This window comes from Paraburkholderia phenoliruptrix (assembly GCF_902859825.1).
GTDB lineage: Bacteria > Pseudomonadota > Gammaproteobacteria > Burkholderiales > Burkholderiaceae > Paraburkholderia > Paraburkholderia phenoliruptrix.
Map to the genome: position 1 here is coordinate 113,739 of NZ_CADIKB010000001.1, position 114,472 is coordinate 228,210.

General features: G+C 64.9%; 104 protein-coding genes and 1 pseudogene (2 of these 105 only partly in view). 74 read left to right on the forward strand and 31 right to left on the reverse strand.

From position 1 onward, the window contains the following. Positions 1–322, forward strand: partial view of a hypothetical protein gene (locus HV711_RS00560; RefSeq protein ID WP_013590834.1) — the 3' portion only. It extends 239 nt beyond the left edge of the window; the window shows 322 of its 561 coding nt (coding positions 240–561); the start codon falls outside the window, past its left edge; the stop codon is at positions 320–322. 168 nt (positions 323–490) lie between these two features. Beyond that, positions 491–2,446, forward strand: coding sequence for a PhoX family protein (locus tag HV711_RS00565; RefSeq protein WP_035476560.1), 1,956 nt, complete (start codon positions 491–493; stop codon positions 2,444–2,446). 35 nt (positions 2,447–2,481) lie between these two features. Here the strand turns inward: HV711_RS00565 and HV711_RS00570 are convergent, their stop codons facing one another. Beyond that, a complete protein-coding gene (locus HV711_RS00570) occupies positions 2,482–2,940 on the reverse strand; it encodes a hypothetical protein (RefSeq protein ID WP_028360599.1) in 459 nt (152 codons plus the stop codon). Positions 2,941–3,208: 268 nt separating this feature from the next. Between HV711_RS00570 and HV711_RS00575 the strand changes: the two genes are divergently transcribed. The 5 genes from HV711_RS00575 (at position 3,209) to HV711_RS00595 (ending at position 8,130) form a co-directional block, all read left to right on the forward strand. Next, entirely contained in the window at positions 3,209–3,910 is a 702-nt protein-coding gene (locus tag HV711_RS00575; RefSeq protein ID WP_035476557.1) for a CDP-alcohol phosphatidyltransferase family protein, read from the forward strand. A gap of 8 nt (positions 3,911–3,918) precedes the next feature. Further along, positions 3,919–4,761: a HalD/BesD family halogenase gene (locus tag HV711_RS00580; RefSeq protein ID WP_035476554.1), complete on the forward strand. Its 843-nt coding sequence runs from the start codon at positions 3,919–3,921 to the stop codon at positions 4,759–4,761. Further along, positions 4,758–5,792 (forward strand): lysylphosphatidylglycerol synthase domain-containing protein, encoded by a 1,035-nt coding sequence (locus HV711_RS00585; protein WP_028360602.1) that lies wholly within the window; start codon positions 4,758–4,760, stop codon positions 5,790–5,792. The genes HV711_RS00580 and HV711_RS00585 overlap by 4 nt, the downstream gene beginning before the upstream one ends. Before the next feature lie 29 nt (positions 5,793–5,821). After that, positions 5,822–6,586, forward strand: a complete 765-nt coding sequence (locus HV711_RS00590) for a phosphocholine cytidylyltransferase family protein (RefSeq protein ID WP_035476551.1) — start codon at positions 5,822–5,824, stop codon at positions 6,584–6,586. A gap of 119 nt (positions 6,587–6,705) precedes the next feature. Then, positions 6,706–8,130 (forward strand): MFS transporter, encoded by a 1,425-nt coding sequence (locus tag HV711_RS00595; protein ID WP_279612638.1) that lies wholly within the window; start codon positions 6,706–6,708, stop codon positions 8,128–8,130. Positions 8,131–8,172: 42 nt separating this feature from the next. Here the strand turns inward: HV711_RS00595 and ehuA are convergent, their stop codons facing one another. From ehuA to ehuB, 4 genes are all read right to left on the reverse strand, one after another. Beyond that, entirely contained in the window at positions 8,173–9,000 is an 828-nt protein-coding gene (ehuA, locus tag HV711_RS00600; protein WP_028360604.1) for an ectoine/hydroxyectoine ABC transporter ATP-binding protein EhuA, read from the reverse strand. A gap of 62 nt (positions 9,001–9,062) precedes the next feature. After that, positions 9,063–9,722: an ectoine/hydroxyectoine ABC transporter permease subunit EhuD gene (gene ehuD / locus HV711_RS00605; RefSeq protein WP_013590825.1), complete on the reverse strand. Its 660-nt coding sequence runs from the start codon at positions 9,720–9,722 to the stop codon at positions 9,063–9,065. Then, a complete protein-coding gene (gene ehuC / locus HV711_RS00610; protein ID WP_013590824.1) occupies positions 9,719–10,378 on the reverse strand; it encodes an ectoine/hydroxyectoine ABC transporter permease subunit EhuC in 660 nt (219 codons plus the stop codon). Before ehuC ends, ehuD begins: the two co-directional genes overlap by 4 nt. A gap of 85 nt (positions 10,379–10,463) precedes the next feature. Then, positions 10,464–11,318 carry an ectoine/hydroxyectoine ABC transporter substrate-binding protein EhuB gene (gene ehuB, locus HV711_RS00615; RefSeq protein ID WP_013590823.1) on the reverse strand — a complete coding sequence of 285 codons (855 nt, stop codon included), beginning with the start codon at positions 11,316–11,318 and terminating at the stop codon, positions 10,464–10,466. Positions 11,319–11,628: 310 nt separating this feature from the next. Between ehuB and ehuR the strand changes: the two genes are divergently transcribed. The 9 genes from ehuR to ggt all read left to right on the forward strand — a co-directional run bounded on the left by ehuR (position 11,629) and on the right by ggt (position 22,938). Continuing rightward, positions 11,629–13,026, forward strand: coding sequence for a MocR-like ectoine utilization transcription factor EhuR (gene ehuR / locus HV711_RS00620; protein WP_035476546.1), 1,398 nt, complete (start codon positions 11,629–11,631; stop codon positions 13,024–13,026). A 174-nt stretch (positions 13,027–13,200) separates the two neighbouring features. Further along, positions 13,201–14,205 (forward strand): hydroxyectoine utilization dehydratase EutB, encoded by a 1,005-nt coding sequence (gene eutB / locus HV711_RS00625; RefSeq protein ID WP_035476542.1) that lies wholly within the window; start codon positions 13,201–13,203, stop codon positions 14,203–14,205. After that, the gene (locus tag HV711_RS00630; RefSeq protein WP_035476540.1) at positions 14,202–15,203 is read left to right on the forward strand and encodes a cyclodeaminase; all 1,002 of its coding nucleotides are present in this window, start codon (positions 14,202–14,204) and stop codon (positions 15,201–15,203) included. The genes eutB and HV711_RS00630 overlap by 4 nt, the downstream gene beginning before the upstream one ends. Positions 15,204–15,212: 9 nt before the next feature. Then, complete coding sequence (gene doeA, locus HV711_RS00635; protein WP_035476626.1) at positions 15,213–16,439, forward strand: ectoine hydrolase DoeA; 1,227 nt, start codon at positions 15,213–15,215, stop codon at positions 16,437–16,439. Between the two features lie 5 nt (positions 16,440–16,444). After that, entirely contained in the window at positions 16,445–17,473 is a 1,029-nt protein-coding gene (gene doeB, locus HV711_RS00640; RefSeq protein WP_035476536.1) for a N(2)-acetyl-L-2,4-diaminobutanoate deacetylase DoeB, read from the forward strand. A 5-nt stretch (positions 17,474–17,478) separates the two neighbouring features. Then, the gene (locus HV711_RS00645; RefSeq protein WP_035476532.1) at positions 17,479–17,970 is read left to right on the forward strand and encodes an Lrp/AsnC family transcriptional regulator; all 492 of its coding nucleotides are present in this window, start codon (positions 17,479–17,481) and stop codon (positions 17,968–17,970) included. A gap of 143 nt (positions 17,971–18,113) precedes the next feature. Then, positions 18,114–19,616, forward strand: a complete 1,503-nt coding sequence (locus tag HV711_RS00650) for an NAD-dependent succinate-semialdehyde dehydrogenase (protein WP_035476529.1) — start codon at positions 18,114–18,116, stop codon at positions 19,614–19,616. A 33-nt stretch (positions 19,617–19,649) separates the two neighbouring features. Then, positions 19,650–21,065, forward strand: a complete 1,416-nt coding sequence (locus HV711_RS00655; RefSeq protein ID WP_035476526.1) for an aspartate aminotransferase family protein — start codon at positions 19,650–19,652, stop codon at positions 21,063–21,065. 139 nt (positions 21,066–21,204) lie between these two features. After that, positions 21,205–22,938: a gamma-glutamyltransferase gene (gene ggt / locus HV711_RS00660; protein ID WP_035476522.1), complete on the forward strand. Its 1,734-nt coding sequence runs from the start codon at positions 21,205–21,207 to the stop codon at positions 22,936–22,938. A 111-nt stretch (positions 22,939–23,049) separates the two neighbouring features. Here the strand turns inward: ggt and HV711_RS00665 are convergent, their stop codons facing one another. After that, positions 23,050–24,084, reverse strand: a complete 1,035-nt coding sequence (locus HV711_RS00665) for a S1C family serine protease (protein WP_035476519.1) — start codon at positions 24,082–24,084, stop codon at positions 23,050–23,052. A gap of 161 nt (positions 24,085–24,245) precedes the next feature. Between HV711_RS00665 and HV711_RS00670 the strand changes: the two genes are divergently transcribed. Then, entirely contained in the window at positions 24,246–24,662 is a 417-nt protein-coding gene (locus HV711_RS00670) for a VOC family protein (protein ID WP_028360611.1), read from the forward strand. 141 nt (positions 24,663–24,803) lie between these two features. Beyond that, positions 24,804–25,730 carry a polyphosphate kinase 2 gene (gene ppk2 / locus HV711_RS00675; protein WP_013590811.1) on the forward strand — a complete coding sequence of 309 codons (927 nt, stop codon included), beginning with the start codon at positions 24,804–24,806 and terminating at the stop codon, positions 25,728–25,730. A gap of 169 nt (positions 25,731–25,899) precedes the next feature. On the opposite strand, the gene HV711_RS00680 is transcribed toward ppk2, so the two are convergent. After that, positions 25,900–27,486: an inorganic phosphate transporter gene (locus HV711_RS00680; RefSeq protein ID WP_028360612.1), complete on the reverse strand. Its 1,587-nt coding sequence runs from the start codon at positions 27,484–27,486 to the stop codon at positions 25,900–25,902. A 252-nt stretch (positions 27,487–27,738) separates the two neighbouring features. Between HV711_RS00680 and HV711_RS00685 the strand changes: the two genes are divergently transcribed. Beyond that, on the forward strand, positions 27,739–28,620 hold the full coding sequence (locus HV711_RS00685) for a CHAD domain-containing protein (RefSeq protein ID WP_028360613.1): 882 nt from the start codon (positions 27,739–27,741) through the stop codon (positions 28,618–28,620). Positions 28,621–28,731: 111 nt separating this feature from the next. After that, positions 28,732–30,312: a GGDEF domain-containing protein gene (locus tag HV711_RS00690; RefSeq protein ID WP_035476623.1), complete on the forward strand. Its 1,581-nt coding sequence runs from the start codon at positions 28,732–28,734 to the stop codon at positions 30,310–30,312. Positions 30,313–30,360: 48 nt separating this feature from the next. Here the strand turns inward: HV711_RS00690 and HV711_RS00695 are convergent, their stop codons facing one another. Beyond that, on the reverse strand, positions 30,361–31,413 hold the full coding sequence (locus HV711_RS00695) for a VTT domain-containing protein (protein WP_035476516.1): 1,053 nt from the start codon (positions 31,411–31,413) through the stop codon (positions 30,361–30,363). A gap of 304 nt (positions 31,414–31,717) precedes the next feature. On the opposite strand from HV711_RS00695, the gene HV711_RS00700 reads away from it, so the two are divergent. Beyond that, positions 31,718–32,623, forward strand: coding sequence for a DMT family transporter (locus tag HV711_RS00700; protein WP_028360616.1), 906 nt, complete (start codon positions 31,718–31,720; stop codon positions 32,621–32,623). A gap of 83 nt (positions 32,624–32,706) precedes the next feature. On the opposite strand, the gene folE is transcribed toward HV711_RS00700, so the two are convergent. Continuing rightward, positions 32,707–33,345: a GTP cyclohydrolase I FolE gene (folE, locus tag HV711_RS00705; RefSeq protein WP_028360617.1), complete on the reverse strand. Its 639-nt coding sequence runs from the start codon at positions 33,343–33,345 to the stop codon at positions 32,707–32,709. Between the two features lie 124 nt (positions 33,346–33,469). Next, a complete protein-coding gene (locus HV711_RS00710) occupies positions 33,470–34,399 on the reverse strand; it encodes a LysR family transcriptional regulator (RefSeq protein WP_013590804.1) in 930 nt (309 codons plus the stop codon). Between the two features lie 325 nt (positions 34,400–34,724). Here HV711_RS00710 and HV711_RS00715 point away from each other — a divergent pair, with 325 nt between their 5' ends. The 5 genes from HV711_RS00715 (at position 34,725) to pcaC (ending at position 38,804) form a co-directional block, all read left to right on the forward strand. After that, positions 34,725–35,432 (forward strand): 3-oxoacid CoA-transferase subunit A, encoded by a 708-nt coding sequence (locus HV711_RS00715; RefSeq protein ID WP_013590803.1) that lies wholly within the window; start codon positions 34,725–34,727, stop codon positions 35,430–35,432. 13 nt (positions 35,433–35,445) lie between these two features. Next, on the forward strand, positions 35,446–36,105 hold the full coding sequence (locus HV711_RS00720; RefSeq protein WP_013590802.1) for a 3-oxoacid CoA-transferase subunit B: 660 nt from the start codon (positions 35,446–35,448) through the stop codon (positions 36,103–36,105). A gap of 133 nt (positions 36,106–36,238) precedes the next feature. Next, positions 36,239–37,618: a 3-carboxy-cis,cis-muconate cycloisomerase gene (locus tag HV711_RS00725; protein ID WP_035476513.1), complete on the forward strand. Its 1,380-nt coding sequence runs from the start codon at positions 36,239–36,241 to the stop codon at positions 37,616–37,618. Positions 37,619–37,623: 5 nt separating this feature from the next. Then, positions 37,624–38,415 (forward strand): 3-oxoadipate enol-lactonase, encoded by a 792-nt coding sequence (gene pcaD, locus HV711_RS00730; protein WP_035476510.1) that lies wholly within the window; start codon positions 37,624–37,626, stop codon positions 38,413–38,415. After that, complete coding sequence (pcaC, locus tag HV711_RS00735; RefSeq protein WP_013590799.1) at positions 38,412–38,804, forward strand: 4-carboxymuconolactone decarboxylase; 393 nt, start codon at positions 38,412–38,414, stop codon at positions 38,802–38,804. The genes pcaD and pcaC overlap by 4 nt, the downstream gene beginning before the upstream one ends. An 81-nt stretch (positions 38,805–38,885) precedes the next feature. Here pcaC and HV711_RS00740 read toward each other — a convergent pair whose 3' ends face one another. Continuing rightward, positions 38,886–39,635, reverse strand: a complete 750-nt coding sequence (locus HV711_RS00740) for a TetR family transcriptional regulator (RefSeq protein WP_013590798.1) — start codon at positions 39,633–39,635, stop codon at positions 38,886–38,888. A 399-nt stretch (positions 39,636–40,034) separates the two neighbouring features. On the opposite strand from HV711_RS00740, the gene HV711_RS00745 reads away from it, so the two are divergent. From HV711_RS00745 to HV711_RS00795, 11 genes are all read left to right on the forward strand, one after another. Further along, positions 40,035–41,630, forward strand: a complete 1,596-nt coding sequence (locus HV711_RS00745; RefSeq protein WP_035476508.1) for a hypothetical protein — start codon at positions 40,035–40,037, stop codon at positions 41,628–41,630. 21 nt (positions 41,631–41,651) lie between these two features. Beyond that, on the forward strand, positions 41,652–42,602 hold the full coding sequence (locus tag HV711_RS00750) for a UPF0280 family protein (RefSeq protein ID WP_035476505.1): 951 nt from the start codon (positions 41,652–41,654) through the stop codon (positions 42,600–42,602). Beyond that, complete coding sequence (locus tag HV711_RS00755) at positions 42,578–43,168, forward strand: amino acid synthesis family protein (protein WP_035476504.1); 591 nt, start codon at positions 42,578–42,580, stop codon at positions 43,166–43,168. Before HV711_RS00750 ends, HV711_RS00755 begins: the two co-directional genes overlap by 25 nt. 65 nt (positions 43,169–43,233) lie before the next feature. Next, positions 43,234–43,818: an amino acid synthesis family protein gene (locus HV711_RS00760; protein WP_014972281.1), complete on the forward strand. Its 585-nt coding sequence runs from the start codon at positions 43,234–43,236 to the stop codon at positions 43,816–43,818. A gap of 120 nt (positions 43,819–43,938) precedes the next feature. Further along, the gene (locus HV711_RS00765; protein ID WP_014972280.1) at positions 43,939–45,885 is read left to right on the forward strand and encodes an ABC transporter permease; all 1,947 of its coding nucleotides are present in this window, start codon (positions 43,939–43,941) and stop codon (positions 45,883–45,885) included. Further along, on the forward strand, positions 45,882–46,691 hold the full coding sequence (locus tag HV711_RS00770; protein WP_014972279.1) for an ABC transporter ATP-binding protein: 810 nt from the start codon (positions 45,882–45,884) through the stop codon (positions 46,689–46,691). The genes HV711_RS00765 and HV711_RS00770 overlap by 4 nt, the downstream gene beginning before the upstream one ends. Next, positions 46,688–47,401 carry an ABC transporter ATP-binding protein gene (locus HV711_RS00775; RefSeq protein ID WP_035476502.1) on the forward strand — a complete coding sequence of 238 codons (714 nt, stop codon included), beginning with the start codon at positions 46,688–46,690 and terminating at the stop codon, positions 47,399–47,401. The genes HV711_RS00770 and HV711_RS00775 overlap by 4 nt, the downstream gene beginning before the upstream one ends. A gap of 30 nt (positions 47,402–47,431) precedes the next feature. Then, a complete protein-coding gene (locus HV711_RS00780; RefSeq protein ID WP_028360627.1) occupies positions 47,432–48,631 on the forward strand; it encodes an amidohydrolase family protein in 1,200 nt (399 codons plus the stop codon). 31 nt (positions 48,632–48,662) lie between these two features. Then, positions 48,663–49,181 (forward strand): (2Fe-2S)-binding protein, encoded by a 519-nt coding sequence (locus tag HV711_RS00785; protein WP_035476499.1) that lies wholly within the window; start codon positions 48,663–48,665, stop codon positions 49,179–49,181. Further along, positions 49,178–52,798 (forward strand): molybdopterin cofactor-binding domain-containing protein, encoded by a 3,621-nt coding sequence (locus tag HV711_RS00790; RefSeq protein WP_035476497.1) that lies wholly within the window; start codon positions 49,178–49,180, stop codon positions 52,796–52,798. Before HV711_RS00785 ends, HV711_RS00790 begins: the two co-directional genes overlap by 4 nt. A 128-nt stretch (positions 52,799–52,926) precedes the next feature. After that, positions 52,927–54,135 carry an ABC transporter substrate-binding protein gene (locus HV711_RS00795; protein ID WP_028360630.1) on the forward strand — a complete coding sequence of 403 codons (1,209 nt, stop codon included), beginning with the start codon at positions 52,927–52,929 and terminating at the stop codon, positions 54,133–54,135. 16 nt (positions 54,136–54,151) lie between these two features. Here the strand turns inward: HV711_RS00795 and HV711_RS00800 are convergent, their stop codons facing one another. After that, positions 54,152–54,403, reverse strand: coding sequence for a hypothetical protein (locus tag HV711_RS00800; RefSeq protein WP_013590786.1), 252 nt, complete (start codon positions 54,401–54,403; stop codon positions 54,152–54,154). 150 nt (positions 54,404–54,553) lie between these two features. Between HV711_RS00800 and HV711_RS00805 the strand changes: the two genes are divergently transcribed. Next, entirely contained in the window at positions 54,554–55,081 is a 528-nt protein-coding gene (locus HV711_RS00805) for a DUF6496 domain-containing protein (protein WP_028360631.1), read from the forward strand. 56 nt (positions 55,082–55,137) lie between these two features. Here HV711_RS00805 and aptA read toward each other — a convergent pair whose 3' ends face one another. After that, a complete protein-coding gene (gene aptA, locus HV711_RS00810) occupies positions 55,138–56,466 on the reverse strand; it encodes an omega-aminotransferase AptA (RefSeq protein ID WP_035476494.1) in 1,329 nt (442 codons plus the stop codon). A 196-nt stretch (positions 56,467–56,662) separates the two neighbouring features. Between aptA and HV711_RS00815 the strand changes: the two genes are divergently transcribed. Beyond that, entirely contained in the window at positions 56,663–58,078 is a 1,416-nt protein-coding gene (locus HV711_RS00815) for an aminotransferase-like domain-containing protein (RefSeq protein ID WP_035476491.1), read from the forward strand. A 19-nt stretch (positions 58,079–58,097) separates the two neighbouring features. Here HV711_RS00815 and HV711_RS00820 read toward each other — a convergent pair whose 3' ends face one another. Further along, positions 58,098–58,721: a LysE family translocator gene (locus HV711_RS00820; protein WP_013590782.1), complete on the reverse strand. Its 624-nt coding sequence runs from the start codon at positions 58,719–58,721 to the stop codon at positions 58,098–58,100. A gap of 161 nt (positions 58,722–58,882) precedes the next feature. On the opposite strand from HV711_RS00820, the gene HV711_RS00825 reads away from it, so the two are divergent. After that, positions 58,883–59,149, forward strand: a complete 267-nt coding sequence (locus tag HV711_RS00825; RefSeq protein WP_244142615.1) for a hypothetical protein — start codon at positions 58,883–58,885, stop codon at positions 59,147–59,149. Between the two features lie 212 nt (positions 59,150–59,361). Then, complete coding sequence (locus HV711_RS00830; protein WP_028360635.1) at positions 59,362–60,378, forward strand: alcohol dehydrogenase; 1,017 nt, start codon at positions 59,362–59,364, stop codon at positions 60,376–60,378. A 132-nt stretch (positions 60,379–60,510) separates the two neighbouring features. On the opposite strand, the gene HV711_RS00835 is transcribed toward HV711_RS00830, so the two are convergent. Beyond that, positions 60,511–61,884: a PQQ-dependent sugar dehydrogenase gene (locus tag HV711_RS00835; protein ID WP_014972270.1), complete on the reverse strand. Its 1,374-nt coding sequence runs from the start codon at positions 61,882–61,884 to the stop codon at positions 60,511–60,513. 178 nt (positions 61,885–62,062) lie between these two features. On the opposite strand from HV711_RS00835, the gene HV711_RS00840 reads away from it, so the two are divergent. Both HV711_RS00840 and HV711_RS00845 read left to right on the forward strand, forming a co-directional pair. Then, on the forward strand, positions 62,063–63,124 hold the full coding sequence (locus HV711_RS00840) for a DMT family transporter (RefSeq protein ID WP_013590777.1): 1,062 nt from the start codon (positions 62,063–62,065) through the stop codon (positions 63,122–63,124). A gap of 237 nt (positions 63,125–63,361) precedes the next feature. Further along, positions 63,362–63,670, forward strand: coding sequence for a hypothetical protein (locus tag HV711_RS00845; protein WP_013590776.1), 309 nt, complete (start codon positions 63,362–63,364; stop codon positions 63,668–63,670). On the opposite strand, the gene HV711_RS00850 is transcribed toward HV711_RS00845, so the two are convergent. Then, on the reverse strand, positions 63,667–64,575 hold the full coding sequence (locus HV711_RS00850; protein ID WP_035476484.1) for an endonuclease/exonuclease/phosphatase family protein: 909 nt from the start codon (positions 64,573–64,575) through the stop codon (positions 63,667–63,669). The genes HV711_RS00845 and HV711_RS00850 overlap by 4 nt on opposite strands. A 213-nt stretch (positions 64,576–64,788) precedes the next feature. Between HV711_RS00850 and HV711_RS00855 the strand changes: the two genes are divergently transcribed. The 3 genes from HV711_RS00855 (at position 64,789) to HV711_RS00865 (ending at position 66,588) form a co-directional block, all read left to right on the forward strand. After that, positions 64,789–65,235 (forward strand): SRPBCC family protein, encoded by a 447-nt coding sequence (locus HV711_RS00855; RefSeq protein ID WP_035476481.1) that lies wholly within the window; start codon positions 64,789–64,791, stop codon positions 65,233–65,235. Between the two features lie 177 nt (positions 65,236–65,412). Further along, complete coding sequence (locus tag HV711_RS00860) at positions 65,413–66,234, forward strand: protein-L-isoaspartate(D-aspartate) O-methyltransferase (protein WP_035476474.1); 822 nt, start codon at positions 65,413–65,415, stop codon at positions 66,232–66,234. An 18-nt stretch (positions 66,235–66,252) separates the two neighbouring features. Continuing rightward, entirely contained in the window at positions 66,253–66,588 is a 336-nt protein-coding gene (locus HV711_RS00865; protein ID WP_014972266.1) for a DUF190 domain-containing protein, read from the forward strand. Between the two features lie 32 nt (positions 66,589–66,620). On the opposite strand, the gene HV711_RS00870 is transcribed toward HV711_RS00865, so the two are convergent. Further along, positions 66,621–67,037 carry an organic hydroperoxide resistance protein gene (locus tag HV711_RS00870; RefSeq protein ID WP_035476471.1) on the reverse strand — a complete coding sequence of 139 codons (417 nt, stop codon included), beginning with the start codon at positions 67,035–67,037 and terminating at the stop codon, positions 66,621–66,623. A 320-nt stretch (positions 67,038–67,357) separates the two neighbouring features. Between HV711_RS00870 and HV711_RS00875 the strand changes: the two genes are divergently transcribed. Genes HV711_RS00875 through HV711_RS00885 form a run of 4 tightly spaced genes read left to right on the forward strand, consistent with a single transcriptional unit; the run spans position 67,358 to position 69,951 of the window. Then, positions 67,358–67,729 (forward strand): GFA family protein, encoded by a 372-nt coding sequence (locus HV711_RS00875; RefSeq protein ID WP_013590770.1) that lies wholly within the window; start codon positions 67,358–67,360, stop codon positions 67,727–67,729. Then, positions 67,726–67,860, forward strand: coding sequence for a hypothetical protein (locus tag HV711_RS33765; protein ID WP_013590769.1), 135 nt, complete (start codon positions 67,726–67,728; stop codon positions 67,858–67,860). The genes HV711_RS00875 and HV711_RS33765 overlap by 4 nt, the downstream gene beginning before the upstream one ends. A 7-nt stretch (positions 67,861–67,867) precedes the next feature. After that, positions 67,868–68,608, forward strand: coding sequence for a response regulator (locus HV711_RS00880; RefSeq protein WP_035476468.1), 741 nt, complete (start codon positions 67,868–67,870; stop codon positions 68,606–68,608). Next, positions 68,605–69,951, forward strand: a complete 1,347-nt coding sequence (locus tag HV711_RS00885; RefSeq protein ID WP_035476466.1) for an ATP-binding protein — start codon at positions 68,605–68,607, stop codon at positions 69,949–69,951. The genes HV711_RS00880 and HV711_RS00885 overlap by 4 nt, the downstream gene beginning before the upstream one ends. Positions 69,952–70,030: 79 nt before the next feature. Here the strand turns inward: HV711_RS00885 and HV711_RS00890 are convergent, their stop codons facing one another. Beyond that, on the reverse strand, positions 70,031–70,969 hold the full coding sequence (locus HV711_RS00890) for a YihY/virulence factor BrkB family protein (RefSeq protein ID WP_028360642.1): 939 nt from the start codon (positions 70,967–70,969) through the stop codon (positions 70,031–70,033). Positions 70,970–71,360: 391 nt separating this feature from the next. Here HV711_RS00890 and HV711_RS00895 point away from each other — a divergent pair, with 391 nt between their 5' ends. Both HV711_RS00895 and HV711_RS00900 read left to right on the forward strand, forming a co-directional pair. After that, complete coding sequence (locus tag HV711_RS00895; protein WP_013590765.1) at positions 71,361–72,071, forward strand: SDR family NAD(P)-dependent oxidoreductase; 711 nt, start codon at positions 71,361–71,363, stop codon at positions 72,069–72,071. A gap of 58 nt (positions 72,072–72,129) precedes the next feature. After that, positions 72,130–72,384 carry a tautomerase family protein gene (locus HV711_RS00900; RefSeq protein ID WP_013590764.1) on the forward strand — a complete coding sequence of 85 codons (255 nt, stop codon included), beginning with the start codon at positions 72,130–72,132 and terminating at the stop codon, positions 72,382–72,384. A 38-nt stretch (positions 72,385–72,422) separates the two neighbouring features. Here HV711_RS00900 and HV711_RS00905 read toward each other — a convergent pair whose 3' ends face one another. Further along, positions 72,423–73,337 (reverse strand): LysR substrate-binding domain-containing protein, encoded by a 915-nt coding sequence (locus HV711_RS00905; protein WP_035476461.1) that lies wholly within the window; start codon positions 73,335–73,337, stop codon positions 72,423–72,425. Between the two features lie 87 nt (positions 73,338–73,424). Continuing rightward, a complete protein-coding gene (locus HV711_RS00910) occupies positions 73,425–73,976 on the reverse strand; it encodes a thioredoxin family protein (RefSeq protein ID WP_035476620.1) in 552 nt (183 codons plus the stop codon). A gap of 381 nt (positions 73,977–74,357) precedes the next feature. Between HV711_RS00910 and HV711_RS00915 the strand changes: the two genes are divergently transcribed. Beyond that, the gene (locus tag HV711_RS00915; protein ID WP_035476458.1) at positions 74,358–76,172 is read left to right on the forward strand and encodes a cytochrome c biogenesis protein DipZ; all 1,815 of its coding nucleotides are present in this window, start codon (positions 74,358–74,360) and stop codon (positions 76,170–76,172) included. A 12-nt stretch (positions 76,173–76,184) separates the two neighbouring features. On the opposite strand, the gene HV711_RS00920 is transcribed toward HV711_RS00915, so the two are convergent. From HV711_RS00920 to ptsP, 4 genes are read right to left on the reverse strand one after another with little or no spacing between them, the layout of a single operon-like run. Beyond that, positions 76,185–76,481, reverse strand: coding sequence for a hypothetical protein (locus HV711_RS00920; RefSeq protein ID WP_014972257.1), 297 nt, complete (start codon positions 76,479–76,481; stop codon positions 76,185–76,187). 28 nt (positions 76,482–76,509) lie between these two features. Further along, complete coding sequence (locus HV711_RS00925; RefSeq protein ID WP_035476456.1) at positions 76,510–78,330, reverse strand: PTS fructose-like transporter subunit IIB; 1,821 nt, start codon at positions 78,328–78,330, stop codon at positions 76,510–76,512. Between the two features lie 13 nt (positions 78,331–78,343). Further along, positions 78,344–79,378, reverse strand: coding sequence for a 1-phosphofructokinase family hexose kinase (locus HV711_RS00930; protein ID WP_035476455.1), 1,035 nt, complete (start codon positions 79,376–79,378; stop codon positions 78,344–78,346). Continuing rightward, positions 79,375–81,888, reverse strand: a complete 2,514-nt coding sequence (gene ptsP / locus HV711_RS00935; RefSeq protein WP_035476454.1) for a phosphoenolpyruvate--protein phosphotransferase — start codon at positions 81,886–81,888, stop codon at positions 79,375–79,377. Before ptsP ends, HV711_RS00930 begins: the two co-directional genes overlap by 4 nt. Positions 81,889–82,114: 226 nt before the next feature. Between ptsP and HV711_RS00940 the strand changes: the two genes are divergently transcribed. Together HV711_RS00940 and HV711_RS00945 are read left to right on the forward strand one after the other, a co-directional pair. Beyond that, positions 82,115–83,122, forward strand: coding sequence for a LacI family DNA-binding transcriptional regulator (locus HV711_RS00940; protein ID WP_028360650.1), 1,008 nt, complete (start codon positions 82,115–82,117; stop codon positions 83,120–83,122). A 117-nt stretch (positions 83,123–83,239) separates the two neighbouring features. Further along, on the forward strand, positions 83,240–83,632 hold the full coding sequence (locus tag HV711_RS00945) for a response regulator (protein ID WP_014972252.1): 393 nt from the start codon (positions 83,240–83,242) through the stop codon (positions 83,630–83,632). A gap of 56 nt (positions 83,633–83,688) precedes the next feature. Here HV711_RS00945 and HV711_RS00950 read toward each other — a convergent pair whose 3' ends face one another. Continuing rightward, the gene (locus tag HV711_RS00950; protein ID WP_028360652.1) at positions 83,689–84,456 is read right to left on the reverse strand and encodes a DUF4410 domain-containing protein; all 768 of its coding nucleotides are present in this window, start codon (positions 84,454–84,456) and stop codon (positions 83,689–83,691) included. 35 nt (positions 84,457–84,491) lie between these two features. Between HV711_RS00950 and HV711_RS00955 the strand changes: the two genes are divergently transcribed. Beyond that, a complete protein-coding gene (locus HV711_RS00955) occupies positions 84,492–84,707 on the forward strand; it encodes a hypothetical protein (protein WP_014972250.1) in 216 nt (71 codons plus the stop codon). 282 nt (positions 84,708–84,989) lie between these two features. On the opposite strand, the gene HV711_RS00960 is transcribed toward HV711_RS00955, so the two are convergent. Beyond that, positions 84,990–85,490, reverse strand: a complete 501-nt coding sequence (locus HV711_RS00960) for a hypothetical protein (protein ID WP_035476450.1) — start codon at positions 85,488–85,490, stop codon at positions 84,990–84,992. A 327-nt stretch (positions 85,491–85,817) separates the two neighbouring features. Here HV711_RS00960 and HV711_RS00965 point away from each other — a divergent pair, with 327 nt between their 5' ends. The 3 genes from HV711_RS00965 to HV711_RS00975 all read left to right on the forward strand — a co-directional run bounded on the left by HV711_RS00965 (position 85,818) and on the right by HV711_RS00975 (position 88,548). Next, positions 85,818–86,252 carry a phasin family protein gene (locus tag HV711_RS00965; RefSeq protein WP_014972248.1) on the forward strand — a complete coding sequence of 145 codons (435 nt, stop codon included), beginning with the start codon at positions 85,818–85,820 and terminating at the stop codon, positions 86,250–86,252. 537 nt (positions 86,253–86,789) lie between these two features. Continuing rightward, complete coding sequence (locus HV711_RS00970; protein ID WP_175126306.1) at positions 86,790–87,239, forward strand: DUF2844 domain-containing protein; 450 nt, start codon at positions 86,790–86,792, stop codon at positions 87,237–87,239. Between the two features lie 10 nt (positions 87,240–87,249). Next, complete coding sequence (locus HV711_RS00975) at positions 87,250–88,548, forward strand: DUF3443 domain-containing protein (protein WP_035476445.1); 1,299 nt, start codon at positions 87,250–87,252, stop codon at positions 88,546–88,548. 3 nt (positions 88,549–88,551) lie between these two features. On the opposite strand, the gene HV711_RS00980 is transcribed toward HV711_RS00975, so the two are convergent. Beyond that, a complete protein-coding gene (locus tag HV711_RS00980; RefSeq protein WP_035476443.1) occupies positions 88,552–89,664 on the reverse strand; it encodes a zinc-binding metallopeptidase family protein in 1,113 nt (370 codons plus the stop codon). A 259-nt stretch (positions 89,665–89,923) separates the two neighbouring features. Between HV711_RS00980 and HV711_RS00985 the strand changes: the two genes are divergently transcribed. The 9 genes from HV711_RS00985 (at position 89,924) to HV711_RS01025 (ending at position 102,879) form a co-directional block, all read left to right on the forward strand. Further along, positions 89,924–93,406, forward strand: a complete 3,483-nt coding sequence (locus HV711_RS00985) for a transglutaminase family protein (RefSeq protein ID WP_035476440.1) — start codon at positions 89,924–89,926, stop codon at positions 93,404–93,406. Between the two features lie 32 nt (positions 93,407–93,438). Beyond that, the gene (locus HV711_RS00990; protein ID WP_035476438.1) at positions 93,439–96,069 is read left to right on the forward strand and encodes a circularly permuted type 2 ATP-grasp protein; all 2,631 of its coding nucleotides are present in this window, start codon (positions 93,439–93,441) and stop codon (positions 96,067–96,069) included. Next, a complete protein-coding gene (locus tag HV711_RS00995; RefSeq protein ID WP_035476436.1) occupies positions 96,066–96,956 on the forward strand; it encodes a transglutaminase family protein in 891 nt (296 codons plus the stop codon). The genes HV711_RS00990 and HV711_RS00995 overlap by 4 nt, the downstream gene beginning before the upstream one ends. A gap of 63 nt (positions 96,957–97,019) precedes the next feature. Continuing rightward, complete coding sequence (locus tag HV711_RS01000) at positions 97,020–97,442, forward strand: MarR family winged helix-turn-helix transcriptional regulator (RefSeq protein WP_013590745.1); 423 nt, start codon at positions 97,020–97,022, stop codon at positions 97,440–97,442. Positions 97,443–97,531: 89 nt separating this feature from the next. Further along, positions 97,532–97,951: a MarR family winged helix-turn-helix transcriptional regulator gene (locus HV711_RS01005; RefSeq protein ID WP_035476433.1), complete on the forward strand. Its 420-nt coding sequence runs from the start codon at positions 97,532–97,534 to the stop codon at positions 97,949–97,951. A 105-nt stretch (positions 97,952–98,056) separates the two neighbouring features. Next, complete coding sequence (locus HV711_RS01010) at positions 98,057–99,157, forward strand: HlyD family secretion protein (protein ID WP_028360663.1); 1,101 nt, start codon at positions 98,057–98,059, stop codon at positions 99,155–99,157. 6 nt (positions 99,158–99,163) lie between these two features. Continuing rightward, positions 99,164–100,735 carry a DHA2 family efflux MFS transporter permease subunit gene (locus tag HV711_RS01015; protein WP_035476431.1) on the forward strand — a complete coding sequence of 524 codons (1,572 nt, stop codon included), beginning with the start codon at positions 99,164–99,166 and terminating at the stop codon, positions 100,733–100,735. Between the two features lie 10 nt (positions 100,736–100,745). Next, a complete protein-coding gene (locus tag HV711_RS01020; RefSeq protein ID WP_028360665.1) occupies positions 100,746–102,179 on the forward strand; it encodes an efflux transporter outer membrane subunit in 1,434 nt (477 codons plus the stop codon). Positions 102,180–102,333: 154 nt separating this feature from the next. Then, positions 102,334–102,879: a DUF488 domain-containing protein gene (locus HV711_RS01025; protein ID WP_035476427.1), complete on the forward strand. Its 546-nt coding sequence runs from the start codon at positions 102,334–102,336 to the stop codon at positions 102,877–102,879. A gap of 27 nt (positions 102,880–102,906) precedes the next feature. Here HV711_RS01025 and HV711_RS01030 read toward each other — a convergent pair whose 3' ends face one another. The 3 genes from HV711_RS01030 to HV711_RS01040 form a co-directional block, all read right to left on the reverse strand. Continuing rightward, complete coding sequence (locus tag HV711_RS01030) at positions 102,907–104,706, reverse strand: chloride channel protein (RefSeq protein ID WP_035476425.1); 1,800 nt, start codon at positions 104,704–104,706, stop codon at positions 102,907–102,909. 2 nt (positions 104,707–104,708) lie between these two features. Further along, positions 104,709–105,125 (reverse strand): MarR family winged helix-turn-helix transcriptional regulator, encoded by a 417-nt coding sequence (locus HV711_RS01035; RefSeq protein ID WP_013590738.1) that lies wholly within the window; start codon positions 105,123–105,125, stop codon positions 104,709–104,711. 69 nt (positions 105,126–105,194) lie between these two features. Further along, positions 105,195–106,361, reverse strand: a complete 1,167-nt coding sequence (locus HV711_RS01040) for an HPP family protein (RefSeq protein ID WP_175144959.1) — start codon at positions 106,359–106,361, stop codon at positions 105,195–105,197. 342 nt (positions 106,362–106,703) lie between these two features. On the opposite strand from HV711_RS01040, the pseudogene HV711_RS01045 reads away from it, so the two are divergent. Next, positions 106,704–107,020 (forward strand): annotated as a pseudogene (locus tag HV711_RS01045) (DUF1840 domain-containing protein). 175 nt (positions 107,021–107,195) lie between these two features. Continuing rightward, positions 107,196–107,711 (forward strand): universal stress protein, encoded by a 516-nt coding sequence (locus HV711_RS01050; protein WP_035476420.1) that lies wholly within the window; start codon positions 107,196–107,198, stop codon positions 107,709–107,711. 47 nt (positions 107,712–107,758) lie between these two features. Here the strand turns inward: HV711_RS01050 and HV711_RS01055 are convergent, their stop codons facing one another. Beyond that, positions 107,759–109,105, reverse strand: a complete 1,347-nt coding sequence (locus HV711_RS01055) for a class I SAM-dependent methyltransferase (protein ID WP_035476418.1) — start codon at positions 109,103–109,105, stop codon at positions 107,759–107,761. 361 nt (positions 109,106–109,466) lie between these two features. Between HV711_RS01055 and HV711_RS01060 the strand changes: the two genes are divergently transcribed. The 4 genes from HV711_RS01060 to HV711_RS01075 all read left to right on the forward strand — a co-directional run. Continuing rightward, positions 109,467–110,360 (forward strand): transporter substrate-binding domain-containing protein, encoded by an 894-nt coding sequence (locus HV711_RS01060; protein WP_028360671.1) that lies wholly within the window; start codon positions 109,467–109,469, stop codon positions 110,358–110,360. 174 nt (positions 110,361–110,534) lie between these two features. Next, positions 110,535–110,855, forward strand: coding sequence for a hypothetical protein (locus tag HV711_RS01065; protein ID WP_013590732.1), 321 nt, complete (start codon positions 110,535–110,537; stop codon positions 110,853–110,855). A gap of 163 nt (positions 110,856–111,018) precedes the next feature. Next, entirely contained in the window at positions 111,019–113,181 is a 2,163-nt protein-coding gene (locus tag HV711_RS01070; protein ID WP_035476416.1) for an ATP-binding protein, read from the forward strand. Further along, positions 113,178–114,472 carry the 5' portion of a hybrid sensor histidine kinase/response regulator gene (locus tag HV711_RS01075; RefSeq protein WP_013590730.1) on the forward strand. 331 nt of this gene lie beyond the right edge of the window, so the window shows 1,295 of its 1,626 coding nt (coding positions 1–1,295); the start codon lies at positions 113,178–113,180; the stop codon falls past the right edge of the window. The genes HV711_RS01070 and HV711_RS01075 overlap by 4 nt, the downstream gene beginning before the upstream one ends.

Sequence of the window (114,472 nt, forward strand, 5' to 3'; positions counted from 1 at the left end):
CCGCAACAAGAAGGACCCGAAGCCGCTCGACACCGCGGCGTTCAACACGCTCGTGAAAACGGCCTCCGAGGTATTGCGCCGCCACGAGCAGCAGCTACGCGCGCAGCTTCACAAGGCAGTGCGCGTGCCCAGCGCGGACGGCAGCGACGAACTCGACATCACGCTCGACATCGTGCCCGACGAGGACGAACCCTATGCGCTCCTGACCGCGCTCGACGCTTTCGGCGAGCAACTGGCGCAAGTCCAGGTCGCGCCGGGCTTCAAGCTCAGCAAGGCGAGCGCGTCGGCGTGGGTGGAGAACGAATTCCGGCGTCCGGCCTGACAGCCGGTGATCGAAGCGGGAATATTACCGAAAGCTGTCAATATACTTTCACATTCACTTCATAGAATCCTCGCGTCATAGCGGCGCGAGCGTGAATCATGCGGTCTGAATCCGGGTCGTGCCGGCTGTGAGCCCAACCACGCCACCCACCACCAGGATTACGACAACATGGCAGAGCCGTTCGACCCCTCCCGCCGCAAGGCCCTGAAACTGTTTGCCGGTGTACCCATGCTGCCGTTAGGCGGGCTCGCCACGGCGTCCATGTTGAACGCGTGCGGAGGCGGCAGCAACGACCTCGCGACGCCGGTCAAGCCGGCGGCCAACTTCGTGTCGGCGGCTTTCAGTTCGATGGCCGCGCCGACGCTGGCCGACCCCGCCGCCATGGCAAAGACCACGGTGGCCTCCACGCTGACCGTGCAGTTGAGCGACGGCAGCCGCCGCACTTTCAAGCTGTCCTACCAGCCGTTTTTCATGACCGGCGACATGGTGCCGAATATTCAGGGCGGGACGATTCTCGCGGGCGGCTATGTGGACATCAAGAATCAGCCGATCGTCGACCGGTCCGTGGCGGGCAAGGAGCGCCAGTTCTATTCCGACTGCCCGGACGGCAGCTCGCTGATTCGCCTCGACAATCCCACGGTCAAGGGCATCAAGGGCAAGGCCGTGTTCGCGGTCGTGCAATTCGAATACACGACGCGCGACCAGAGCCTCGTGTCGATGTACGGCCAACTGCCTTCCCCGATCGCCGTGCTGACGCTCGACCAGGACCCCGCGACCGGCAAGCTCACGCTCGTCGGCTATCACAACGTGGATACGTCGAAGGTGCATGGCTTGTGGATCACCTGCGGCGCGAGCCTGTCGCCGTGGAACACGCATCTGTCGAGCGAGGAATACGAGCCCGACGCCACCACCATCGCCGGCAATAGTCAGTTCAAGGGCTTCAGCCGCAATCTGTACGGCAGCGAGACCGCGGCGAATCCGTATCACTACGGCCATCTGCCGGAAGTGACCGTCAATCCCGACGGCACCGGCAGCATCAAAAAGCACTATTGCCTCGGGCGCATCTCGCACGAACTCGTCCAGGTCATGCCGGACAGGCGCACCGTGCTGATGGGCGACGACGCCACCAACGGCGGCCTCTTCATGTTCGTGGCGGACCGCGAAGCCGACTTGTCGGCGGGCACGCTGTATGTCGCAAAGTGGACGCAGGTGTCGTCGGGCGGCGCGGGCGCAGCCACGCTGTCGTGGATCAACCTCGGGCACGCAACGAGCGACGAAATCGAGTCGCTCGCAAACACGCTCACCGCCGCGGACATCATGGACGTCAAGACTGCCGATCCCGCCGACACGTCGTACACGAAAATCAATTTCAACGGCACGTTCAACTGGATTCGCGTGAAGCCGGGCATGACGAAAGCCGCGGCGTTTCTCGAGACGCATCGCTATGCGGCGCTCGCCGGTGGCAGCATGGGCTTCACGAAGCTCGAAGGCACGACCGTCAATATCAGGGACAAGGTGCTGTATTCGGCCATGTCGCGTATCGAGAAGTCGATGGTGCGCGGCAATGCCGCGTCGACGGACGTGGTGGTCGATAAAACGATCAGCGCCGGCGCGGTCTATGCACTGAATATGAAGGGCGGCCAGCTCGACCGCAGCAGCGGGGCGATCAACAGCGAGTGGGTGCCCGTCGATATGGCGGCGCCCGCGGCGCTCGTCGGCGAAGACCTCTCTGCCGCCGACGCGCTCGGCAACACCGCGAACCCGGATCGCATCGCGAACCCGGACAATCTGAAGTTCTCGGAAAAGCTGCGCACGCTCTTTATCGGCGAGGACAGCGGCATGCACGTGAACAACTTCCTGTGGGCCTACAACGTCGACACGAAGACGCTCTCGCGCGTGCTGTCATGCCCGGCGGGCGCGGAGTCGACGGGCCTGCACGCCGTCGACGAAATCAACGGCTGGACCTACGTGATGAGCAACTTCCAGCACGTCGGCGATTGGGAAAGTCCGTTGCACGACAAGGTCAAGTCGACGCTCGATCCGCTCGTGCGGGCCAACTACAAGGACCGCTTCGGCGCGACGGTCGGCTATCTGACGGCCGATCCGACGTCGATCATGCTGTAACACACGAGAGGCGGCGCGCGCCCCGACGCGCCGCCTCAGCTGCGCTTGCAGAAAATCGCCGTGATGAGCGGCGCCACGCGGTGCACGATTGCGGTGCCGCCCGCCGCCGTCACCGCGTCCCGCACCTTCGATTCGCTCCCGAACACCACCACGCCATACGCCGAGCGCGCGACCGGCTCGCCGTCTCCCACGCGAAACATCGGGTCGTCCTTCTCGTAGCCGACCACTGCAAACACGTGGAACCCGAATGCGGTCAGGTCCGCGCCTTGCGCGGGAGAGAAGGCATTGATCGAATTGCTTTCGACCCGCGTGGGCTTCGGATCGATCAGTTGCTGCCCGGCCAGATCGGCGATGAACTGATGGCCGGTTTCGTTGCACGTGAGCGGCGTGTCGAGCGCAGCCGCGTGGGCGGCAGGCGGCAGCGCCCCGGCCGCGATGGCGAGGGCGGCGCAACGCAAAGCATGCCCTGCGGCGGACGGAAAAAGACGTTTCATAACGAGGACGGCGGCATGGTTCGATGAAGCGCAATGTAGTGTGTTCACAACGCTCAGCGCCGCAAAAACGCGGGCCGGCGAGCCCGCGAACAGGTTGCACATCGAAGTGATCCGGCGGGACAAACGCAACAGGATTCGCACTTTATCGCGATTCGGAAAATCCTGCTTCGTGTGCGGGCCCCCGGCGACGCCTCGCCGACCCGACGGACTGCGAAGAAACTAACAGGAAGAAAGCAATCTTTTGCGATCCCGTATATATTTCCGGGTTATGAATTCAAGACCGCCTACTCCAATTAACGTAGCGCCGCCCAGAACGTGGGACGCGCGCCTTGCCCGCCGGCTCGTGACACCGCTCGTGAACACGCGGGTCTCGCCTAATCACCTGACCACGCTGCGCCTTCTGATCGGCGTCGCGGGCGCGCTCTGCCTCGCGCGCGGGGGCTTTGCGTGGGCCAATGCCGGCGCCGTTCTGATCGTGTTGTCCAATTTCGTCGACCATACGGACGGGGAGCTCGCGCGCATCGGCGGGAAGTCGAGCCGGATCGGTCATTTTTACGACCTCGCATCAGACGCCCTCGTCACGGTGATGTTGTTCGTCGGCATGGGGGTCGGCGCGGGCGCGTCGACGCTCGGCGGGTTCACGGTGGATGCGGGCTGGCTCGGCGCCGTTGCCGGCGTCGCGGTCGCGCTGATTTTCTTCCTGCGCATGCGCATCGAGGAAATGGCGGGCAAGGCCGGCACGAAGCAGGCCGCGGTGGGCGGCTTCGAAACCGAAGACGTGTTGTATTTGCTGCCCATCGTCACGTTGACGAGCGTGGTCATGCCGTTCGTCGTGGTCGCGTCCATCGGCGCGCCGCTTTTTGCGGTGTGGGTCGTGGTCGACTACTGGCGCGTCGCGCGCCGTAGCGCGAAGCCGTCCGCGGCCGGCGCGGCGGCTTGCGAAACGGCTCAGGCGTGGGCGAGCAAATGAGTCCTAACGTGAGTCCTTCCGCCGAAGACGACGTGACGGCAACGGCTCTTCAGGAACACGCAGTCGCTGCGGTTCATGCACCCACGGCGCCCCCGGTGGCGCCTGACGCCGACCGGGCGGTGGCGAGCCGCACCCGCGCATTCGACAATGCGCGCCTGCGCAAGGACTTCGCCGACCAGGGCGCGTTCCTCTATATGGAGGACTTTCTTGCGCCGGAAGTCACCGCGCAGCTCGTGCACAGCGCGCGTGCGCTCGTCGACGAAGTGAACCGCAATTACCTGCCGGGCCACAAGCAGGGCGGCAGCGTGAGCCGTCATACGATCGACCGTCTGGCGCCGTTCATCGCCGAACTGTATCGCTCGAAGGCGCTGATCGGCTGGCTCGAGCAACTGAGCGGCGACAAGCTGCAAGTGTCGCCGGCCGACGACCCGCATGCCTACGCGCTCTATTACTACACGCGGCCGGGCGACCACATCGGCTGGCACTACGATACGTCGTACTACGACGGCCGCCGCTACACGTTGCTGCTCGGTGTGATCGACGAGTCGTCGTGCCGGCTCGACTACGAACTGCATACGCGCGATCCGGATGTGCCGGATCAACCGGGCTCGGTGCAGATTCCGCCGGGCGGCCTCGTGTTTTTCGACGGCGACAAGCTGCGCCATCGCATCACGCCGGCCGGGCCGAACGAAATGCGCGTGTCGCTCACGTTCGAATACGTCACGGATCCGAACATGCGTCCGTGGCGCCGCTTCGTTTCCAACATGAAAGACGCGATTGCGTACTTCGGGTTTCGCCAGGTGTTTCGCCAGATGACTCGGGCGAAGGCGCGCGGCAAGGACGGCGCATGAGTCGCGCGGCCCTGATTCTGCTGTCGATCGGGACGGCGCTGTTTGTTGGCCTGCTCGCGTGGCAGGGCTTCGGTTCCGTTGTGTCGACGCTGCTGGCAGCCGGCTGGGGACTTGCGCTCGTGGCGGCGTTCCACGTCGTGCCGCTCGCGCTCGACGCCGGCGCGATCTCCGTGCTGTTGCCGCGCCGCCGCTCCGACGGCGCGTCTCATCCTCATCATCCCCCGTTGCCGCTGCGCGACGCGCTGTTCGCGCGCTGGATCGGCGAATCCGTGAACAGCCTGCTGCCCGCGGGCCAGATCGGCGGGCCGGTCGTGATGGTGCGGCAACTGTCGCAACGCGGCATGCGCATGCGCGACGCGGCCGCGGCCATCACCGTGAGCACGACGGCGCAGGCGCTTGCGCAGATCATCTTTGCATTGTTCGGGCTGCTGATGTTCGGCGCCTACGCCGCACACGGCGCGCTGCACGATCTGCAAACGGCCACGCTGATTGCAACGGCCGTGCTCGGCGGCATGATCGCCGGCTTCTATTATGCGCAGCGGCGCGGGCTCTTCGGCCGCCTGCTCGGCGTGCTTTCGAAAGTATTCGGCAAGCGCGACTGGTCCGGCCTCATGACCCGCGCCGAAGCCGTCGACGCCGCCGTCCAGGCCATGTACCGCGAGCGCGGCCGCGTGGCGGCGAGCTTCGCGCTCAGCCTCGCGGGCTGGATCGTCGGCACGGTGGAGGTGTGGCTCGCGCTGCGTTTTCTCGGCCATCCCGTGGATTGGGTCGACGCGCTGTTGCTCGAAAGCCTCGGTCAGGCGATTCGTGGCGCGGCTTTCATGATTCCCGGCTCGCTCGGCGTGCAGGAAGGCGGCTATCTGCTGCTCGCGCCCCTCGCAGGTTTGCCGCCCGAGGCGGCGCTCGCGCTCTCGCTCGCCAAGCGCGCGCGCGAAATCCTGCTAGGCTTGCCGGGCCTCCTGGTGTTGCATTTCAGCGAAAGAAGCTGGCAGCGGCGGCGTGCCCTTGGGCGCGTTCCCGCCGTCGATTAAACTCCCGTATCTTTTCAAAAGGACCACGCATGCGTGCCATCATCCTCGCTGCGGGCCTCGGCCTGCGTCTCCAGCAACCGCCGGAAGCCCAGTTCCCGAAATGCCTGTTGCAGTTCGACGGCATGAGCCTGCTCGAACGGCACCTGCAGATGCTGGAAACCGCCGGCGTGACCGAAGTCGTGCTGGCGCTCGGCTTTCAGCCGGAGTCGGTGCAGGCGGAGCTGGCGCGCATCGACTGGCCGCACGAGGTCGAAACCGTGCTCAACACGCGCTACGATCTGGGCAGCGTGCTGACGGTGCACACGGTCGCCGAGGCGCTGACGCGCGGCGGCGACGTGCTGCTGATGGACGCCGACGTGCTGTACGACGAGCGCATTCTGGCCGCGCTGGTGGCGGGCGAAACGGTCAACCGCCTGCTGATCGACCGCGATTTCGAAACCGGCGACGAGCCCGTCAAGCTCTGTCTGAAAGACGGCGTGCCGGTCGAGTTGCGCAAGCAGCTCGCGGTGAATCTGGAATACGACACCATCGGCGAATCGGTCGGCTTTTTCCGCTTCCGCGAAGAAACGGCGCGGCGCTTTGCGCAAATCGTGGCGGGTTATATCGACAGCGGCCGGGCGAACATGCCGCACGAGGAAGCCGTGCGCGATCTGTTGCTCGAGCGCAGCCAGGTGTTCGATACCGCCGACGTGACCGGCGCCCCGTGGATCGAAATCGACTTCCCGAACGACGTGGCGCGTGCCACGACCGAGATCCTGCCGCAGCTGCAGCCGCTCGTCAGCGCTTCTCGCTGAATGGCGAAGAGCCGGCTTTATGCCGGCTCTGCGTCGTGGAATGGCTTTGCATGGGGATCGGCGCAACATTCGTTGCCGCTGCAATGCCATAATCGACGCTTTATATCGACGCGACGGCCTTGTCACCCGTCGCCCAGCCAATGCCCTTCGCTTTAGGCGCTTTCATTGTTCCGCTGATCGTCGCGTGCGCGATGTTCATGGAAAACGTGGACGGCACGGTTATCGTGACGTCGCTGCCTGTGCTGGCCCGCGATCTCGGCCAGGATCCCATCACCTTGAAGCTGGCCGTCACGGCGTATGTGATCGGCCTCGGCGTCTTCATTCCGATTTGCGGCTGGGTGGCGGACCGCTTTGGTTCGCGCACGGTGTTTCGCACGGCCATCGGCATCTTCATGGCCGGCTCGCTGATGTGCGCGGCGTCGACGTCGCTCGGCATGTTTGTGGTCGCGCGCTTCGTGCAGGGCATTGGCGGCGCGATGATGGTTCCGGTGGGCCGCATCATCATCTTTCGCTCCGTGCCGAAGCCGGACTTCATACGCGCGGTCAATTATCTGACGGTGCCGGCGCTGCTCGGGCCCGTGGTCGGTCCGCCGCTCGGCGGCTTCATCACGACGTATCTGCATTGGCGCCTGATTTTCTTCGTCAACCTTCCGATTGGCCTGCTCGGCATCTGGCTCGCCAATAAGCATATCGCCAATGTGCGCGAAGCGCATCCCGGCCGGCTCGACTGGATCGGCTTTCTGCTGTCCGCGAGCGGCGCGTCGCTCTTCATGCTCGGGCTTTCGCTCGTGGGCGGCGAGCTGGTGTCGAACACGGTGTCGTTCGGCATGTGCGCGGTGGGCGTCGTGCTGCTCTTCATTTACGTGCTGTACGCGAATCGCGTCGAATTGCCGGTGCTCGATCTGCGCCTCTTGCGCATTCCGAGCTTTCACGCGAGCGTGGCGGGCGGGTCGCTCTTTCGCATCGGCTTGGGCGCCGTGCCGTTTCTGTTGCCGCTTGCGTTGCAGGAAGGGCTTGGCATGACGGCGTTCGTGTCGGGCTCGATTACCTGCGCGTCGGCGTTCGGCTCGATTTTCATGAAGGCGGCGGCCTCGCGCATCCTCGAACGATTCGGTTTTCGCACGGTGCTCATGTTCAATGCGGGCTGCGCGGGCGTGGCCATAGCGATTTACGGTTTGTTCTTTCCCGGCACGCCGCATTGGCTGATCTGGTGCGTCGTGCTGTTCGGCGGTTTCTTTCCGTCGCTTCAGTTCACTTCGCTGAACACGCTGGCGTATGCCGACATTCCGAGCCGAGACGTGGGCCGCGCAACGAGCGTCGCCAGTGTGATCCAGCAGCTTTCGCTCGGGCTCGGCGTGACCATCGCGGGCATCGTGCTGCAGATCTCGCACAACGTGCAGGGCCATTCGAGCATCGTTTTCTCCGACTTCTGGCCGGCGTTCCTCGTGGTCGGCCTGTTCTCGTTTCTGTCGATTCCGGTCACCGCGCGCCTGCCGCACGGCGCCGGCGACGAGATCGCACGCGGCCGGCGCGGCAGCGCATGATCGTGTGAAGCAGCGTGAAGCGGCGGGAGACCCGCGAGAGCGCTACACCGCTTCCTTCACCGCGCGCAGGAACTGCTGCGTGCGCTCATGCTGTGGGGCGCTGAAGAACTGCTGCGGCGGTCCCTGCTCGATGATCTTGCCTTGCGAGAAAAAGCACACACGGTCCGCGAATTCGCGCGCGAAACCCATTTGATGCGTCACCATCAGCATGGTCAGGTTGTGCTCGCTGCCGAGGCGCCGAATCACGTTCAGCACTTCGCCGCATAATTCGGGGTCGAGCGCCGAAGTCACTTCGTCGAACAGCATCACCTTGGGCCGCATGGCAAGCGCCCGCGCGATCGCCACGCGCTGTTGCTGGCCGCCGGATAACTGCGACGGATAGTGGTTGCATTTGTCCTCGAGTCCGACGAGCGACAACAGATCGCGCGCCCGCTCGGTCGCCTCCTTGCGCGAGAGGCCGAGCACCTGCATCGGCGCTTCTATCGTGTTGGCGAGCGCCGTCATGTGCGGAAACAGATTGAAGCTTTGAAACACCATACCGATCTTGCTGCGCACGCGCCGCAGATGTTTCGGCGATGCCGGCACCAGTTCGTCGTTCTTTCGCATGTGCGTAAGCGGTTCGCCGTCCACTTCGATCATGCCGCCCGTGAGCGGGTCCAGTGTCATCAGCACGCGCAACAGCGTCGACTTGCCCGACCCGCTCGGACCGATGATCGCGACTTTCTCGTTGCGGCCAATGTCCAGGTCAAGTTCGTCGAGCACCGTGAGCGCGCCATAGCGCTTCGTGACGCCGACGAAGCGCACCATGGGCGCCTCGCCCGGCACGCCGGCCTGCGGCTCGAGTACGGAAGCGGGATCGTCTCGTTTCATCGGGTTCTCCACGGCAAAGGCAGAATGTGACGGGGTCAGGGCGTCGACGTCGGTCTTCACGGTCATGGCAACCTCAAACCGTATTCGAGCCGCCGCACAAGTTGCGCGAAGGTCACGCTGATCAGCAGGAAGAAAATGCCGGCGAGCGTGATCGGCTCAAGGTAGCGGAATGTCTCCGAGCCGATGTTCTTGGCCTGCTGCATCAATTCGACGACGGTAATCGCCGAGAGCACCGGCGTGTCCTTGAACATCGCGACCAGATAGTTGCCGAGCGCGGGAATCACCGGACGGATCGCCTGCGGCAAGATCACGCCGCGGTAGGTGCGCCACGGCGACAACGACAGCGCGCAAGCCGCCTCCCACTGGCCGCGCGCCACGCCGTTCAGGCCCGCGCGGTACACCTCCGACGTGTAGCACGCATAGTGCAGCGCGATACCAACCGTGCCCGCCGTCAATGCCGACATCGTGATGCCATACACCGGCAGCACATAAAAAAGTACGTACACCTGAATCAGCAACGGCGTGCTGCGAATGAATTCGACGATAAAACCCACGGTGCGCGATACCGCCTTGACGGGGCTGCGCCGCAGCACGGCCAGCACGAGCCCGAGCACGAGCGCGATGGCGAAACCGATCAACGTGATAAAGATGGTATACATCGATGCGCGCAGCAGCGCAGGCAGAATCTGCCCGGCGTAATGCAGATCGAAGAAGCTGTTCATCGGGCGGCCCTCTGCAGAATGCCGTGGCTCACGCGGCGCTCGAAATGCCGCATCACTGCAACCAGAACCTGCGCGAGCACGAAGTAGATCACAAGCGTCAGCATAAAAATTTCCGCAGTCCTGAAGGTCGCCTCGTCGAGTTGCCGCGCGCGAAACGTCAGATCGGACAAGGTGATGAGCGATACGAGCGAGGTGCCTTTCAGCAGCTCGATCATCAGATTGGTGGCGGGCGGCAGCGCGTTGATCATCGCTTGCGGCAATACGATGCGGCGCATGCGGGTGAGCGGCGACAGGTTCAGCGCGAGCGCGGCTTCGAACTGTCCGCCGGGCACTGAGCGCAGCGCGCCGCGCAGAATCTCCGAACCGTATGCGCCGTAATGCAAACCCAGTCCGACGATAGCGACGGTAAACGGCGTCATTTCGATGCGAAACGGCGGCAGCGGGAGCACGAAGAAAAACCAGAATAGTTGCACGAGCAACGAGGTGCCGCGGAATATCTCGACGTAAGCGTTGCCGAGCCAGCGCAGCGGCGCCCACGGCGCGAGCTTGGCGGCGGTGGCGACGAACGCCATGACGATTGCAAGGACCGTCGCACAGGCGGCGATCTCGATGGTCACGAGCGTGCCTTGCAGCAGCAGGGGAAGCAGTTCACGCATGGCGGTTCCTCGCTTGCATGACGGCGTGTGCGCCGCACACGCCTTAAAAATCGGCGCTAGCACTCGCCGGCGCCTCCAGATTCGCTTATTTGCCGCAGATGTCGGCGGCAGTGCGCGTCGTCAGATTGGTCTTGTCGAAACCGAACGGCGCGACGGTTTGAAGATGGTCGGGTGTGCCGAGCCAGTCGTGCAACTGCTTGTTGACCGCATCGCGCAAGTCCGTGTCTTCGGGACGGAATGCGAGCGCGCCATAGCCGGTGTGCTTTGCGTCGTCGGTGAAGTTCGCCACGACCTCGACCTGATCGGAAGCTTTCGCGGCGAGGCCCTTCATGGTGAGCGCGGTGCCGGCTGCGGCGTCGGCGCGGCGTGCGCGCACGGCTTGCAATTGCGCGGTCGTATCCGGCACCTGCATGAACTGCGCGTCTTTCACACCGGCATCGCGCGAGTTGGCGAGCTCCACTGCGCCGGCCATGACTGCGAGCTTGAGGTCCGGTTGCTTGCCGATATCCGCGTAGCTATGAAGGTTCTTCGGGTTGCCCTTGGGCACGAGCAACGTGTCCTGAATCTGGTACTGCGGATTGGCGAATGCGACCTGCTTGCAGCGCTCCGGCGTAATGTACATGCCGGCCGCAATGACGTCGAAGCGGCCCGCGCGCAGGCCCGGAATCAGCGAGCCCCATTCGGTCAGCACGCCGTCCACTTTCTTCACGCCCATCTTCGCGAAGATTTTGCGGGCGATTTCCGGGGATTCGCCTGTCACCTTGCCATCAGGCGTGGTGTAGGCGAAAGGCGCTTCGTTCGCATAGCCGATCCGCACTTCGCCGGTGCGCTGGATGCGCTGCAACGTCGTTTCCGCCGACGCATGCTGCGCCGGCACGGCCAGGGTCGCGGCAGCGACACAGAGGGCTCCGAGCAATCCTGAAGTGCGCTTCGCTTTCATATCGATTCCGTTGTGTGACCTAATGAATAAGGTGATGAATGCCGCGACGCATCATGCGCGCGCCAACCCGAAGGGCCGCCGATGCCGCGTCCTGCAGGCCTCCTGCTGCAACCCTGAATGCAGCATACAAAGCCAATTTTTTAATCCGATTGCTCTAGGACAATAATTTTCCGGGCCTGTTTCGCGGCACTATGGGAAACGGCGATGCCCGGCGCGGCGGCTCTTTGAATGGGCGCGATGCAAGGGTATACGACGACCAAGCAAGAGCTTGTCGCACGGGCTCGCAACAGCGGAATGACGGAGGACGCAAGTGATCGGGCAGTGGCGTGATGCGGTGCGCGCGGTGCACGGCGTGGAGTCGAAATACAAACGGCTGGTCAAGGCGATTGCGGGCGATATCGAAAGCGCCTCGCTGCCTGCGGGCGCGCGCCTGCCGCCGCAGCGCGACGTCGCCGCCGAACTGGCGATCAGCGTGCAGACCGTGACCAATGCCTACAAGGAACTGGAGCGGCAAGGATTGATCCGCTGCGAGGTCGGCCGCGGTAGCTTCGTGGCGGCGCGGGTCACCGAGACCATGTCGAACTACATGCTCGATACGGCTGAGCGCTCCGTGGTCGACTTTTCAATCGCTCGCATCATCCATACGCCCGAACACGACGCCATGTGGCGCAAGGTGTGCGCGACGCTTTCCACCCTCGACGACCAGCCGTGGATTCGTGCGTTCCGGCCCATTGCAGGCTTCGAACATCACCGGCAGGCGGGCGTGGCGTGGCTCGCTTCGTTGGGTATGCCGGCTTCGGCGGATACGCTGCTCGTGACGAACGGCGCGGCGCACGGCATCTTTCTCGCACTTGCTTCGCTCGTCGGCCCCGGGGATACGGTGCTGTGCGAAAGCCTGACCGATCACGGCGTAATCGGCTCGGCCAACGTGCTGGGCTTCACGCTGAAAGGCCTGGAAATCGACGAATACGGCATCCACCCCGAGCATTTCGAAGAGATGTGCGACAGCGAGCGGATCAGCGCGCTCGTCTGCACGCCCACGCTGAACAACCCCACAGTCGCGATGATGCCGGACTCGCGGCGCCGGGCAATTGCACGCATTGCCGAGCGTTACGGCGTCTACGTGATCGAGGACGATGTCTACGGGCCATTGCCGGCCAAACCGGCGACGCCGATTGCGAGCCTCATTCCCGAGTTGTCGTTCTACTGCACGAGTATGACGAAGTCGGTACTGACCGGCTTGCGCATCGGTTATATGACTACCCCGCGCCGGCTCGCGTTGCGCGCGGAGAGCGTGCTGCGCGTGAGCAGCTGGATGGCGACCTCGCCGATCGCCGAAGTCGCGACGCGCTGGATCGCCGACGGTACAGCGGAGTGTCTCGTGCAGATTCAGCGCGAGCGCTTAGGGCGACGCCAGGCGCTGCTGCAGCAAACGCTCGGCGCCTATGTGCTGGGTGCGCATCCGCAGGCCTTATCTGCCTGGCTGCGCGTGCCGGAGCACTGGCAGGCGGACCGCCTCGTCAGGGAGCTGCGCAATCGCGACATTGCGGTCACTTCCGCCGATCCATTCCTCGTGCGGGGAGCGGAGCGGCCGAGTGCGGTGCGCGTATGCGTGGGCGCCGAAGTGAGCGACGAAACCTACAAGGCCGCGCTGGAGACGATGCGGGAGGTTTTCGAGCAGTATCCGCAAGTGCACGATTTCACCTGAGCGCGTGCCCCGTTCAAGCGGTGCGCGCGAAATGAACTAGGACAATAGAAATCGTTTTTTAGAACATTAGACTGGGCTGCATTCGAAACGATGCAGCCGCAGCCGGCATGACGCTTCAGTCGTCGTGCAGCAGCGCAGGCATCGAATTAATCCCTTTGATGCAGGGCCGAGTTCATGTCCGTTCTGTCGCTGGCCGATGTCTACCGCGCGCGTCGCCGTATCGAGGGACGCGTGTTGCGCACGCCGCTCATCGAATCGCCGAGCCTGTCTGCCATCGCGGGCACACCGGTGTTTCTCAAGCTCGAAACCGTACAGCCGACCGGCAGTTTCAAGCTGCGCGGCGCGACCAACGCGCTGGCTGAACTCGCCGAGCGCGGCTGCCGCCAGGTCGTGACCGCATCGACGGGAAATCATGGGCGCGCGGTGGCGCATGCGGCGCGTGCGCTCGGTATCGACGCGGCGGTCTGCATGTCGGCGCTCGTGCCCGAGAACAAGGTCGAAGCGGTGCGCGCGCTCGGCGCACGCGTGTGCATTGCGGGCAAAAGCCAGGACGACGCGGAGCGCGAAGCGCTGCGGCTCGCGCGCGAAGAGGGCTTCGCCTATGTGCCGCCGTTCGACGACTTGAGCGTAATTGCGGGGCAGGCGACCATCGGCCTGGAAATCGTCGAAGCCTTGCCGGACGTCGCGCATATTGTCGTGCCGTTGTCGGGCGGCGGTCTGTTCGCCGGCGTCGCGTTGACGGCCCGAAGCGCGAATCGCGCGATTCGCATGAGCGGCGTGACGATGGCGCGCGGCGCCGCCATGCATGCGAGTCTGGCGGCCGGCCGCCCCGTGCTCGTGGAAGAAGTCGATACGCTGGCCGATTCGCTCGGTGGCGGGATCGGCCTTGAAAACCGCTATACGTATCGGCTTACGCGCGATTTCATCGATGACGCACTGCTGCTCGACGAGGACTCCATCGCGCGCGGCATCGCCCACGCCTATCGGCACGAGCGACTCGTCGTGGAAGGCGCTGCGGCTGTCGGCATTGCCGCATTGCTCGACGGCGCGCTGCCGGACACGCGTGCTCGACGCGGTCCGCTCGTCATCATCGTGACGGGCGCGAATATCGACATCAATCTGCATCGCCGCATCGTCCACGCAGTGCCCGCACCATTCCATTCTCACAAAACGCCATGACGTCCATCACATTGCTCGGCGAAGCGCAGCTTCGCGAACTCGTGCCGCTCGACCTCGCGGCTATCGATCAGATCGAAGCGGCCTTCCTCGCGTTGGCGACCGAAGACGTCGCGATGCCGCCTGTCCTGCGCCTCGATCTGCCGGCGCAAAACGGCGAGGTGGATGTCAAGACCGCCTGGCTGCCGCGCTTCGACAGTTTCGCGATCAAGGTCAGTCCGGGCTTTTTCAATAACCCCACGCTCGGTTTGCCGAGCCTGAATGGTTTGATGCTGGTGCTCTCCGCGAAGACCGGCTTGACGGAAGCGGTGTTGCTGGACAACGGCTATCTGACGGCTGTGCGAACCGCGGCTGCGGGCGCGGTTGCCGCGCGCTGGCTCGCGAAACAGCAGACGCCGCAAGTGGCGGTGCTCGGTGCGGGCGAACAGGCGCGTCTGCAATTGCAGGCGCTGATGCTGGTGCGCCGTGTCGAACATGTGCGCGTGTGGGCTCGCAATGCTTCCAATGCCCAGCGCTTCGCCGAAGAGACGGTGGCCAAGCTCGGCGTGCGCTGCGAAGCCGCGCGAGATGTCGCTCACGCGCTTGCCGAAGCCGATGTCGCCATCACGACGACGCCCAGCCGCACGCCGCTGATCGAGGCAAAGCACCTGCACGCCGGCTTGCATATCACCGCAATGGGCTCGGATGCCGAGCACAAGAACGAAATTGCGCCGGCTGCGCTGGCCGCGGCGCGCTACGTCTGCGACCGGGTGCAGCAAACGCGTGTGCTCGGCGAACTGCATCACGCGCTGGCTGCGCGCGCGGTCAGGGCCGACGCAGGGATCGCGGAGCTGGGCGAAGTCATTGCCGGCAAAGCGGTGGGCCGGACGAGCGATGCCGACGTGACGCTCTGCGATCTCACCGGCACGGGCGCGCAGGACACGGCGATTGCCGCGCTCGCCTTGCAGCGGGCGCGTGACGCCACCGCAGGAATGGTCTTCCGTAACGATGTGCAGCGCTAAGAGGGGATGATGTCCGAGACAACTCAACTGGAACGCAATGCGAGCGATCAGGCGCCGGCTGTACGCCTGCCGTTCGAACGGGCCGAATACGACGCACGTATCGCGAAGACGCGCAAGGCGATGCAGGCCGCCGGGATCGAACTGCTGATCGTGTCGGATCCGACCAACATGGCCTGGCTCACCGGCTACGACGGCTGGTCGTTCTACGTCCACCAATGCGTGCTGCTCGCGCTCGATGGCGAGCCGGTATGGTTCGGCCGCGGTCAGGACGCGAACGGCGCGAAACGAACGGTCTTCATGCAGCATGACCATATAGTTGGTTATCCAGATCATTATGTTCAGTCAGCCGTGTGTCATCCGATGGACTACCTCGCGCGCGATGTGATCGAGGCACGCGGCTGGGGCGCGCTGAAAATCGGCGTCGAAATGGATAACTACTATTTCAGCGCATCGGCATACCGTTCGCTCGTCGAGCATCTGCCCGAAGCGACGTGGCACGACGCGACCAGTCTCGTGAACTGGCAACGTGCGGTGAAGTCGCCGCGCGAAATCGAATACATGCGCGTGGCGGCGCGCATTGTCGAGGCGATGCATGAGCGCATTGTCGAGCGAATCGAGCCGGGCATGCGCAAGAACGATCTCGTCGCCGACATCTATTCCACGGGGATTCGCGGTGTGCAGGGTCATGGCGGCGACTATCCGGCCATCGTGCCGTTGCTGCCGACCGGCGCCGACGCCGCGGCGCCGCATCTCACGTGGGACGACACGCCGTTCGTCAAAGGGGCGGGCACGTTCTTCGAGATCGCCGGGTGCTTCAGGCGCTATCACTGCCCGCAGTCGCGTACCGTGTTTCTCGGCAAGCCGCCGAAGCATTTCATCGACGGTGAACGCGCGGTAGTGGAAGGCATCGAGGCGGGGCTCGCCGCGGCGAAACCCGGCAACACGTGCGAGGACATTGCCCATGCATTCTTCGCTGTCCTGCACAAATACGGCATCGAAAAGAACAGCCGCTGTGGCTATCCCATCGGCGCGAGCTATCCGCCGGATTGGGGCGAGCGAACCATGAGCCTGCGGCCGGGGGACAAGACGGTCCTCGAACCGGGCATGACTTTTCACTTCATGCCTGGCTTATGGCTCGACGATTGGGGCCTCGAAATTACCGAAAGCATCCTGATCACGGAGAACGGCGTCGAGACCTTCTGCAACACCCCGCGCAAGCTGTTCGTGAAGGAGTAGTGCACATGCGCGCATCGCCCATTCAGCCAACGGTGGATTTTCATACCGACGGCGAACAGCACGGCTTCCTGAAACTGCCGCATTCCCACGACGCCTCCGCGTGGGGCGCCGTGATGATTCCAGTCACGGTGATTCGCAACGGCGACGGCCCGACCGCGCTGCTGACGGGCGGCAATCACGGCGACGAATACGAGGGGCCGATCGCGCTCTCGAAGCTCGCGTCGACGCTCAAAGCTGAGGATGTCAAGGGCCGCGTCATTATCGTGCCCTTCATGAACTATCCGGCGTTTCGTGCGGGCAGCCGCACGTCGCCGATCGACCGCGGCAATCTGAACCGCAGTTTTCCGGGCAGGCCGGACGGCACCGTCACCGAGAAGATCGCCGATTATTTTCAGCGCCATCTATTGCCGCTCGCGGACTACGTCCTCGACCTGCACGCGGGCGGCCGCACGCTCGACTTCGTGCCGTTCGCCGCGATTCATCTGCTCTCCGACGCGCGCCAGCAGGCGCGCTGCGAGGCCGCGATGCGTGCGTTCGGCGCGCCGTACTCGATGCGTATGCTCGAACTGGACAGCGTGGGACTCTTCGATACCGCAGCCGAGGAAGCCGGCAAGGTGTTCGTCTCGACGGAACTCGGCGGTGGCGGCACGGCCACGGCGGCCAGCGTGGCGGTCGCCGCTCGCGGCGTGCGGGGTTTTCTGCAGCACGCCGGCATCCTCGCGGCGGAGCCGTACAGGCATGACCAAACTGCGCGCACCACGACTCTGCTCAATATGCCCGACGGTAGCTGCTTCACCACGAGCGAGCACGATGGGCTGCTCGAGATGTGCAGGGACCTGGGCGATGCGGTGGAAAGCGGCGAGGTGATCGCGCGGATTTACGACGCGTCGCGCACAGGCATCGCGCCGGTGGACTATCGCGCGCGCCGTAGCGGACTGCTTGCGGCGCGGCATTTTCCGGGCCTTGTGCGCATCGGCGATACGGTTGCGGTGGTGGCCGACGTCGTCGAGCGCGGCATACCGGTGAGCGTCTGAGCGCGATGAAGCTCGACCGCTATGACCTGGCGATTCTGCGCATTCTGGCGCGCGACGGCCGCATCACGAAGTCGCGCCTCGCGGAAGAAATCAACCTGTCGATTTCACCGGCGTGGGAGCGCGTCAAGCGCCTGGAAGACAGTGGCGTGATTCGCGGATATCGCGCCGACGTCGACTGGCTGCGCGCGTTCAAGGGCGCCCGCGTGGTGGTCGAGGTGACGCTCGCGCGCCACACCGCGCAGGATATGCGGCGCTTTGAGGAACGCATCGGCGCATCGCCGGAAGTCGTGCAATGCCATGCAACAGGCGGTGGTGTCGACTATGTGATGCATGTGATGTCGCGCGACATCGACCACTATCAACGCTTTATCGACTCATTGCTCACGGCGGAGTTGGGTATCGAAAAGTACTTCACCTACATCGTCACGAAGGTCGTGAAGAGCATGCCGGAAGGTGTGCCCGGCTGGGTCGGCGAAGCCTTCGGCGACGAGACGTGAGATGCGCCGCGAAGCGGCCGGAAAAACACAACGTGCCGCTGCGAATTACGGAAAAAAAGCGGGTCTCAGCATACCCGAACCGAAAAAACCGCAACGCCGCGCAACGTACAGTGACAGGCATACATTGCACACAGGAGATCGTCATGTTGCTGGGTCATCCGGTTCTGTTCAAATCGCTGTGCTACGTCGACGGGCGCTGGGTGCACAGCGCGAGCGCAGCCAGTATCGAGGTGCGCAACCCCGCGGATCAGCAGGTGCTCGGTCATGTGCCGATGCTCGACGCGGTGCAGATCACCGAGGCAGTCGACGCCGCGCAGCGCGCCTTTTCCGCGTGGCGCTGGTTGCCGCTGGCGCAACGCGCGTCGTTGCTGCTGCGCTGGCATGAACTGATCCTGCGCCATCAGCACGACCTCGCCGCCATTCTCTCGCTGGAACAAGGCAAGCCGCTTGCCGAAGCACGCGGCGAGATTGCGTATGGCGCGAGTTTCGTCGAATGGTTCGCGCATGAAGTACGGCGCCTGAATGGCCGCACGATTCCCACGCATATCGACGGCGCGCAGCTCGGCACGGTGATCGAGCCCGTCGGCGTTGCGGCCTTGATCACGCCGTGGAATTTTCCATGCGCGATGATCACGCGCAAGGCGGCTGCCGCGCTCGCGGCGGGCTGTACGGTGGTGGTGAAGCCTGCGCATGAAACGCCGTTCTCGGCGCTCGCGCTCGCTCAACTCGCCGAAGAGGCCGGTTTTCCTGCGGGCGTGTTCAATGTGGTGCTAGGCGAGCCGCAGATGGCGATGCAGACGCTCGTAGCCGATCGGCGTGTTCGCTCAGTGAGCTTCACCGGTTCGACTCGCGTCGGCGCACTCGTCATGCAAGCCGTGGCGAGCGCCGGCATCAAAAAGACGGCGCTCGAGTTAGGCGGCAACGCGCCTTTCATCGTGGCCGAAGACGCCGATCTGGATCAGGCCGTGCGCGTTGCGGTCGCCGCCAAATTCCAGACTTCTGGCCAGGACTGTTGCGCGGCGAATCGCATTTTCGTTGCGCGTGCGCTGTACGAGGCGTTCGTCACACGCTACAGCGATGCGGTTCGCGCCTTGAAAGTCGGCTCGGCATTCGAAGCCGACGTGGACGTCGGCCCGCTGATGCACCAGGCCGCATTCGACACGACCCTGGAGCGCGTCGCGGACGCGCAGGCGAAGGGCGCACGGATCACGGTGGGCGGGGCAGCGCATGAGCGCGGCGGCTGGTTCTTCGAGCCGACCGTGGTGGCCGACGCCGCGCCCGGCATGCGCATTTACGACGAGGAAAACTTCGCGCCGATTTCCGCGCTGACGCCCTTCGATTCGCTCAACGAAGTAATCGAGCGCGCGAACGACACCGAGTACGGTCTCGCCGCTTACGTCTGTTCGCGCGATCTGAACACGGTCTTTCAACTGATTCGCCGTCTCGACTTCGCCATGGTCTCCGTGAACGGCGCGAAGTTCACCGGTGCGCCGATTCCCTTTGGCGGCATCAAATCGTCGGGTCTCGGCCGCGAAGGCGGCGCCGAGGGCTTCGAGCCGTTTGTCGAGACGCGCTATTTCTGCCTCGGCCAGCTCGGCTTGCCGCTGAGCGCTAATCTTCCTGCTCGCAGCGCCGCCGCCGCATAAGCCGAATTCATGAATTCAACGAAGGAGCATTCCATGACTCAGTTCGAACAACGCCAGCAACTCGATCAGCTTTTCAGTGCCGACCGCGCGCATTTCATGCATCCTTCGACGCATGCTCACGATCATGCGAGCGGCGCGCTGCCGGGGCGGATCGTGACGGGCGCGAAAGGCATTCGCATAGAAGACCACGAGGGCCGGTCTTTTATCGACGCATTCGCGGGACTCTACTGCGTGAACATCGGTTATGGCCGCACGGAGGTTGCCGAGGCAATCTACGAGCAGGCGAAGAAACTCGCTTACTACCACACGTATGTCGGTCACTCGACCGATACGATTATCGAGCTGTCTTCGCGCATCATCGAGTGGGCGCCGCAAGGCATGAAGAAAGTCTATTACGGCATGTCTGGCTCGGATGCAAACGAAACGCAGATCAAGCTCGTCTGGTACTACAACAACGTGAAGGGCCGGCCAAACAAGAAGAAAATTATCTCGCGGCAGCGCGGCTATCACGGCTCGGGCATCGTCACCGGCAGCCTGACCGGTCTGCCGAGCTTCCATCAATATTTCGACCTGCCGATCGAGCGCGTGAAGCACACCACATGTCCGCACTGGTATCGCAACGCGCCGGCCGGCATGAACGAAACGCAGTTCGTCGCATACTGCGTCGAGGAGCTCGAACAGCTGATCGCGCGCGAAGGCGCCCACACCATCGCTGCGTTCATCGGCGAACCGGTCATGGGCACGGGCGGCATTCTGCCGCCGCCGGCGGGCTATTGGCCCGCGATCCAGCAAGTGCTGAAGCGGCACGACATTCTGCTCATCTGCGACGAAGTGGTATGCGGTTTCGGCCGCCTCGGTTCGAAGATGGGCGCGCAGCACTACGGCATCACGCCGGATCTCATCACGGTCGCAAAGGGACTGACGAGCGCCTATGCGCCGCTCTCCGGCGTGATTGTGAGCGAGGGTGTGTGGGATGTGATCGACAAGGCTTCGCAGGAATTCGGTCCAATGGGTCACGGCTGGACGTACTCGGGACACCCGATCTGCGCGGCCGCGGCGCTGGCGAACCTCGATATCCTCGAGCGCGAGGATCTGACGCAAAACGCGGCGCAAACCGGCGCGTACCTGCTTGAACAGCTGCATGCCGCATTCGATTCGCATCCGCTCGTCGGCGAAGTGCGCGGCGCGGGCATGCTGGCCGCGCTCGAATTCATGGCCGACAAGGATGCGCGCCGGCCGTTCGATCCGGCGCTGAAAGTCGGTCCGCGCGTGTCGGCTGCTGCGTTGCAGCGCGGGTTGATCGCGCGCGCCATGCCGCACGGCGACATTCTCGGCTTCGCGCCGCCGCTCGTGACTTCGCGCGCCGATGTCGACGAGATCGTGCGGCTCGCGCGCGCCGCGGTGGACGAAGTCGCCTCGCAGGTTCTCACGCCGGCTGCGGCCGCTTGAGTAAGGCCGTGCGCCTCTTTGTGTGCCGCAGCACTCGCCATACGGAAATGCGCGGCTTCGCAAGGAGGCGCTTCACATGTTATAAGCCCAAGGCAGCTGTAGTTATCGTCAGGTGAAACAGTCGTCTTGGGGGATATCAATGAAGTTGTTCCGCAACGCCAGAGCGTCCGCCAGCGTATTTGCGCTGGCCACAGTGTTGTCTGTTTCCTTCGGCTTTCTGGAGGCCACGCCGGCCGTCGCGAAGCCGCCCGCGAAAGCGCAGCCGCCTGTACTGACAGCGTCCGCGATCGCGGTCGCCGACGCATACAGCGCCGATGCCGCCGAACAGATCTTCAAGGAGGGCGGCAATGCGGTCGATGCCGCGGTCGCCATTGCCTTTACGCTGGCCGTGACCTATCCGGAAGCGGGCAACATCGGCGGCGGCGGTTTCATGACGCTGTATGTGGCCGGCAAGCCGTACTTCCTCGACTATCGCGAGCGCGCGCCGCTGGCGGCCACGAAGAACATGTATCTCGACGACAAGGGCGAGGTCATCAAAGGCATGAGCCTGTACGGCTATCGCGCGGTGGGCGTGCCCGGCACGGTGGACGGCATGTGGCAGGCGCAGCGCCGCTTCGGCAAGCTCAAGTGGAAGCAGGTGCTCGCGCCGGCCATCCACTACGCGCGCGACGGCTTCGTGGTCAGCGAGCAACTGCAGCAGCGCCGCGATGCGGCCGCCAAGGAATTCGCCGGCAAGACGAACTTCGACACCTATTTCGGCGAGATGAAGCAGGGCGTCAACTTCAAGCAGCCGGATCTTGCCGCCGTGTTGCAGCGCATTGCCGACCAGGGCGCGAAAGATTTCTATTCGGGTAAGACCGCCGATCTGATCGCGGAATCCATGCGCGGTCACGGCCTCATCACAAAGGCCGATTTGCAGCAGTACAAGGCCGTGTGGCGTCAGCCCATCCAGGCCGACTGGAAAGGCTACCGCGTGTACACCGCGCCGCCTCCGAGTTCGGGCGGCATCGGCCTCGTGCAACTGCTGAAAATGAAGGCCGATCTTGCGTCGGACTTCAAGGACGTGCCGCTCAATTCGCCGCAATACATTCACCTGATCGCGGAAATCGAGAAGCGCGTGTTCGCCGACCGCGCGCAATATCTCGGCGATCCCGACTTCTACAAGGTGCCGGTCGCGCAACTGACCGACGACCCGTACATCGCGAAGCGCGCCGCCGAAGTCAATCCCGACACGCCGTCGGACACCAAGAGCGTGCAGCCGGGCCTCGGCACGTCGATGCCGGAGAAGGCCGAGACCACACATTTCTCCGTGGTCGACAAGTGGGGCAACGCGGTGTCGAACACGTACACGATCAACGGCTACTTCGGTTCGGGCGTGGTCGCGGATCGCACGGGCATCGTGCTGAACGACGAGATGGACGACTTCTCGGCGAAGCCCGGCGTGGCGAACATGTTCGGCGTGGTGGGCAGCGACGCCAACTCGATCGAACCGAAAAAGCGCCCGCTCTCTTCCATGAGCCCGACCATCCTCACGAAGGACGGCAAGGTGTCCCTCGTGATCGGCACGCCGGGTGGTTCGCGCATTTTCACGTCGATCTTCCAGGTGATCAACAACATCTACGACTTCAACATGCCGCTGCCGGACGCAGTTGCCGCGATGCGTTTCCATCACCAGTTGCTGCCGCCGAACACGATTTTCTGGGAGCCGTACATGCCCATCAACGGCGAGCTCGCGAAACAGGTCGAGGCAAAGGGCTACAACCTGAAGGCGCAGAATTTCAACGGCGACATTCAGGCAATCAAGATCAACGACAATACGCCCGAGCCGGCAGCGGATCCGCGCGGCCGCGGCGTCACGCGGATCATTCAGTAGGCGTTGCTTAAGGCGCGTATGACGGCGCATCCGTCGCGATGTGCCGTCGCAAGGCGATCAGCACAGGACCTCGCGCTTGAAAGAGCCCGAGGTCTTTTTTTCGTGCGGAAATCAGCTGGTCTGTTCGACGGGCGTCACCGTCAGTTCGAGCCGCTGCGCGCCGCGCAGCACCGTCACGTTGACGGGCTTGTCGATGCGCGAGGCGTCGAGCGTGCGTTGCAGCGCATCCACATCCTGCACGGGTTGCGAGTCGACGGCGACGATGGTGTCGTCCGTGCGCAGACCGCCCGTCGCCGCCGGGCTGCCTTTGACGATTTCCATCACGTGCACGGCGCTTTGCGCGGTCAAGCCGAAATAGCGCTGCACGCGGCGCGACAGCGGCGTGGTCGTGCCCGCCACGCCGATATACGCGCGCCTCACGCGGCCGTGCGCGAAGATCTGCATGATCACCCACTTCGCGGTGTCGATTGCGGTGGCGAAGCAGATGGCCTGCGCGCCGGGAATAATCGCGGTGTTCACGCCGATGACCTGTCCCGCGGAATTGATCAGCGGGCCGCCCGAGTTGCCGGGATTGAGCGCGGCATCGGTCTGGATGACGTCGTAGATCATGCGGCCGGAATTCGAGCGCAGCGAGCGGCCGAGCGCCGACACGACGCCCGTGGTCACTGTTTGCGCGAGGCCGAGCGGATTGCCGACGGCGATGGCGATCTGTCCCACGCGCAGCTTCGACGAATCGCCGAGTTCGACGTGCGGCAGCGGCTCCGGCGAGCCGATGCGCAGTACGGCGAGATCGCTGCCGGGATCGTCGCCGACCAGATCGGCGTCGAATTTGGCGCCGTCGGCCAGCGTCACCTGAATATGCGTTGCGCCGTGCACGACGTGGCTATTGGTGAGCAGATAGCCGTCGGGCGTGAAGATAAAGCCCGAGCCGGTGCCGCCGCGCTCGCGGCCCGCTGCGGCGCCGGGCAGCCGGCGTTCGACGGAAATAAAGGCGACGGCCTGCTGCACGCGCTCGAGCGCGCCGATCACGGTGCGCGAGTAGGCGTCGAGCAGAGCGTCGTCGGATAGCGGGGTCAGGGGGGGCGGCCCGGGGGCGTCGGATGCGGCGCGCGACAGGTCATCGATGAAGCGTGGACGGCTTCCCATGGCGATGCTCCAGATAAACGGACCCGCAGATGCGGGGCGTGCGCGGCGTTTTCAAGGGTGAAGCGGCGCGCGCGTGGCGGATCGCGCTGTGTGAGACACTTTGCAATAGCAGATGATGAGCGAGCCATTCACGGCCCGTCACGCCACATCAGGGAGTCATCATGAACCCGTCCGCCACGTCTTCCGATGCTTCCGCAACGTCTTCCGGCACCGCGCCCGGCGAACCGCGGATCGAGTCGCTGAGCGCGATCACGCTTGCCACCGGCGACATGCGGCAAGCGGTGCGTTTCTACGAGGCCCTTGGTTTTCCGCTCAAGTTCGGCGGTGAAGAGGCTGATTTCACGTCGTTTGCGTTCGGCGGCGCATATCTGAACCTGATCGCCGACCCGCGGGCGCCGGTCAACTGGTGGGGGCGCGTGATCGTCTACGTATCGGATGTCGACGCGATTTATCGCAAGGCGCTGGCGGCGGGCTTCGCGCCGTCGTTCGCGCCGTCCGACGCGCCTTGGGGCGAGCGCTATTTTCACCTCACCGATCCGGATGGGCACGAACTCAGCTTCGCCAAACCGCTGCGCTAGCCGCGAGTGCCGGCGGGAAACTCGCTATCATGAAGCGGCTGAACGGTAACACGGCTGACACCGGACGCACCGATAATCGGGCGCGTCCGCGTCGCGCATACCGCCGCGCGCCCGATTATTTCCGTCGCCAGGAGAGCCGCAATGAAAGAGCAGGACCCGAGACCTGAGGCCGAGTTGCTGATCGAGCGGCAACGCCGTTTCGAGGAAGACCTGATCGACGCGTACGACGAGGAACTCGAAATGGAGGTCGACGACCGCATCCTCGACGGTCCGGAGGCCTTCACGCGCGAGCACCGCGAAGCACGCAAGATGTATTTCCGCGAGCTGTTCCGTTTGCAGGGCGAGCTCGTCAAGCTACAGGACTGGATCGTGCAGACGGGCCATCGGCTGGTGGTGATTTTCGAGGGACGCGATGCCGCGGGCAAGGGCGGCGCGATCAAGCGCATCACGCAGCGGCTCAATCCGCGTGTGTGCCGCGTCGCGGCGCTGCCGGCGCCGAACAATCGCGAGCGCACCCAATGGTATTTCCAGCGCTACGTCTCGCATCTGCCGGCGGGCGGCGAGATGGTGCTGTTCGATCGCAGCTGGTACAACCGCGCGGGCGTCGAACGTGTGATGAATTTCTGCACCGACGAGGAATACGAAGAGTTTTTCCGCTCCGTGCCCGAATTCGAAAAGATGCTGGTGCGCAGCGGCGTGCAGATCGTCAAGTACTGGTTCTCCATCACCGACGAGGAGCAGGAAATCCGCTTCCAGAACCGCATTCACGATCCGCTGAAGCAATGGAAGCTGAGCCCGATGGATCTGGAAAGCCGCCGCCGCTGGGAGGCTTACACGCAGGCAAAAGAGGTGATGCTGCAACGCTCGCACATTCCCGAGGCGCCCTGGTGGGTGGTGCAGGCGGTCGACAAGAAGCGCGCACGCCTGAACTGCATTCACCATCTGCTGAGTCAGGTGCCGTATCACGAGATCGAGCATCCACGTGTGGAATTGCCCGCGCGGGTTTATCACGACGAGTACAGCCGGCAGCCGGTGCCGGCTTCGATGATTGTGCCTGAGGTGTATTGAGCGGTATCGGTCAGCGCGAGCGGCGAAGCCGCCCGTGTTCGTCGGGCAGCAGCGCCGCAACTTGATCGACTCATGGTTTGAGTCGATTAGCGCCGCAATCGACTCAAACCGCATCGGACTCAAACCCTATCGACTTAGATGCCGCCCCTCGTCAAGCGCCGCTGACTCCTCAAAACACAGCCCGAAACAACCAGTACAACCCCGCCGCAAGCGCGATCGATGCGGGCAGCGTCAGCACCCACGCGAGCACCAGGCTGCGCACAGTCGCCCATTGCAAACCCGAGCCGTTGGCCGCCATGGTGCCGGCCACGCCTGAAGACAGCACATGCGTGGTCGAAACCGGCAGCCCATACATGTCGGCGGCGCCGATCGTCATCATTGCGACGAGTTCCGCCGAGGCGCCCTGTCCATACGTCAGGTGCTGCTTGCCGATCTTCTCGCCGACCGTCACGACGATACGCTTCCATCCGACCATTGTGCCCATGCCGAGCGCGATCGCCACCGCGACCTTGACCCACGTCGGAATGAATTTGGTCGCGTGATCCGTCTGCGCCTTGAAGTTCGTGATGGCTTTGGCGTCTTCCGGCGCGAAGGCCGGTTGCTTCGCCTTGTCCATCAGGCGAATCGCCTCCGATGCGACGTACATGTTGTTACGCACGTTATCGACAATGCCTTGCGGCACGGCGGCCATCGAGCCCGACGCACGAACCTGCTGCGCGATCAGGTCCGTCAACTGCTTCAACGCGGGCAAGGTGGCGGGCGTGAGCTGACGCGTGCGCACATAGGCCTCGACGTCGGCGCGCGGATTCGCCGACGGCGGCGCGCCGTTGGCATATCGCGCGAGTGCCGCGGAGGTTTGCTCGGCGACCGCCACGAAGGTCTGCGTTTCGGCGGGCGTGACGGCCTTGTTCAGCGCATAGGCTGTCGGCACCGTGCCGATCAGAATCAGCATGATGAGGCCCATGCCCTTCTGGCCGTCGTTCGAACCGTGGGCAAACGAGACGCCTGTGCACGTGAGGATCAGCAGACTGCGAATCCAGAACGGCGGCGGCTCCTTGCCTTTCGGCTCGGCGTAGAGCGCGGGAATGCGCACCACGGCTTTCAGGATCATCAGCAACAGGCCGGCCGCGAGAAAGCCCACGAGCGGCGAAAACAGCAACGACTTGCCGACGCCGAGCGCCTGGTTCCAGTCCACGCCGCTCGTGCCGTTTACGCCATGCATCAGCTGGTTCATCAGGCCCACGCCGATGATCGAGCCGATCAGCGTATGCGAGCTCGACGACGGCAGGCCGAAATACCATGTGCCGAGGTTCCAGATGATCGCCGCGATCAGCAGCGCGAACACCATCGCAAAGCCGGCGCTGCTGCCGACTTGCAGAATCAGTTCGACCGGCAGCAGTTGCAGGATGCCGAACGCGACTGCGCCACTGGAGGTCAGCACACCGAGAAAATTCCATGCGCCCGACCACACCACCGCCAGATTCGGCGCGAGAGAATGCGTGTAGATGACGGTCGCGACCGCATTCGCGGTATCGTGAAAGCCGTTGACAAACTCGAATCCGAGGGCGATCAGAAGCGCGACGCCGAGCAGCAGATACGGCAGGATCGAGCCTTCGCGCACGGGTTGCAGATCGCCCACCAGTTGCATGCTGCAATAGCCGATGCCGACTACGATCACGGCGAGGAAAATCACGAGGCCGAGGTTGCGCCCCTTGCCACTTACCCCGCTGGATTGCGGGTACGAAAGTTCCGGCATGACGTGTGCCCCTGGAGAAATGTCGCGGAACTTCCGATCCTGCGGGGGGCGTGTGTCGGTACGATGACAGCCGTAAGCCGCTTTCCGCCAGGCGGATTCTTCGCTTGGGCGCGTGGCGGCCCGCGCCTCGATTTTGCCGCCCTCAGGCAACCTTCATGAAGCCTTCATGTGGCCTTCCTGCAGGCTTCTTGCAGCGAACGGGAATCTTTTTTGCTACTCTGGAAAGATGCGCAGCACTTTCCAGGAGTCTCGATGAAGCGTGACGGTCACAGGGAAAGTCGTAAGACGGACGGCGGCAGCTCGCCCGCCGGTTCCAATCCGCCCGAGCCCACGGCCCAGGCCGCTTTCGCGTCGTATGCGGCGCCGCTCGTGAGCGACGCGATCGCGTACGCCAATGCGGTGCGCGACGATCCCTCGCCGGAAGCGTTGCACAAGCTGCGGGTTTCGCTGCGCCGTTTGCGCTCGTTGTGGTGGGCGTTCGCGCCGCTTCTGGAGAAAGGCGAAAACACGCGGCAACGCGCGCTCTACAAATATCTTGCGAATGCGGCGGGAAAAACGCGTGACTGGGACATCCTGATCGAGCTGATCCGGCATGAAGACGTGGCCGCCAACAGCTTGACCCCCACGCTCGAGGAAGCGCGCGGCAACGCGCTCACAACCAGCCGCGAGACGCTGACCAACGCAGACGTCAAGCACCTGCTTCGCGAAGCGCTGACAAGCGCATCCACCGACATCAACACGGCACAGGAACGGGTGCCGCTGCACAAGTTCGCGAGCAAGCGGGTGGCCGCGTCGGAGCGGTCGCTGATGAAGCGCGCGAAGCGCGCCCGCCGCGCCAGGCGCTCGAACTACGCGGCCTTTCATGACGTAAGGAAAGCCGGCAAAAAGCTGCGCTATCTGCTGGAATTTTTCGAGCCGGTGTTAGGCGGCAGCCACAAGCGCACGCTCAAGCGTCTGAAGCAGGTGCAAAAACGTTTCGGCGCGCTAAACGATATCGTCGCGAGTGAAATGCTGCTGCGCGACAACGCAAGTCTGCTCGCCGGGTCGGGCGACACCGAGGGCGTGCTGAACTGGTTTCACAAGGAGCGCAAACGCCGCATGCGTTCGGCCGCCGGACTGCTGCGCAAGCTGTGACGCGTGAAGGCGGCGGGGCACGCGGCAGACAAAGCGCGCGCCTGTCAATAACACGGGATGGCGGTCCGCACGCCTTGCTGCGGACCCGCTGGCAAGGGAGGCAACGCGCAGGTGGCACATCGAGCGCAATCGCAGGGGCGCCGCTGGCGCAGGAATGTGCGGCATGCAGGAGCCGGCGTCGCACGTTATGTGGGCAATCATCCGGTGCTGGCCGGTCTCGCCGGCACGCTCGTGGCCTTCGCCATGGCGGGTCTCACGCTGCTGACGCTCTTCAATGGCCGGACCGACGCGCTCGACCATGCGCGCGAAACCTCGCAGAACCTCGTGTCGACTGTGTCCGGCGACCTCGAAAGGAACGTCGAGATCTACGCGCTTTCGTTGCAGGCAATGGTGGACGGCGCCGAGCATCACCTGAGCGCGGGCCTGCCGCCCAACGTGCAGCGAGCGGTGCTGTTCGACCGCGCGACGACGGCCGCTTATCTCGGCGGCGCGTATATCGTCGGCGCGAAGGGCGAGGTGATCGCCTCGCAAAGCGGCGAGATCAACGCGAACGTTTTCTTCGCCGACCGCGACTATTTCGTCGTTCATCAGCGCAATCCGGCAGTGGGGCTTTACCTGTCGCATCCATTCCGCTCGCGTGTGCGCGACGGCAAGTTGTCGATAGGGCTCACGCGGCGCATCAACGACGAGCACGGCCGCTTTGCCGGCGTCGCGCTGCTCGCGATCCGCATCGAATATTTCCAGCGACTGCTGGAGCGCATTAGCGTCGGCAAGCGGGGCTCGGTGTTCATCGCGATGGACGACGGCACGCTGATCGCGCGCACGCCCTATTCGCCGCGCGATATCGGCGCGAGCATTGCCCGGTCGCCGACCTTCATCCGCATGGCCGCGCAGGGCGCCGGCTCGTACGTGGCGAGTTCCGCAGTCGACGGCGTGCAGCGCATGTACACGTACGCGCACGTGTCCGGCACGCCGCTGATCGCGGTCGTTGCGCCCGCCGTCGACGACGTGCTCGCGCCGTGGCGGCACCGCGCCCTGATCAGCGGCGCCTTGACGCTTACGTTCGGCGCGGTGTTCGTGGTGGTCTCGTGGCTGCTCGCGTTTGCCTTGCGCGGCAAACTGCAGGCGCAGGCCGCACTGACGCGTCTTGCCGCCACCGACCCGCTGACCGGACTCGGCAACCGCCGCGTGCTCGACAAGCGCCTCGACGAGGAATGGCGGCGCGCGCGGCGCACGGGCCAGCCGCTGTCGGCGCTGTTCATCGATATCGATCATTTCAAGCGCTTTAACGACACCTATGGCCATGCAAGCGGCGACGAGGCACTGAGCGCGGTAGCCGAATGCATTGCGACGACGGTGCGTCGCGCGGTGGACGTGGTCGCGCGCTACGGCGGCGAGGAGTTTGCGGTGATCCTGCCGGATACGTCGGCGGACGGCGCGCTCGCGGTCGCGGAAAAAATTCGCCGCAGGGTGCAGACGCACGACATCCTGCATCGCGGCGACGGCAGCCCGACGGTCACGGTGAGCGTGGGTTGCGCGACGAGCGTGCCGGCGCAAGGCGAGAACGCACTCGATCTGCTAGCCGCCGCGGACCGTCAGCTCTACCTCGCCAAGGCGGCCGGACGCAATCGCGTGGCCGGCGGGCAGGTGGCGGCGGGCTCCGAGGCGCAGGATTCGCCGTCCCAGGCGTGATCGAAAGCGGGACTGACAGGCCGCTACAAACATGCAGCCCTCACGTCCTCACGCGCCAGCGCCGGCGCGGCTGCGCGGCGCGAAACCGCGCAGTGTCACGGCGTTACCCGCGTCGCCGGCGGATTCGGCGAGTGAGTGCGCGAGCGTCCCCGAGCCTGTGTCGTCCGTCAGCAGCAGGCCAACCGGAAAGCCCCGCCGCTGCCACGCCTCCAACCCGCCGTGCAGCGCGCGAATCCGCGTATAGCCGTAGTTGCGCATGCGCACGCTGATCTCGGCGGCGGTCGCGCTGTCGGGACATACGCAGTAGATCACGCTGTCGTAGGTGCGCAGCGCGAGGTCGAGTTGGTCCGGCGAGTGCGGGTCGAGTGCGAGCGCACCGGGAATCGGCGAGGCGGGCTCGCGCGCTACGCTCTGCGGGCGGGCGTCGAGCACCTTGGGCGTTGCCTCGCGACCGGGAGCGCGCAGCGAGGCTCGTGCGCTGGCGGCGTCGGCGGCCGCATGACGGCGTGCGCGCCGCTGCTGCACGAGCCGGTACACGAGATACAGCAATGCCGCGGCGATCAGCAGGTCGATCACCGTGCCGCCGCGCGCGCGGACGAACGCAAACAGCATGTGCAACTGCCGCTCCGCCGCCGCGCCGCCGAGCAGCCAGAAGGTGGCCCACGCCGTCGCGCCGGTGAGGTCCCAGATCGCATAGATGCGGGCATCGACTGCTGTCGTCCCCATCAGCGGCGGGGTGACGAGTCCGAGGCCGGGCACGAACTTCGAGATCGACACGAGCGGCACGCCGAAGCGCTCGAAGAGGGTGCGCGCCTGTTCGACGCGGGCATCGACCGCAGGCAGCATCTGGCCGAGCACGCCGATCAGCTTGCGGCCATACAGACGGCCGGCGGTGAACCAGACGCCGTCGCCGATCAGCGCGCCGAGCACGGCCGCGCACAGCACCGGCCAGAACGACAGGGTGCCCGCCGCAATCGCAGAACCGGCGAACAGCAGCACGGGGACGGCGGGGATCGGCACGCCGAGGCGCGTCAACAGCACGTTGACGAAGACGAACGCGCCGCCCCATGTGGCAACCGCCGACGACGGAAACTCGACCAATTGAGCGGCTCCTCTGTTTCTTTCGCGCTTGTTTCCCGTTTCGTTCCCGCCTGTTTTCTCGCTTGTTTCCCGCTTTTCCCCGCTTGTTTCCGTTTCTTACTGGCAAGCGGGCTGCGCCGGCGTGGCCGGCCGCCGGGTTCGCTCACGCAAAGTCCGTTCCCGTGGTGCCTCGCGCCCTGTGGCATTCAGGATACTCGATGGACCGCGAGCCGGGCCACCGCGCGAGCGCCTGCAATTTCGTTCAAGACCTCGCTCTGCCGCCTGCCTAATCTGCGTCCTGTTCCCTTTGTCTCGGAGATGCACGATGAACTCACGGTATGTCGGCTATATCTGCTGTGCGCTCGCCATGATCGGCGTGGGCAGCACGGTGGTGGTGAGCAGGTCCATTGCCGCCGGATTGCCGCCGTTCAGCGCGACGGCGCTGCGTTTCGCGATTGCCTTCCCACTGTTCCTACTCGTGATGCGCCGGCGCGGCGTGCGCTGGCCGCGCCTCGATCCGCGCGACACGGCGCTCGTGATCGCGCAGGCCGCGGCGGGCAGCGTCGGTTATACGGTGCTGCTGATCAGCGGCATGAAGCTGGCCTCGGCAGGCGATGCAGGCGTGATCGCCGGCACCTTGCCCGCGGTTTCGGCGATGGTGGCCATCGTGGCGCTGGGCGAGCGTCCGTCGGCCGCGCTGCTCGGCGCGATTGTTCTCGCCACGGCGGGTGTGCTCGCGTGCACCGTGCACCCGGGTGGGAGCGCCGCGCCGCACGGAGGCGGCTCCGTGGGCGGCAACCTGCTGGTGTTTGCAGCGATTGTCTGCGAGGCGCTTTTCATTCTGCTGAACCGCAAGCTGCGCACGCCGGTCGCGCCGCTGCCGCTCTCCGCGCTGATGTGCGGGATCGGCCTCGCGGTGTGCATCGTGCCGGCCTGTTTCGAGCAGCCCTGGAACATGCCGCTCGACGCCGGTGCGCTCACCGGCGTGCTCTATTACGCGCTGATCCCGACCGTAGCCGGCTTTGTTCTCTGGTATGAAGGGGCGGCGCGCGTGAGCGGCGCTGAAGCAGGGCTCATGACAGCGCTCGTGCCCGTCAGTGCGTTGGCGCTCGCCGCGCTGCTGCTGCACGAGCGGATCAGTGCGGCGCAGCTTGCGGGCGTGGCGTGCGTGCTGGGTGCCGTGATGCTCGCGACGTTCGGGCAGATGTTCGGCACGCGCAAGGTCACGTAATGGCGAGCCGAAGCGCAGGGCCTGAGAAGCACGCGCAGTACACGCCGCGAACTCGCCTGTGCGCTGTGCTCCGTGCTGTTCGCTCAGGTGTTCGGCACGGCGACCGCGCCGGGGTTGCCGACAATCGACAGGAATTCGCGGCGCGTGGACGGGTCCGTGCGAAACGTGCCGAGCATGCGCGAGGTGACCATCGTCACGCCGGCCTTGTGCACGCCGCGCGTGGACATGCACTGATGCGCGGCCTCCAGAATCACGCCGACGCCCGCCGGTTGCAGCACCTCGTTAAGCGTATCGGCGATCTGCACGGTCATCTTTTCCTGAATCTGCAGACGCTTCGCGAACGCGTCGACGAGGCGCGCCAGCTTCGAAATACCGACCACGCGATGCCCCGGCAGATACGCAACGTGCGCGCGGCCGATGATCGGCACCATGTGATGCTCGCAATAGCTTTCGAAGCGGATGTCCTTCAGCACGATCATCTCGTCGTAACCGTCCACTTCCGAGAACGTGCGGGCGAGGATGTCGCGCGGATCGACCTGATAGCCGGCAAAGAACTCTTCATAGGCGCGCACCACGCGCGCCGGCGTGTCGACGAGACCCTCGCGCTCCGGGTTGTCGCCGGCCCAACGCAGCAGCACGCGCACGGCGGCTTCCGCTTCTTCGCGGCTCGGACGGCCGTCGGCGGCCACGGGCGGGGTGTTTTCTCTTTTGCTGCTGGTCATCCGTCGCTCCTGCGGAATCGCGCGTCGGCCCTGAGGGAGCGCGCGGGTTCATGAGTACAGTCATTGTTCCATGTTTACGCCGGCCCGTGCCGATGCCCCTTCGGGCGGCACGGGGCTGACGATTTCATTTCGGCCATTCGTCGAGCGCGTCGTTGAACAGCCCGGCCACCACGCCGCGCAGCCAGGTGCCGCGCGGATCGTTATGAAACTTGCGATGCCAGTGCTGCCGCAAATCGAAGCGCGGCAACGGCAACGGCGGCTCGACGAGCGTGATCGACGCATGCTCGGACACATACGCGAAGCCGATGGCATGCGGCACCGTGGCGATCAGATCCGTACGCGCAAGGATGAACGGCAGACTCATGAAGTGCGGCGTCTCCAATACCGCGCGTCGCTTGATGCGCTTTTTCACGAGGTACTGTTCGAGGACTTCCTGGCTGCGTCCTTCGGCGCGCACGACCGCATGTCCCGACGCCACGAACTGCGCGAGCGTGAGCGGCGCCCGCGAGAGCGGATGACCCGCGCGCATCAGGCAAATGAAGCGGTGCGTGAAGAGCCGCTGCTGAAAGAAGTTGTTGCCCGCCAGGTCCGGAAAGTAACCGACCGCGAGATCCACGTCGCCGGATTCGAGCCCGCGTTCCACATGCGAGGGCGGCAGCGACACCGAGCGCAGGTTGGCATGCGGCGCGCGCTCGGCGAAAAGCTGCAGGAGCCGCGGCAAGAAGACGATTTCGCCGACATCGGAGAGCGCGATCGAAAAGGTATGCGTGCTGGTCTGCGGGTCGAAGTCCTGCACGTCGAGCATGCCTTTTTCGATTCGCAGAAGCGCGTCGCGCGCGGCGGGCAGGATCGCGAGCGCGCGCGGCGTGGGCTCCATGCCTTTGGACGTGCGCACGAACAGCGGGTCGTCGAAATACTCGCGCAGCCGGCCAAGCGCCGTGCTCACGCGCGGCTGGCTCACGCCCAACTGCTCGGCCGCGCGGCTCACGTTGCGGGTGTCCTCCATCGCCACGAGATAGGGGATCAGGTTCAAATCGAGCGTGTTGTCCGACATGGGTTCTACGACGAGGGCCGCGAGGCGCTATTCGATATAGCGATAAAGCATAGCGGAAGAATCGCGAGGTGCGATAGTGAGGTTTCTTGCTCTTCTTTGCATTGAGCCGGAAACGGCGCTGCGGGACAGCCACGCGGCGCGCGGCCCGTTGTCCGGGAACCTATCATTAAGGGAAAGTCCGCGCCTTGACAATGCAGTGCAAGCGCAACCATAATCGCCGAATCGTTCGCTAATCGAATCAGTGTTCGTTATACGAACAAATGAGCGAACAAATCAGCGAACAAACCGGCGGTGAGCCGACCGGCGCCTCTCAAGGAAATTCGACATGATCAACAAGATTTTCGAGTCACTTCAAGCGGCCGTCGCCGACGTCCACGACGGCGCGACCGTCATGATCGGCGGCTTCGGCACGGCCGGCATGCCGTCGGAACTCATCGACGCGCTGATCGAGCAGGGCGCGCGCGAGCTCACCATCGTCAACAACAATGCCGGCAACGGCGACATCGGCCTCGCCGCGCTGTTAAAGGCGAAGCGCGTGCGCAAGATCATCTGTTCGTTCCCGCGCCAAACCGATTCGTATGTGTTCGACGCGCTTTATCGCGCCGGCGAAATCGAGCTCGAACTCGTGCCGCAGGGCAATCTGGCCGAGCGCATCCGCGCGGCGGGCGCGGGCATCGGCGGATTTTTCACGCCGACGGGCTACGGCACGAAGCTCGCCGAAGGCAAGGAAACTCGTCTGATCGACGGCAGGCATTACGTGCTGGAGTCGCCGCTGCATGCGGATTTCGCGCTGATCAAGGCATATAAGGGCGACCGCTGGGGCAACCTCGTTTATCGCAAGACGGCGCGCAACTTCGGGCCGATCATGGCAAGTGCGGCCAAGACGGCCATCGTGCAGGTGTCGGAAGTCGTGCCGCTCGGCGCGCTCGACCCGGAAAACATCGTGACGCCGGGTATTTTCGTGCAGCGCGTGATCGAAGTGCCGCAAGCCGCCCATGCCCCGCAAGCCAATCCGCGCGACGCCGCTGCCTGAACCGGAGACCGACATGAAGAAACTCACCCGCGATGAAATGGCCAAGCGCGTCGCCCAGGATATCCCCGAAGGCGCGTATGTGAACCTCGGTATCGGCGTGCCGACGCTCGTGGCGAACCACCTCGCCGCTGACAAGGAAATCTTCCTGCACAGCGAAAACGGTCTGCTCGGCATGGGCCCGGCGCCCGCCAAAGGCGAGGAAGACGACGAACTGATCAACGCCGGCAAGCAGCATGTCACGCTGCTCACGGGCGGCGCGTTTTTCCATCACGCCGATTCGTTCGCGATGATGCGCGGCGGCCACCTCGACTTCTGCGTGCTGGGCGCATTCCAGGTGTCGGCAAAGGGCGACCTCGCGAACTGGCACACCGGCGCGCCGGATGCCATTCCCGCGGTGGGCGGCGCCATGGACCTCGCGATCGGCGCCAAGCAGGTCTACGTGATGATGGAGCATCTGACCAAGCAGGGCGAAAGCAAGATCACCGCCGAGTGCACGTATCCGGTCACGGGCGTCGGTTGCGTCGACCGCATCTATACGGACCTGGCGATGATCGACGTGACGGAAGAGGGTCTCGTCGTGCGCGAAATTTTCTCCGACATCGACTTCGACGCCTTGCTGAAACTCACGGGCGTGCCGCTGATCGACGGTACCCAAGCCGCGCGGGCGGCGTGAGCGCGCTGTAGCGCATACTGATGCGCGCGCAGGCCGGTGCAGGGGGGCGCGCCGCGGTTCGCATGCCGCGGCGCGCCGCGCATTGCCGCGCGCAGTGCTACATTCATCAGAATCATCGATCATCGAAGTCATCATGCTCGACTCCAGCGGCCGGCTGACCGGCCTTCTCTGCGGCACGCAGCCGATGAACGACATCTGGTCGCCGCGCGCCACGCTGCAACGCATGCTGGACGTGGAAGCGGCGCTCGCGCGCGCTTCGGCAACGCATCGCGTCATTCCTGCGGCGGCCGTGCCCGCCATCGAGGCAGCCTGCCATGCCGATCAGCTCGACGCGGACGCGCTCGCGCGCGACGCGGCGCTCGGCGGCAATCTCGCGATTCCTCTCGTCAAGCAGCTCACCGCGCGCGTGAAAGCCGCCGACGCGGAAGCGTCGAAATACGTGCATTGGGGCGCGACGAGCCAGGACATTATCGACACCGCGACGGTGCTGCAACTGCGCGACACGTTCAATCTGCTCGACAGCGGTTTGCAAGCCGCGTGCAATGCCGTCGCGAAGCTCGCGTCCACGCATCGCGCGACGCCGATGATCGGCCGCACGTGGCTGCAGCAGGCGCTGCCTATCACGCTCGGCCTCAAGTTCGCGCAATGGCTCGACGCGTTGCTGCGCCACCGCGAAAGGCTCGACGCATTGCGCGAACGGGCGCTCGTGCTGCAATTCGGCGGCGCGGCCGGCACGCTCGCGAGTCTGCGCGAGGCCGCGCCGCAGGTTACCGACGCGCTCGCGCAGGAACTCGGCCTCGCTGTGCCCACGTTGCCGTGGCACACGCAGCGCGACCGCATTGCGGAGACGGCGGCGTTTTTCGGCATGCTGATCGGCACGCTCGGCAAGATCGCACGCGACATTTCGCTGCAGATGCAAACCGAAATCGACGAACTGGCTGAACCCGCGGCGGCGGGCAAGGGCGGATCGTCGACCATGCCGCATAAGCGCAATCCGGTCGGCTGCGCAGCCGTGCTCACGGCAGCCACCCGCGCGCCGGGGCTCGTCGCCACCGTCTTCGCGGGCATGGTGCAGGAACACGAGCGGGCGCTCGGCGGCTGGCAGGCCGAATGGGACGCGTTGCCCGACCTTGCGCGCCTCGCGGGCGGCGCGCTCGCCAACATCGAACAGATCGCGGGCGGCCTCAATGTGAACGTGGCGCGGCTTGCCGCGAATCTCGACGTCACGCACGGCCTGATTCTCGGCGAGGCGGTGATGCTCGCGCTCGGCGATCGCATCGGCCGGCTGGATGCGCATCATCTCGTCGAGCGCGCGTCGAAAGCGGCGATCAGCCAGGGGCAGACGCTTTTCGACGTGCTCGCTGCCGACCCGGCCGTGACCGCACATCTTTCTCGCGAGCGCCTGAAGCAACTGCTCGATCCTGCTCAATACGTCGGCCAAGCGCACGCTTATGTGGATGCGGCGCTGGCGCTTCATTCCGTGCGTTCGCAGCGCACCCTCTCGAAGGAGTAACCGGCATGCCTTACGCCGCAGTCAACGGCACCGAGCTTCACTATCGAATCGACGGCGATCGCCACGGCAACGCGCCGTGGGTGATTCTGTCGAACTCGCTCGGCAGCGATCTTTCCATGTGGACGCCGCAAGTCGCGGCCCTGTCGAAGCAATTCCGCGTGCTGCGCTACGACACACGCGGTCACGGCCATTCCGAAGCGCCCAAGGGACCGTACACGATCGACCAGCTGGCGGGCGACGTGCTCGGCCTGATGGATACGCTCAAGATCGCGCGCGCGAATTTCTGCGGCGTCTCGATGGGCGGACTTACCGGCGTCGCGTTGGCCGCCCGCCATGCGAGCCGCTTCGAGCGCGTGGTGCTTGCGAACACCGCGGCGCGCATCGGCTCGCCGGAGGTTTGGGTGCCGCGCGCCGCACGCGCCCGCACGGAAGGCATGGTGGCACTCGCCGACGCCGTGTTGCCGCGCTGGTTCACCGCCGACTACATCGAGCGTGAGCCGGTGGTGCTCGCCATGATCCGCGACGTGTTCGTGCACACGGACAAGGAAGGTTATGCGTCGAACTGCAATGCAATCGACGCCACCGACCTGCGCCCCGAAACGCACGGCATCAAGCTGCCGGTGCTCGTGATCAGCGGCACGCACGACGTCGCCGCCACGCCCGCGCAAGGGCGCGAACTGGCCCAGGCGATTCCGGGCGCGCGCTACGTCGAACTGGACGCCTCGCATATTTCCAACATCGAGAAGGCCGATGCTTTCACGAAGGCAGTCATCGACTTTTTCACGGAGTCCAAATGAACGACGAAGACCGCTACGAAGCCGGCCTCGGCGTGCGCCGCGCGGTGCTGGGCGATGCGCATGTCGACCGCTCGCTTGCCAATCGCACTGAACTGACGGAAGAGTTCCAGAACTTCATCACCCGTTATGCGTGGGGCGAAGTCTGGACGCGCGACGGCTTGCCGCGACATACGCGCAGTCTTCTCACCATTGCGATGATGGTTGCGCTCAATCGCAGCGAAGAACTCGCGCTGCACCTGCGCGCTGCGAAAAACAACGGCGTGACGCGCGAGCAGATCAAGGAAGTGCTGCTGCAAACCGCGATTTATTGCGGCGTGCCGGCGGCGAACTCGGCCTTTCATCTCGCCGATAAACTGTTTCGCGAGGACGATGCCGCGGCGAAGCCTTGAGTGGTTCGCTCGAATGCTTCGCTCTCCATAACGAGGTCATGCCGACACAACGCGCGCCCGTGATACACGGCGCGCGTTTTTTTATATCGCGCGGTCTTCCAATGCGCGGCCTTTCGCGCCGGCGTGTGCATTGGCGGCGTCATGGCCGACCATTGCATCGACATCAACCGGCAATTGCAGCCGCACCGCGCGCAATACCGTATCTTTGATCACTTCGCGCCAATGCGCGAGCGCCGCCTTGTCCATCAGCGGTTCGCCTAGAAACGCGCCCAACGTGTACTGGTTCGCGTTATAAAAATAGCCGAGCGACGCAATCAGCAGATACACGTCGCGCGCCTGGATGTCGGCGCGAAACACGCGCTGTGCCTTACCCGCATCGAGCAGCTTCTGCACGACGGAAATCGCATAGCCGGAAATCTCCTTCAGCTTCGACGACTTCTTTGCATGCTTGCCCTGATGCAGATTTTCGCTCGAGAGCAGCGTGACGAACTCGGGGTGGTCGAGGTAGTACTGCCAGACGAATTCGACCATCTGCTCCAGACCGCGCACCGGATTGTCCAAGTCGAGGTCGAGCCTGCTCTCCGCTTCATTGAATTGCGTGTAGATCGTCTCCAGCACTTCGACGAATAGCTGCTCCTTGCTGCCGAAGTAGTAGTAGATCATCCGGTCGTGCGAGCGCGCGGCCTTGGAGATGCTTTCCACACGGCCGCTCGCATAGCCCTGTTTGGCGAAGACCTTGATTGCCGCTTTCAGAATCTTGGCGCGCGTGTCCTGCGCCTGTTTGGCGCGGATGCCGGTGGCGCCCGGCTTGCGGGCGGCGGTGGGACTCATGGCGGTCTTTATCTCTTCGTTAGCGTGGTTGAACGGCCTCGACTCCCGCGCAGCCGTTCACGCGGGAATGCGGGTGTCCTCATCATACAGCGCGGGTTGCCTACTGCCGAGTCTCTTTCGAGCGCTGCGCGGCGCGCCGCTTCGGCGTAAATTAAGGCAGCGCGGCAAGCCGGACGAGCCGTCGAATGCGGCGCCGCACCATCTGCCCGTGCACGGGAAACTCATTGCGCTGTCTATTTTGATCGGGTAGATTTCAAGCAAGTTTGGTGTAGCGAATACTACACGAACGGTGAGTGCCCGCAACATGGAAATGTGCGAGTCACGCGAAAACCCCCATAAACAAGGGCTTTTCGGCAGCCGGGCTGGACCGATTGTAATGTCGTCGTATGGAACCCCGCCATGACAGAACATACGAAGGTCGATTTCGGTGCGGACAGCGTCGACGGCGAAATCGCCTCGACGCCGGGTCCCACCGTGCTCGAGAAGGCGGCGCCGCGCAACGACCGCATGGCGTCGAACAAGATCGAATGCAATGCCTGCCCGGTGCTATGCCAGATATCGGAAGGGCGCACCGGCGCGTGCGACCGTTATGCGAATGCGAGCGGACGGCTGATTCGTGTCGACCCCGTGGTGTTTCTCTCGAACGCCAGTTCGCGTTCCGATAGCACGGACGCGCTGGTTGATTTCGGCGCGTCGTCCGCGGCGCAGGAGCCGGCTTCTGAAGAAGCGCTCTTCGTGACCGGCGTGGGCGCATCGTCCACTTATCCCGACTACAAGCCCGCGCCTTTTATCGTTGCTTCGAAGCGCGACGACGTCGACATGGTCACGGTCGTCACGGAAGGCATCTTCAGCTATTGCAGTTTCAAGGTCAAAATCGACACCGACCGCTTTCTCGGACCCGAACAGGCGAACGTGCGGTGCCACGGTGAAATTGTCGGCCACGTGACCACTGCTGAATACGGCTCGCAAATGCTGAGTCTCGGCGGCGTGCATCATCTCACGGGCGGCAGCAAGAAAGAAGGACGCGTGACGTGCGACATGATGCTCGCGCTCGGCAACAAGCAGGCAGTGGAGCTCAGCATAGACGGCGGCGCGAGCCTCGTGATTCGCGCGGGCGCGGCACCGGTCGTCGATGGTGTCGAAGAGCAGCGCATGCGCGTGGGCTGCGGTTCGGCGACCATCGGCATCTTCGCCAAACAATGGTTCGGCCATGCAGATGAAGTCGTCGTGGTCGACGATCACATCACCGGCGTGCTGACCGAGCATCAGGCGGGGCGCTGCCTCGGCATGACGCGCTCGGGCATCAAGATTCGCGGACGCAAGTCGACGCCCGGCCGCTATTTTCAAGTGGCGAATCCGGGCACCGGCTGGGGCGGCACGGATATTCAGGACCCCGTTACGATTATCGAAGGCTTCGATCCTGCCGTCGCGAAGCCTGGCCTGCGTCTTCTGATGGTGTCGACCACCGGCGAGCACGCGCAGTGGTATGAACTCGATCGAGACCTCGTACCGCGCATTGCGCCGATGCCGGACGCCGTGCGTCGCACGGTGGAGCGTATCGGCGAAAACTGCGAACCTTCGCTTGCCACGGTGCTGTTTCTCGGCGGCGCGGGCGGTAGTCTGCGTGCGGGCGCGACCGAAAACCCGGTGCTGCTCACGCGGGCGATCAAGCAGAAACTCGTGAATGTGACCTCCGGCGGCGCGCCGGCATATGTGTGGCCAGGCGGCGGCATCACCGTGATGGTCGACGTATCGCGCATGCCTGACAGGTCGTTCGGCACAGTCCCCACGCCGGCAATCGTCGCGCCCATCGAATTCACCATGACTTACGACGCCTATCGCGATCTCGGCGGCCACCTGGATGCGGTGCGATCATTGGAGAAGGTGCTGGCGAGCGGCCCGGAGCATACGGAAGGCGCGCCGCTCGCGCGCCGCACCTTGGCGCGCAATCCCGACAATCCATGGCCGCCGGCCATGCCGCCCATGCTCGGCTAGGCGCCAGGCGCACAGGAAGCGATGAATCCGACCCGCACCCGTCTCGACGCGACGCGCTGGCATTGGCAGCACGGCCCGATCGATCTCATTCTGAGCGCCGAGGGCGATCCCGACGTGCTGCAAGCTGCGTATGAAGCGTGCTGGACGCGCTTCGTCGGCGTACTGCCCGAACTGGTAAGTGAGTTGAAGCTGCTGCGGGAACCATTGCGCGCACAGGCGGCTGTCGGCGAATGTCCGCTGCGAGGCGACGTGGCACGGCGCATGTGGTCGGCGTGTCATCCGCATCGCGCGCGCTTTATCACGCCGATGGCGGCCGTTGCCGGCAGTGTCGCCGATGAACTGATCGGCGCGTTCAAACGTGAAGGCATTTCGCGCGCGTACATCAACAATGGCGGCGACATTGCGTTTCATCTGAGCGAAGGGCGGCAGTTTCGCGTTGGCGTGTTTGCCGACCTCGCGCAAGCGCTGCCGGCAATGCGCATGGCAAAGAGCGGCGCTACACTCGACGCCGACCTGACGCTCGACGCAAGCTTGCCCATTCGCGGCATCGCGACGAGCGGCTGGCGCGGCCGCAGTTTCAGTCTCGGTATTGCCGACAGCGTGACCGTGCTCGCTCGCGACGCGGCCAGCGCCGACGCTGCCGCGACGATGATCGCGAACGCGGTGGACCTCGACCACGCCGGCATCGTGCGCGCGCCGGCTTCGTCGCTGAAAGACGATACGGACCTGGGCGACCGGCTCGTGACCGTGGATGTCCCCGCGCTGCCGCAGCCGCTTGTCGACTTCGCGCTGGCACGCGGCGTCGCGGCCGCGCGGCGTTTGCAGGATCATGGTTTGATAGAAGGCGCCGCATTATTTTTGCAAGGGCGCGCGCGGATCGCCGGCCTGCACGACACAGAAAGCGCGTTGCTCAGCCTGCATCGCGCGCACTCAACAACGGAGGCTTCGTGTTCGAAATACGCCGCGTGCTGACGCACGTCGAAGACATCTTTCACGAGTTCGGGCCCGCACCGGCACAGCCGCTTAGACGCGGCGCGATTGCCGCCGTCATGACGAACCCGTTCGCCGGCCGTTACGAGGCCAGCATCGAGCACGCCATGGAAGCGCTCAAGCCCATCGGCTTCGATATGGCGCAACGGCTGCTCGCCGCGATGGCGGTTCCCCATGCGTCGATAGAAAGCTACGGCAAGGGCGCGATTGTGGGCGCGCGCGGCGAGCTCGAACACGGCGCGTTGTGGCATGTTCCTGGCGGCTATGCGATGCGCGAACTGCTCGAAAAGAACGGCGTGCCGACCAACGCGATCGTGCCGTCGACGAAAAAAGTCGGGGCGCCGTCCACCGCGCTAGACGTGCCGCTCACGCATGTCAATGCGAGCTACGTGCGCAGCCACTTCGACGCGATCGAAGTGCGCGTGCCGGGCGCGCCCGCTGCCGACGAAGTGGTCTACATTCTCGCGATGAGCACGGGGCAGCGCGTGCATGCCCGTGTCGGCGGCCTCGCCAAGGAGGCGATTGTGGGCAAGGACGGCTTGCGCTAAGACGCGCTCAAAGGCTTCAAACCCGCTGGACGTGACGACAGAAACATCGAAATTCGGAGAGCGAAATGGCAATCAGGCTTCGCAAGCTGGTCGTGCAAGTGGACGAAACGCGCATTGAGATGGGCCAGAACGTCGATCCGCCCGCGCGTCGCGCGGTGGCGATCGCCGTAATCGAAAACCCATATGCGGGCCGCTACGAAGCGAAGCTCGACGCGCTGATCGACGCCGGCGAGGAACTCGGCGCGTTGCTCGGCAAGCGCTGCGTCGAGGCGCTCGGTATCGAGCCGGGCGAAGCGCAGAGCTACGGTAAGGCGGCGATTGTCGGCGAAGCAGGGGAACTGGAGCACGCGGCGGCGATCTTGCATCCGAAGCTCGGCGCGCCGCTGCGCGCGGCGGTCGAGAAGGGCGCCGCGCTCGTGCCGTCCGCGAAAAAGATGGGCACGCTCGGCACGGCGATCGACGTGCCGCTCGGCCACAAGGACGCCGCGTATGTGCGCAGTCATTTCGATGCGATCGAGGCGCGCGTGTCGGACGCGCCGCGCGCCAATGAGATTGTCGTGGCGGTCGCGGTGACGGCCGCGGGCCGGCCATTGCCACGCATCGGCGGATTGCAGGCAAACGAGATCAAGGGCGAGGATGGATTGCGCTGAGAGGCGCATGCATTTGTTTGACGAGTCCCCATCAGGGATTTGTTTCAGGTAGTGTGCTGCCGTTGATGCGTGCGAGCACGGTGCCGCACGCGCTGCAACGTCTGCAGGCCGAGGGTCTCGATGCTTTCGAATTTGCTGGTACAACTGGTCAACGGACTCGCCGACGCGTCGACGCTCTTTCTCGTCGCCGCGGGTTTGTCGCTGATCTTCGGCGTGACGCGCATCGTCAATTTCGCGCACGGCTCGTTCTACATGTTCGGCATCTATATTGCGTACAGCATCGCGAGCCGCTTTGGGCATACAGCCGGGGGCTTCTGGCTTTCCGTGCTGGCGGCCGCGCTCATTGTCGCGGTGCTCGGCGCACTGGTCGAAGTCGTTGTTCTGCGGCGCATTTATCAGGCGCCTGAGCTTTTCCATTTGCTTGCCACGTTTGCGCTCGTGTTGATCTTTCGCGATGCCGCGCTCTGGCTGTGGGGCCCGGAAGATCTGTTCGGGCCGCGCGCGCCGCATCTGGCGGGCGCCGTCGATTTCCTCGGCCATCCGCTGCCGACCTACGACATCGCATTGATCGTGATCGGCCCGGTGGTGTTGCTGCTGCTCTGGTATGCGTTGACGCGCACGCGCTGGGGCACGCTCGTGCGCGCCGCGACGCAGGACCGCGAGATGCTCGGCGCGCTCGGCATCAACCAGGCGTGGCTGTTCACCGGCGTGTTTTTCGTCGGCGCATTTCTCGCGGGTCTCGGCGGCGCACTGCAGGGCCCGCGTATGTCCGCCAATCTCTCGCTCGATCTGGAGACGATCGGCAATGCGTTCGTGGTCGTCGTGGTCGGGGGCATGGGCTCGATTCCGGGTGCGTTCGTCGCCGCGCTGATCATCGCTGAGATCAAGGCGCTGTGCATCGGCATTGGACATGTGAGCATTTTCGGTGTCGGCCTCTCGCTCAGCCGCTTTACGCTGGTTGCCGAATTCGTCGTGATGGCGGTGGTGCTCGTCGTGCGGCCGTGGGGTCTGCTCGGCCGCGCGAGCGCCGCGGTGCGCGGCATGGCGGCGCCCGACACGCCCTTGCGTCCCGCCGGCAAGCGCTTGAAATGGCTGGCCGCGATTGCGCTGCTGGTTCTGCTGCTTGCACCGCTGACGGCCAATGCATTCCCGTACATGCCGGTGCTGCTGGTGGAAATCCTGATCGCCGTGCTGTTCGCGACGAGCCTGCATTTCATCATGGGCCCGGGCGGCATGCACTCGTTTGGCCACGCGGCGTACTTCGGGCTCGGCGCCTATGGAGCCGCGCTCTTTCTCAAAGTGCTGAATCTGCCGATGGAAGCGGCACTGCTGCTGGCCCCGCTTCTCGCAGTCGGCGGCGCGCTGGTGTTCGGCTGGTTCTGCGTGCGTCTGTCCGGCGTCTATCTCGCGATGCTGACGCTCGCGTTCGCGCAGATCGTCTGGTCGGTCGTTTTCCAATGGGACGATGTGACGGGCGGCAGCAACGGCATTCTCGGTTTGTGGCCGGCGGACTGGCTGTCGTCGCCAGTGGCGTTTTACTACCTGACGCTCGCGTGCGCCGTTCTCGGCGTGTGGCTCTTGCGGCGCATGCTGTTTTCGCCGCTGGGTTACGCGATGCGCGCGTCGCGCGATTCGGTGCTGCGCGCGGAGGCGATCGGTATCGACGTGAAGCGCGTGCAGTGGGCGTCGTTCGTGATTGCGTCGCTGTTCTGCGGGCTCGCCGGCTCGTTGTATGCGTTCTCCAAGGGCACGATCTCGCCGGAAGTGATCAGCGTGAGCCGTTCCGTCGACGGCCTCGTGATGGTGCTGCTCGGCGGCTTGCAGACGCTGACCGGGCCGATTGTCGGCGCCGCCGTTTTCACGTGGCTGCAGGACACGGTCGCGCGGCAGACCGATTATTGGCAGGCGCTGCTCGGCCTCGCGATTCTGTTGCTGGTGATCGCGTTTCCGCAAGGCATTGTCGGGTTTATCCGCGACCGTTTCGGCGACGACACCCGCGAAAAAGACAACCCGGAGAACACCGCAACACCGGCTTCGCAACGCACGGCGATCAAGGAGGGGCTATGAGCTTGCTGCAAGTGTCCGGCCTCTCCAAATCGTTCGGGGGCCTGAAGGCTGTCGACGACGTCTCGTTCACGCTCGAAGCCGGCCAGCTTCTCGCGCTGCTCGGCCCGAACGGCGCGGGCAAATCGACCTGCTTCAACATGGTCAACGGACAGTTGCCGCCTTCGTCGGGCTCGATCCGCTTCGACGGACACGAGCTCGTCGGCAAGCGTCCGCGCGAGATCTGGCGGCTCGGCGTGGGCCGCACTTTTCAGATTGCCGCCACCTTCAATTCGATGACGGTGCTCGAAAACGTGCAGATGGCTCTTGTGTCTCGCGAGCGGAAAACCTTCGGCCTATGGAAGCCCGCAGGTTCGCGCTACGCCGATGAAGCGTTCGCACTGCTTGAACAGGTCGGCATGGCCGCCGACGCAAACCGTTCATGCGGCGTGCTCGCGTATGGCGACGTCAAGCGCGTCGAACTTGCCATTGCGCTCGCCAACCGACCCAAGCTGCTTTTAATGGACGAACCCACTGCCGGCATGGCGCCGAAGGAGCGCAACGAATTGATGGCGCTGACGAGACGGCTCGTCACCGAGCAGCAAATCGGCGTGCTATTCACGGAGCACAGCATGGATGTGGTGTTCGCCTACGCCGACCGCATGATCGTGCTCGCGCGCGGCAAGCTGATTGCGGAGGGCGACGGCGACGCGATCCGCAACGATCCGCGCGTGCAGCAAGTGTATTTCGGCACCGGCAAGACGTTTCAGCCGCACGCGGCGCTGCACGGCACGGCCGGCGGCCAGACTGGCGAAGGAGTCCTGCAATGAGCGAGCCGATGCTGAAAGTCGCGGGCCTCAACGCGTTTTACGGCCGCGCGCATATTCTGTTCGACGTCGGTCTCGAAGTGGGGCGCGGCGAAGTCGTCGCATTGATGGGCCGCAATGGCGCCGGCAAATCGACCACGATGAAGGCGGTCATGGGCCTGCTGCCGCGCCGCCGCGGCGAGGTGACGTTTCGCGGACAGAACATCGCCGCGCTGCCGCCGTACAAGATTGCGCGCATGGGCATGGGCTTCGTTCCCGAAGACCGGCGCGTGTTCGCGGACCTGACGGTGATGGAAAACCTCGACACGGGCCGACAGCCGCCGCGCGAAGGCGCACCGCAATGGACGCCGGAGAAATTGTTCAGGCTGTTCCCGAATCTCGGCGAAATGCCGAAGCGCCCCGGCGGCCAGATGAGCGGCGGCGAGCAGCAGATGCTGACCGTGTCGCGCACGCTGATGGGCAACCCCTACTTGGTGCTGCTGGACGAACCGTCGGAAGGTGTCGCGCCGGTGATCGTCGAACAGATGGCCAATATGATTCTCGAGTTGAAGCGCGAGGGTCTGTCTATTCTGTTGTCCGAACAGAATTTGCATTTCGCCGAGCTGGTAAGCGACCGCGCGTATGTCCTCGAAAAAGGGCAGATCCGCTTTAGCGGCACCATCGGCGAGCTGGCGAAGAACGAAACAGTGAGGCGCGCTTATTTGAGCGTGTGATCGAACCGTCGTTGCGAAAAGGAGAGGCAGATGGCAGCAGAGACGTTGACAGGCTTGTCGGGCAAGGTCGCGGTAACGAACATCGGCCTGCTGTTATCTGGCGACATCGACCAGCCGATTCTCGACGCCAATACGCTCGTGATCGACGACGGCGTGATCGTCGCCGTCGGCAACGAAAAGGACTGCGACCTGGAAGGCGCTCGGACCACGGTCGATTGCAAAGGCACCACGGTGGCGCCGGGCCTCATCGACTCGCACGTGCATCCGGTATTCGGCGACTGGACGCCGCGTCAGAATCAGCTCGGCTGGATCGAATCGAATCTGAATGGCGGCGTGACGACGATGATCTCGGCCGGCGAAGTGCATTTACCTGGCCGTCCGAAAGATGTGCTCGGTGTGAAGGCGCTGGCGATCACCGCGCAGCGTTCGTTCGAGGGCATGCGCGGCGCGGGCGTGGGTGGTGGCGTCAAGGTCATGGCGGGCGCGCCGGTCATCGAAAAAGGCATGGTGGAGGAGGACTTCAAGGAGCTGTCGGAAGCGGGTGTGAAGCTGCTCGGCGAAGTGGGCCTCGGCAGCGTGAAAGCGGGCGAGGAAGCCGCGCAGATGGTCGCGTGGGCGCGCAAATACGGCATTCAGAGCACGATTCACACGGGCGGTCCGTCGATTCCGGGCTCGGGGCTGATCGACCGCGACGTGGTACTCGCCGCCGACGCGGACGTGATCGGCCATATCAACGGCGGCCACACGTCGCTCTCTTACCGCCACGTTTGCGACTTGTGCGAGCAGTCGAGCCGTGCGCTTGAAATCGTCCATAACGGCAACGAACGCATTGCGTTGCTGACGGCGCGTCATGCGATCGAACTCAAATGCCCGCACCGCATCATTCTCGGCACCGACAGCCCCGCGGGTTCCGGCGTGCAGCCGCTCGGCATTCTGCGCATGATCGCGCTCATTTCCAGTCTCGCCGACGTGCCCGCGGAAATCGCCTTCTGCTTTGCGACCGGCAACACCGCGCGGCAACGCAACCTTTGCCAGGGGCTGATCGAAGTGGGCCGTCCCGCCGATCTGGTGTTCATGGACCGCGCGCAGCATACGGCGGCGGACACGCTGCTCGAAAGCGTGCAACTGGGCGATATTCCCGGCGTCGGCATGGTGATGATCGACGGCTTGATCCGTTGCCGGCGCAGCCGCAACACGCCGCCCGCGACCGAAGTGCCGGTGGTGCTATGAAGGCGCCTCGCACGGTACGGCCGGCACGCTCATGAAAAGCCCGGCGCCGCTCGCGCTGAAGGTCAACGGCGCGACGCATGTTGTCAGCGCCTGCCAGGACACGCCCTTGCTTTACCTGCTGCGCAACGACCTCGCGCTCAACGGCCCGAAATTCGGCTGCGGGCTCGGGGAGTGCGGCGCCTGCACCGTGCTGCTCGACGGCGTGCCGACCCGCGCGTGCGTGACGACCGCGAGGGTGGCGCTCGGCCATGAGATCACCACGCTCGAAGGATTGGGCACGCGGGCCGCGCTGCATCCGGTGCAACAGGCGTTTATCGACGAACAGGCCGCGCAGTGCGGCTATTGCCTGAGCGGCATGATCATGACGACCAAGGCGCTGCTCGAGCGCGATCCGCATCCGAGCATCGAGACGATTCAACGCGAGTTGTCGCGCAACCTCTGCCGTTGCGGCACGCATGTGGAGATCGTGCGTGCGGTGCAGCGCGCCGCTGAGTTGCTTGCGCAGCAAAAGCCCGGTCAGGACCCCGCGCACCAAGGAGCGCGCGCATGACAGGACCGGACTTCAGCGTAGACCGGCGCGCGGTGCCGCCATCGCGTAAGCAGCTCTATGACGCGCAGAGCGTCTTGATCGTCACGCGCCCGCCGCAGGCGCCCGTCAAACCGGCGGCCGGCCAACCCGGCTCGCGGTCGTCGTTCGTGCCCACCGAGGCGGACATGTTCCTCGCGGTGCGCGACGACGGCAGCGTGGTCGCGTTCAACGGTCACGTCGATCTCGGCACCGGCATCGGCACCGCGCTTGCGCAGATCGTCGCCGAAGAACTCGACGTGCCTTTGACGCGCGTCTCGATCGTGCTCGGTCATACCAACGAGACGCCGAATCAGGGGCCGACCATTGCGAGCGCCACGCTGCAGATTACAGCGGTGCCGTTGCGGCATGCCGCGGCGCAGGCGCGGCAATGGCTCGTCGCGCAGGCGGCGACGCGGCTTGCCGTCGGCGTGGAGGAACTCGACGTGCGCGACGGCGCCGTGTATCAACGCGGCGCCGCCGCTGCCACGAAGCCGATCGGCTACAGCGAGCTGATCGCGGGACAGCGCGTCGAACTGCAGTTGACCACCGACGCGCCGCTCAAATCCCCCGACGCCTACAAGGTGGTCGGCAAGCGCGCCGCGCGTGTCGATATTCCCGCGAAGGCAACCGGCGAATTGAGCTTCGTCCACGATGTGCGCGTGCCTGGCATGCTGCATGGGCGCGTGGTGCGTCCGCCGTATGGGGGCGTCGCGCAAGGCGATTTCGTCGGCAATAGTCTGCTGCGCGTCGACGAAGCGTCGATTCGCGATTTGCCGGGCATCGTCAAGGTCGTGGTGATACGCGACTTCGTCGGCGTTGTGGCGGAGCGCGAGGAAATTGCACAACAGGCTGCGAAGCGGCTCGACGTGCAGTGGAAAAACGCGACGCCATTGCCGCCGCTCGAAACCAGCGAGGAAGTGGAGGCCGCGTTGCGCGCGAATCCGGCGAAGCGGCGCGACCTCGTGATCGAGGGCGACGTGGACGCGGCGCTTTCGGACGACGCTGCGCGCACGCTGAATCGCACCTACGTGTGGCCGTTTCAGATGCACGCGTCCATCGGGCCTTCATGCGCGGTAGCCGATTATCGCGAGGGCGAGGGCGCGCTGAAGGTGTGGTCGGGTACGCAGAACCCTCATTCGCTGCGCGCGGATCTCGCGTTGCTGCTGACCATGGACGAAGCGCAGATCGAGATCGTGCGCATGGATGCGGCCGGCTGCTATGGCCGCAATTGCGCAGACGACGTCGCTGCGGATGCCGCCTTGCTCTCGCGTGAGACGGGCGCGCCGGTGCGCGTGCAGCTTTCGCGCGAGGACGAGCATGCGTGGGAGCCGAAGGGTGCCGCGCAGCTGATGGACGTGCGCGGCGCGTTGAGCGCCGAGGGCGAGCTCGCGGCCTACGACTTCTCGACGCGTTATCCGTCGAATGACGCGCCTACGTTGGCGCTCCTGCTCACCGGCACGCTCTCGCCGCAGCCGCAGGTGTTCGAAATGGGCGACCGCACGGCCGTGCCGCCGTACGACTACCGCGCAATGCGCATCGTCTGCGACGACACGCCGCCTATCGTGCGCGCGTCGTGGCTGCGCGGCGTGTCCGCGTTGCCGAACACTTTCGCGCACGAGTCGTTCATCGACGAACTCGCGGCCGAGGCAGGCGCCGATCCGCTCGACTTTCGTCTGAAGCATGTGCGCGACCCGCGCGCGGCCGACCTGCTGAAGGCGGTGGCCGGACGCGCGGGCTGGGAGCCGCGCCGGCCCGCAAGCAGCGCGCATCGTGACGATGGCGACATTGCACGCGGCCGAGGCATTGCCTACGCGCGCTACGTGCACAGCAAGTTTCCCGGCTTCGGCGCGGCGTGGTGCGCGTGGGTCGCCGACGTCGAAGTCAATCGCAGAAGCGGCGAACTCGCGGTGACGCGCGTCGTGGTCGGCCAGGACAACGGCACGACGATCAACCCGGACGGCGTGCGTCATCAGATTCACGGCAATGTGATCCAGGCGACGAGCCGCGCGCTGAAAGAACGCGTCACCTTCGGCGATAACGCGGTGACGAGCCAGGAGTGGGGCGCGTATCCGATCCTCACGTTCCGCGAAGTACCGGTGATCGACGTCGTGATGATGCCGCGTCACGGCGAGCCGCCAATGGGCGCCGGCGAGTCGGCGTCGCTGCCCGGCGCGGCCGCCATTGCGAATGCGTTGTACGACGCGACGGGCGTGCGCTTTCGCAGGCCGCCATTCACGCCCGAAACGATTCGCGCTGCGCTCGCCGACGCGCAAGCCGAGGAGGCCGCCGCGCGCAGGAAAAAGCGCTGGCGGCTCGGTTTTCTGGGCGCATTCGCGGCCGGGGCGGCGGGCTGGCTCGGAGCGTTGTCGCTGGCGCCGTCGGCGCTCACGCCCATTGCGCCGCCGCTCGCGAGCGCCTTCGCGCCCGAACTGGTTGCGCGCGGCAAGCTGCTCGCGTCGCTCGGTAATTGCGCAGTCTGTCACACGGCGCACAACGGCGTGCGCAACGCCGGCGGCAAGCCGCTCGACACGCCGTTCGGCGCTGTATACAGCACCAACATCACGCCCGATGCGCAAACCGGCATCGGTGCGTGGTCGCTCGCGGCGTTCGTTCGCGCGATGCGCGAAGGCATCAGCCGGGACGGGCATCGGCTGTATCCTGCGTTCCCGTACACCTCGTTCAAAAATACCTCCGACGACGACCTCGCGGCGCTCTACGCCTATCTGATGTCGCAAACGCCCGTGCGCTTCCGTCCGCCGGAAACGAAGCTGCCGTTTCCGTTCGGCGCGCGTCCGCTGATGGCTGCATGGAACGGTCTGTTCCTCGCCCGCAACACGTTTGCTGCGAGCCCGACGCAAAACGCGCAGTGGAATCGCGGCGCGTATCTCGTCAACGGTCTCGGGCATTGCAGCGCTTGCCATACGCCGCGCAATGCGTTCGGCGCCGAGCAAACCGGCGCCGCCTTCATGGGCGGCGGCAGCGCGGAGGGCTGGGAAGCGCCCGCGCTGTCGTCGCTGTCGAACTCGCCGGTGCCATGGACCGAGGACGAGCTGTTCAGCTACCTGCGCTTCGGTCACGCGCCGCTGCACGGCGTCGCCGCGGGGCCGATGGCGCCCGTCGTCGCGGATCTGGCGGCGCTGCCGGACAGCGACATTCGCGCGATGGCGACGTATCTCGCGTCGCTCAGTCCGGTCGAGCCGAACGTCGATGTGGCTGCGATGGCGCGTCAATACGAAAAAGCGAGCGCGATTGAAGGCACACCGTCCGGGGTCGGCGCGCGGCTGTTCGACGGCGCGTGTGCCGCGTGTCATCACACAGGCAGTGGGCCGCAATTGTTCGGCGCGCACCCGTCGCTCGCGCTCAATACGAACCTGCATAGCGCGACGCCCGACAACCTGATTCGCGTGATTCTCGACGGCATCGGCTCGCCGGCGCGGCCCGAACTCGGTACGATGCCGGCGTATCGCGACAGTTTCAACGACGCCCAGATCGCGGAACTCGTATCCTATCTGCGGCGGCAATTCGCGGGCGGCAAGCCCGCGTGGCCAGACGTGGCCGCGAGCGTCGCCCGGATTCGCGCGGCGCCGCGCGCCGAATAGGCGTGAGCAGCGGCCAGGACACCGCCCGTGCGCCTTGAGCGCCGCTGTCACGCCTGATACAAAGGCCTTCAGAACACGCTGTCAGAAAACCAACGCATTCCCGCAATCCCTTTGATACGGAGAAACGCATGACCACGCGCGCAGGATGGATCTCTCGCCTTACGCTATCGACGGTGCTTTCATTCGCCGCCTTCGGCGCGAACGCCCAGCAGACCATCAAGATCGGGGAAATCAACAGCTACAAGGCGCAGCCGGCCTTTCTCGGGCCCTACAAGAACGGCTGGAATCTGGCGCTCGAAGAGATCAACGGCGCGGGCGGCGTGCTCGGCAAGAAACTCGAAGTCGTTTCGCGCGACGACAACGGCAACCCGGGCGACACCATCCGCGTTGCACAGGAGCTGATTGCGCGCGAGCAGGTGCAACTGCTGTTCGGCGGTTTCCTGTCGAACACGGGCTTGGCGCTCACCGATTTCGCGAAGCAGAAAAAGATCTTTTTCCTCGCCGCCGAACCGCTGACCGACAAGATCGTCTGGGCCGACGGCAACAAATATACGTACCGTCTGCGGCCGTCCACGTATATGCAGGTCGCGATGCTCGTGCCGGAAGCGGCGAAGCAGAAGAAGAAGCGCTGGGCGCTCGTGTATCCGAACTACGAGTATGGCCAGTCGGCGGTCGCGACTTTCAAGAAGCTCCTCAGCGCCGCGCAGCCTGACGTGCAGTTCGTGGCGGAACAGGCCACGCCGCTTGGCAACGTGGACGCGGGCGCGGTCACGCAGGCCATCGCCGATGCGAAGCCCGACGCGATCTTCAACGTGCTGTTCGGCGCGGACCTGGGCAAGTTCGTGCGCGAAGGCAACACACGCGGTCTCTTCAAGGACCGCACGGTGGTGTCGCTTTTGACGGGCGAGCCGGATTACCTCGATCCGCTGGGTGCGGAAGCGCCGACCGGCTGGATCGTGACCGGCTACCCGTGGTATTCGATCGATACGCCGGCTAACAAGAAGTTTGTCGACGCCTATCAGGCGAAGTATCACGACTATCCGCGGCTCGGCTCGGTGGTCGGCTACTCGGCGCTGATGTCGATCGCGGCGGGCATCAAAAAGGCCGGTTCGGCCGACACCGACAAGCTCGCGGCAGCCTTCAAGGGGCTCAGCGTCGACACGCCGTTCGGGCCGATCACGTATCGCGCGCAGGACAACCAGTCGACCATGGGCGCTTATGTCGGCGTGACGGGCGTGAAGGACGGCAAGGGCGTGATGACGTCGTATCGTTACATTGACGGCGCGAGCGTGCAGCCGTCGGACGCGGAGGTGAAGAAGCTGCGGCCGGCGGAGTAAGCCCTTTTCCCCACCGCTACTCTTCCGCGTCGTGCTCCGCTACGAAACGCCTCAAATAAGCCAGCACCGCTGCCTCGACCGCGCGATGGTCGGCGGTGCTCTTCGAGCCCGCGTTTTCCTCGTCGCCGAATAGCGACGAAGGCGCGTCGTGCACGTCGACTTCCTGCCCTTCGCGGAAGATGCGAATTTCGTGGACGTCTTCCGCGTATTCGGCGATCCAATGAACGCCTTCGATATGCGCGCCCGCGCGCACGTTGGGGATTTTCATGGGCGTCTCCCGTTCGGCCGGTCCAGTGCGCCGGCCCCTGGCTACACCATACGCCGTCCATCTGAAGGGCGCGAGTCCCACGCCATTTTCACGGCGTTGCGGCACAGGCATTGCTTCACGACATAGGCCACAGTCAATGGGAGAACTGTCATGCCCGAGAAGAAAACCCTGAAGCGTGCCGAAGCCGACAAACGCGCCGGCAAGTCCGCGAGCACGCAAGCCGGAGAGTTCGTCAAGGAACAGGTGGACAAGGTGCGCGCCGGCAAGCACGGCGTGCGCTCGCCGAAGCAGGCGATCGCCATCGGATTGTCCGAAGCACGTCGCGCAGGCGTCGATCTGAAGCCGCCGAAGAAGGGCGCCGCGAGCGAGGCCACGCGCAAGAAGGCGGAGAAGGACAGCGCCGCGGGCCAGAAGAAGAGCACCGCGAAGAAGACGGCCAGCAAGGAGTCGACGGCTAAACGCTCGCGCACGAGCACCAATGTGCTGAAGCGCGAAAGCAAGGCCGGGGCCTCGCATTCGGCCATGTCGAAGCAGGCGAAGTCGGCGACGGCGAAACGTCCTGCGGCGAGCCGCTCCGCGGCGGCAAAGAAGGCCGCTGCGACGAAGGGCGCGGCCGGGCGTTCAGCCGCGGCCAAAAAAGCGGCGCAGACGCGGGCTGCGCGCGCGCATCATCATTGAGGTGACGGGATGCAAGAAGCGGCGCGTGACTCGCGCGCCGCTTCGCGTCATGCGCGTTACTGCACGGTGGCCAGCACGTCGCCGACCGTCTTGAAGATGTGCGCGATCTGCTCTTCGTTGATGATGAGCGGCGGCGAGAACGCCAGAATGTCGCCGGTAAAGCGCACCAGCACGCCCGCCTCGAAACATTTGACGAACGCCTCGTAGGCGCGCGCGCCCGGCGCGCCCTCGCGCGGTTCGAGCTCGATGCCCGCGATCATCCCCAGATTGCGGATGTCCTTCACGTGCTTCGTGCCGCGCAGTGAGTGAGCGGCAGACTCGAACGTCGGCGCAAGCGCGGCTGCGCGCTCGAACAGGCCCTCGCTGCGATACACGTCGAGCGTGGCGATGGCGGCGGCGACCGCGGCCGGGTGCGCCGAATACGTGTAGCCGTGGAACAGCTCGATCGCGCCTTGTGCGCCGGCATTGACGATGGTGTCGTGCACCGTGCGGCTCGCCGCGACCGCGCCCATCGGAATCGCCGCGTTGTTGATCGCTTTCGCCATGGTGATGAGGTCGGGCGTCACGCCGAAATATTCGCTCGCCGTGGCCTTGCCGACGCGGCCGAAGGCCGTGATCACTTCGTCGAAAATCAGCAGGATGCCGTGCTTCGTGCAGATTTCGCGCAGCTTCTGCAAGTAGCCTTGCGGCGGAATCAGCACGCCTGTCGAGCCGGCCACCGGCTCCACGATCACCGCCGCAATCGTCGATGCATCGTGCAGCGCGACGATGCGCTCCAGTTCGTCCGCGAGATGCGCCCCCCAGGCCGGCTGGCCCTTGGAAAACGCGTTCTGTTCGAGATTGTGCGTATGCGGCAGATGATCGACTGCCGGCAAGAGCGCGCCGGAGAAGGTCTTGCGGTTCGGCGCAATGCCGCCCACCGAAATGCCGCCGAAGCCCACGCCGTGATAACCGCGCTCGCGGCCTATCAGGCGCGTGCGCTGCGCTTCGCCGCGCGAACGGTGATAGGCGAGCGCGATTTTCAGCGCGGTGTCGACGGATTCCGAACCGGAGTTCGTGAAGAAAATGCGGTCGAGGCCTTCCGGCATCAGCTCCGCGACCTTGGTGGCCGCTTCGAAGGCGAGAGGGTGGCCCATCTGGAAAGTCGGCGCGAAGTCGAGTTTCGAAAGCTGCTGGGTAATCGCGGCGACGATCTCGTCGCGGCCGTGCCCGGCATTCACACACCACAGGCCCGCGCAGCCGTCCAGCACTTCGCGGCCGTCGGAGCTGCGGTAGTACATGCCTTTCGCCGATTCCAGCAGGCGCGGCGCGGCCTTGAACTGGCGGTTGGCGGTGAAGGGCATCCAGAAAGACGACATATCGTCGATGACGGGGCGCGAAGTCATGGTTTCTCCTCGAAGTGGTTTCCCAAGCGCGAGTTCCTTTGGGCATAGCCAAAACTGTAGCGTTCGCGGTTTAATGGCGGCATAAACAGTTGACGCGGTGTCGTGCTAACTGTGTTGGTGGATTCGCGGTAACTGTGCCGACGTCTTACGTTCGGGCAGTTCGCCGCGGCCGGCTTCTTCGTCACGACTTCTCACCATGATCGAATTGAACCTCGAGCGCGACCGGCGCGCCGCCCCGACGCTCGTCGAGCAGGTCGTGCAGGGCTTCGCGCAAGCCATCGAGGCGCAGTCGCTGCGCGCGGGCGCGTTGCTGCCGTCGGTGCGGCAACTGGCGCAGACTCATGACCTGAGCACCTTCACGGTGACGGAGGCGTACAACCGTCTGGTGTCGATGGGGCTCGTGGTGGCGCGGCGCGGCTCCGGTTATCGCGTCGCCGCGCGCTCGCCCGCGCCGCGCGCCGCCGTGACCGACTGGCAGCCGCCGAGCCTCACGGCGACCTGGCTCCTGTCCGACGTATTCGCCGATCATTCGGTGCCGATCAAGGCCGGCGGCGGCTGGCTGCCGAACGAGTGGATCAACGAGAGCGGCCTGCAACACGCGTTGCGCGCAATGAGCCGCGTGCCCGCCGCGCGGCTCGGCGATTATGGGCACCCCTATGGTTTCGCGCCGTTGCGCGAGCGCATCGCCGAGCAACTCGACCGGCGCGGGCTGCCCGTCGACGTGTCCAACGTGCTGCTCACGCAGGGCGCGACGCAAGGGCTCGACCTGATCGTGCGCACGTTGCTGCGCGCGGGCGATGCCGTGATCGTCGAAGATCCCGGCTATTGCAATCTGCTGCAGATTCTCAAGCTCGCCGGGCTCATGGTGCACGGCGTGCCGCGCACGCCCGCCGGTGTCGATACCGACGTGCTCGAAGCGCTCGTCGCCGAGCATAAGCCCAAGGCCATTTTCGTCAACACGACGCTGCAGAATCCGACCGGCGCGACCTTCGGCATGTCGGCGGCGTTCCGTCTGCTGCAGATCGCCGAGCGCCAGCGCATGTGGGTGATCGAGGACGACGTGAGCCGCGAGCTGGCGCCGTCCGGTGCGCCGCTTTTTGCCGCGATGGAAGGCTTGCAGCGCGTGCTGTACGTGAGCGGTTTTTCGAAGACGGTTACGCCAGGATTGCGCTGCGGCTACGTGGTCGCCGAGCGCGCGGTGCTGCGCGAACTCGCGCGCACGAAGATGGCGGTGGGGCTGACGTCGTCGGAGGCGATCGAACGGATCGTCGACAAGGTGCTGCTGGAGGGGCGCTACGCCCGCCACGTGGAAGCCGTGAACGAGCGGCTCAAACTCGTGCACGCCACGGTCGAGGAGCGGCTCGACTCGCTCGGCCTCGAGGTGTTTCATCGCCCGCGAGCGGGGCTGTTTCTGTGGGCTCGCCTGCCCATCGACCCCGCGCGCGCCGGCGACGTCGTGACGGCGGCGCTCAAGCACGGCATCTGGCTCGCGCCCGGCTCGTACTTCCGCCCGGACGACGAGCCAAGCGCATGGTTCCGCTTCAACGCGCCCTATTCGACCGACGACGCGTTGTGGCGCTTCATCGAGCGAGTGGGGCGCGAGGCGGTCTAGCGGCGCGATCTGGCAGGCTTCACGCGGCGCCGCCGACGAGCTTCAACGCAATCGGATAGAGCGACAGCACGAGCAGCAACGCCATCGTGATGTTGAAGGCGCGCAGACGCCGCGAGTCGGACAGCACGCGCCGCATGGCCGTGCCGAAACCGGCCCATAGGCAGATGCACGGAAAGCCGATCACGTAGAACACCACGGCCATGGCCACCGCGTTCATGCTGTAGCTCTCGCTCAGATGAATGGTCGTGGCGGCGGTCAGCACCATCATCCACGCCTTCGGGTTGACCCACTGGAAAGCGATGGCTTCGTGAAACTTCATGGGCCGGCGTTCGCCCTGCTTGACTTTCAATTCGCCGGACGTGCCGATCTTCCACGCGAGGTACAGCAGATAGGCCACGCTCGCCACTTCGAGCACCGTATACAGCACGGGAAAATGGACGAAGGCTTCGCCGAGCCCGACGCCGACCGACAGCATCAACAGCACGACGCCCGCGCTGATGCCTGAGATATGCGGCAACGTGCGGCGAAAGCCGAAGTTGACGCCGGAGGCGAGCAACATTGTGTTGTTCGGACCGGGCGTGATCGTGGTGACGAGCGCGAACAGGATGCCGGCAGGCAGCGCGCTGAGCGTGAGATAGGACATGGCGGGCTCCGGAGTCGGGCGGGGACGTCGAAGCATTCTAGCGACCGTTGCCGGTACAGTACCTGTACGGATTGGTGGATGATGTCCGGTACAGAAATGGGGTGTCCGACGCGAGCCGCCCGACGGCGCCAGCGGATCGCCACTCGAGCGCCATCACCATCTTGAGCGCCACCTACGGCCGGAACTGCGGCCAGGAGGACGGCAACGCGACGTCCGATCTCGCGCGTCGATGCGACGGCCACACAGCCTGCATCTACATGCTGACGGGCGATATCGCCGGCGCAAACAGCCGCTCGTGCCGCGGCGATCTCGTCGCGCAGTGGCAGTGCGGCGACGGCCAGACGCACGCCGCGGCGCTCAGTGCCGGCGCCGCGCCGGGCGACCGGTTGCTGCTCAGCTGCCGTGAGTTTCCCGGCGCGGGTAAATAAAAACAGCACCCGCATTCAGGCGTGCCGTCAACCGACGCTCAGGTTGGATTCCGCCTCGTTTTCCACTATGGTCAATGAGTCCGCACTCACGCCGGCGCAGCCTGTCCGCGTGTCGCGCGAGGCGCGCTCCAACGCCGACCTGCCGCCGCATGCCGTGCGGCACTCGCGGTTTGCGAGCGCACATCCCATCGACGACTCACGAGGTGAAATCCATGTCCAGGATGAAAGCGGTACAGGTCGAGGCAGCCGGAGGTCCGTTGACGCTCGTCGAGCGGGACATCCCGCAGCCGGGCGACGGCCACGTTCGCATCAAGGTGCAGGCATGCGGAATCTGCCACAGCGATTCGTTGACGAAGGAGGGACTGTGGCCCGGGCTGCAATTTCCGCGCGTTCCGGGGCATGAGATTGCCGGTGTGATCGACGCTCTGGGCTCCGGGATCGAGGGATGGACAGTCGGGCAGCGCGTCGGCGTCGGCTGGCATGGCGGCCACTGCGGGCGGTGCGCGCGTTGCCGTCAGGGCGACTTCGTGCTGTGCGAAAGAGCGCAGGTGCCCGGCATCAGCTACGACGGTGGTTACGCGGAGTTCGTGGTCGCGCCGGTCGAGGCGCTCGCCAGTATTCCTGACGATCTCTCCGACGCCGATGCCGCGCCGCTACTGTGCGCGGGCATCACCACGTTTAACGCGCTGCGCAACAGCGGCGCGCGCGCGGGCGATGTCGTGGCCATCCTCGGGATCGGCGGACTCGGGCATCTCGGCGTGCAGTTCGCGCGCAAAATGGGCTTTCGCACTGTGGCGATTGCCCGCGGGCAGGACAAGGCCGCCCTCGCGAAGGAGCTGGGCGCCCATCACTACATCGACAGCCGGGCAGGCAATGTGGCCGAAGAACTGCAGAAGCTCGGCGGCGCGCGGGTCATTCTCGCCACGGTGACGAGCGGCAAGGCCATGAGCGCGGCGGTCGGCGGCCTGGGGCTGAACGGCAAGATGATCATGGTCGGCATTTCCGAAGAGCCCGTCGAAGTGCCGATTGCGCAGTTCATCATGGGCCGCAATTCGGTCCAGGGCTGGCCGTCGGGCACATCCGCCGACTCGCAGGACACGCTCGCATTCAGCGCGCTCTCCGGCGTCAAGCCGATGATCGAGGAGTTTCCGCTCGAACGCGCCGCCGAGGCGTATGAACGGATGATGAGCGGCGACGCCCGCTTCCGTGTGGTGCTGAAGGTCGGCTGAGCGGGCCACGCACACGGCGACTGTGCGTGAGGGCGGTCACGGCAAGCGGCCGCCTCAGGTGCCTCAGGTGCCGCAGGTGCTCTTGCCCGCCCGCAGCCGCCCGTGGATCCGGCGTGCGGGCTCGCCGCCGTCCTATTTGTGCGTGATTCGCCTCACCGTGCTGGTAACGAGATCGACGTAGAAAAGGTCGCCGTTCTGCCCGGCTTTCAGGTCGACCGGTCCTCCTTGCAGGCTCTTCGCAAAGGTGTGCGGCGTATTGTCGGGAGGCTGCATCGTCCAGATGCACTTGCGCAGAAGATCGCCGAAATACAACGCCTTGTCATACGGCGCGGGATAGGTCGGGCTCGTGCCGTCGGTGAAACCGATCGCCGAGATCACGCTGCCGTTCTGGTCCGGCCCGCCGCCCGACGGACGGCCGCCGCAGGTTTTTCCCTTGCTGTCTTCGGCGGAAACGTAGCTCTGGTGCGCATAAGCGAAGAACGGCGCGGTGACGCCGCCGACGCTGCCGCAATAGTTGGTGGCCTGATAGTCGGGCTGGGTGTTAGGACCTTCGTAGCACGGCCAGCCGAAGTTCTGACCGGCAATGCTGGAATGGTCGATGGACTCCCACGTGTTCCATCCGACGTTGCCGATATACAGGTCGTCCGTCAAGCCCGGCGCGCGAGCGAAGCGAAACGGATTGCGCAAGCCGTTGGCGACGGTCGCGACGCTTTGCGTGCTTGTGCCGGGGTTCGTGATGCGCAAAATGACACCGTCGCTGTACGGCGAAACGCCCTGGCTGCGGAACGCGCCTTGAGGCAGATTCGTGCCGTCGCCGCAAGCGTTGTCCAACTGGCCGTAGTCCACTTGCACGAAGCTGGCGCCGTCGCCGGCACTCACATAGAGCGTCTTGTTGTCGCTGCCGAACACCACGGAGCCGATGCTGTGAGACGAGTAATAGAAGCACCACGTCTGGCTGGTCGCGCCTGCGGCGGGCAGGACTTTCGTTTCCCCCGAGGCCGTCAGAAGCGAGAGTTGTCCGGCGGTGAGAAAATTTCCGCCGCACGCGCCGGTGCCGCGAGGCGTCGTGTAAAGCACCCAGACGTTGGCGTCGTTCAACGGATCGACGGCGAGTCCGAGCAGCCCCCGGTCGTCCGCATTGCACACCTCGCTGCTGAGGTCGGCAAATAGCGTGCAGGTCGACGAGGCGAGATCGCAGTTCCAGACCCGGCCGCCTTTTTCCGCGACGAAAACCCGGCTTTTGTCGGCGGTGAAACTGATTGCGGTCGGCTGATTCAGGCAGCCGTTCAACAGGATCTGTTCGGTGAAGCCCTTCGGCAGAATGGGCTGCGGCCGGGTGACGGAGGCGGGCTGGCAGGTCACGGCCAGCACCGGCGCGGCGGCATTGGCGACTGCCGGAGCTGATGCGGCGCCCGCGTCGTGAATGGGGAAGGCAACGAGCAGCAAGGCCGCGAGTGCGGCGATGAGGTGGCTGACGGTCAACCACTTTGCAATGGAGCGCGGCACTTTATCCTCCTCTTCACACGGTGAAGCACGAGAAATCTTCACGCACCGGCGTGATGTTTCGATATTGGCATCGCGGCTCAGGCGCTGCCAGCTTCGGTCTCAGAGCCTGCGGACAAAATTCTGGTAGCGCCCGCCATGCCGGTACACTGTCTTTTTTCCGTTCATTGAAGGCCCGATTTTGAAGCCCGCCTACGGCGCAATATCCGTCGCGCTTGCCGCCGCCGCATTGTTCGGCGCGGCCACTCCGCTCGCCAAGGCATTGCTTGGCGCGGTCAGTCCGTTCATGCTCGCCGGGCTGTTTTATCTGGGCAGCGGGGTCGGGCTCGGCTTGTGTATTGCATGGCGGTGGGCCGCGCCGGGCCGGTCGCGAGCCCGCCTCGGGCTTCGCATCAGCCGGCGCGAGTGGCCGTGGCTCTTCGGCGCGATAGCCGCGGGCGGCGTCGCGGGCCCGGCCTTGCTGATGCTGGGCCTCGCGAGCACGCCCGCAGCGACGAGTTCGCTGCTGCTCAACCTCGAAGGCGTCCTGACCGCCGTGATTGCGTGGGTGGTGTTCCGCGAGAACGTCGACCTGCAGGTATTTCTCGGCATGGTGGCGATCGTCGCGGCGGGCGTGCTGCTGTCGTGGCATCCGGGCGGGGCGGGCGTGCCTGTCGGGGCGCTGCTGATTGTGGGCGCATGTCTGTGCTGGGCCGTGGACAACAATCTAACGCGCAAGGTGTCGGCGAACGATGCAATGCTGATCGCGTGTCTGAAGGGGCTCGTCGCCGCGCCCGTCAATCTCGGCATTGCGCTTGCGGCGGGCGCAGCGCTGCCGTCGCCGGGCACGCTGGCGGCCGCCATGGCGACCGGTTTCGCCGGCTATGGCGTGAGCCTCGTGCTGTTCGTTGTCGCGCTGCGGCATCTGGGCACCGCGCGCACCGGCGCCTATTTCTCGGTCGCGCCGCTCTTTGGCGTGCTGCTGTCGCTCGCCATCTGGCCGACGCTGCCGGACCTGACTTTCTGCGCGGCGGCCTTGCTGATGGCGCTCGGCATCTGGCTGCACGTGCGCGAGCGGCACGTGCATGAGCACACCCACGAGCTGCTCGAGCACTCGCACAGGCATCGCCATGATGCGCACCACCAGCACGAGCACGACTTTCCTTATTCCGGCGACGAGCCGCATACGCACCCGCACGTGCATCTGCCGATTAGCCATTCGCACGCCCATTTCCCCGATATTCACCACCGGCATCGGCATTAGCCGCCTTAGCCGGCGCGAAAAATTAAAGATCGCGCAGACGCTGCCGTAATCCCGGCTACCTGGTAGCTGATCCCTACCATGTGTGTGTTTGAAGGAGTACTTGGCCAACACCGGTCTGTCGGTGTTGGCTTTTTTATTGCCGCCTCGAAGCGTCCCGCGGGACTACCGCTTGCTCCGTTCGACGCCTTGGACGATCATGCTAGGATGGTCAGTGCCAGGGTGCTGGAGGGAAATATCATGGCTACATTTGGTATCGACGCTGTGCGCATCAACCCTTCAAACGACCGGATCACGCATGTGCGCTGGGCTGCTGTCGACCCCGCCACGCGCAGCTGGTTGTCGCCCACTTCGATTGTCGAAGTGGCTCAGGTGGTGGACGCCATCCATCGCGGCGACGCTGTCTGGTCGCTTTTCACGCTCGGCGGCACGCGCTTTCTCGGGCCGAAAATCGTGGCCGTCTCTCATACCAACGGGCACGACGGAATCGACACCGACGTCCCCGACAGCCACATCGAAAAATGCATTGACGACCTGCCGCGCATCTAGCGCGCGGCCTTTGCTTTCGTCGCACTTTGCGCCTGGCGCAGTTCGAGCCACATCGGCTGATGATCCGACGACCGGCTGTGCGGATCGACCTCGCAGCTCGCCACCCGCGGCGCGAGATCTTCGGTGACGAAGATGAAGTCGCACGCAAACGGCCCGTCGGCCCATTGCTCGTGGTCGTACAGGCCGACCGTGGCGGCGCGCGGGCTGTCGGCATGCGCGCAGGCCCAGGCGTCGGCGAACGCGGGCGCGCCCGGCACCGCTTCGAGCATCTTGCGATAAGCGGCGCTGCCGAACGCGCTATTGAAGTCGCCGCAGACAATCGCGCTCATGGGGCGCCCGGTGTCGGCAAACGGGCTGTCCTGCTTCTCCGCGTGCGCCGGGCGGCGCGCGTGCTCACACGCCTCCTGATGCAGCGCGCGCAGCCGCTCGACCTGCGCGAGCCGCTGCGTTTCCGAATAAAACTCCAGATGCGTGCTGATGACGCGCAGCGGCCCGACGTCCGTTTCGATCACGGCTTCGAGCGCGACGCGCAGCATCGACGGCTTCGCGGGATCGGCGGGCCAGGGCAGCGAGTGGCGCAGCACCTGTCGGACGGGCAGGCGCGTGACGATCGCGTTGCCGAACTGACGCCGCCGGGTGCCCGCGCCGACGGGCGGAAGGTCGGAGCCGATTGCGTCGATCACGGTCATGCCCGGCAGCAGGGCGCCAAGCTCGGCGAACTGATCCGCGCTGGGGCCGCCCGCGAGGCCGCCTGCCGATGCCGGCTCGTGAAAGCCGCGCGTCACTTCCTGCATGCACACGATGTCGAAATTGACCAGCGCACGCGCTTCGCGCACGATGCGCGCGAGATCGACGCGGCCGTCCACGCCGCGTCCCCACTGAATGTTCCAGTCGACGAGCCGCATGAGATTCTCCTGCAAGAGCTGTCCGGGTGTGTCCGGCTAGTCTATCGCTGGGAGACGGCCCGCGCATAAGCCGGCGGCGCCTGCGTTCGCGACGCCTGACGAATTTTCTCGTGCAGCATGTCGATTCCTTCGCAACCGAATCGTCGTAGCAGTGTGTGAAACTTGTCCACGCAGCTTCTCAACCCGGCATCTCAACCAGAAAGGCGGCTTACTATGACCACCGGAACCATCAGACTCCACCGCGTTTTGCGCGCGCCTGCCGAACGCGTCTATCGGGCATTCCTGGAACCCGACGCGCTCGCGAAATGGCTGCCGCCGTATGGCTTTACTTGCCAGGTCCACCACTTCGAGGCGCGTGTGGGCGGCACCTACAAGATGTCGTTCCGCAACTTCGGCAGCGGCAACAGCCACTCGTTCGGCGGCGAGTACGTGGAACTCGTGCCCGCTGAGAAGATCCGCTACACCGACCGGTTCGACGACCCGAACCTGCCCGGCGAAATGTCCGCGACCATCACGTTTCGCAAGGTGTCGTGCGGGACCGAGGTCTCGATTCTCCAGGAAGGCGTACCGGAGGTGATTCCCGTCGAAATGTGCTACCTCGGCTGGCAGGAATCGTTGATGCAACTCGCGAAACTGGTAGAGCCCCAGATTCCCGACTGAGCCCGCGACGGCCGCTCACGCCACCTTCAACTGCCCGTTTTATCGCGCTCGTTCTGCGCGTAGACTGAATGAAGCTCCGCAATCGCCGGCAAGGGTGTCGATGTCTGCCGTCCGGCGGCGTGCTGCATCGCGCGGCACGCAGGCACGCGGGCGCCGGCTGCGACACGGAGATTGGCGATGAGCGATTTCAACGAGGCCCGCGAGCGCATGGTCGAGCGGCAGATCGTCGGCCGCGGCATTCGCGATCCACGGGTGCTGGCCGCCATGCGCAGCGTGCCGCGCGAAGCCTTCGTGCCCGACTACCTTCGCGATCTCGCTTACGAAGACAGACCGCTGCCCATCGGCAACGAGCAGACCATTTCGCAGCCTGCCATCGTCGCGACGATGCTCGAGGCGGCGGACCTGTCTCCCACGGACGTCGTGCTCGACGTCGGCACCGGCTCGGGCTATGCCGCTGCTGTGGCGGCCACGCTTGCCGCGCACGTCTATTCGATCGAACGTCACGCGGAACTCGTCGCCATGGCGCGCGACATGCTTGCGCGCCTGAACATTTCCAATGTCACCGTCTATCTCGGCGACGGCACCGCGGGCCTCGCGGAGCACGCGCCGTATGACGCGATCATTGCGGCGGCGGGCGGGCCGCATATTCCCGATGTGTGGCGCCGGCAGCTTGCCATCGGCGGCCGCATCGTCATGCCCGTCGGCCGCGAGCTGCATTACCAGAAGCTCATCAAACTGGTTCGCCATGGTGAAGACGACTATCGAAGCTGCTCGCTCGGCGAAGTGAGCTTCGTGCCGCTCGTCGGCGCCGACGCGTGGCCCGCACCGGACGAGCATCGACGCGGCGCGGACAAAAGTGGTGGCGGAGGAGACAGCGGCGTTGGCGGAGGCAGTGGCGAAGCGGGAGGCAGGGGCGTCGGCGGTGCGGAGCGCGGGCGCTCGTGCCCGAGGAGCGCCGGCGAGGTGGCGGGGCTGCACGGCCTGCTGGCCGTGGCCTGAAGCGGAGGAGACATCGACATGAACGGCTACCAGATCACCTTCTTCACCCAGCACGATCGCCGCCATCGCGGCAAACCGCTGGCCGACTGGCTTGTCAGTCTGGCCGGCGAACTCGGGCTGCGCGGCGCGACCGTGATACCGGCGAGCGAAGGCATCGGCCACCGTCATCGTGTGCATTCCGCGCATTTTTTCGAACTGGCGGACCAGCCCTTGTCGATCGTGATGGCGGTGACGAGCGAGGAAGCCGGCGTCTTGTTCGAGCGCTTGCGCGCCGAGGGCGTACATCTGTTCTATGTGAAGACAGCCGTGGAATTCGGCGTGATCGGCAATGAAGATGGGGACGCTGTGCGCTAGCCGCCGCCGACCGCAGCCGGCCGCGACTGAACTCAGACCACCGCGATCGTCACGTCGATATTGCCGCGCGTCGCCTTCGAATACGGACATGTCTGGTGGGCCATCTCCGTGAGCTTCTGCGCCGTGTCGCGCTCGATGCCGGGCAGGCTGACCTTGAGCCGCGCGCGCAGGAAATAGCCGCTGTCGTTCATCGCGAGATCGATTTCGGCGTCGACGGCGGTCTCCGGCGGCAGTGCGACGCGCAGCGTCTTCGCGGCGATTCCCATGGCGCCGATGAAGCACGCAGACCAGCCCGCCGCGAGCATCTGTTCCGGGTTCGTGCCGGTCGCGGATGCGCCCGGCGAGCCGAGCTTGACGTCGAGCCGGCCGTCGTCGCTGCGCGCGGCGCCGTCGCGTCCGCCGGTGGTGTGCGTTTTGCCGGTGTACAGCACTTTGTCTGATGAGTTCATGATCGGATTTCTCTGGTTCGGTAAGTAGTAGGCGACTGATGGCTGCTCGCTTTTCAGTCTTCGGCAGTCCGTCCGGATGGGCGCGAGGCGTTGCGCCGGATCCGTCGTTGACGAGATTAGACGGGCGCCGCGTATCTGGCTTGTGTCGGCGATACGGCGGTATTGCAATGGCGTGTATCTCGCGAGGCCGCCTACGCACTGCGATAGAAACCCCGCGCCGATGCAATGTTTTGTGTCGGATATGGCTTCAGATACATTGCGACATAAATCGCCGCCGGCCGCGCGCTATAAAGCAGGCATTGCCAGTCACGGAGAGTCTGATGAACACCGAAACGCTGAAGGGAAGCTGCCACTGCGGCGCCGTCAAATTCGAAGTCACGACACCGGTCGCGCCCGCGGGCCGCTGCAATTGCAGCCTCTGCCGTCGCAAGGGCGCGCTGATGACCCCGCCGTTCGAAGCGAGCCAGTTGAGCATCACGCAAGGCGAGGACGCGCTCACGCTCTATCAGTTCAACACGCGCGTTGCGCGGCACTTTTTCTGCAAGCATTGCGGCATTTATCCGTTTCATCAGACGCGCAGGGACCCGAAGCTGTGGCGCGTCAATATCGGTTGCCTCGAAGGGATCGATCCGTATACGCTGGATGCCGGTCTTGCCGACGGCGCCAGTCTTTCCGTCGTGGAGGACGCATGAATCGGCCGATGAAGCGCCTGCTCGCGATCCTCGCGTTCGTCGCGGGCGGCGTCGCTGCCGAATGGACGCATCCGGTGCAATGTTCGATGCTGTGCGCGAGCCGGGTGCAGGTGAAACGTCAAAAGAGATGATCCATTCATGGACACGACCGACCACGTACTGATCGTCGACGACGATCGCGGCATCCGCGAATTGATCGCCGGCTACCTGGAAAAGAACGGCATGCGCGTGTCGCTCGCTGCGAACGGCCGGCAGATGCGCGCGGCCCTGGAACAGGGCGCGCCCGACCTGATCGTGCTCGATCTGATGATGCCCGGCGAAGACGGCCTCGTGCTATGCCGCGAACTGCGCGCGGGCAAATTCCGCGCGGTGCCGGTACTGATGCTCACCGCGCGCAACGAAGAAGCCGACCGCATTCTCGGCCTCGAAATGGGCGCCGACGACTACCTGCCCAAGCCCTTTGCGGTGCGCGAGCTGCTCGCGCGCATCCGCGCGGTGCTGCGCCGCGCGCGCATGCTGCCGCCCGGCATGCAGGTGACGGAAAGCGCGCAAATGCTCGGTTTCGGCGACTGGCGGCTCGACACGACCGCGCGCCATCTGCTGGATTCGGAGGGCACGATGGTCGCGCTGAGCGGCGCCGAGTATCGCCTGCTGCGTGTGTTTCTCGACCATCCGCAACGCGTGTTGACGCGTGATCAACTGCTCAATCTCACGCAAGGCCGTCAGGCCGATGCCTTTGACCGTTCCATCGACCTGATGGTGAGCCGCCTGCGTCAGCGCCTGCGCGACGAAGCGCGCGAACCGCGTTACATCAAGACGCTGCGCAGCGAAGGCTATGTCTTTTCCGCGGCTGTGAACGTGATCGAGGATCAGCCATGAAGCTGCTTTCGTCGCTGCACTGGCCGCGCACGCTGTTCGCGCGCCTGACGGTGATTCTCTTTATCGGACTCGCGTCGGCGCAGGCGTTGTCGTTCTGGCTCACCATGACGGAGCGCGACCAGACCATGACGAACGTGATGATGGGCTACATCGAGCGCGAAGTCGCGAGTTCGGTGGCGCTGCTCGATCACCTGCCCGCAGACGAACGCGCCCAGTGGCTGCCGCGTCTCGCGCGGCGCAGCTACGAATTCGTGCTCGGCCCCGGCGTGAGCGGCGGGCCGGTGGATGCGGATCTGTCGGCGCGCGTCGCGCGCTCCATTGCCGACGGCATCGGCACGAACTATCCGCTCACGGTGAATGCGGTGCCGGGCGATCGCGAACGGCTGCAGGCCCATTTGAAACTCAGCGACGGCACGCCGCTCACCATCGACATGCGCCCGATGTCCGGCGCGCCGCTTTCGCGCTGGCTGCCGCTCGTGCTGCTGCTGCAACTCGCCGTGCTGCTCGGCTGCTGCTGGTTCGCGGTGCGCACGGCCACGCGTCCGCTGCACGAGCTTGCCGTCGCCGCCGACGCGCTCGGCCCCGACCTGAAGGCCGGGCGCCTGAGCGAAAGCGGGCCATCGGAAATTGCACGCGCGGCCCATGCTTTCAACGCCATGCAGGAACGCATTGCGATGTACGTCACCGAGCGCATGCAGATACTCGCGGCCATTTCGCACGATCTGCAAACGCCGATTACGCGCATGCGTCTGCGCGTCGACATGATGGACGGCGAACCCGAAGGCGCGAAGCTGCGCCAGGATCTGCAGGAGATGGAAGCGCTCGTGAAAGAAGGCGTGACGTATGCGCGCACGCTGCACGGCGCGACGGAAACGCCGTGCCGGATCGATCCCGACGCGCTGTTCGACAGTCTGGTGTGCGATTACGTGGATGCCGAGCAGGCGGTTTCGCTGCAAGGCCGCTTCGGCATGCCGCTGATGACGCGGCCGCAGGCGCTGCGGCGGATCGTCGGCAATCTGGTGGACAACGCGCTCAAATTCGGCGGCGCGGCGGAGATCGAGATCGCCCTGTCGCCGGACGACAGGCATGCCACGATCTCGGTGCTCGACCGCGGCCCTGGCATTCCCGCCGAGTCGCTCGAAGACGTGTTCCAGCCGTTCTTCAGGCTCGAAGGTTCGCGCAACCGTCAAACGGGCGGCACCGGTCTGGGCCTTGCGATCGCGCGCCAACTGGCTCTTGCAATGGATGCCACGCTGGAGCTGCATCACCGCGCCGGCGGCGGCCTGGAGGCCCGGCTCACGCTGCGCAATCTCGTCGCGGCGCCGGCCGCAACGCTGGCGTAGTGCGTGGGCGGCATCGCATTGAGCCGCCGTTGCGGTGCTTTGCAGATTCAGGTGTTGCGGGTTTCAGCGGCTGGCGCGCTCAGCCCCGCGAGCGTGCCGCGCCTACCGATAACGGCCGGTCCTTCTCCTTATCCTTCACCTCGTTGCGTCCTGCGAGTTCGGCCGTCGTTTCGGCGCCGAACAGAAACACCGCCGCCGAAAAGTACAGCCACATCATCAGCACGGCGAGCGAGCCGGCTGCGCCGAACGAACTGGCGGTGCCGGCGTGCGTGAGGTAAAGCCCGAACAGATGCCGGCCCACGGAAAACAGTATCGCCGCCGTCATCCCGCCCACGGCGGCATGCGCGAGACTCACGCGCGCGTCGGACATCCATCGGAGGAGCGCCGTGAAGGCGGCGCCGAGTACGATCAGGCCGAGCACCGTCTGCAGGACCGCGGTGACGATAACGAGCGGCGAGTCGCCGAATAGCGCGTGGCCGGCGTAGGTGATCGCGGTATCGAGCACGAGCGACACGACAAGCAGAAAGCCGAGGCCGAGCACCATGCCGACCGACACGAGGCGCGTGCGCACGAGCCATGTGAGGCTGCTTTTGCTTTTGACGTTTTTCTCGGCTTCGAGTACGACGTCGAGCGCCGTGTTGAGCGACGTAAAGGTCGCCGACGCGCCGACGATCAGCAGCACGAGCGACACCACGGCGGCAATTCCCCCGCCGCTCGCGCGATGCGCATGTTCGACGATGGTCTGCATGGCCTCTGCCGCGTCCTTGCCGAGAATGCCGCGCACCTGCTCGAAGAGCCGCCCGCGCGCCGCGTCTTCGCCGAAAAACCAGCCGGCGACGGCAAGCACCATGAGGAGCGTCGGCGCAAGCGAAAAAGCCGAATAGAAGCCGACGCTCGCGGCCATCATCGGGCAGCGGTCGGACATGAAGCGCTTGCCCGCATTGACGACGACCCTCAGAGCGTTGCGCAGCCGCCCATGCTTCCTGCGCGCCGCCGCGGGTGAGGAAACCTTGTTCATAAACGCCTCGTCATTGAATGTGATGACGCGCCGCGGCAAGATCCGGCGAGTCGACAGCTGAACCGCCGGCAAGGCCGTAACGCTGGATTGCACCGCGCATGGAGCGTGCCTGGCGGCACGCGCGCCGCCGCCGGCGCGGGCCCGCAGCGCGTGCGCGCGGCAGTTCGGCAATGTGTGCCGGCGTCGCGAGAGCGGCCGGCATGTATCGGCAACCCGGGACCCGCCGTAGTTTTTCTTTTCCGCCGACGCAAATCTTCTCGTTTGTCCAATCACCGCGCAGCGCCGATAGTTCAGTCACCGAAGGCGCACTGCAAGACCCGCCGCACGACGCGGCAACCGGCCGGGCAGTCCGCTCTCATTCCTGAATCTGAACAAAACTCTGGAGCACAACATGAACACGTCGGAAAAAGTCGCAGTGGTGACGGGTGCCTCGCAAGGCATCGGCGCAGAATTGGTCAAGGCGTTTCGCGAGCGCGGGTATCGCGTGGTGGCGACAGCCCGCAGCATCAAACCGGTCGACGATCCGAATGTCGTCACGGTCGCGGGCGACATCGCCGATCCGGACACCGCGCGCCGCGTGATCGCGGAAGGTATCGCGCGGTTCGGGCGCATCGATACGCTCGTCAACAACGCCGGCGTGTTTCTGGCGAAGCCGTTCACGAGCTATACGTCGGAAGACTACGCGCTGGTGAAAGGCGTGAATCTGGACGGGTTCTTCAACATCACGCAGCTCGCCATTGCCGAAATGGAGAAGCGCCAAAGCGGGCATATCGTCACCGTCACGACGACGCTCACGGATCACGCGATCAGCGGCGTGCCTTCGGTGCTCGCTTCGTTGACCAAGGGCGGCCTGAATGCGGCGACGAAGTCAATCGCGATCGAATACGCGAAAGCCGGCATTCGCGCGAACGCGGTATCGCCGGGCGTCATCAAATCGCCGATGCATCCGGTCGACACGCATGCGGCGCTGGGCAGCCTGCATCCCATGGGCCACATGGGCGAAATGGACGACATCGTGCAGGCGGTGCTGTATCTGGATTCGGCGCCGTTCGTGACGGGCGAGATTCTGCACGTCGACGGCGGCCAGAGCGCCGGTCATTGAACGATCAGGAAGAACTGGGCGCCGATTCGCGGCGCCCGTCTTTGTCACGGAGAACGAGATGCCTATCGTCACCATTCAGGTCACGCGCGAGGGAACCAAGCCCGGCGCAACAGCGGTCACGGCCGAAGAAAAAGCGCGCCTGATCAGCGGGGTCAGCCACGTGCTGCTCGACGTGCTGAACAAGCCGCTCGCGGCCACCTTCGTCGTGATCGAGGAAGTGGACATGGAGAACTGGGGCTGGGGCGGCCTGCCGGTCGAGGCATACCGCAAGCAGGCGGCGCTCAGTAAGGGCGGCGGCGCGAGCACCGCCTAGACAGCCCGCAGTTTTGATATGCGCGGCAAGCGGTCGGCTTACCGCGCGTTGGCCTCTTCGAGAAGCCACGCCTTGAACGCGGCGACGGCGGGCTCGCCGCCGTTGTCCTTTCTATGGACAACGTAATAAGCCAGGTCGCACGGCTGTGCCTCGGGAAACGGCCGCACCAGCCGGCCTTCGGCGATGTCGCGCTCGACAAGGCAGGTTCTGCCGAGCGCCACGCCGTTGCCCGAGATCGCAGTGTGAATAGCGGCGGCGGAGTCGTTGATCTGCAGGCCGCGGTCGCAATCGACCACGCCCGCGTTGCCGGTCTTCTGCACCCATGAGCGCCACGTGGGGAAGGCGGGCGCCGTGCGCATCGAGATGTCGTGAATCAACGGATAGTGGTTCAGATCCGCCGGGGTTCGGAGCGGATGCTCGCCTTCGAGCAGCGCGGGACTGCACACGGGGAAGAACTCGTCGCGCATCAAAAAGGTCGCGGCGAGTTCGGGCCACTGGCCGGTGCCGTAACGAATGCCCGCATCCACGCGCTCCGCCGTGAAGTCGACGAGCTTCAGCGACAGATCGATGCGCAGATCGTAGCTCGGATACTTGCGCTGAAACCGCTCCACGCGATGCAAAAACCATTTGTCGGCGAGTGCCGGCGGCACGGTCACGGTCACCGTGATGCGCGCCTTGCTGGCTTTCAGCCGCTCGACCGCTTGTGCCAGCAACTCGAAGCCCGCCTGCAATTCCGGCATGGCCGCGCGCGCCGCGTCGGTCAAGACGAGCCGCGACGCGCCCGAACTCGAACGATGAAACAGCTCCATGTTCAGCGTTTCCTCCAGCCCGCGAATCATCTGGCCGATCGCGGCGGGCGTCACATGCAGTTCTTCCGCAGCGGCGACATAACTCAAATGGCGGCCGACCGCCTCGAAAGCGCGCAGTGCGTTCAGGTGATTGGGTGCTCGCATGGGCCGCTTCACAACCTTGATTGATTTCGATTGCCGCATGCTGGCAGGCGCGCCTGGCGGCGTCAACCTGTCAGATGCGGCGCTGCATCAGCCGGGTTGCGCGAGCAGCTCGCGGATCTTCGCTTCCGTCTGCGCATAATCGCCTTCGCCGAAATGGCTGTACACGACGTGTCCTGTCTTGTCGAAGAGATAGAGCGCGGGCCAGTACTGGTTGTCGAACGCATTCCATGTCGCGTACTGATTGTCGAGCGCGACCGGATAGCGAATGTCGAACTTCCTGACCGCCGCGCTCACATGCCCGGCGTCGCGTTCGAACGGGTACTCGGGTGTATGAACGCCGATCACCTGCAGCCCCTGAGCGCCGTACTGCTTGTACCAGTTCTTCACGTACGGCAGCGTGTTCACGCAGTTCACGCACGAGTAGGTCCAGAAGTCGACCAGCACGACTTTGCCGCGCAGTTGCGGCAATGTGAGCGGCGGGCTGTTGATCCAGCTGTCGATGCCGGTGATCTGCGGCGCGGCGGGCGGATGGTGCTCGGCTGCGCTGATCGCGCTGCCGCGCGTCGCCGCGAGGCTCGCGACCAGCGCGAGCGCGATGAACGAGCCCAAAGTGGCGAGAGTTTTGAGTCGGGCGGGCATGATGGAGTTGTCCTTTGCATGGGAGGCGCCGCAGCGCGAGGGTTGATCGGCAGGTACGAGCTCATTGGACGCCGCCGACGTATCTGCCATGTGTCGTTTGCGGCCCGCTTCTGCAATGTTGTATGTCCACGCCGCCGTCCGATACGTTGCGATACAAAACCCCGCGCCCATGCGCGTGAGCACGCGCCAGAGCACGCATCGCCGCACCGCGTTCTGTATCGCACTGTATCCACGCCGCCGCCGATACATGCGCTTGCACAACCCCACCTTCGCCGACACAAGCCCGATACGTGCCGGTCGTTCAATGCCTGATGCGTCATTCGCAACCCGAGTGGTCCGGCCTGCGCCGCCCGCCACGTCATTGAACGAAAGGACACCGTTATGCTGCTCAACCTTCTCGCCTTCGCCGGCGGCATGCTCACCATTTTGAGTCCGTGCATTCTTCCGGTCGTGCCGCTCGTGTTCGCGCGCGTCGACCAGTCGTTCGTCCGCCATGGTTTGCCGCTTCTTGCCGGCATGGCGCTGACGTTCGCCGCCGTCGCGAGTCTCGCCGTCGCCGGCGGCGCGTGGGTCGCGCACGTCAATGAGTATGGACGCTGGATCGCGCTCGCGTTCTTCGGGCTGTTCGGCGCGGCGCTGCTGTTTCCGTCGATAGCCGAGCGGCTCACGCATCCGCTCGTGAGCGCCGGCAATCGTCTGGATGGCGCGGTGCGCCGCGACGGCGGCGAGCCGCGCGTGATGTCGTCGGTCGCGCTCGGCGTTGCCACGGGTTTGCTGTGGGCGCCGTGCGCGGGCCCGATTCTCGGTCTCGTGATGACGGGTGTGATCCTGCATCGGCCGGGCGGCGCGGGCGTGTTGCCGTTGCTCGCGTTTGCGGCGGGCGCGGCGGCGTCGCTCGCGATCGTGCTTGCGCTCGGCGGGCGGCTCGTTGCGATGCTCCGGCGCTCGTATGGCGTGAGCGAGCGCGTGCGTCAGGTGCTCGGCGCGGCGGTGATGCTGTCGGCGGCGGCGATCGCCCTCAGCGTCGATACGCGCGCGCTGGCGCTGCTGCCGTCGCTGAATACGACCGGCATTGAAGATAGGCTCGTGCAGCGGTGGTCGCGGCGCGGGGAGCCGCAGGAAAAGGATAGGCAGCGGGCTGAGGCGCAGCGCGCGGTGCTTAAAGTGAGCGCGAAAACCGCGCCGGTAGGCGAAGCGAAGCCCCTCCCAATCGCCGCGCCGCTTCCCTTGCCCGTGGAAGGCGCACTGCCGACGTTGTCGGGCGCGGTCGAGTGGCTCAATTCGCCGCCTCGCACACCGGCCGATCTGCGCGGCAAGGTCGTGATCGTCAATTTCTGGACGTATTCGTGCATCAACTGCCTGCGCACGCTGCCGTATTTGAAGGCGTGGTCGAACCGGTATCGCGAGCAGGGGCTCGTCGTGATCGGCGTACACGCACCCGAGTTCGCGTTCGAGCACAACTTGGCCAACGTGAAGCGCGCGGCGGCCGACCTGCACATCGACTATCCGATTGCCGTGGATAACAACCTCGCCGTGTGGCGGGCGTTTGACAATCAATACTGGCCGGCGTTTTATATCGTCGATGCGCACGGCGACATTCGCTATCACCAGTTCGGCGAAGGCGGATACGACAAGTCGGAACAGGTGATCCGTCAACTGCTGGCCGATGCCGGGCATGCGACGCTGCCCCCACCCGCGGGCGCGGCGAGGGCGTCGGGCATCGAAGCGGCCGCCGATCCGAAGAATCTGGAGTCAGGTGAGACTTACGTCGGTTATCGCCAGGCAGAAGGTTTCGCTTCGCCGGAAACGCTCGCGCCCGACATGCTTCGCGACTACAGCAGTCCCGCGCGGCTCGTCACAGGAAGCTGGAGTCTCGCCGGCGAGTGGACCGTCGCGGGGGAGCGCGCTCGCTCGGGCGCGAGCGGCGCGAGGATCGCGTACCGCTTTCACGCGCGCGATCTGCATCTGGTGTTGGGGCCGATGGCGGACGGCAAGCCGGTGCGCTTCAGAGTGACGATCGACGGCAAGCCGCCGGGCGCGTCACATGGCGCGGACACGGATGCAAACGGCGTGGGCGTGGTCGATAAAGAGCGGCTTTATCAACTCGTGCGGCAAAGCGGCGCGGTTCAGGACCGCACGTTCGACATCGAGTTTCTGGACACGGGCGTGAGCGCGTATGCATTCACGTTCGGTTAGAGGAAAGCGGCGTTAGTGCGCAGACGCCTTCTCAAAAGCGGGCGGTTGCGAATAAGCCGGATGCCAGCCGCCCAGCAGGCGGTCGACGGCCTCGCGTGCATCGCGAAGCGCGTCGGCCAGTGCCTGCTGCGAAAGCTCCGCGGAACACGGAGCCGTTTCGCAATGCGTAGCGACGCTCAGCGTGCGCTCGCCGAGCCGCCGCGTGATGGTGCGATGCACGCGGACGTGCCGGCCGTCGGTGCAAACGGTGTCGACGGCTTCGATCAGCAGATCGAAGCCGCGGTAACTTTCACAAAGACGTTGCGTCATGGCCGGCGCCGCAGCAGTCAGCCGCTGCTTACGCGGCGGCCTGAACCGGCCGCTTGAGCAGGCCGACCGCGAGCGCCGTGACGACGGTTCCCACCGCGATCGCGAGCACATACAGGCCGAGATGCGTGACGGCATTCGGAATCGGCAGCACGAAGATTCCGCCGTGCGGCACTTTCAGTTCGACCGCCGACGCCATCGACATCGCGCCCGTGATCGCCGAGCCGATCACGCAAGCCGGAATGATCCGCATCGGATCGCGCGCCGCAAACGGAATCGCGCCCTCGGTGATGAACGCCATGCCCAGCACGGCGGCGGCGTTGCCGGCTTCGCGCTCGTCGGTGACGAAGCGGTTGCGGAAAATCCACGTGGCGAGCGCGATGCCGAGCGGCGGCGTCATGCCCGCGGCCATGGCGGCCGCCATCGGCGTATAGACCTGGCTCGCGATCAGCCCCGTGCTGAACGCATACGCGGCCTTGTTGACCGGGCCGCCCATGTCGAAAGCCATCATCGCGCCGAGCAGCAGGCCGAGCGTGACGGCGCTGCCGGTTTGCATCGAGCGAAGCCAGTCTTCCAGACCGTGCAGCGCCGTGGCGACCGGCGTGCCGACCACGTAGATCATCAGCAGGCCGACCACGAGCGTGGAGACGAGCGGGATGATGAGCACCGGCTTGAGGCCTTCCAGGTTGCGGTGCAGCTTCAGTTTGCGGCTGATCAGCAGCGCCGTGTAGCCCGCGAGAAAGCCGGAAATGATGCCGCCGAGAAAGCCCGCGCCGAGGCTCGCGGCGAGCATGCCGCCCACCATGCCGGGCGTGATGCCCGGACGGTCCGCAATCGAATACGCGATGTAGCCCGACAGCACCGGCACCATCAACGCGAACGCGGACTTTGCGCCGATCTGGAACAGCGCCCATGCCAGCGTGCCTTTGTGCGCGTCGTCGAATGCGTAGATGCCGCCCAGCGCAAACGAAATGGCGATCAGAAGGCCGCCCGCCACGACGAACGGCAACATGAACGACACACCGGTCATCAGATGGCGGTAGGGACCGGAGGCTTTTGCCGAGCGCTGCTTTTTCGCCGCCGCAACCTGGTCCGCGAGCGCGGACCCGGCCGCGCCCGCCGCGCCGGCGCCGCCCGCATTCCCTTGCGAAGCGCGCGCGTTGCCGTCAGCCGTCGCTTCTTCAATCGCTCGCTGGATCAGTGCCGCGCCCTTGCCGATCGCGCCTTTTGTGCCCGTTTCGTAGATGCGCTTGCCGCGAAAGCGGCTCTTGTCGACCTGCGTGTCGGCGGCGATGACGACGAGGTCCGCCGCGGCGATCTGCTCGTCGCTCAACGTGTTCTGCGCGCCGACGGAACCTTGCGTCTCCACGTGGATCTCGTGACCGAGCGACTTCGCGCCTTGCGCCAGTCCTTCGGCGGCCATGAAGGTGTGCGCGATGCCGGTCGGACACGAAGTGATCGCGACGATCTTCAGCGCGCGGGCGGCGGCTTGCGTGGCTTGCCCGCTCGTCGGCGGCTGCGGGCTCTGGGCCACACCCGCGCCTGCACCCGCCGTGACGCGTGCGAGCACGGCATCGGCTTCGCGAATGGCGTCGTCGAGCGAAACGCGGTGAATGGTCTTGCCCGCAAACGGCGTTTCGTCGACGCGCGCGTCGGCGTCCGCCGCGATCAGCACGGCTTGCGCCGCGTCGATCTGCGCGGCGTTCAGCGCATCGTGCACACCGAGCGCGCTGCGGGTTTCGACGGCGAGCGAAGCGCCGCGTTTTTGCGCCGCGCGGTTCAAGGCCTGCGCCGCGACCATCGGCGACGCGCTCTGTTGCGGGGACGATACCAGTCCAATCAGCTTGTCCATTGCTCTCTCTGGCTTACACGGCTTGATGTTGGGTCACGCGCAGCGGCTTCGCGGCGACGCTGAAGGTACGCAGTTCGACTTGCGCGGCGAGGGCGTCGAGCGTCGCGCGATCCGGCAGATGCGGGCCGACACGCGCGAGCTTGCCGGCGGCGAAGGCCGTCGCGCGTCGGCCGGCCTCGGGCCACGAACGCCCTTCGGCGAGACTGGCGACGAGGCCCGCGACGAGCGCATCGCCGGCGCCGACGGTGCTCGCCACCGGCACGCGCAACGGCGCGGCGCGCCAGCCTTCGCAGGCCGCGGCGCCGTCCTGCGGTTGCACCTGCAATGGCGGGCGCGCGACGCCGAGCGCGCCGCGCTCGCCAAGCGAAACCACCACATGGCGGATGCCGCGTTCGACCAACTCGCACGCAGCCTCGATCAACGCGTCATCGTCGGCGAGCGAGCGGCCCAGCGCGGCTTCCAGTTCCGCGCGATTCGGCTTCACGAGATCGGGCAACTCGCCGGGTTGGCTGGCGGCGAGGGCTTCGGCGAGCGGCGCGCCGCTTGTGTCGAGCGCGACGCGCGCGCCCGCCGCATGCAACGCGCGCGTGAGCCGCCGGTAAAACGACACGTCGACGCCCGGCGGCAAACTGCCCGCGAGCACAAACCAGCGTCCCGGCGCGGCGAGTTCGACCACGCGCCGCTCCAGTGCGTCGACATCGGCTGCGGTGGGCAGCGAGGTTGCGAGATTGATGTCAGTGGTTTGGTCGCGCGCGGTATCGACGAGCTTCACGTTGATGCGCGGGCGCCCGGCAATCCGCACGAAGCGGTCGACGATCTGCTTGTCGGCGAACAGCGCATCGAATGCGGCGGCGTCGTCGGAACCGAGCAGGCCCGTGACGAGGGTCGCGATGCCGTAGTCGGCGAGACAGCCCGCCACGTTCACGCCCTTGCCGCCCGCGTTGAATTCGAGCGATGCCGCGAGGTTGACCTCGCCGAGTGCGAGATTCGCGACGCGCACGGTCTGGTCGAGCGCCGGGTTCGGCGTAACGGTGACGACCGTGTTCATGCGGCCGCCTTGATTTCGGTGGTTTCCAGCGCGCGAACCGCGTCGACGTCCTCGCACTCCAGCGCGCGGCGCGCGAGCGCCTGCAACGCGTCGAGGCGCGATGCGCGCAGCCGCGATTTCACGGCGGGAATGTCGCGCGCGCTCATCGACAGTTCGTCGACGCCGAGGCCCGCGAGAATCGACGCGCCGAGCGGATCGCCCGCGAGGCCGCCGCACACGCCGACCCATTTGCGGTGACGGCGCGCGCCCTCGACGGTCTGCCGGATCATGCGCAGCACGGCCGGATGCAGGCTCTCGGCCATGCGCGCGAGTTCCGGGTGTTCGCGGTCGACGGCAAGCACGTACTGCGTGAGGTCGTTCGTGCCGATCGAGAAGAAGTCGACGAGCGCGGCAAAGTGATCGGCGAATGCCGCCGCCGACGGCGTTTCGACCATGATGCCGAGCGGCACTTTGGGCGCGTCCAGTTCCGCGCGCACGGTTTCGGCGAGCGCGAGCGCCTGACGCGCTTCGTCGAGCGTGGAAACCATCGGGAACATGATCCACAGCGGACCTTCCTTGGCCGCGCGGTAGAGCGCGCGCAACTGCGGCACGAACAGATCGGGGCGGCGCAGGCACAGGCGCAGCCCGCGCACGCCGAGGAACGGATTCGCCTCGTGCGGCAGGTTCAGATAGGGCACCTGCTTGTCGCCGCCAATGTCGAGCGTGCGAATGATCAGATGACGGCCACCGCTTGCTTCGACCATGCGCCGGTAGCAGTCGTACTGTTCGTCCTCGCTTGGCGCGTCGTGGCGCTCGAGGAACAGAAACTCCGTACGCATGAGGCCTACGCCGTCCGCGCCGTTCGAAATCGCGTCGCGCACCTGATCCGGACGCGTGATGTTCGCGCCGATTTCGAGCACGTGGCCGTCGAGCGTCGCGGCGGGCAGCGCGCGGTTGGCGGCGGCGCGTTGCGCGGCATCGGCGAGCTGGGCCTGCGTTTGCCGTGCGCGCTCGAGGTCTTGCGCGGACACGCCCACATACAGACGGCCGCTCGTGCCGTCGAGCACCGCGGCGCTGCCGTCGGCCACATCCATCAGCGCGGCGCCGCACGCGACCGCGGCCGGCACGCCGAGCGTGCGCGCGAGAATCGCGGTATGCGAGGTCGGGCCGCCCGACACCGTGCAGAAGCCGAGCGTGACGGCGGGGTCGAGCATCGCCGTGTCCGACGGCGTCAGATCTTCGGCGATCAGGATCGCGGGCGTGTCGAAGCGCGCGTTTGCCGCGACCTCTTCGCCGAGATGCTTCAGCACGCGCCGCGCGACGTCGCGCAGATCGGTCGCGCGCGAGGCGAGGAGCGGATCGGGCAACGCGGCGAGGCGCGCCGCCTGCCGCTCGGCCGCCTGATGCCAGGACCACGCGACGCCGTGTCCGTCGACGAGCAGACGCGCGGCTTCGGCCAGCAACTCTGTGTCGTTGAGCAGTTCGCGGTGCGCCGCGAAGATCGCGCCTTCCTCCGCGCCGAGGCGCGCGGTCGTGTCGCGCGCGAGCGCGTCGAGCTCGTCGGCGGTCAGACGCAAGGCGGTTTCCAGCCGATGCGTGGCTTCCAGCGTGTCGCCGGGCTCATCCGCGATGTCGAGTTGCGCCGTGCGCATCACGCGAATCGGGCCGATCGAAAACCCCGGCCCCGCGCTGACGCCTTCGAACATCGTGGCGGGATCGGCGGGCTCCCACGACACCGGCTGCGCTTTCTGGCGACGCGCGCGGGCCGCGGCGGCGCGCTCGTGCTCCTCGGCCGACAGCGCTTCAATGGTGCGCTTGAGCGCGGTGAGCGCGTCGGCGGCATCGACGCCCTGCGCCGACAGCACGAGCTGCGCGTTGGCGGTCGCGCCCAGTTGCAGCAGGCTCACGAGATTCTTCGGGTCGGCGGCCAGTTTGCCGTTGCGCACGCGCAAGGCGGCCTGATAGCGCTTCGCGGTGGCGACCCACGCGCTTGCCGGGCGCGCGTGCAGCCCGTGCGGATAGTCGAGCACCAGTTCCACCCGCTGCGCGAAGTCCGCGGGCGTGCTCTCGACCACGCTTGACGCCGTTGCCAGGCCTGCGCCGGCGCCGTTCAGCGCGTCGACGATCAGGCTCGGGTCGCGCGCCTCGACGAGCGTGCGCAGTTTGTCCGCGTCGCCGATCAGACGCGTGAGGCGTTGCAGCAGCGCAATGTGTTCGTCGGACTGAGCGGCAATGGCCACCACGAGGTTGGCGCGCTCGCCGTCCTGCCATTCGACGCCTTCGGGCAACTGCAGCACCGCGACGCCGGTGCGCCGGATCAGGTGACGGTCTTCCTGCATGCCGTGCGGAATGGCCACGCCGCTGCCCAGATAAGTGTTCGAGACGGTCTCGCGTCCGTGAAGACTCTCGACATAGCCGGGCTCGATATAACCGGCAGCGGCCAGCAGTTCGCCGGCCTGAACGATCGCGTCGTGTTTCGAACTGGCCCGTGCGTTCAATCGAACCAGCTCCGCGGTAAGCAGCGACGGCATCGCGTCTCCTGAAATCGAATCGTTGAAGTGGATGTTATTGGAATCGATACCACTTTTTCCGTCAAGCTTTAACCGGGCTTCTGCGATCCAGTGGAAAATGGGCAAAGACAGGTAGAATGGCTTCAAACAGCCGAGCCGCCTGTCTCAGGCGGTGGCGGGCGAGCGGCCGGATCGGCTGACAATCCAGGGAAAATACCGAGCGATTCAAGGAATCGATACCACTTTCATGAATCTACGAATCAAGGATGTTGCAGAAGCCGCCGGCGTGTCGGTCACGACCGTCTCGCGCGTGCTGTCCAACAATGGGCCGGTCCGCGAAGCGGTGCGTCAGCGCGTGCTCGGCGCGATCGAGCAGCTCGGTTACCGCCCGAACGCTGCTGCGCGCCGCCTGCGTTCCGGCGATACGGCGACCATCGGCCTGATCGTCTCGGACGTGCGCAATCCGTTCTTCACCGAAGTAAGCCGCGCCGTGGAAGACGCCGCCTACCAGCAGGGCCTGCGTGTGATTCTCTGCAATACCGACGAAAACCCCCAGAAAGAGGCGATGTATCTGCGCCTGATGGAAGAAGAGCGCGTCACGGGCTGCATCTATTCGCCCACTCACGACGCGGCGCAGCGCTTCAAGGCCGACGCTTACGATTTTCCCGTGGTGATGATCGACCGCGCGGCGCCGGCGGGCAGCGCGGACGCCGTCGTGCTGGATAACCGCGACGCGGCGGCGCGGCTCGTCGAGCATCTGGTCGAGCGCGGCTGCCGGCGCATTGCCGGGCTCTTCGGCAACGCGAGTACCACGGGCCGCGAGCGCCACGACGGTTTTGCGCAGGCACTTGGCCGGCATGGCTTGCCGGTGCTGGCGGAATTCGTCGAACCGAATCCGGCCAGCGCGCTCGAGCATGTCGGCGCATGGCTCGCGCGCGAGGCGGCGGAGCGGCCCGATGCGATTGTCGCGAGTAACGGTTTGCTGCTGCTCGGCGCGTACCGCGAAATGCGCGCGCGTGGGGTGACGCCCGGCACCGACATCGCGCTCGCCGGATTCGACAACGATTCGTGGACGGACCTCGTCACGCCGGGCATCACCGTGGTGGCGCAGCCGGTGTATGAAATCGGCAAGATCGCGATGCAATTGCTTACCCAGCGTCTCGCGGATCCTGCCATGTCCACGCGTTCCCTCGTGTTGCCGGGCGAGCTCGTGATTCGCGAGTCCACGGCGGCGCGTAAGGCGTTCGCGGATTGATCCGCGCAAAGCGTGCATGCTGGTACATGACTTGCTGTGCTGCGAGAGCTTTTCTCTTGCCAATCGTCATACATGCACCGAACAACGAGTCCCTGTCAAAGGTGGAGCGCCCGCCAGGTGCGGGTATTGCACGAGGTGCCGCGTGTCCTCGTGGTCGACGACAACGAAGGCGCGGCAGAAGCGCTCGCGACCTATCTGTCCTATGAAGGTGTGGAAGCGCGCGCGGCGAACGGTTATAACGAGGCGTTGAATTGCGTGAAAGATTGGGTGCCCGACGTGGTGGTGCTCGACATCATGATGCCGGGCCGCGACGGCTACGAAACGGCAAGCGCGCTGCGCACGTATCTGCCCACGCCGAGCCTCGGCATTGTCGCGTTCACCTCGCTCGATGAGCAGCATGTGCGGGAAACCGGCCGCGGTCGCCATAATTTCGACGGTTATTGCCAGAAGGGCACCGCGCCGAATGTCCTGCTTGCGTTGATGCGCAATCTCTGGCGCGACAGGAACTGAAGCGTTGGACCATCGAGTCGTGCGGGCTGCCTTGCGCGGCAGCCGCGCGCCGCTCATCAACCTTTGATGTGCTCGCTCGACAGCCAGCCGCCGCTCACGCCGATCTGGGCGATCTGCTTCGCCACGGCGTCGGCGAGGCGCGTTGCGTCGGCGGACACACCGGCGCGCTTCGTTTCCGTCACCGCGTGCAACCCGCCGCCCACTGCGGCCGACGTCGCGATATGGCCCGCTGCCGCGCCCACGCCCGCCGTTTCCACGACGCCCGGCGTCTTGCCGCTGTCGGCGCTCGCGTTGAAGCTCTGCACGAGGCGCGGCGCGCCGCCGGCGGGCTTATAGAAAATCTGCACCGAACTCGTGACCTCGCTTTTGCCTGCGCCGAAGCCGATCAGCACGCGTCGGCGCCGGTTGCCGGCGTCGATCGTATCGAAGCTGCCTTGCACCATCAGCACGTTCTGGTCCGCCGGCGCGGGAATGTCCGAGCGGATCGCGCGCAGACCCATCGACTGCAACTGGTGGACGATCTCATTCGCCACCTGCTCGCGGACCTGGGCGGCGTCGTCGGCCTGTTTCTGCGCCGAGGACGAGCCGTCGAACTGCGTCTTCATCTTCTGCAGGATGCCGCCGTCGAGCTTGACCTCGTCGGCACGGGCGTCGAACGTGTACACGTAGATGTTGTCCGGGCGCACGGCCGGCTGCGCGACTGCCGCGCTGGTGTTGGTGATGCTGCCGCCGGCGCAGCCGGTCAGCAAGGCGCTTGCGCTGACCATCGCGATGCAGGCGAAACGGGCGGAATGGCGTTGGATGAAGTGGATCGAGCTGAGCATGATGCGTCCTGTCGTCGGCACGCGGTGCCGTAGTCGTGGAACCTGTCTTTCCGATGATCGGCAACCGGGGGATCGTGATCATCGGCGACACGGTCGCGCGTGAAGCGTTCGTGATCTCATGCGTGCTGTTTCGTACGCACCGGCAGCGAAACGAAGTATGGGCGAGGACCCTCGCCGACTCCATCGAACAATTATTTCGAGCGATGTCACGCGCCGAACGGGCGTTTGAGGACGACAGGAATGCGGGATGAGGAAGCGGGACTGCGCGTAGGAGCGGCGCGCGATGCGGGTGCGATCAGTGCAAAGCCAGCGTGATGATGCAGCAGATCACGAACACGAGCAGAGCGCCGGCGACGGCCACATCGACTGGATAGCGCATGCTTCACCCGCACTGACGTTTAAACAGTCTTTATCGTAATCAACAGGAGGAAGACGAAAAAGCAGTCAGTGAACGGCAATGTGGTAGAGCCAACGCTGTGCGGCGAACGCGGGCCAATGCCGGTTCGCCGCTGTGTTTGCAGTGCGAATGCTTGTTACTGAGGCCTCGTTTGCTGTGCGTTATCGAACGTTGTACGCGGCGCTTTGTTGACTGCCGCGAGATCTTCGGACAGGCTCGCGCGCAACGTGGCGATCGCCTGATCGGGGTTGGCGGGCCTCAACTGTTCACGAGCGAGCGAGTCGTAGACGTAGTGGCGCAGCATCGGGTCCTGCGTCTTGTTGAGGACCTCGTGATAGACCGCGACGATGTCGCCGGGACGTCCGCTCAGTGCATACAGGCGGCGCAATTGTTCGAGGTCGTTGACGACGGCGAAGCCGGGGCCGATCGGACCCGTCGGACCCGCCGGCCCCATCGGACCCATCGCGCCGAACGGCGGCATGGCGTCATGCGCTCCGCGCGGGCCGTCGGCGTGCGGCGCGTCGCCGTGCGCATGAGTGGGCGGCGGTAGGACGTCTTCCGCGAACGCAGCGTGTGTGGCCGTGGCGGCTACGGTCAACAAGGCGGCCAGCGCCGCGCCGACTATCTGTTTTTTCATGAGGTCGCTCCCATCGACAGGCGCCGGCGCAAAGGTGCGCCGGCTTACGGAAACGATAGACGAGACTGCGTCTCGGCGGTTTACGGACATGTTTCCGCGCGCTTACGAAGCCTTGCTTCGCAAGGTGCGCAGGACCTGCTGCCGCGCATCGCGCCCGGCTCGGGAATGCCTCATGCGCTGGCGCAATAGCGTCGGATGGCGCATGATGGACGCAATGTGCCGTCCGACCCCACCATCGCGCGGCACAGCGGAAGCGCCCCGGTTCGCGTCGCGCGCATCATGCAGCGCAGACATGGGCGATCGTTCAACCGTAAAGGAGGAATTCGCATGGACCGACCTGATACCGCCAATCCGTTTGGCGATTTCACCAAAATGCTGGAGCAGTTCAAGCTGCCCGGCTTCGACGTGCCCGCCATCATGGAAGCGCGGCGCAAGGACGTCGAAGCACTGGTTCAGGCGAATCAGACGGCATTTCAGGGCATGCAGTCGCTCGCGCAGAAGCAGGCCGAGATGTTGCGCACCACGCTCGCCGAATTGCAGTCGCTCACGGGGCAACTGTCGGCGAGCGGGGCTGCGCCTTCAGCGAAAACCGCCGAGTTGATCCAGCAAAGCCTGCACAAGTCGCTCGCGGATATGCAGCAGCTCGCGCAGGCGGCGTATCAGACGCAAGCGGAGTCGTATGCGGTGATCGCAAAACGCGTCGAGGAAAACGTGCAGGAATTGCGCTCGCTCCTGCAGCAGCAACAGCAACAGAAGAAGTAAGCGCGTTCGGCCATGAACCGCCCGCGTGCGGCGCATGCCGTGCGCGAGTCCGGGCCGCGAATGGTCGGCGAGATTCGTCGAACGGTTCGCGGCTTTTTCATGGGCCGCGCCGTTTCAAGCGGCCTTCCAGTTCAGCGCGCGCTTACATTGCGGGTCACGATGCGCGCCACATGAATTTTTCTCTTCACGCGCCCGTTGTTTTCACGCAGCCGTTTGCTTTAAACGCGGCCGCAGCAGCCTGTTCGCCGGCGGGCGCCGCCTACAGCGCGGTCTCTCGCGAATGTCAAACGCCGCCAAACGGCGCATTTTCCCCGATGCGTTCAAATCAGCGCGCAAACGAGTGGGCGGCGAGCACGCCGCCTCTCAAGTTTCGCGCCGTCACTCCGTAGACGCATTCACGCAGCAGAACCCAACCCGCGCAGCCGGACCGTCGTGAACGCATCTGCGCCACCCGCGGACCTGCCCGTTTAGCGTCGCGTTCGTGACGGCCATGGCTTGTCGCGAGCGTTTCACCTCGAAGGAATTCTCTTGAAACCGATGCTTTTTATCGGCATTGCCTGCGCAATGCTCGGCGCAGCCTGCGCGCTGCCGCGCGCCGCCCATGCGGCGCTAGGCCAGAACCTCATAAGCGTGGCGAGCGACGGCGCGCGCATGCATGCCGTGGCGCGAAGCGCATCGACGCAAAACGCGTATTCGGTGCATCTGATCACGCTGCCGTCCGGAACGCTCGTGCGCGAGTATGTGGCCGCCAACGGAATCGTGTTCGGCGTCGCGTGGGAAGGTCCGACCTTGCCCGATCTGAAGACCGTGCTGGGCGCGTCATTCGATGCCTACGTCGCCGCGAGCGCGGTGCGCCGCGGCAACCCGCTCGCCGTGTCGGGCGGCGATCTGGTCGTGTACTCGGGCGGACATCTACGCGCCTTCTCCGGTTACGCGTATCTGCCGCAAGCGCTGCCCGCGGGCGTCGATCCCGCGGCTATTCAATAAGGAAGCGGCCATGCGTCACACCTTTACACTGACTTCTGCGCTTTTTTCTGCCCTTGCTTCTGCCTTGTGCGCCGCGCTCTTCGCGTTGGCCCTCGGCGGCTGCGGCGGGGGCGGCGGTTCGGGCGGATCAGGCGGTTCGGCGGCCTCGAACGCGTCGACCCCTTCAACCGCCGGCCCGACCGTGACCAACACGACGCCCACGCCGCAAGCGCTCGCCGCCAATGCCGTGCGCGTGACAGTGGACGCGGGCGTCAGCAATGTGCCGAACATGCCGTTCGTCAGCCTGACCGTTTGCGCGCCGGGCACCGCCCAATGCCAGACCATCGACCATGTGCTCGTCGATACCGGCTCGTGGGGCGTGCGCGTGTTCGCGTCGCAACTGCCCGCGTCGATGGCGCTTCCCCAGCAGAAGGATGCATCCGGCAACCTCGTCGCCGAATGCATGCAGTTCTTCAACGGCTTTACGTGGGGCGCAGTAAAGCTGGCCGACCTCCAGATTGCCGGCGAGAAGGCCGCGTCGTTGCCCATCCAGGTGATCGATCCGAACTACGCTTCAGTGCCGTCGGATTGCGCGAGCGTCGGCGTGGCGCGCAATACGCCGGCGATGTTGCAGGCCAACGGCATTCTCGGCATCGGCGTGTTCAAGCATGACTGCGGCGCGAACTGCGTGGCGCAGGCCTTGCCCGGCACGTACTACGGTTGCAGCGGCACGGCCTGCACGTCGATCGCGTTGGCCGAAGCGCTGCAGGTCGCCAATCCGATTCCCTACTTCGCCGCCGACAACAACGGTTCGCTGCTGAGCCTCCCCGCGGTGGCTGGCGGCGCGCAGTCGGTGACGGGGCAGCTCGTGTTCGGTATCGGCACGCAGAGCAACAACACGCTCGGCAGCGCGCAGGTGATCGGCGTGAGTCCGTCGAGCGGCACGTTCACGACCGTGCACGACGGCACGACCTATTCGCGCAGTATTCTGGACAGCGGCTCGACCGGGCTGTTCTTTCGCAGCAGCGCACTACCGGTGTGCGCGAGCCCGAACAACGCCTATTACTGCCCGGCGTCGACCGAGCAACTGAGCGCCATGATCCAAGGCGTGAACGGCTCGACCAGTGCGGTCAATTTCAGCGTGGCGAATGCGAACGCCGTCGCGCAGACGTATGCGGGCGATTCCGCGTTGCCGCTGTTGGCAGGTCCGGCTTTCGTGACGCCGTCCATTTTCGATTGGGGCTTGCCGTTCTTCTACGGGCGCAACGTCTATGCCGCCATCGAACAGCAGCCGACGCCGGGCGGCAGCGGTCCTTACGTCGCGTATTGACGCTCAGGCCGGGTTCGCGGCGCGCTTCTCGTGCTGCGGTCCCGGCGCCGACGATTGATCTCCCGCCTCCGCAATCACGCGATGCACGAAGCGCAGCTTGTCGATCACCGGCGGGGCCAACGTGAACGGATAGCCGTCCGGCATGCCGAGGCTGCGATTCAGACTGTTCAATGCATACGTAAGCGGAAACCAGCGCTTCATCAGATTATCGAAACTCGCATCTTCAACGGGCGTGCGGTCGGTCAGCGTGGGCGCGACCGGGTCGTCGGGCAGCAGCGCGACGCCGTAGGACGTCGAGGTATCGAGCACGTCGACAATCAACATGTAGTGCGCCCACGTTTCGGCCCAATCTTCCCACGGGTGCATCGTCGCGTACGCGCTGATGTACGACGCCTGCCAGTCGGCCGGCGCGCCGTCGCGATAGTAGGCGTCAAGCGCTTCGCCATAGTCGGCGCGCTCGTCGCCGAAAAGCGCGCGGAACGGTTCGAGCCAGCACGGGTTGTTTTCCACGAGCCGGCTGAAATAGTAGTGGCCGGTTTCGTGGCGGAAGTGGCCGAGCAACGTGCGGTACGGCTCGCCCATCGCGGTGCGGACTTTCTCGCGATGCGCGTCGTCGGCTTCGGCGATATTCAGCGTAATGAGCCCGTTGTCGTGGCCGGTCATCACGCGCGAGCCGTCGCCGCCGTCCTCGAGAAATTCGAATGCGAGACCTTGTTCGGGGTCTTCCAGGCGCGATTTTACGTCGAGCCCGAACTCGCCCAGCGTGTAGAGCAAGCGCCGTTTCGCCACTTCCAGGCGATACCAGTACAGCCGGTTATCGGGCGCGCCGAGGTTCGGAATGGTGCGGGTCAACTGGCAGGCGCGGCACAGCGTATCCGGCGAGTCGGCAGGAATCATCCAGTTGCAGACGTTTTCGACCGCGTAGTTGTGGCATTGCTTATAGAGCGCGCCGCCGGCTTGAGGATGGAGGCTGCGCCAGCGGGCGTCGCCTGACTCTTCGAAAGCGCTGATCTCACGCAGTTCGGGCACATAGCCGAGCAGCGCCTCACAGCGTTCGCAGCGGACGTTCTCGAAGAATACGAGGTGCGAGCAGTGGTTGCAGTGGAACGTTTTCATGGACGAAGCCCTGGCGGCGGGCCGGCAGTAAGAGCATGGAGGCTGCGCAATGATCATGCCGCATTTGCCAGACGTCACCGGTTTAACGCACAGTATGGGCATGATCGTGCATCGGCGTTGCCTCGCTTTGGTGCATGCCCGTCGCTGATGGGCGCGCGGTTGTCCGACTGCGGCGGCATAGGTGTTCCGACGAGGTGTTCGGACGAACGGCATAAAGCTTGCTTTTTCGGCGGGCTGCCAATCCAGACAGGAGTCCAGTGTGTCCATTCGCGTAGCGTTGAATCACGTCACACATTACCGTTACGACAGGCTGGTTGCGCTGTCGCCTCAAGTGGTGCGGCTCAAGCCCGCGCCGCATTGCCGGACTCCCATTGTTTCCTACTCGATGCGGGTCGAGCCGGCCGAACACTTCATCAACTGGCAGCAGGATGCGTTCGCCAACTATCAGGCGCGCCTCGTGTTTCCGGACAGGACGCGTGAGTTCAAGGTGACCGTCGATCTGGTCGCCGAAATGGCTGTCTACAATCCGTTCGACTTCTTTCTCGAGCCGTCCGTCGAAGAGTTTCCGTTCGACTACGCGCCGGACGTGGCGCTCGAACTCGCGCCGTATCGCGTGAAGCGGCCCATGACGCCGCGCTTCGCGGAGTTCGTCCGCAGCATCGACCGCAAGCCGACCGGTACCGCCGATTTTCTCGTCGCATTGAATCAGCGGCTGCAGCGCGAGATCCGCTATCTGATCCGCATGGAGCCCGGCGTGCAGACGCCCGAGCAGACGCTCACGAGCGGCGCCGGTTCGTGCCGCGATTCCGGCTGGCTGCTCGTCGAGACCTTGCGCCAGCTCGGCCTCGCGGCGCGCTTCGTGTCGGGCTATTTGCTGCAACTCGCGCCCGACATCAAATCGATCGACGGCCCGAGCGGCACCGAGGTCGATTTCACCGATCTGCACGCCTGGTGCGAGGTCTATCTGCCGGGCGCGGGCTGGATCGGCCTCGACCCGACCTCCGGGCTGCTGGCGGGGGAAGGCCACATACCCGTCGCCTGCACGCCGGAACCGGGCAGCGCGGCGCCGATTTCCGGCGCGGTGGACGAGTCCGAGGTCGAGTTCAGCCACACCATGTCGATCACGCGCGTGCTGGAGACGCCGCGTGTCACGAAACCGTACAGCGACGAACAATGGAACGACGTGCTCGCGATGGGCGCCGAGGTCGACCGGCAGCTCGCCGACATGGACGTGCGCCTGACGATGGGCGGCGAGCCGACCTTCGTGTCGGTGCGCGACCGCGACGCGGCGGAATGGAACACGGACGCGCTCGGCCCGACCAAACGCGGCTATGCCGTCGCGCTGATGGACAAGCTGCGTGCGCGCTACGGCGCCAACGGCTTCCTGCACATCGGCCAGGGCAAGTGGTATCCGGGCGAGCAGCTGCCGCGCTGGGCGATGTCGCTCTACTGGCGCGCCGACGGGGAGCCGTGCTGGCAGAACCCAGAGCTATTCGCCGACGAGCGCGAACCCGGCACTTACACGGCCGCCGACGCGCAGCGCTTCATCCGGCATCTCGCCACGAAACTCGCGCTCGACGAAGACTGCATTCAGCCCGGATTCGAAGACGTGTGGTACTACCTGTGGCGCGAGCGCCGCCTGCCGGTCAACGTCGATCCGTTCGACGCGCGTCTTGACGACGAACTCGAGCGTGTGCGGTTGCGGCGCGTGTTCGACGCCGGCCTCGGCGGTGTGACCGGCTACGTGCTGCCGCTCGCGCGCGAGCGCGAGCTGGCCCACGCGTCGCCGAAATGGGTGACGGGCCGCTGGTTCTTCCGCGACGAACGCATGTACCTGATTCCCGGCGATTCGCCGATGGGTTACCGGCTGCCGCTCGATTCGCTGCCGTGGGTGTCGAAGATCGACTATCCGTATCAGCACGCGCACGATCCGTTTGCGCCGCCGGTGCCGTTGCGCCCGGCCGCGCAGTTGCGCATGCAGTACGACGGCGAGCGGCCCGCCCTGAGCGCCGCCGACGCGCGGCGCGCCGCGGCGTTGTCGTCGTCGGCGGGGGATTTGCTGAGCGGCATGCCGGGCAGCGCCGTGCTCGCGTATGCGCCGCAGCGCGGGGAGGCGCAGGCCGAGGCGGCGCCCGCGCGCGGCACGTCGTCGAAGGACACCTTGCGCACCGCAATTTGCGTCGAGGCGCGCGATCCGAAGCGGGCGGCCGGCCCGAAGGCGGAAGCGGATGCGTTCGGCAGCGGCCGCGCGCTCCTGCACGTGTTCATGCCGCCGCTCACCCAGCTCGACGATTACCTGGATCTGCTGGCCGCCGTCGAAGCCACCGCCGCCGACTTGCGCATGCAGGTCGTGCTGGAGGGCTATCCGCCGCCACGCGACGCGCGCCTGAAGATGCTGCAGGTCACGCCCGACCCCGGCGTGATCGAAGTGAACATTCATCCGGCGGCGAACTGGGACGAGCTCGTCGATCACACGGAGTATCTGTACGACTCGGCGGCGCACAGCTATCTGAGCAGCGAGAAGTTCATGACCGACGGGCGCCATACCGGCACCGGCGGCGGCAATCATCTCGTGCTCGGCGGCGCGACGCCTGCCGACAGCCCGTTCCTGCGCCGTCCCGACCTGCTCGCGAGCCTGATTGCGTACTGGCACAACCATCCTTCGCTGTCGTACCTGTTTTCGGGACTCTTTATCGGACCGACGAGCCAGGCGCCGCGCATCGACGAAGCCCGCAACGATCAGGTCTACGAACTGGAAATAGCATTGCGCGAACTGCAGCGGCAGATCGATCTGCTAGGCGGCCGCGACAGCGCGAGCCTGCCCGCGTGGATGATTGACCGGTCGCTGCGCAATATTCTCATCGACGTGACGGGCAACACGCACCGCGCCGAATTCTGTATCGACAAGCTGTATTCGCCCGACGGCCCGACCGGGCGCCTCGGCCTGCTCGAACTGCGCGGTTTCGAAATGCCGCCGCACGCGCGCATGAGCCTCGTGCAGCAACTGCTGCTGCGCGCGCTGGTCGCGCGTTTCTGGCGCACGCCGTACACGCAGCGGCTCACGCGCTGGGGCACGGAACTGCACGACCGTTTCCTGCTCGGCACTTTCGTCAAGATGGATTTCGACGACGTGCTCGGCGAACTGAACCGCGAGGGCTTCGCATTCGACAGCCGCTGGTTTGCGCCGCACTTCGAGTTCCGTTTCCCGCTGGTGGGCGAGACGACCGTGAGCGGCGTGTCGCTGACCGTGCGAAATGCGCTCGAACCCTGGCACGTGATGGGCGAGGAGGGCTCGGCGGGCGGCACCGTGCGTTATGTGGATTCGTCGGTGGAGCGCCTCGAAGTGCGCGCGCTCGGCCTGAACGAAAACCGCCACGTGTTGACGGTCAACGGCGTGCCCGTGCCGTTGCAGCCGACCGGCCGCGTCAGCGAATATGTGGCCGGCGTGCGCTTTCGCGCGTGGTCGCAAGCCTCGGCGCTGCATCCGACCATCGGCGTGGATGCGCCGCTCACGTTCGACCTCGTGGATACATGGAATGGCCGCTCCATCGGCGGATGCCAGTATCATGTCGCACATCCGGGCGGGCGCAACTATCAGACCTTCCCGGTGAACGCTTACGAGGCGGAAAGCCGGCGGCGCGCGCGCTTCTTTGCGTCGGGGCATACGCCGGGGCCGCTCGCGGTGCAGGCGCCGCAGCGCAGCCTCGAATTTCCGTTCACGCTGGACCTGCGCTACTGGTAACGCGGCTCACTCTTAACAAGAACGATACGACCTTGGCTTTTCAATCGACTTTTCCCTTCGAAACGTCCGCGGCGCATGCGGACGCTTCGTCCCTGTTGCGGCTTGTGCCCGCGCACGAGGGACATTGGGACGAGTTGCGCGATGCGTCCGGCGCATTGCGCGAACCGTGGCGGCAGTTTTTCGAGCGGCTCGGCGAGGACGGCATTGCGCGGCTGGAGGGTCATCGCGCGTCGGTCGCGCAGCAGATCCGCGACAACGACATCAGCTACAACGTCTACGCGGACAACGGCGAGCCGCGCGCGTGGGCGCTCGATCTGCTGCCGTTTCTGATCAGCGAGGGGGAGTGGGCGCAGATCGAGCGCGGCGTGACGCAGCGCGCGCATCTGCTGAATGCGGTCGTCGCGGATATTTACGGGCCGCAAACGCTGCTTCAGCGCGGCCAGTTGCCGCCCGCGCTGGTGTTCGGCCACCCTGGCTACCTGCGCTCGGTGAAGGGCTACGCGCCGCCTGGCGGGCAGTTTCTGCAGGTGGTCGCGGTGGACCTCGCGCGCGCGCCCAACGGCGACTGGACGGTGATGGCGCATCGCACGGAGGCGCCTTCGGGCCTCGGCTATGCGCTTGAAAACCGGCTGATCGTGTCGTCGCTCTTCGTCGATCCGTTCCGCGCAATGCATGTGAGCCGTCTTGCGCCCAGCTACTCGCAGCTGATTTCGACGCTCGTGCAGGCGGCGCAAGCCACGATGAGCGACGACCCGTCGCGCGCGGACAGGTCGCCCCACATCGCATTCCTGACGCCCGGGCCGTTCAGCGAGACCTACTTCGAGCACGTGTTTCTCGCGCGTTACCTGGGCGTGACGCTCGTCGAGGGCAAGGACCTCACAGTGCGCGACGACATGCTTTATCTGAAGACGCTCGCCGGTCTCGAGCGCGTGCATGTCGTGCTGCGCCGTCTGGACGACGCGTTCTGCGATCCTGTCGAATTGCGCGCCGATTCGACCATCGGCGTGCCCGGCCTGTTGCAGGTGATGCGCGCGGGCAATGTGATCGTTTCGAATGTGCCTGGCGCCGGTTTTGTGGAATCGCCGGCGCTGCACGGATTCTTGCCGGGCATTGCCGAAGTGCTGCTCGACGAAGACCTCGTTCTGCCGAGCGTCGCGACATGGTGGTGCGGCGAAAAGGCCGCGCGCGAGCACGCGTTCGCGCATCTCGACGAAGCGCTGATCGTGCCGACGTGGCCCCTTGCCGCGCGCGATGCGCCGCTCGGCGTGGAGCAGGGCAAGCAGCGGCTCGGCGCGTGGCGTGAGCGGATCGAGGCGGCGCCCGGCAGTTACACGGTCCAGCAGGCGCAGCGTTTTTCGTGCACGCCGCGTTACGAGGACGGCACCCTCGGCGCGCGTCCGTCGGTCTTGCGCGCGTACGCAATCGCGGATGTCAACGGCGGCTGGCACGTCATGCCGGGCGGCTTTACGCGGATGGCCGGCGAACGGCGCTCGACCGTCTCCATGCAATACGGCGGCAGCAGTGTCGACACATGGGTGCTGTCGAGCCAGCCCACCTCGACTTTCACGCTGCTCCCTTCGCCGATGCAGCCCGCCGACCTCGCGCGCAAGCATCGCACCGTGTCGAGCCGCGCCGCGGAAAACCTCTTCTGGGCCGGCCGTTACGGCGAACGGGCGGAGAACAATGTGCGGCTGTTGCGCTTCATTCTCGGCTCTCTTGAAGGTAACGATGCGGAAGCCATGTTTGCGACGCTCGTCGAGCTCGCGCTGCATTGCGGGCTCGTGCAGCCGGGCGACATGTCCGCGCCGCATACCCCACAAGCTTTCGAGCGGGCGCTGGTCGCCAATCTGAGCGAGAGCACGGGCGCGGCGAGCATCGGTCAGAACCTGAGTTGCCAGGCGCGTTCGAACGGCGAGGTGCGCGGGCGTTTGTCCAACGATCATTGGCGTACGATTCTCGCCTCGCGTAACGATTTCCGCGACGCCTTGCAAACGTTGATGCCGGTTGCGGGTTCCAACGGTGCTCCACACCAGGCTCAGCCGAACGGCGGAGCGAATGACACGCGCCGTTATGACCGCGTCACGCTGATGAACGCGCTCGAACGCCTGTCCGTGCAGTTGTCCGCGATCAGCGGCGCGCAAGGCGACCGCATGACACGCGACGAAGCCTGGCGGCTGCTTTTCGCCGGGCGGCACATTGAACGCGTGTCGGCGATGAGCGCGTTCGTGCGCATCGTAGCCGAGAAAGGCCAGCTTGCGACGCCCGCCGGTTTCGATCTGCTGCTGCAGTTGTTCGACAGCACCCTCACGTATCGCGCGCTTTATCCGGGGCGTTTCGAAGTGCCGGCGCTGCTCGATCTGCTTGTCATAGAGCCGACCAACCCGCGCGGCATTTACGGCGTGTATGACCGCTTGCGCAAGAAGCTGGACGAGATCGCGGTCGCCGCGGGCAGTGCGCGGCATCGGCCGTTCGCGGAGTTGATGCCGCCCACGGCTTCGCTGCCGGCGCTCGCGTCGCTGTGCGAAGCGGATTCGAATGGCGCTTACGCGGCTTTGATCAGTGTCTGCGATCAGATCGGCAGTTTCGCCGGCGCGGCCGCGCATGAAATCAGCGCGCGTTATTTCAGCCACGCCAGTACGGTTGCAGCGCAGGTGTGGTCATGAAAAGTGCGCCCATCGTGCTGTCGGTTTCGCATCGGACTACGTATCATTACTCGACGTATGTGGAGACTGCGCAGCATCTGGCCACTATCCGTCCTATCGTCTGCGCATGGCAGCGGGTTGTTTCGCACGGCGAACGCATCGAGCCGCAGCCCTCGTATGTGAATAGCCGTATCGACGCATTCGGCAACGACGTCCTGTATTTTGCGCTCGACGCGCCGCACGAGCGTCTGCAACTGGTCAGTGAAACCACCGTGGCGCTGACGCCGCGCTGGACGAACCTGGACCCCCACACCACACCCGCCTGGGAAGAGGTGGCCGAGGCGCTCGAATTTCGCGTTGGCGGGCAGTTCCGCCCCGAGATGGAGTTCTGCTTTGCGTCGCCGAATGTCGTGCCCGGACCGTCGTTGCGCGCGTATGCGCTGCCGAGCTTCCCGGTGGGCATGCCGATTGCCGCAGGCGCGATCGACCTGATGCACCGCATTCACGCGGATTTTGCTTACAAGCCGTCCGCCACCATGTTCGATACGCCCGCCGAACGCGCGTTCGACTTGAAGAGCGGCGTCTGCCAGGACTTCGCGCAGGTCATGATCGGCTGCTTGCGCTCGCTGGGTTTGCCGGCGCGCTATGTGAGCGGCTACCTGCGTAACGATCCGCCGCCGGGCCAGCCGCGGCTGATCGGTGCGGATGCGTCGCACGCATGGGTGTCGGTGCATTGTCCCGGCAGCGGCTGGATCGATCTGGATCCGACCAACGACGTACTCGCCGACACGGACCACGTCACGCTTGCCATCGGCCGCGATTACAGCGACGTGTCGCTGCTGCGCGGTATGATTCTCGGCGGCGGCGCGCACCGCGTGGAAGTGGGCGTCACCGTGCTGGCGCTCTAGTTCCGGGACTGTCGGCAACAAAAGCCCTTGACTTAGTGCATATGCACACATAGACTGCGTAGCATGAACCGCCCACTCTCCTACGACGAATGCAACTGCTTTGCGCTGCGCCAGGCGGCGCGGCACATTACGCAGCTCTATGAGCGCCATCTCGGCGCGGTCGGGCTAACGGCGGCGCAGTTCACCATTCTCGCCAAGCTGGCCCGCACGCCCGGCGTGCCGATCCTCGATCTGGCGGATGCCATGGTGATGGAGCGCACCACGCTCGTGCGGGCAATGAAACCGTTGCAAAGAGACGGCCTCGTGGTCTCCGAACCGGCGGAACATGATAGCCGGACCTATCTGTTCAGCCTGACGGAAGAGGGCGAAAAGACTTTTGACGAGGCGGTCATCGCATGGCGCGCGGCGCAAGACGAGTTCGAGAAGAAATTCGGTCATGGCCGCGCCAAGGCCCTGCGGGCCGAGTTGTTCAGCATTACAGGCTAGCTGGGAGATAGGAGCTCGCCGCATACGTTCGTCCCGGCGACTTTTTTTGGCTCTATATGTGCATATGCACTAACGGAGGAAACGTAGCAATGGAAGAATCGTTCGACGACGACTGCTTTGCGATCCGCCAGGCCGCGCGCCATGTCTCGCAAATCTACGACCGCCACCTTGCGAGTGTGGGCCTGACGATCACGCAGTTCTCGCTGCTGAGCAGGCTGCAGCGCACCGGCCCGATGACCATGAAGCAGTTGGCCGAGACCATGCGCATGCAGCGCACCACGCTCGTTCGCATCGTTCAGCCGTTGCGCCGCAACGGGCTGGTGTTGAGCGAAGCACCTCCGGCGGATGCGAGGGCGTTGTCCTTCAGCCTGACAAGTGAAGGCCACGCGCGGCTGGAAGCAGGGTGGAAGCATTGGCATGCGGCGCAAGCGGAATTCGAGCACAGCTTCGGCGGGCCGCGCGCGCGGGCGTTGCGCGGCGAACTGTTTGCCATGACAGGTCGCGTGTAATGCCGCGCAATGCGCTCGAGCTCGCCGCAATTGGGGAAATTCACGGGCGCGATCAGCATGCGCTATTTTTTTAACTCAACCAGTGCATACGCACACATAGTCATTATGTCCTCTACACCCTCGACTGTTGCGCCCGCGGGCGCCGCGCAGGCGGGCAAGCCCGCGGCGCGCATTCCGTGGATGCTGCTCGCGATCATCACGGTACTCGCCGTGCTCGCGCTCGCCGCGTCGTACTGGTTTTTCGTCGGCCGCTTCGTCGAATCCACGGACGACGCCTACGTGGGCGGCGACGTCACCGTCATGGCGCCGAAGGTGAATGGCTTTGTCGCCGATGTGCTCGTGCAGGACAACCAGTTCGTGCACGCGGGCCAGGTGCTGGTCAGGCTCGACGCCCGCGACTATGACGCGCGTCTCGCGCAGGCCGCTGCGGAAGTCAGCAGCGCGCAAGCCGCCGTGACCGAACTGCAGGCGAAGAAGTCGCTGCAGTTGGCCAACATCAACGAACAGGCTGCGGAAGTTCGCGCGTCGGGCGCGGAATTGACGCGTAGTGCGGCGGATCAACTGCGTTACCGCGAACTCGTGAAGGACGACGCAGTGTCCAACCAGGTCGTGGAGCGCGCCAATGCCGATTTGAGCAAGGCACACGCCGCGGTCGATCGCAGCAGTGCCGCGTTGATCGCTGCGCAGCGTCAGATCGCGGTGCTCGACGCGCAGATCGGCGATGCCGAGGCGCGCATCGCCACTGCGCAGGCGGCACAGCGCGTCGCGGCGCTCAATGTGGAGTACACCACGATTCGGTCGCCGATCGACGGCTATATCGGCAATCGCACCGCGCGCGTCGGCCTGCTTGCGAACACGGGCGTCTCGCTACTGACGGTGGTCCCCGCGAGCGGCTTGTGGATCGACGCGAACTTCAAGGAAGACCAGTTGAAGAAGATGCGCGTCGGCGACGCGGTGGACGTGGAGCTCGACGCATCGAGCCAGCACATGCACGGCGTGGTCGAGAGTCTTGCGCCCGCGACCGGCGCAACGTTCAGCGTGCTGCCCGCCGAGAACGCGACCGGCAACTTCACGAAAATCGTGCAGCGGGTGCCGGTGCGCGTGCGCCTGAACGTGCCGAAAGAGATGCAAGGCGTGCTGCGCCCCGGCCTCTCGGCGACGGTGAAGGTCCACGTCAATGCGTCGGCCACACCGGCTCGCGGGTAAGCCATCATGACTCAGGTTCCCGTCAATCCAGCCGATCAGCCGACACGCACCAAGGTGTTCGCCTTTGCGCTGATGTGTCTCGGCTTCTTCATGGCCACCCTCGATATCCAGATTGTCGCGTCGTCGCTCAAGGACATTGGCGGCGGCCTGTCCGCGAGCCAGGACGAACTCTCGTGGGTACAAACCTCGTATCTGATCGCCGAAATTCTCGTGATTCCGATGTCCGGCTGGCTCACGCGCGTGTTCTCCACGCGCTGGCTGTTCGCCTTCTCGGCCCTCGGCTTCACCGTGACCAGCATGTTGTGCGGCCTTGCATGGGACATCAATTCGATGATTCTGTTTCGCGGCTTGCAAGGTGCGCTCGGCGCCGCGATGATTCCGACGGTTTTTACCACCGCATTCGTGCTGTTTCCCGGCAAGCAGCGCCTGATTGCGTCGACCACCATCGGCGCGCTTGCCTCGCTCGCGCCGACGGTGGGTCCTGTAATCGGCGGCTGGATCACGTCGCAATGGTCCTGGCACTGGCTCTTCTATCTCAATCTCGCGCCGGGCCTCATCGTCGCACTGATGGTGCCGAAATACGTGCATATCGACAAGGCCGATCTGTCGCTGCTGAAGAAGGGTGATTACATAGGTATCCTGTTGATGTCGGGATTTCTTGGGTGCCTCGAATACGTGCTGGAAGAAGGGCCGCGCAAGAACTGGTTCGGCGACGACGTAATTATCATGTGTACATGGATCTCGGCGATTTGCGGTTTTCTCTTCGTCGTGCATGCGTTCACGGCGAAAGAGCCGATTGTCGATTTGCGCGCGCTCGCCATTCGTAACTTCGGCATTGGCAGTCTGCTTTCGTTTATTACCGGCATCGGCATCTTCTGCACGGTATTTCTAACGCCGGTGTTTCTGTCGCGCGTGCGCGGTTTCGACTCGCTGCAGATCGGTCTCGCGTTGTTGTCGGTCGGCTGTTTCCAGTTGCTCGCACTGGTTGCGTATTCCACGCTCGCGCGCTTTGTCGATATGCGTCTCCTCCTGGTGTTCGGCCTTGTCCTCTTTGGCATTGGCTGTTACCTGTATGTGCCGCTCACTCATGAATGGGGCTGGCATGAGTTGCTGGTTCCGCAGGCGCTTCGCGGCATCGGCCAGCAGTTCTGCATTCCGCCGATTGTGACGATGGCGCTCGGCTCGTTGCCGCCGTCGCGGCTTCGCTCGGCGAGCGGCCTCTTCAACCTGATGCGCAACCTGGGCGGAGCGATCGGCATTGCGGTGAGCAGCACGATGCTCAACGACCGGCTCAATCTGCACTACGAGCGGCTCGACGAACATCTGACAGCAGGCCGCCCCGCCGTCGAAGCAATCCTGCAACAGCAGGCTGCGCATTTCGCGGCAGTCGGCGGAAACGCACTGAACGCAGCTCACGCCGGACTCGGCGCATTGCATGCGGTACTGATGCGCGAAGCGCTCGTGCTGACTTTTTCCGACACTTTTCTTGCTGTGTCGCTGTGCTTTGTCGTGGGCCTGTTGAGTGTGTTCTTCTCACGTCCGTTCGGCAATACGGCGCCGCCACCCGACGCCCATTGAGGACTCCAATATGAAAACGACTGCTATCAGGCTCGTCGCAAGCGCTGCATTGCTGACACTGGCCGCGTGTGCGGTGCAGCCTGCCACGCACGCGGACCTGCCGCAAACGGTCGGCGCGCTTGCACCGGACGCCTGGAACGTGGATGCACCGCAAGACAGCGTGAATGCGAACGTATGGTGGGACCAGTTCGGCGATCCAGTGATGCATCGGCTCGTTGAATCCGTGCTGACCGGCAATCTGGACGTGCAGGCCGCCGTGGAGCGTGTCAGGCAGGCGCAGGATCTCGTCACGCAGAATCGCGCGGCATTGCTGCCTGAGCTGAATGCCGGCGCCAACGCAGCCTACTCCCGGCAGAACACGCCGCCGCCACTGGGCTACGTGCGTCAGGCCGGTGCCGGTTTGACAGCAAGCTGGACTCCGGACGTTTTCGGAGGCGAGCGTCTCGCCGTTCTGGCGGCGCAGGCCCAGGTGTCGGGCAAGCAGTCCGCACTGAACGAGGTGCGGCTCGCGCTTGCTGCGAATACAGCCGCCGCCTATATCGATCTGCGCTGGGCACAGGCGCAATTGAAAATTCTTCTGGATAACGAACAGATTCGCGAGCGCGCGCTGAAACTCACGCAACAACGTCTGCATTACGGCCTGTCGTCGCAGCTCGATGTGGCGCGCGCGCAAAACCAGTTGGACGACTTGCAGGCACAGATTCCACGCGTGCAGACCGTCGTACAGCATCAGCTCAGTCTGATCGCGGTCTACTCGGGACGCACGCCGGAAAGTGTGGATAGTCTGCTGCTCGCCGACGCACACGACATTCCGGCACCGGCGCAGCGCGTGCCGCAAACGCTGCCTTCCGAAGCGCTGTTGCAGCGCCCCGACGTGCGCACGGCCTATGCAGCGGTCGAGCAGCGCGCGGCGGAAGTGGGCGTCTCGAAGGCGGAGCGCTATCCGAAGTTCAAGCTCAATCTCGCCGACGGCTTGTTGGCGTCGTCGTATCTTGGACTGCCTACGCTGACCGACAATCTGTTTAGCGCGGCATTGAGCGCGACGAGCCCGATCTTCAACGCAGGCCGCATCAGCGCGAATATCGACGCGAGCGAGAGCAGAATGCGCGAATCGCAGCTCAGCTTGCGTCAGACCATGCTGCAGGCGCTAAAGGAAATCGAGGACAACCGCAGCGAACTGGTAAGCGGTGCCGTGCAGGTACAAAGGCTCGGAGGCGCGCTGGATGCGTCGAACCATGCGCTGCGTCTGTCGACCGAGCTGTACAAAGGCGGAGCGTCCAGTTTCCTCGATGTGCTTGCCGCGCAGGAGGCGTATTTGCGCGACGCTGAATCGTTGAATCAGGCACGGCGGGAGCACGCGCTCGCTGCAGTCGCGCTTTACCGCGCGCTTGGCGGCGGCTGGGACGTGCCCGAAACCGTGACGGCGGTTTCGGCGAACAACTGAGGTCTCACGTGGGCGAAGAGCCGCGAATGGCAGGGCTTGCAGGCATGGAGAATGCGTGCGGAAGGTCGAGCGAGTCGGGCGGTCGAGTCGGGTGGTCGGTCATGCCTCGCTGGCGATACAATCCGATGCATATCCCGCAGTCGACGAGGTCACCATGGCGCGGCCATTTTTCACGATCGGGCATTCCACGCGTACACTTTCCGAATTGATCGATCTGCTGAAAGATTCGGAGGTCGAATTATTGGTCGACGTGCGTAGCATTCCTCGCTCGCGGACCAATCCTCAATTCAATCGCGATACGTTGCCGGATTCGCTGGCACCCGCGCATATCGACTATGTGCACCTCGCGGAGCTGGGCGGACGGCGTAGCCGCCGCAAAGACGAAGGGCCGTCGGTGAACGGCTACTGGACGCATCCGGCGTTTCGCAACTATGCCGATTACGCCATGACCGAGGCCTTTCAAAAGGGGCTTGCGGAGCTGCGTGAGCTGGGTCACCGCCGTCGCTGCGCGATCATGTGCTCGGAAGCCGTGTGGTGGCGTTGTCACCGGCGCATCATTACCGACTATCTGTTGATGCGCGGCGAAACGGTATGTCACATCATGGGCCCGCACCATGTTGATGCCGCTACCGCCACGCCGGCAGCACAGGCGCAGCCGGACGGGCGGTTGGTCTATCCGGCCGAATCCGCTTCGCCCTGAAGCGGATCGGATAGCGGCCGGGCGGGCCTAGCCTGCCTTTCCGACCGGAGCGAAGCGACGTTTGCTGCGCGCCGGTGCGAGACGGCGGAACCGCTCTCTCTTGTGTTCTTCTTCGAAATGGCTGAGCGACGGCTTGACGAGATCACTGCGCGAGACGATGCCAATAAGGCGCATGGACTTCGCGTCTGCGACAACAGGCAGCCGCTCGAGGCCGTGTACCGCGAGTCTCGTCGCAACCAGGCGACATGTTTCGGATGGCAAAGCAAACGCAAGCGAGCGCTTATCGAATACGTTCGCCACGCTCATGGCAATCCGCAGTTCGGGGTCCGCATCGCGGAACTGTTCGAGCAACGCACGATCGGCCACGCCGACCACCGCGCCGTCACGCACCACAGGATACGCACGCCGGGTTTGCTTCGCGCCAAAGAAATTTTCCAGCACCGCGCCGACCGTCATGTCCGCGTCGATCGAATCGACCGAGGCGGTCATCACCTCATCCACATGATGACGCTCCAGCGGATCCACGCCGTACTCGCGATAGATGTGATAGCCGCGTCGGGCGATTTTCTCCGTCATGATCGAGCGGCGCATGGTCACCGTGGCAAAGCCGTGCGCAACCAGCGTCGCGGTGAGGAGCGGCAGCAGGGCGTTGGCGTCGTGCGTGAGACCGAATGCGAACACGATTGCGGTAAGCGGCGCGCCAAGCGTGGCACCGAGTGTTGCGGCCATGCACACGAGCGGCCACAACGCAGGTTGATTGCCCGGCAGCCAGTGCGACAGGACGGTCCCGAGTCCCGCGCCGAGCATGAGCAGCGGCGCGAGCACGCCGCCTGACGTGCCGGACCCGAGCGCGACGACCCACATGACGGCCTTCACCGCGAGCAGCGCGATAGCAATCTGCAGCGCGATATGCTGATGCAGCAGATCGCCGATCACGTCATAGCCCACGCCGAGCGCACGCGGCTCGAGCCATCCGCCGATGCCTACTACGATGCCGCCGAGAGCAGGCCACCACATCCAGTGGACGGGCAATTTGCCGAACAGATCTTCGGTCTTGTAGAGTGAGGCGGACAGTCCTGACGCGAGCGCACCGGATAAAAGCCCTGCAATCAGGCAGGAAAACAGCGACCAGCCATCGGGCGCGGCGGTTTCTAGCGGAAACAGCGGACCAGCGCCGAAGAATGCTGCGCGCGCAAAACCCGCTACGGCGCAGGCCACCGCCACCGGCAGGAAGCTGCGGGGCCGCCATTCGAACAGCAGCAATTCCACCGCGAGCAGCACAGCCGCGAGCGGTGTGCCGAACACCGCGGTCATGCCCGCGGCGGCGCCGGCCACGAGCAGCGTCTTGCGTTCCGCCGACGTCACCTTGAAGCATTGCGCGATCAGCGAACCGAGCGCGCCGCCCGTCATGATGATCGGCCCCTCGGCGCCGAACGGTCCGCCGCTGCCGATCACGATGCCCGATGACAACGGCTTGAGCACCGCCACTTTCGGCGACATTTTGCTCTTGCCGAACAGGATGGCTTCGATCGCCTCCGGAATGCCATGGCCGCGAATTTTTTCCGAACCGAAGCGGGCCATCAATCCGACGATAAGCCCGCCCACCACCGGCACGCCAATCACCCACAAGCCCAGGTTGTTATGCGCCGGCGAATGTTCGACGAACGACAACGTGCCGAAGAAGAACAGGTTCGTGAACAGATGAATCAGATTCAGCAGTACGAACGCTGCGAGCGTACTGACCGCGCCGATGCATGCCGCCAGCGCGAAAATGCCCGGCAGCCGTGCGTTCGCGGAAAAATCCCGCTTGTGGGAGTCCATGGTCATAGTTAGTCGAGGTCGATCTGAGGAACCTGGAATGCGCCTTTCAGCGATTTCAGCTCGGCGCGATGCAGCTCCGCCAGTCTTGCGAGCACACGCTCGCCGGCTTTTTCAATGTGCACTTCAACCTGACGGCGGTCCGTTTCGCTAGTCTGGCGGCGCACGAGATTGAGTGCCTCGCAGCGCGATACGAGCGCGACCACGCCGTGATGCTGAGCCTGCAGCCGCTCCGCCAACTCGCCGACGGTCGCCCAGTCGCGCTCCGGATATCCCTTGATATGCAGGAGCAGCAGATATTGCAGCGGCGTGATGCCTTCGCTCTGCGCGGCCTGCTCCGAGAAGCGCTCGAAGCGCCGCATCTGATAGCGGAACTCCGACAGTTGCTCAAAGTCGGCTTTGCGCAGCCCGCGAGCCCGTTCTTTCATTGTTCGTCCGCCAGCGTGGATAAACGGTAATTATATCATAAAATGATGTAATCGGCAGAATTCGGTCCATCAGGCCGCGTGCTGCGCCTTCACCACGGTCTGCCGATACAGTCCGGAGATCAGGTCCACCTGCGTAATCATGCCGACTACATGTCCGGTGAAATCGAGTACAGGAATATGGTGGTGGCCGTAGTTTGCGAACATGGGTACGAGGTCGGTGATCGGCGCATTCGCCTTGACCGTGCAGACGTCGGTCGTCATCACATTGCCCACGTTTGGCGCGCGCAGCGCGTCGCCGCGCAGCCAGCCGTCGAAGTAGGCGATAAACGGCGCGAACTGGCCGAAGATTCGTTTATCGACAAGGTCGGCACGCGTCACGATACCCACCAGAGTGCGCTCCTCGTCGATCACCGGCAGCGCTTTGACCTTGTTGCGTTTGAGCAGTGCCCACGCTGCGACCGCACGCGTGCTCGCCGACACCGATACGACTTGATGCGACATGATGTCTTCGCAGGTCAACTCGTTGAAGCTGCGCGAGAAGGCCTGAAGCTGCGTCTCGCGCAGCAGGGATTCGAGGTCGTCCGGATCGATGTCGAGCATTTCGCTGCGGCGCTTCAGCACCGCTTCAAGATCGGCGCGTGTGAAGCCGGCGCGAGTGTCCGCGCCGGCGGCGCTGGCCGCCGTGCCGCGCGCCGCGCGGCCCGAATGCGGATAGCGGTGGCCGGTCGCCGCGTGATAGGCGATCGCGGCGGCAAGCAGCGCAGCCGACTGTATGAAGATCGGTTCGAGCACGAAACGATAGCCGAGAGCATGAATGGCAGGCCCGCCGAGCACCGCGGTCAGGGCCACCGCGCCCGACGGCGGGTGCACGCAGCGAAGCGCGAACATGCCGCAGATCGCCAGCGCGACCGCCATTGCGGCCGCCAGTGTCGGGTCGGTAATCACGTTCGCGCACGTCACGCCGATCGTCGCCGAAACCAGATTTCCGCCGATGATCGACCAAGGCTGCGCGAGCGGACTTGCCGGTACCGCGAACAGCAACACCGCGGAAGCGCCCATGGGTGCAACCAGCAGCGGAATGTCCGTGCCGGGCCCCAACAGCAGATACATCGAGCCACCGGTGAATGCGATGCCGAGCAGCGCGCCCAGACATGAACGCGCGCGCTCCTGCCATTGCACTGTAACGGGGACGGGAATAAAGCTGGAGAACCAGCGCAGGACGAGAGTGCGGGACAAGGTGTGCGGGAAAAGCTGCGAAAAAAGGGAGTGAGCCGATTGTGCTGGAGTGCGACGATACCAGGGAAACCCCGGTGAGCGCGAATACCGTCTGGTCATAATTATATTTCAATATGATATAAACGGTCGGCGCGTGGAAGGCGGCGGCCCGTCGGGGAGCACGCTCCGACCCTACGGGCAGGGCTTCCGCGCGTTGCGCGGCGCAGGTCTCGGGTAGATTGCACCTGTCACTTAAATCACGGTGTGATATAAATATTGAGAGGCAAGCTTACCGCCCTGCGGGCGCGCCATCGCCCGTGTCTGACCACGTGGCGCGACGCGGTGCATAAAAAAGGAGCCATCATGCTGATCACTTTTCAATCCACTGCATCACCGGACGTTGTGATGCTTCGGGACCTCGCTCAATATCTACTGGGCCTGATCGGGAAGCGTCTGAGCGAGCGGGGCGTGATCATGCACGACGAACTGCCGGCTGCGATCGAGCGGCTGGAATCGGCAATCACGGAAGACGCCAGCGCGGAAGTCGCGCTGGAAGCGCTGCATCGCTCGCCGGGTAACCGGCGCGAGCCGAGCAATGGTCTGTCGCAGCGCGCGTGGCCGTTTCTGGACATGTTGCGCGAAGCCGCAAGTGCGGCGCGGACATCATCTGGGGACTGTAGGCGGTTGGTGACGGTTGGCGTGGTGCAAGGCCAACCGGCTGTGCTGTCTGCTCGGGTGAAGAGCGGCACGGCTTCGATCAGCGACATATACTGAATTGTGCGGGCTGGGATCTGTCTTCCTGCATGCGCCGATTGCATTCGGCGCATTGCCGCGCATCGAGATAGGGGGAACGACATGTCGGCCTTCAACCGCATTCTTCTCTGTTACGACGGAACCCGCGAGGGGCAGCACGCGCTGGCAGACGGCGCCCGGCTCGCGCGCGAACTCGCCGCGCAAGTCCACGTGCTTTCCGTGATCAACAATTCCACGTGGGTGCAGGGCGCGGATATCACTTCCGCCATACCGGCGAACCTGATCAGCGACTCGGTCAAAAGCGTGCTCGACGAAGGTCTGAAGAAGCTGGCCGCGAAGGGCATTCACGCGACAGGCCACTTTGCAATAGGCGATCCACTCGACCAGATTGCTCACTTCGCCAAAGAGCTCAACGTCGATCTGATCGTGGTGGGACACCACAAAGCCGGCAGGCTCGCGCGATGGTGGGGAGGCCGGACCGATGGGCTGCTGCTCGACCGCGTGAGCTGCAGCGTGCTTGTTACGATAGGGCCGGAAGTCGAATCCCGCGAGCCAGAGGTGGAAAACGCCGGGCACGCGGAATCCGGTGCAGCAGCGCCCAGGGTCGAGCATTCGTGACACGCGCGGCGGTGCCGCGCTGCAAAGATAGAAGCAAGCCGCACCGTTCAGCAGATGTCCTGGCCGCCGTTGGCATGTTCAATTTCGTTGACCTGATCGATCGCCGCGTTGCGGGCATACATGTACGTGCGATTGTACGGATAGTCGCTGCGAGCCCATGGCATGTGGCCGGTTGCGCCGTCGTCCGTTGTCACGGACTCTGCGGGACGCGAAGCGACGATCTGGAACAGCGACGTCCAGCCGTGCTCGAATCCCATGGCCGACCCTGCGAGATAGAGCCGGTAAGCGCGAATGACTTTTTCCGCGTCGTTGCCGAGAATGCGGCGCGCCTCGTCGAGATGCGCCTCGAGCGCATCGGCCCAATGCCATAGCGTGCGCGCGTAATGCGGCCGCAGGCACTCCGCGTCCACCGGTTCTAGATTGCCGCGCGTCATGGCGTCCATCATGACGCTCACATGGACGAGCTGGCCGCCCGGAAAGATGTACCTGTCGATGAACTCGCCCATGCCACCGCCCACTTCGCCGTTTTCGACGCCGCCGGCCGTGATGCTATGGTTCATCATAAGACCGCCGGGCCTCAGCAGTCGCCGCATCTTGGCAAAATAGGCGGGCAGATTCGGACGGCCGACGTGCTCGCACATGCCCACCGAAGCGATCTTGTCGAACGGCGCCGACTCATCCACATCGCGATAGTCCTGCAGCAGCATTTTTACCCGCCCTTGCAGTCCCTTTTCCTCGATCAGCCGGTTGACGTAAGCGTGCTGGTTCTTCGACAGTGTGATGCCCGTGGCGGCCACTCCGTAGTGTTCGGCAGCCCATAGCAGCAGCGCGCCCCAGCCTGCGCCCACATCGAGAAAGCGCTCGCCCGAGCGCAGCATCAGTTTCTTGCAGATGTGATCGAGTTTGGCCTGCTGCGCTTCAGGAAGCGCCATGTCCGGCGACGAAAAATAGGCGCACGAATACACGCGCAGCGGATCGAGCCACAGCGCGTAGAAATCGTCGGAGATATCGTAATGATGCTGGATTTGCGCGGCGTCCTTCGCGCGGCTGTGATGCGTGCGCTCCCAGATCGCCCGGCGCGTGCGGCTCACGCGCTCAAGCAGCCATCCGTGCGTTTCGTGTGTAGGATCGCCGCGCAGCAAAGCAGGCGCGGCAGCCATGAGGTCATGCAGGTCGCCTTCGATTTCGAGCCGGCCTTCCACATAGTCTTCCGCCAGCCGGCCAATCGCACCTTGCCGCAGATGCAGCAATGCCCGCATATCGCGGATTTCGAACGACAGACGCGGCTCTCGCGCGCCGATGCGCTGGCCGTCAGGCAGCGACACAGAGCAGGGCACCGGCATGCCGGCGATCTGTTGTTCCGCGGGCGAACGCAAAAGGCTCCAGAGCGTCATGGCGTCGACTCCTTCAAAAGCGTCGGTGTGTTGGCTAAGCATCATTCATGCCGCGAAAGCCTATCGGCCGGCGACCAGATTCAGCCTGCCGCGCAGTTCAATCCGCAGTTAAATCAGTAGACGCGGCGATAACACTTAGCTATCCGGATCTTTACCGACGGCGCAAGCCTCATGCTTCTCAAGGTTTTCCATTGTCGTGAACAGGCCGGAGAGCGCGACGGACCACGTTGCACTCGCAACGAGAGCTGCTCTTCGGTCAGTCTTTCCCGCATTGCAAAGCTTTCACTACAGTGACACGATGCTTACACATGCCGGGTGCCGACGGGGACGTCCGGCGCATTCCATTCGACGTCGACACATCATGCAGCGCAGGACCTTTGTACTCGCGGCGTTGGGCATGGCCGGCATGCCCGGCCGCCCGCGCCCCATGTCGACAGCCGACTTCGAGATCGTGCATCCGCGCATCCGCACGGGCGGCGAGGTGCATGCCGCCTTTGCTCTCGCGGTGCTGGACCTGGCCATGAAGACGGCCAACGCGACGTATAGGATTCGGGAGGCCGATGTTGCGATGGAGCGCGGCCGCGCGCTCGCCGAACTGGCGGACGGCTCATCCATCAATCTTTTATGGACCAGCATGGACAGCCGCGCGGAACATGGCCTGAATGTGGTGCATATTCCGGTGAATCGCGGGCTGATCGGCTATCGCCTGTTCGTCATACGGAAGGACCGGCAGGCCGAGTTCGACCGCGTGCAGAACCTTGCCGACCTGCAGCGTTTGACGGCGGGCCAGGGGCTCGGCTGGGTGGATACGGACATTCTGCGCGACGCTGGTCTGAAGGTCGAAACGTCCAGCACGGACACGCTGCTCGCGATGACACGTGCCGGGCGGATAGATTATTACCCTAGGGGCCTGATCGAGGCCTTTCCCGAAATGGTAGCGCGCGGCGAGAGCGGCCCGGAATTGACGGTGGAAAAACGTTTGCTGTTGAAGTACCGGTCAGATTTCCTTTTTTATGTCGGCCGCCGCGATCCCGCGTTGGCGTCGACCATCGAGCGGGGATTCGCGGGGGCTTATAAAAACGGCTCGTATATGCGCCTCTTCAATTCGCATCCGTACATTCAGAACGCGCTGGCGCGAGCCGATTTGCGCGAGCGGAGGGTGATCGAACTGGACAACCGGTATCTTTCCGCAGCGGATAGGAAGATTCCGGCAGAGTACTGGATGCAGTGGCCCGCTGCGACGCGAAGCCGATAAAGGGTACTTCGCGCACGGCGGGAACGCGGTGCGCGCAGGGCGCGAGCGGGGGTCAGGATTCCCTTACCCGTGAATCGGGATACCCTTGGCGGATTCTCCGCGCCGCCTGACTGTTGTACGCCGGCCTTCGTTCTATGATGGGCGGGTCAAAATGGCCCAACCGGATGAGCAGAAATGATTCCGTATCTGTCGCAGCGCGAAAACGAAGTGGAGCATATCAATTCGATCTGCTTCCGGCTATTCGATATCTGGTGCGAACGGCGCTGTATTACGCCGCTCGGGTACCTGATGCATTGCTGGCCGCTCGTTGACAGCGGACCGAAGGCGATCAGGCGGGTTGGCGAAACACTGCGGGAATTGCGCAAATCGCATTACACGGAACTGGATGGCGACGCCGCGGCCATGCTGCGGGAGCTCGCGGATTGCGTAGACGACCTGCTGCTTCGCGTCGTCCACGAGCCGCCGGCGGTGAGGGGAATCCGGCTGTCGTCGTGAATCGAATGCAGCAGATTGGGCGCGGAAACGGGCAACGCTCTCGCATGGCGTCATAACGGGCAATAACTGGCAAAAAAAAGCGGCTCTTCGACGCAGGCGCCGAAAAACTGCAGTCGCCGCACGAGCGCAACACGAACTGACATCACCATGCTTGCGGGGCAATATGGCTGTCAACCTCATGGGGGAGTGGCGATATCCGCTCAGGCGGTTGCGGCACAGCGTCGTGCTCAGGCTTCTCGCGATCACGATTCTGTTTAGTTGCGTGCTCACCTTGTTGTTGACCGCGCTGCAGATCGAGCGCGACTACAGCGCAGGCATCGCGCTGATCGAGAACCGCCTCTCGGACATCGACAAAAGCTACCGCGACAGCCTCAGCGAGGCGCTGTGGCGGCTCGACGACGCGCAACTGCGGCTCGAACTCGGCGGCATTGTGCGCCTCCCGGACATCGGAACGGCGCAGGTGCGCCAGGCGGGAAGCGGTACTGCACCGTTGATCGTGTCCGCTGGCCGGCCGGCAAGCGGCCCGGCCATCACACGGGAGTACCCGCTCGTGTATCGCGTGCTCGGCAAGGAGCAACGCATCGGCACGCTCTACGTGCAGGCGACGTTAAGGGATCTCTACGACGATCTCACCCACACGGCGCTGACCATTCTCGTCACCCAGGCCGCGAATATCTTCCTGGTTTCTCTTTTTATCTTCTACATTCTGACGCGGCTCGTGACGCGTCATCTCATGGTGCTCGCGCATACCGTCGAAGAGTACGACTTTCGCAAGCCCGCCCAACCCCTGAAGCTGAACCGGCGCGCGCCCCGCGAGCCCGACGAACTCGAGCGCGTGGTGAGCGCCTTTAACTCGATGGCCGCGCGGCTGCATCGCGGGTATCTCGACGAACGCGACGCGGCGGTGGAGCGCGAGGCACGCCGTTCTGCAGAGGCGGCAAACCGCGCGAAAGGCGAATTTCTGGCGAACATGAGCCACGAGTTGCGCACGCCGCTGAATGCGATTCTCGGTTATGCGCAGATCTTGCGGCGCGACGCGAGCCTGAGCGCGCAGCATCGCGAAGGCGTCGGCGTGATTCAACGCAGCGGCGAACATCTGCTCGCACTGATCGGCGATGCACTCGATTTCGCGCGCGTCGAAGCGGGCCGTTTGCGCATCGAGATCGCCGATGTGCCGCTCGCGGGCACGCTCGACGCCATCCGCGAGATCATTGAAGTGAAGGTGGCGCAGAAACACGTCGATTTCATCTGGCGTGTGGCGCCCGACGTGCCGGAGGCCGTGCGCGCCGACGAACGGCGCTTGCGTCAGGTGCTCTTGAATCTGCTCGTGAATGCGTTCAACTTTACCGATCAGGGCAGCGTGAGCCTGCTCATCGAAATGAGCGCAATGGGCAGGGTTTGTTTCGAGGTGCGCGATACCGGCATCGGCATGGATCCGGATAAACTGCAGACTATCTTCGAGCCTTTCGAACAGATCATGCATACGGAACGCGGCACCGGTGGAACCGGGCTCGGCCTCACGATCAGTCAGCAGTTTTTGCGCGCGATGGGCAGCGAGATCCACGTGCAGAGCCTGCCTGGCCGCGGCAGCGCATTCTGGTTCGAGCTCGAGGCAGCGCCGGGGGCGCCGCTCTCCGCGCCCGCCGCGGCCTCCGGTGCGAGCATCGCGACGGGCTACAAAGGGGCGCGCCGCAAGGTGCTCGTGATCGACGACGTCCCGATGAACCGCGCGGTGATGGTCGAGTTTCTCAGCCGGCTCGGCTTCGAGATTGTCGAGGCAACCGGCGGCCGCCAAGGCCTCGCCAAAACCTTGAGCGAGCGCCCGGCGCTGATCGTGACCGACATCGTGATGGCGGATATGGACGGACTCGAGGCGACGCGCAGACTGCGCCAGGTTCAGGGCTTCGCCGAGGTGCCGGTGATTGCCACTTCCGCGAGCCCCTCGGGCGCCGACGAAGAGCGCAGCCTGAAGGCCGGCGCCAATGCGTTTCTCTCGAAGCCGGTCGACTTCGACGAACTGCTCGCGCAGATCGCGCGTTTGCTCGACCTCGAATGGATCTACGCGCCGGCGGACGATCCGCGAGTCGCATTGGACGCCTCCGCAGAGCCGTTCGTCGTCGTGCCGGACAAGGAGTTGCAGCAATTGCATCTGCTCGCGCGTCTTGGCGACATGCAGGAAATCGCGTTGTGGGCCGAGCGGGTCGCAACACACAACCCGCATTACCAGGCGTTCACCACGCGGATTCTTGCTCTCGCGAAGGGCTATCAGTCGAAGGCGCTGCTGCATCTCGTCGAGGAGCAGCTCGAAGCCAGGGCGGTACGATGAACGAGATGTCCCTGCCCGACGACGAGTCGCCCACCGTACTGATCGCGGACGACAACCCTGCGAATCTCGCCATTGTTGTCGAGAGCCTGGTGGCGCGCGGCTTCAGGGTGCTGGTCGCGCTCGACGGCCCAGAGGCGATCCAGCGCGCGCAATTCTCGCAGCCCGATCTGATTCTGCTCGACGTGCGCATGCCGGGCATCGACGGTTTCGAAACCTGCCGGCGCCTGAAGTCGGACGAACGCACCCGCAACATCGCGGTGATCTTCATGACCTCGCTGACGGGCAGCGAGGACATGGTGGAAGGTTTCTCGGCGGGCGGAGTCGATTACCTCACGAAGCCCGTCCACGTCGACGAAATGATGGCGCGTATCAGCACGCACCTTGCGCTGCGCGGCATGCACCAGAAGCTGATGGCGCAGAACCGCCAGTTGCAGGAGGAAGTGCTGGTCCGTCAGCAGGCGGAAGCTGCGTTGTCGCGCGTGCGCGACGGCCTCGAAGCGAGCGTCGCGCAGCGCACCGACGAACTCGCGCGGGCCAACGCGACGCTGCAATCGCAGATAGAGGAACGCAGACGCGCCGAAGCGCGGCTCCTCGCCAGCGAGTTCCGCTTTCGCACGATCGCCGAGACGAGTCCTGTGCCGCTGTGCATCACGTCGATGCCGGAAGGGCACATTCTGTACACCAACAAGCCATTGCGCGAGCTGTTCGGCGTCGACTATGTGACCACGCACGTCGCCAACATCGCCGAGCTGTATGCAGACCTGGCGGATCGCGACCGGCTTGTCGAACAGCTGCGACATGAGGGCAGTTTCCGCAACACCGAGCTCAGGTTCAGGCGGCCGGACGGCACGGTGTTCTGGGCGATCGCGACCGCGCGCGTCGCGACTTACGACGACGCGCCCGCCATCTTCGTCGGCTTGAACGACATTACCGAGCGCAAGCGCATCGAGCAGGAACTGGTGGAGTCGCGTGAGCAACTGCGCGAATTGTCCGCGTATATGGAAGCCATTCGCGAAGAAGAGCGAAAGCGCATCGCGATGGAAGTTCACGACGAACTGGGCCAACTGCTGACGGCGCTCAAGATGGACGTCTCGCTGCTCAAAATGCGGCTTCCCGGCGATCAGGAAGTGGCAAAGCGGGCCGACGACATGCGCGAGCTGGTCGAGAGAACCATCTGGATGGTGCGCAATGTGGCGAGTCATTTGCGGCCGGCGGCGCTCAATTACGGTATCGTGTCGGCGCTCGAATGGCTCGTCGACGATTTCGGGCGGCGCAGCGGGCTTGCCTGCCA

Bases quoted from the DNA above. Each gene is read 5' to 3' on its own strand.
- HV711_RS00565 (WP_035476560.1), top strand. From the start codon at position 491: ATGGCAGAGCCGTTCGACCCCTCCCGCCGCAAGGCCCTGAAACTGTTT.
- HV711_RS00570 (WP_028360599.1), bottom strand. From the start codon at position 2,940: ATGAAACGTCTTTTTCCGTCCGCCGCAGGGCATGCTTTGCGTTGCGCC.
- HV711_RS00575 (WP_035476557.1), top strand. From the start codon at position 3,209: ATGAATTCAAGACCGCCTACTCCAATTAACGTAGCGCCGCCCAGAACG.
- HV711_RS00585 (WP_028360602.1), top strand. From the start codon at position 4,758: ATGAGTCGCGCGGCCCTGATTCTGCTGTCGATCGGGACGGCGCTGTTT.
- HV711_RS00590 (WP_035476551.1), top strand. From the start codon at position 5,822: ATGCGTGCCATCATCCTCGCTGCGGGCCTCGGCCTGCGTCTCCAGCAA.
- ehuA (WP_028360604.1), bottom strand. From the start codon at position 9,000: ATGAAACGAGACGATCCCGCTTCCGTACTCGAGCCGCAGGCCGGCGTG.
- ehuD (WP_013590825.1), bottom strand. From the start codon at position 9,722: ATGAACAGCTTCTTCGATCTGCATTACGCCGGGCAGATTCTGCCTGCG.
- ehuC (WP_013590824.1), bottom strand. From the start codon at position 10,378: ATGCGTGAACTGCTTCCCCTGCTGCTGCAAGGCACGCTCGTGACCATC.
- ehuB (WP_013590823.1), bottom strand. From the start codon at position 11,318: ATGAAAGCGAAGCGCACTTCAGGATTGCTCGGAGCCCTCTGTGTCGCT.
- eutB (WP_035476542.1), top strand. From the start codon at position 13,201: ATGTCCGTTCTGTCGCTGGCCGATGTCTACCGCGCGCGTCGCCGTATC.
- HV711_RS00630 (WP_035476540.1), top strand. From the start codon at position 14,202: ATGACGTCCATCACATTGCTCGGCGAAGCGCAGCTTCGCGAACTCGTG.
- doeA (WP_035476626.1), top strand. From the start codon at position 15,213: ATGTCCGAGACAACTCAACTGGAACGCAATGCGAGCGATCAGGCGCCG.
- doeB (WP_035476536.1), top strand. From the start codon at position 16,445: ATGCGCGCATCGCCCATTCAGCCAACGGTGGATTTTCATACCGACGGC.
- HV711_RS00645 (WP_035476532.1), top strand. From the start codon at position 17,479: ATGAAGCTCGACCGCTATGACCTGGCGATTCTGCGCATTCTGGCGCGC.
- HV711_RS00650 (WP_035476529.1), top strand. From the start codon at position 18,114: ATGTTGCTGGGTCATCCGGTTCTGTTCAAATCGCTGTGCTACGTCGAC.
- HV711_RS00655 (WP_035476526.1), top strand. From the start codon at position 19,650: ATGACTCAGTTCGAACAACGCCAGCAACTCGATCAGCTTTTCAGTGCC.
- ggt (WP_035476522.1), top strand. From the start codon at position 21,205: ATGAAGTTGTTCCGCAACGCCAGAGCGTCCGCCAGCGTATTTGCGCTG.
- HV711_RS00665 (WP_035476519.1), bottom strand. From the start codon at position 24,084: ATGGGAAGCCGTCCACGCTTCATCGATGACCTGTCGCGCGCCGCATCC.
- HV711_RS00670 (WP_028360611.1), top strand. From the start codon at position 24,246: ATGAACCCGTCCGCCACGTCTTCCGATGCTTCCGCAACGTCTTCCGGC.
- ppk2 (WP_013590811.1), top strand. From the start codon at position 24,804: ATGAAAGAGCAGGACCCGAGACCTGAGGCCGAGTTGCTGATCGAGCGG.
- HV711_RS00680 (WP_028360612.1), bottom strand. From the start codon at position 27,486: ATGCCGGAACTTTCGTACCCGCAATCCAGCGGGGTAAGTGGCAAGGGG.
- HV711_RS00685 (WP_028360613.1), top strand. From the start codon at position 27,739: ATGAAGCGTGACGGTCACAGGGAAAGTCGTAAGACGGACGGCGGCAGC.
- HV711_RS00700 (WP_028360616.1), top strand. From the start codon at position 31,718: ATGAACTCACGGTATGTCGGCTATATCTGCTGTGCGCTCGCCATGATC.
- folE (WP_028360617.1), bottom strand. From the start codon at position 33,345: ATGACCAGCAGCAAAAGAGAAAACACCCCGCCCGTGGCCGCCGACGGC.
- HV711_RS00710 (WP_013590804.1), bottom strand. From the start codon at position 34,399: ATGTCGGACAACACGCTCGATTTGAACCTGATCCCCTATCTCGTGGCG.
- HV711_RS00715 (WP_013590803.1), top strand. From the start codon at position 34,725: ATGATCAACAAGATTTTCGAGTCACTTCAAGCGGCCGTCGCCGACGTC.
- HV711_RS00720 (WP_013590802.1), top strand. From the start codon at position 35,446: ATGAAGAAACTCACCCGCGATGAAATGGCCAAGCGCGTCGCCCAGGAT.
- HV711_RS00725 (WP_035476513.1), top strand. From the start codon at position 36,239: ATGCTCGACTCCAGCGGCCGGCTGACCGGCCTTCTCTGCGGCACGCAG.
- pcaD (WP_035476510.1), top strand. From the start codon at position 37,624: ATGCCTTACGCCGCAGTCAACGGCACCGAGCTTCACTATCGAATCGAC.
- pcaC (WP_013590799.1), top strand. From the start codon at position 38,412: ATGAACGACGAAGACCGCTACGAAGCCGGCCTCGGCGTGCGCCGCGCG.
- HV711_RS00740 (WP_013590798.1), bottom strand. From the start codon at position 39,635: ATGAGTCCCACCGCCGCCCGCAAGCCGGGCGCCACCGGCATCCGCGCC.
- HV711_RS00745 (WP_035476508.1), top strand. From the start codon at position 40,035: ATGACAGAACATACGAAGGTCGATTTCGGTGCGGACAGCGTCGACGGC.
- HV711_RS00750 (WP_035476505.1), top strand. From the start codon at position 41,652: ATGAATCCGACCCGCACCCGTCTCGACGCGACGCGCTGGCATTGGCAG.
- HV711_RS00760 (WP_014972281.1), top strand. From the start codon at position 43,234: ATGGCAATCAGGCTTCGCAAGCTGGTCGTGCAAGTGGACGAAACGCGC.
- HV711_RS00765 (WP_014972280.1), top strand. From the start codon at position 43,939: ATGCTTTCGAATTTGCTGGTACAACTGGTCAACGGACTCGCCGACGCG.
- HV711_RS00770 (WP_014972279.1), top strand. From the start codon at position 45,882: ATGAGCTTGCTGCAAGTGTCCGGCCTCTCCAAATCGTTCGGGGGCCTG.
- HV711_RS00775 (WP_035476502.1), top strand. From the start codon at position 46,688: ATGAGCGAGCCGATGCTGAAAGTCGCGGGCCTCAACGCGTTTTACGGC.
- HV711_RS00780 (WP_028360627.1), top strand. From the start codon at position 47,432: ATGGCAGCAGAGACGTTGACAGGCTTGTCGGGCAAGGTCGCGGTAACG.
- HV711_RS00785 (WP_035476499.1), top strand. From the start codon at position 48,663: ATGAAAAGCCCGGCGCCGCTCGCGCTGAAGGTCAACGGCGCGACGCAT.
- HV711_RS00790 (WP_035476497.1), top strand. From the start codon at position 49,178: ATGACAGGACCGGACTTCAGCGTAGACCGGCGCGCGGTGCCGCCATCG.
- HV711_RS00795 (WP_028360630.1), top strand. From the start codon at position 52,927: ATGACCACGCGCGCAGGATGGATCTCTCGCCTTACGCTATCGACGGTG.
- HV711_RS00800 (WP_013590786.1), bottom strand. From the start codon at position 54,403: ATGAAAATCCCCAACGTGCGCGCGGGCGCGCATATCGAAGGCGTTCAT.
- HV711_RS00805 (WP_028360631.1), top strand. From the start codon at position 54,554: ATGCCCGAGAAGAAAACCCTGAAGCGTGCCGAAGCCGACAAACGCGCC.
- aptA (WP_035476494.1), bottom strand. From the start codon at position 56,466: ATGACTTCGCGCCCCGTCATCGACGATATGTCGTCTTTCTGGATGCCC.
- HV711_RS00815 (WP_035476491.1), top strand. From the start codon at position 56,663: ATGATCGAATTGAACCTCGAGCGCGACCGGCGCGCCGCCCCGACGCTC.
- HV711_RS00820 (WP_013590782.1), bottom strand. From the start codon at position 58,721: ATGTCCTATCTCACGCTCAGCGCGCTGCCTGCCGGCATCCTGTTCGCG.
- HV711_RS00830 (WP_028360635.1), top strand. From the start codon at position 59,362: ATGTCCAGGATGAAAGCGGTACAGGTCGAGGCAGCCGGAGGTCCGTTG.
- HV711_RS00845 (WP_013590776.1), top strand. From the start codon at position 63,362: ATGGCTACATTTGGTATCGACGCTGTGCGCATCAACCCTTCAAACGAC.
- HV711_RS00850 (WP_035476484.1), bottom strand. From the start codon at position 64,575: ATGCGGCTCGTCGACTGGAACATTCAGTGGGGACGCGGCGTGGACGGC.
- HV711_RS00855 (WP_035476481.1), top strand. From the start codon at position 64,789: ATGACCACCGGAACCATCAGACTCCACCGCGTTTTGCGCGCGCCTGCC.
- HV711_RS00860 (WP_035476474.1), top strand. From the start codon at position 65,413: ATGAGCGATTTCAACGAGGCCCGCGAGCGCATGGTCGAGCGGCAGATC.
- HV711_RS00865 (WP_014972266.1), top strand. From the start codon at position 66,253: ATGAACGGCTACCAGATCACCTTCTTCACCCAGCACGATCGCCGCCAT.
- HV711_RS00870 (WP_035476471.1), bottom strand. From the start codon at position 67,037: ATGAACTCATCAGACAAAGTGCTGTACACCGGCAAAACGCACACCACC.
- HV711_RS00875 (WP_013590770.1), top strand. From the start codon at position 67,358: ATGAACACCGAAACGCTGAAGGGAAGCTGCCACTGCGGCGCCGTCAAA.
- HV711_RS33765 (WP_013590769.1), top strand. From the start codon at position 67,726: ATGAATCGGCCGATGAAGCGCCTGCTCGCGATCCTCGCGTTCGTCGCG.
- HV711_RS00880 (WP_035476468.1), top strand. From the start codon at position 67,868: ATGGACACGACCGACCACGTACTGATCGTCGACGACGATCGCGGCATC.
- HV711_RS00885 (WP_035476466.1), top strand. From the start codon at position 68,605: ATGAAGCTGCTTTCGTCGCTGCACTGGCCGCGCACGCTGTTCGCGCGC.
- HV711_RS00890 (WP_028360642.1), bottom strand. From the start codon at position 70,969: ATGAACAAGGTTTCCTCACCCGCGGCGGCGCGCAGGAAGCATGGGCGG.
- HV711_RS00895 (WP_013590765.1), top strand. From the start codon at position 71,361: ATGAACACGTCGGAAAAAGTCGCAGTGGTGACGGGTGCCTCGCAAGGC.
- HV711_RS00900 (WP_013590764.1), top strand. From the start codon at position 72,130: ATGCCTATCGTCACCATTCAGGTCACGCGCGAGGGAACCAAGCCCGGC.
- HV711_RS00905 (WP_035476461.1), bottom strand. From the start codon at position 73,337: ATGCGAGCACCCAATCACCTGAACGCACTGCGCGCTTTCGAGGCGGTC.
- HV711_RS00910 (WP_035476620.1), bottom strand. From the start codon at position 73,976: ATGCCCGCCCGACTCAAAACTCTCGCCACTTTGGGCTCGTTCATCGCG.
- HV711_RS00915 (WP_035476458.1), top strand. From the start codon at position 74,358: ATGCTGCTCAACCTTCTCGCCTTCGCCGGCGGCATGCTCACCATTTTG.
- HV711_RS00920 (WP_014972257.1), bottom strand. From the start codon at position 76,481: ATGACGCAACGTCTTTGTGAAAGTTACCGCGGCTTCGATCTGCTGATC.
- HV711_RS00925 (WP_035476456.1), bottom strand. From the start codon at position 78,330: ATGGACAAGCTGATTGGACTGGTATCGTCCCCGCAACAGAGCGCGTCG.
- HV711_RS00930 (WP_035476455.1), bottom strand. From the start codon at position 79,378: ATGAACACGGTCGTCACCGTTACGCCGAACCCGGCGCTCGACCAGACC.
- ptsP (WP_035476454.1), bottom strand. From the start codon at position 81,888: ATGCCGTCGCTGCTTACCGCGGAGCTGGTTCGATTGAACGCACGGGCC.
- HV711_RS00940 (WP_028360650.1), top strand. From the start codon at position 82,115: ATGAATCTACGAATCAAGGATGTTGCAGAAGCCGCCGGCGTGTCGGTC.
- HV711_RS00950 (WP_028360652.1), bottom strand. From the start codon at position 84,456: ATGCTCAGCTCGATCCACTTCATCCAACGCCATTCCGCCCGTTTCGCC.
- HV711_RS00960 (WP_035476450.1), bottom strand. From the start codon at position 85,490: ATGAAAAAACAGATAGTCGGCGCGGCGCTGGCCGCCTTGTTGACCGTA.
- HV711_RS00965 (WP_014972248.1), top strand. From the start codon at position 85,818: ATGGACCGACCTGATACCGCCAATCCGTTTGGCGATTTCACCAAAATG.
- HV711_RS00970 (WP_175126306.1), top strand. From the start codon at position 86,790: ATGCTTTTTATCGGCATTGCCTGCGCAATGCTCGGCGCAGCCTGCGCG.
- HV711_RS00975 (WP_035476445.1), top strand. From the start codon at position 87,250: ATGCGTCACACCTTTACACTGACTTCTGCGCTTTTTTCTGCCCTTGCT.
- HV711_RS00980 (WP_035476443.1), bottom strand. From the start codon at position 89,664: ATGAAAACGTTCCACTGCAACCACTGCTCGCACCTCGTATTCTTCGAG.
- HV711_RS00995 (WP_035476436.1), top strand. From the start codon at position 96,066: ATGAAAAGTGCGCCCATCGTGCTGTCGGTTTCGCATCGGACTACGTAT.
- HV711_RS01000 (WP_013590745.1), top strand. From the start codon at position 97,020: ATGAACCGCCCACTCTCCTACGACGAATGCAACTGCTTTGCGCTGCGC.
- HV711_RS01005 (WP_035476433.1), top strand. From the start codon at position 97,532: ATGGAAGAATCGTTCGACGACGACTGCTTTGCGATCCGCCAGGCCGCG.
- HV711_RS01010 (WP_028360663.1), top strand. From the start codon at position 98,057: ATGTCCTCTACACCCTCGACTGTTGCGCCCGCGGGCGCCGCGCAGGCG.
- HV711_RS01015 (WP_035476431.1), top strand. From the start codon at position 99,164: ATGACTCAGGTTCCCGTCAATCCAGCCGATCAGCCGACACGCACCAAG.
- HV711_RS01020 (WP_028360665.1), top strand. From the start codon at position 100,746: ATGAAAACGACTGCTATCAGGCTCGTCGCAAGCGCTGCATTGCTGACA.
- HV711_RS01025 (WP_035476427.1), top strand. From the start codon at position 102,334: ATGGCGCGGCCATTTTTCACGATCGGGCATTCCACGCGTACACTTTCC.
- HV711_RS01030 (WP_035476425.1), bottom strand. From the start codon at position 104,706: ATGACCATGGACTCCCACAAGCGGGATTTTTCCGCGAACGCACGGCTG.
- HV711_RS01035 (WP_013590738.1), bottom strand. From the start codon at position 105,125: ATGAAAGAACGGGCTCGCGGGCTGCGCAAAGCCGACTTTGAGCAACTG.
- HV711_RS01050 (WP_035476420.1), top strand. From the start codon at position 107,196: ATGTCGGCCTTCAACCGCATTCTTCTCTGTTACGACGGAACCCGCGAG.
- HV711_RS01055 (WP_035476418.1), bottom strand. From the start codon at position 109,105: ATGACGCTCTGGAGCCTTTTGCGTTCGCCCGCGGAACAACAGATCGCC.
- HV711_RS01060 (WP_028360671.1), top strand. From the start codon at position 109,467: ATGCAGCGCAGGACCTTTGTACTCGCGGCGTTGGGCATGGCCGGCATG.
- HV711_RS01065 (WP_013590732.1), top strand. From the start codon at position 110,535: ATGATTCCGTATCTGTCGCAGCGCGAAAACGAAGTGGAGCATATCAAT.
- HV711_RS01070 (WP_035476416.1), top strand. From the start codon at position 111,019: ATGGCTGTCAACCTCATGGGGGAGTGGCGATATCCGCTCAGGCGGTTG.